The sequence below is a fragment of the Antribacter sp. NEAU-D49 genome, from assembly GCF_057158775.1.
In genome coordinates, this window is record NZ_JBXTSN010000018.1 from 1 (window position 1) to 112,755 (window position 112,755).

101 protein-coding genes and 1 pseudogene (1 of these 102 only partly in view) are annotated in these 112,755 nt (G+C 72.6%); 50 read left to right on the forward strand and 52 right to left on the reverse strand.

The window, feature by feature from the left end:
* Positions 1–75 precede the first annotated feature (75 nt).
* Positions 76–525, reverse strand: coding sequence for an SRPBCC family protein (locus AC060K_RS14425; protein WP_483766092.1), 450 nt, complete (start codon positions 523–525; stop codon positions 76–78).
* An 80-nt stretch (positions 526–605) separates the two neighbouring features.
* Here AC060K_RS14425 and AC060K_RS14430 point away from each other — a divergent pair, with 80 nt between their 5' ends.
* Entirely contained in the window at positions 606–1,958 is a 1,353-nt protein-coding gene (locus AC060K_RS14430) for a serine/threonine-protein kinase (RefSeq protein WP_483766093.1), read from the forward strand.
* Between the two features lie 16 nt (positions 1,959–1,974).
* Here the strand turns inward: AC060K_RS14430 and AC060K_RS14435 are convergent, their stop codons facing one another.
* Entirely contained in the window at positions 1,975–3,102 is a 1,128-nt protein-coding gene (locus tag AC060K_RS14435) for an FUSC family protein (RefSeq protein WP_483766094.1), read from the reverse strand.
* Between the two features lie 78 nt (positions 3,103–3,180).
* Between AC060K_RS14435 and AC060K_RS14440 the strand changes: the two genes are divergently transcribed.
* Both AC060K_RS14440 and AC060K_RS14445 read left to right on the forward strand, forming a co-directional pair.
* Positions 3,181–4,362 carry a sulfotransferase family protein gene (locus tag AC060K_RS14440; RefSeq protein ID WP_483766095.1) on the forward strand — a complete coding sequence of 394 codons (1,182 nt, stop codon included), beginning with the start codon at positions 3,181–3,183 and terminating at the stop codon, positions 4,360–4,362.
* A 75-nt stretch (positions 4,363–4,437) separates the two neighbouring features.
* Positions 4,438–5,436: a hypothetical protein gene (locus AC060K_RS14445; RefSeq protein ID WP_483766096.1), complete on the forward strand. Its 999-nt coding sequence runs from the start codon at positions 4,438–4,440 to the stop codon at positions 5,434–5,436.
* 42 nt (positions 5,437–5,478) lie between these two features.
* On the opposite strand, the gene AC060K_RS14450 is transcribed toward AC060K_RS14445, so the two are convergent.
* On the reverse strand, positions 5,479–5,859 hold the full coding sequence (locus tag AC060K_RS14450) for an MmcQ/YjbR family DNA-binding protein (protein WP_483766097.1): 381 nt from the start codon (positions 5,857–5,859) through the stop codon (positions 5,479–5,481).
* Positions 5,860–5,949: 90 nt separating this feature from the next.
* On the opposite strand from AC060K_RS14450, the gene AC060K_RS14455 reads away from it, so the two are divergent.
* From AC060K_RS14455 to AC060K_RS14485, 7 genes are all read left to right on the forward strand, one after another.
* On the forward strand, positions 5,950–7,548 hold the full coding sequence (locus AC060K_RS14455) for a hypothetical protein (protein ID WP_483766098.1): 1,599 nt from the start codon (positions 5,950–5,952) through the stop codon (positions 7,546–7,548).
* A 55-nt stretch (positions 7,549–7,603) separates the two neighbouring features.
* Positions 7,604–8,245 (forward strand): dihydrofolate reductase family protein, encoded by a 642-nt coding sequence (locus AC060K_RS14460; RefSeq protein ID WP_483766099.1) that lies wholly within the window; start codon positions 7,604–7,606, stop codon positions 8,243–8,245.
* A 135-nt stretch (positions 8,246–8,380) separates the two neighbouring features.
* Positions 8,381–9,574 (forward strand): hypothetical protein, encoded by a 1,194-nt coding sequence (locus tag AC060K_RS14465; protein WP_483766100.1) that lies wholly within the window; start codon positions 8,381–8,383, stop codon positions 9,572–9,574.
* 20 nt (positions 9,575–9,594) lie between these two features.
* A complete protein-coding gene (locus tag AC060K_RS14470) occupies positions 9,595–11,160 on the forward strand; it encodes a VWA domain-containing protein (RefSeq protein ID WP_483766101.1) in 1,566 nt (521 codons plus the stop codon).
* Entirely contained in the window at positions 11,157–11,858 is a 702-nt protein-coding gene (locus AC060K_RS14475; RefSeq protein ID WP_483766102.1) for a hypothetical protein, read from the forward strand. Before AC060K_RS14470 ends, AC060K_RS14475 begins: the two co-directional genes overlap by 4 nt.
* Before the next feature lie 81 nt (positions 11,859–11,939).
* The gene (locus AC060K_RS14480; RefSeq protein ID WP_483766103.1) at positions 11,940–12,563 is read left to right on the forward strand and encodes a HEAT repeat domain-containing protein; all 624 of its coding nucleotides are present in this window, start codon (positions 11,940–11,942) and stop codon (positions 12,561–12,563) included.
* A 48-nt stretch (positions 12,564–12,611) separates the two neighbouring features.
* Complete coding sequence (locus tag AC060K_RS14485; protein ID WP_483766104.1) at positions 12,612–12,995, forward strand: ACT domain-containing protein; 384 nt, start codon at positions 12,612–12,614, stop codon at positions 12,993–12,995.
* A gap of 13 nt (positions 12,996–13,008) precedes the next feature.
* Here the strand turns inward: AC060K_RS14485 and AC060K_RS14490 are convergent, their stop codons facing one another.
* The 3 genes from AC060K_RS14490 to AC060K_RS14500 all read right to left on the reverse strand — a co-directional run bounded on the left by AC060K_RS14490 (position 13,009) and on the right by AC060K_RS14500 (position 15,208).
* Positions 13,009–13,314: a hypothetical protein gene (locus AC060K_RS14490; protein WP_483766105.1), complete on the reverse strand. Its 306-nt coding sequence runs from the start codon at positions 13,312–13,314 to the stop codon at positions 13,009–13,011.
* 114 nt (positions 13,315–13,428) lie between these two features.
* Positions 13,429–14,031, reverse strand: a complete 603-nt coding sequence (locus tag AC060K_RS14495; RefSeq protein WP_483766106.1) for a histidine phosphatase family protein — start codon at positions 14,029–14,031, stop codon at positions 13,429–13,431.
* 10 nt (positions 14,032–14,041) lie between these two features.
* Entirely contained in the window at positions 14,042–15,208 is a 1,167-nt protein-coding gene (locus tag AC060K_RS14500; protein ID WP_483766107.1) for a PEP/pyruvate-binding domain-containing protein, read from the reverse strand.
* A gap of 57 nt (positions 15,209–15,265) precedes the next feature.
* Here AC060K_RS14500 and AC060K_RS14505 point away from each other — a divergent pair, with 57 nt between their 5' ends.
* Together AC060K_RS14505 and AC060K_RS14510 are read left to right on the forward strand one after the other, a co-directional pair.
* Complete coding sequence (locus tag AC060K_RS14505; RefSeq protein WP_483766108.1) at positions 15,266–15,655, forward strand: DNA-binding protein; 390 nt, start codon at positions 15,266–15,268, stop codon at positions 15,653–15,655.
* A complete protein-coding gene (locus AC060K_RS14510; protein WP_483766109.1) occupies positions 15,652–16,272 on the forward strand; it encodes a transcriptional regulator in 621 nt (206 codons plus the stop codon). The genes AC060K_RS14505 and AC060K_RS14510 overlap by 4 nt, the downstream gene beginning before the upstream one ends.
* Here the strand turns inward: AC060K_RS14510 and AC060K_RS14515 are convergent.
* Positions 16,262–16,738 (reverse strand): hypothetical protein, encoded by a 477-nt coding sequence (locus tag AC060K_RS14515; protein ID WP_483766110.1) that lies wholly within the window; start codon positions 16,736–16,738, stop codon positions 16,262–16,264. The genes AC060K_RS14510 and AC060K_RS14515 overlap by 11 nt on opposite strands.
* A gap of 141 nt (positions 16,739–16,879) precedes the next feature.
* Positions 16,880–17,647: a DUF2306 domain-containing protein gene (locus AC060K_RS14520; RefSeq protein WP_483766111.1), complete on the reverse strand. Its 768-nt coding sequence runs from the start codon at positions 17,645–17,647 to the stop codon at positions 16,880–16,882.
* A 185-nt stretch (positions 17,648–17,832) separates the two neighbouring features.
* Here AC060K_RS14520 and AC060K_RS14525 point away from each other — a divergent pair, with 185 nt between their 5' ends.
* Positions 17,833–18,972, forward strand: coding sequence for a sensor histidine kinase (locus tag AC060K_RS14525; protein WP_483766112.1), 1,140 nt, complete (start codon positions 17,833–17,835; stop codon positions 18,970–18,972).
* Positions 18,969–19,637 carry a response regulator gene (locus AC060K_RS14530; RefSeq protein ID WP_483766113.1) on the forward strand — a complete coding sequence of 223 codons (669 nt, stop codon included), beginning with the start codon at positions 18,969–18,971 and terminating at the stop codon, positions 19,635–19,637. Before AC060K_RS14525 ends, AC060K_RS14530 begins: the two co-directional genes overlap by 4 nt.
* 3 nt (positions 19,638–19,640) lie before the next feature.
* Here the strand turns inward: AC060K_RS14530 and AC060K_RS14535 are convergent, their stop codons facing one another.
* From AC060K_RS14535 to AC060K_RS14545, 3 genes are all read right to left on the reverse strand, one after another.
* Positions 19,641–20,996, reverse strand: a complete 1,356-nt coding sequence (locus AC060K_RS14535; RefSeq protein ID WP_483766114.1) for an FAD-binding oxidoreductase — start codon at positions 20,994–20,996, stop codon at positions 19,641–19,643.
* Positions 20,997–21,166: 170 nt separating this feature from the next.
* Entirely contained in the window at positions 21,167–22,039 is an 873-nt protein-coding gene (locus tag AC060K_RS14540; RefSeq protein WP_483766115.1) for an oxygenase MpaB family protein, read from the reverse strand.
* A gap of 215 nt (positions 22,040–22,254) precedes the next feature.
* On the reverse strand, positions 22,255–23,100 hold the full coding sequence (locus AC060K_RS14545; RefSeq protein WP_483766116.1) for an SDR family NAD(P)-dependent oxidoreductase: 846 nt from the start codon (positions 23,098–23,100) through the stop codon (positions 22,255–22,257).
* Between the two features lie 160 nt (positions 23,101–23,260).
* Between AC060K_RS14545 and AC060K_RS14550 the strand changes: the two genes are divergently transcribed.
* From AC060K_RS14550 to AC060K_RS14560, 3 genes are all read left to right on the forward strand, one after another.
* Entirely contained in the window at positions 23,261–25,345 is a 2,085-nt protein-coding gene (locus tag AC060K_RS14550) for a SpoIIE family protein phosphatase (RefSeq protein WP_483766117.1), read from the forward strand.
* A 156-nt stretch (positions 25,346–25,501) separates the two neighbouring features.
* Complete coding sequence (locus AC060K_RS14555; RefSeq protein ID WP_483766118.1) at positions 25,502–29,374, forward strand: phosphodiester glycosidase family protein; 3,873 nt, start codon at positions 25,502–25,504, stop codon at positions 29,372–29,374.
* Between the two features lie 100 nt (positions 29,375–29,474).
* The gene (locus AC060K_RS14560; RefSeq protein WP_483766119.1) at positions 29,475–30,527 is read left to right on the forward strand and encodes a hypothetical protein; all 1,053 of its coding nucleotides are present in this window, start codon (positions 29,475–29,477) and stop codon (positions 30,525–30,527) included.
* A 64-nt stretch (positions 30,528–30,591) separates the two neighbouring features.
* Here the strand turns inward: AC060K_RS14560 and AC060K_RS14565 are convergent, their stop codons facing one another.
* Positions 30,592–31,020: a cupin domain-containing protein gene (locus AC060K_RS14565; RefSeq protein WP_483766120.1), complete on the reverse strand. Its 429-nt coding sequence runs from the start codon at positions 31,018–31,020 to the stop codon at positions 30,592–30,594.
* 96 nt (positions 31,021–31,116) lie between these two features.
* Between AC060K_RS14565 and AC060K_RS14570 the strand changes: the two genes are divergently transcribed.
* Positions 31,117–32,079, forward strand: a complete 963-nt coding sequence (locus AC060K_RS14570) for a DUF5937 family protein (RefSeq protein ID WP_483766121.1) — start codon at positions 31,117–31,119, stop codon at positions 32,077–32,079.
* A gap of 24 nt (positions 32,080–32,103) precedes the next feature.
* Here AC060K_RS14570 and AC060K_RS14575 read toward each other — a convergent pair whose 3' ends face one another.
* The 3 genes from AC060K_RS14575 to arfB form a co-directional block, all read right to left on the reverse strand.
* Entirely contained in the window at positions 32,104–32,532 is a 429-nt protein-coding gene (locus AC060K_RS14575) for an organic hydroperoxide resistance protein (protein ID WP_483766122.1), read from the reverse strand.
* A 78-nt stretch (positions 32,533–32,610) separates the two neighbouring features.
* Positions 32,611–33,237, reverse strand: a complete 627-nt coding sequence (locus tag AC060K_RS14580) for a TetR/AcrR family transcriptional regulator (RefSeq protein ID WP_483766123.1) — start codon at positions 33,235–33,237, stop codon at positions 32,611–32,613.
* A gap of 112 nt (positions 33,238–33,349) precedes the next feature.
* Complete coding sequence (arfB, locus tag AC060K_RS14585) at positions 33,350–33,796, reverse strand: alternative ribosome rescue aminoacyl-tRNA hydrolase ArfB (RefSeq protein WP_483766124.1); 447 nt, start codon at positions 33,794–33,796, stop codon at positions 33,350–33,352.
* Positions 33,797–34,042: 246 nt separating this feature from the next.
* Here arfB and AC060K_RS14590 point away from each other — a divergent pair, with 246 nt between their 5' ends.
* Positions 34,043–34,996 (forward strand): ADP-ribosylglycohydrolase family protein, encoded by a 954-nt coding sequence (locus AC060K_RS14590; RefSeq protein ID WP_483766125.1) that lies wholly within the window; start codon positions 34,043–34,045, stop codon positions 34,994–34,996.
* Positions 34,997–35,095: 99 nt separating this feature from the next.
* Here AC060K_RS14590 and AC060K_RS14595 read toward each other — a convergent pair whose 3' ends face one another.
* From AC060K_RS14595 to AC060K_RS14610, 4 genes are all read right to left on the reverse strand, one after another.
* Positions 35,096–36,247, reverse strand: a complete 1,152-nt coding sequence (locus AC060K_RS14595; RefSeq protein WP_483766126.1) for an epoxide hydrolase family protein — start codon at positions 36,245–36,247, stop codon at positions 35,096–35,098.
* A gap of 198 nt (positions 36,248–36,445) precedes the next feature.
* A complete protein-coding gene (locus tag AC060K_RS14600; RefSeq protein WP_483766127.1) occupies positions 36,446–37,747 on the reverse strand; it encodes an MFS transporter in 1,302 nt (433 codons plus the stop codon).
* A 58-nt stretch (positions 37,748–37,805) separates the two neighbouring features.
* The gene (gene pip / locus AC060K_RS14605; protein ID WP_483766128.1) at positions 37,806–38,741 is read right to left on the reverse strand and encodes a prolyl aminopeptidase; all 936 of its coding nucleotides are present in this window, start codon (positions 38,739–38,741) and stop codon (positions 37,806–37,808) included.
* A gap of 78 nt (positions 38,742–38,819) precedes the next feature.
* Positions 38,820–39,401 (reverse strand): TetR/AcrR family transcriptional regulator, encoded by a 582-nt coding sequence (locus AC060K_RS14610; RefSeq protein WP_483766129.1) that lies wholly within the window; start codon positions 39,399–39,401, stop codon positions 38,820–38,822.
* A 112-nt stretch (positions 39,402–39,513) separates the two neighbouring features.
* Between AC060K_RS14610 and AC060K_RS14615 the strand changes: the two genes are divergently transcribed.
* From AC060K_RS14615 to AC060K_RS14625, 3 genes are read left to right on the forward strand one after another with little or no spacing between them, the layout of a single operon-like run.
* Positions 39,514–40,023, forward strand: coding sequence for a DoxX family protein (locus AC060K_RS14615; protein ID WP_483766130.1), 510 nt, complete (start codon positions 39,514–39,516; stop codon positions 40,021–40,023).
* A 54-nt stretch (positions 40,024–40,077) separates the two neighbouring features.
* Positions 40,078–41,082: a protein NO VEIN domain-containing protein gene (locus AC060K_RS14620; RefSeq protein WP_483766131.1), complete on the forward strand. Its 1,005-nt coding sequence runs from the start codon at positions 40,078–40,080 to the stop codon at positions 41,080–41,082.
* Positions 41,073–41,309, forward strand: a complete 237-nt coding sequence (locus tag AC060K_RS14625) for a hypothetical protein (protein WP_483766132.1) — start codon at positions 41,073–41,075, stop codon at positions 41,307–41,309. Before AC060K_RS14620 ends, AC060K_RS14625 begins: the two co-directional genes overlap by 10 nt.
* A gap of 12 nt (positions 41,310–41,321) precedes the next feature.
* Here AC060K_RS14625 and AC060K_RS14630 read toward each other — a convergent pair whose 3' ends face one another.
* From AC060K_RS14630 to AC060K_RS14640, 3 genes are read right to left on the reverse strand one after another with little or no spacing between them, the layout of a single operon-like run.
* The gene (locus tag AC060K_RS14630) at positions 41,322–41,990 is read right to left on the reverse strand and encodes a hypothetical protein (protein ID WP_483766133.1); all 669 of its coding nucleotides are present in this window, start codon (positions 41,988–41,990) and stop codon (positions 41,322–41,324) included.
* A gap of 45 nt (positions 41,991–42,035) precedes the next feature.
* A complete protein-coding gene (locus tag AC060K_RS14635; protein ID WP_483766134.1) occupies positions 42,036–43,016 on the reverse strand; it encodes an HNH endonuclease in 981 nt (326 codons plus the stop codon).
* A gap of 60 nt (positions 43,017–43,076) precedes the next feature.
* Positions 43,077–43,994 (reverse strand): helix-turn-helix domain-containing protein, encoded by a 918-nt coding sequence (locus tag AC060K_RS14640; protein WP_483766135.1) that lies wholly within the window; start codon positions 43,992–43,994, stop codon positions 43,077–43,079.
* Between the two features lie 169 nt (positions 43,995–44,163).
* On the opposite strand from AC060K_RS14640, the gene AC060K_RS14645 reads away from it, so the two are divergent.
* The 3 genes from AC060K_RS14645 to AC060K_RS14655 all read left to right on the forward strand — a co-directional run bounded on the left by AC060K_RS14645 (position 44,164) and on the right by AC060K_RS14655 (position 46,287).
* Positions 44,164–45,183, forward strand: coding sequence for a zinc-dependent alcohol dehydrogenase family protein (locus AC060K_RS14645; RefSeq protein WP_483766136.1), 1,020 nt, complete (start codon positions 44,164–44,166; stop codon positions 45,181–45,183).
* Between the two features lie 121 nt (positions 45,184–45,304).
* A complete protein-coding gene (locus AC060K_RS14650; protein WP_483766137.1) occupies positions 45,305–45,853 on the forward strand; it encodes a cyclophilin-like fold protein in 549 nt (182 codons plus the stop codon).
* Between the two features lie 74 nt (positions 45,854–45,927).
* A complete protein-coding gene (locus AC060K_RS14655) occupies positions 45,928–46,287 on the forward strand; it encodes a signal peptidase I (RefSeq protein ID WP_483766138.1) in 360 nt (119 codons plus the stop codon).
* 112 nt (positions 46,288–46,399) lie between these two features.
* Here AC060K_RS14655 and AC060K_RS14660 read toward each other — a convergent pair whose 3' ends face one another.
* The 3 genes from AC060K_RS14660 to AC060K_RS14670 form a co-directional block, all read right to left on the reverse strand.
* Positions 46,400–46,924, reverse strand: a complete 525-nt coding sequence (locus AC060K_RS14660; RefSeq protein WP_483766139.1) for a hypothetical protein — start codon at positions 46,922–46,924, stop codon at positions 46,400–46,402.
* A gap of 233 nt (positions 46,925–47,157) precedes the next feature.
* Positions 47,158–47,310, reverse strand: a complete 153-nt coding sequence (locus AC060K_RS14665; RefSeq protein ID WP_483766140.1) for a hypothetical protein — start codon at positions 47,308–47,310, stop codon at positions 47,158–47,160.
* A 34-nt stretch (positions 47,311–47,344) separates the two neighbouring features.
* The gene (locus AC060K_RS14670) at positions 47,345–47,842 is read right to left on the reverse strand and encodes a VanZ family protein (protein ID WP_483766192.1); all 498 of its coding nucleotides are present in this window, start codon (positions 47,840–47,842) and stop codon (positions 47,345–47,347) included.
* Positions 47,843–48,277: 435 nt separating this feature from the next.
* On the opposite strand from AC060K_RS14670, the gene AC060K_RS14675 reads away from it, so the two are divergent.
* The 6 genes from AC060K_RS14675 (at position 48,278) to AC060K_RS14700 (ending at position 52,532) form a co-directional block, all read left to right on the forward strand.
* A complete protein-coding gene (locus AC060K_RS14675; protein WP_483766141.1) occupies positions 48,278–49,051 on the forward strand; it encodes an HAD family hydrolase in 774 nt (257 codons plus the stop codon).
* A gap of 120 nt (positions 49,052–49,171) precedes the next feature.
* A complete protein-coding gene (locus AC060K_RS14680; RefSeq protein WP_483766142.1) occupies positions 49,172–50,650 on the forward strand; it encodes a helix-turn-helix domain-containing protein in 1,479 nt (492 codons plus the stop codon).
* Complete coding sequence (gene def, locus AC060K_RS14685) at positions 50,647–51,216, forward strand: peptide deformylase (protein WP_483766143.1); 570 nt, start codon at positions 50,647–50,649, stop codon at positions 51,214–51,216. Before AC060K_RS14680 ends, def begins: the two co-directional genes overlap by 4 nt.
* A gap of 337 nt (positions 51,217–51,553) precedes the next feature.
* Entirely contained in the window at positions 51,554–51,925 is a 372-nt protein-coding gene (locus AC060K_RS14690; RefSeq protein WP_483766144.1) for a hypothetical protein, read from the forward strand.
* Positions 51,926–52,017: 92 nt separating this feature from the next.
* The gene (locus AC060K_RS14695) at positions 52,018–52,269 is read left to right on the forward strand and encodes a type II toxin-antitoxin system Phd/YefM family antitoxin (protein WP_483766145.1); all 252 of its coding nucleotides are present in this window, start codon (positions 52,018–52,020) and stop codon (positions 52,267–52,269) included.
* Positions 52,266–52,532 carry a Txe/YoeB family addiction module toxin gene (locus AC060K_RS14700; protein ID WP_483766146.1) on the forward strand — a complete coding sequence of 89 codons (267 nt, stop codon included), beginning with the start codon at positions 52,266–52,268 and terminating at the stop codon, positions 52,530–52,532. Before AC060K_RS14695 ends, AC060K_RS14700 begins: the two co-directional genes overlap by 4 nt.
* A gap of 532 nt (positions 52,533–53,064) precedes the next feature.
* On the opposite strand, the gene metH is transcribed toward AC060K_RS14700, so the two are convergent.
* Positions 53,065–56,652, reverse strand: a complete 3,588-nt coding sequence (metH, locus tag AC060K_RS14705) for a methionine synthase (RefSeq protein ID WP_483766147.1) — start codon at positions 56,650–56,652, stop codon at positions 53,065–53,067.
* Between the two features lie 133 nt (positions 56,653–56,785).
* On the opposite strand from metH, the gene AC060K_RS14710 reads away from it, so the two are divergent.
* From AC060K_RS14710 to AC060K_RS14720, 3 genes are all read left to right on the forward strand, one after another.
* On the forward strand, positions 56,786–57,838 hold the full coding sequence (locus tag AC060K_RS14710) for a GNAT family N-acetyltransferase (RefSeq protein ID WP_483766148.1): 1,053 nt from the start codon (positions 56,786–56,788) through the stop codon (positions 57,836–57,838).
* Positions 57,839–57,982: 144 nt separating this feature from the next.
* On the forward strand, positions 57,983–58,699 hold the full coding sequence (locus AC060K_RS14715; RefSeq protein ID WP_483766149.1) for a lysoplasmalogenase: 717 nt from the start codon (positions 57,983–57,985) through the stop codon (positions 58,697–58,699).
* 35 nt (positions 58,700–58,734) lie between these two features.
* Positions 58,735–59,466, forward strand: coding sequence for a lysoplasmalogenase (locus tag AC060K_RS14720; protein WP_483766150.1), 732 nt, complete (start codon positions 58,735–58,737; stop codon positions 59,464–59,466).
* A 52-nt stretch (positions 59,467–59,518) separates the two neighbouring features.
* Here the strand turns inward: AC060K_RS14720 and AC060K_RS14725 are convergent, their stop codons facing one another.
* On the reverse strand, positions 59,519–60,253 hold the full coding sequence (locus tag AC060K_RS14725) for an enoyl-CoA hydratase-related protein (RefSeq protein ID WP_483766151.1): 735 nt from the start codon (positions 60,251–60,253) through the stop codon (positions 59,519–59,521).
* Positions 60,254–60,334: 81 nt separating this feature from the next.
* Here AC060K_RS14725 and AC060K_RS14730 point away from each other — a divergent pair, with 81 nt between their 5' ends.
* Complete coding sequence (locus tag AC060K_RS14730) at positions 60,335–61,513, forward strand: acyl-CoA dehydrogenase family protein (protein WP_483766152.1); 1,179 nt, start codon at positions 60,335–60,337, stop codon at positions 61,511–61,513.
* Positions 61,514–61,515: 2 nt separating this feature from the next.
* On the opposite strand, the gene AC060K_RS14735 is transcribed toward AC060K_RS14730, so the two are convergent.
* Positions 61,516–62,043, reverse strand: coding sequence for a TetR/AcrR family transcriptional regulator (locus AC060K_RS14735; protein WP_483766153.1), 528 nt, complete (start codon positions 62,041–62,043; stop codon positions 61,516–61,518).
* Positions 62,044–62,068: 25 nt separating this feature from the next.
* Here AC060K_RS14735 and AC060K_RS14740 point away from each other — a divergent pair, with 25 nt between their 5' ends.
* From AC060K_RS14740 to AC060K_RS14760, 5 genes are all read left to right on the forward strand, one after another.
* The gene (locus AC060K_RS14740) at positions 62,069–63,661 is read left to right on the forward strand and encodes an acyl-CoA carboxylase subunit beta (RefSeq protein ID WP_483766154.1); all 1,593 of its coding nucleotides are present in this window, start codon (positions 62,069–62,071) and stop codon (positions 63,659–63,661) included.
* Between the two features lie 5 nt (positions 63,662–63,666).
* Positions 63,667–65,679 (forward strand): acetyl/propionyl/methylcrotonyl-CoA carboxylase subunit alpha, encoded by a 2,013-nt coding sequence (locus AC060K_RS14745; protein ID WP_483766155.1) that lies wholly within the window; start codon positions 63,667–63,669, stop codon positions 65,677–65,679.
* On the forward strand, positions 65,672–66,616 hold the full coding sequence (locus AC060K_RS14750; RefSeq protein ID WP_483766156.1) for a hydroxymethylglutaryl-CoA lyase: 945 nt from the start codon (positions 65,672–65,674) through the stop codon (positions 66,614–66,616). Before AC060K_RS14745 ends, AC060K_RS14750 begins: the two co-directional genes overlap by 8 nt.
* A gap of 10 nt (positions 66,617–66,626) precedes the next feature.
* A complete protein-coding gene (fgd, locus tag AC060K_RS14755; RefSeq protein WP_483766157.1) occupies positions 66,627–67,631 on the forward strand; it encodes a glucose-6-phosphate dehydrogenase (coenzyme-F420) in 1,005 nt (334 codons plus the stop codon).
* Between the two features lie 113 nt (positions 67,632–67,744).
* Complete coding sequence (locus AC060K_RS14760; protein WP_483766158.1) at positions 67,745–68,461, forward strand: HAD hydrolase-like protein; 717 nt, start codon at positions 67,745–67,747, stop codon at positions 68,459–68,461.
* Positions 68,462–68,610: 149 nt separating this feature from the next.
* Here the strand turns inward: AC060K_RS14760 and AC060K_RS14765 are convergent, their stop codons facing one another.
* The 7 genes from AC060K_RS14765 to AC060K_RS14795 form a co-directional block, all read right to left on the reverse strand.
* Positions 68,611–69,111: a GNAT family N-acetyltransferase gene (locus AC060K_RS14765; RefSeq protein WP_483766159.1), complete on the reverse strand. Its 501-nt coding sequence runs from the start codon at positions 69,109–69,111 to the stop codon at positions 68,611–68,613.
* A gap of 64 nt (positions 69,112–69,175) precedes the next feature.
* The gene (locus AC060K_RS14770; RefSeq protein ID WP_483766160.1) at positions 69,176–70,315 is read right to left on the reverse strand and encodes an alcohol dehydrogenase catalytic domain-containing protein; all 1,140 of its coding nucleotides are present in this window, start codon (positions 70,313–70,315) and stop codon (positions 69,176–69,178) included.
* Positions 70,316–70,407: 92 nt separating this feature from the next.
* Positions 70,408–71,418 (reverse strand): ROK family protein, encoded by a 1,011-nt coding sequence (locus AC060K_RS14775; RefSeq protein ID WP_483766161.1) that lies wholly within the window; start codon positions 71,416–71,418, stop codon positions 70,408–70,410.
* Positions 71,415–72,515 carry a nitroreductase/quinone reductase family protein gene (locus AC060K_RS14780; protein ID WP_483766162.1) on the reverse strand — a complete coding sequence of 367 codons (1,101 nt, stop codon included), beginning with the start codon at positions 72,513–72,515 and terminating at the stop codon, positions 71,415–71,417. The genes AC060K_RS14775 and AC060K_RS14780 overlap by 4 nt, the downstream gene beginning before the upstream one ends.
* Positions 72,508–73,713: an acyltransferase family protein gene (locus AC060K_RS14785; protein WP_483766163.1), complete on the reverse strand. Its 1,206-nt coding sequence runs from the start codon at positions 73,711–73,713 to the stop codon at positions 72,508–72,510. The genes AC060K_RS14780 and AC060K_RS14785 overlap by 8 nt, the downstream gene beginning before the upstream one ends.
* Positions 73,710–75,356 (reverse strand): FAD-binding oxidoreductase, encoded by a 1,647-nt coding sequence (locus tag AC060K_RS14790; protein ID WP_483766164.1) that lies wholly within the window; start codon positions 75,354–75,356, stop codon positions 73,710–73,712. The genes AC060K_RS14785 and AC060K_RS14790 overlap by 4 nt, the downstream gene beginning before the upstream one ends.
* The gene (locus tag AC060K_RS14795) at positions 75,353–76,603 is read right to left on the reverse strand and encodes a sedoheptulose 7-phosphate cyclase (RefSeq protein WP_483766165.1); all 1,251 of its coding nucleotides are present in this window, start codon (positions 76,601–76,603) and stop codon (positions 75,353–75,355) included. Before AC060K_RS14795 ends, AC060K_RS14790 begins: the two co-directional genes overlap by 4 nt.
* Positions 76,604–76,899: 296 nt before the next feature.
* On the opposite strand from AC060K_RS14795, the gene AC060K_RS14800 reads away from it, so the two are divergent.
* The 3 genes from AC060K_RS14800 to AC060K_RS14810 all read left to right on the forward strand — a co-directional run bounded on the left by AC060K_RS14800 (position 76,900) and on the right by AC060K_RS14810 (position 80,435).
* Entirely contained in the window at positions 76,900–77,775 is an 876-nt protein-coding gene (locus tag AC060K_RS14800; protein WP_483766166.1) for an aldo/keto reductase, read from the forward strand.
* A 4-nt stretch (positions 77,776–77,779) separates the two neighbouring features.
* Complete coding sequence (locus tag AC060K_RS14805; protein WP_483766167.1) at positions 77,780–78,973, forward strand: serine hydrolase domain-containing protein; 1,194 nt, start codon at positions 77,780–77,782, stop codon at positions 78,971–78,973.
* A gap of 220 nt (positions 78,974–79,193) precedes the next feature.
* A complete protein-coding gene (locus AC060K_RS14810) occupies positions 79,194–80,435 on the forward strand; it encodes an IS701 family transposase (protein ID WP_483766168.1) in 1,242 nt (413 codons plus the stop codon).
* On the opposite strand, the gene AC060K_RS14815 is transcribed toward AC060K_RS14810, so the two are convergent.
* Complete coding sequence (locus AC060K_RS14815) at positions 80,404–82,107, reverse strand: alpha-amylase family protein (RefSeq protein WP_483766169.1); 1,704 nt, start codon at positions 82,105–82,107, stop codon at positions 80,404–80,406. The two genes, AC060K_RS14810 and AC060K_RS14815, sit on opposite strands and share 32 nt — an antisense overlap.
* A gap of 108 nt (positions 82,108–82,215) precedes the next feature.
* The gene (locus AC060K_RS14820) at positions 82,216–84,708 is read right to left on the reverse strand and encodes a DNA gyrase/topoisomerase IV subunit A (RefSeq protein WP_483766170.1); all 2,493 of its coding nucleotides are present in this window, start codon (positions 84,706–84,708) and stop codon (positions 82,216–82,218) included.
* A 102-nt stretch (positions 84,709–84,810) separates the two neighbouring features.
* Here AC060K_RS14820 and AC060K_RS14825 point away from each other — a divergent pair, with 102 nt between their 5' ends.
* A complete protein-coding gene (locus tag AC060K_RS14825) occupies positions 84,811–87,669 on the forward strand; it encodes a GNAT family N-acetyltransferase (protein ID WP_483766171.1) in 2,859 nt (952 codons plus the stop codon).
* Positions 87,670–87,690: 21 nt separating this feature from the next.
* On the opposite strand, the gene AC060K_RS14830 is transcribed toward AC060K_RS14825, so the two are convergent.
* From AC060K_RS14830 to AC060K_RS14845, 4 genes are all read right to left on the reverse strand, one after another.
* Entirely contained in the window at positions 87,691–88,524 is an 834-nt protein-coding gene (locus tag AC060K_RS14830; protein WP_483766172.1) for an MBL fold metallo-hydrolase, read from the reverse strand.
* The gene (locus tag AC060K_RS14835) at positions 88,521–89,336 is read right to left on the reverse strand and encodes an alpha/beta hydrolase (protein WP_483766173.1); all 816 of its coding nucleotides are present in this window, start codon (positions 89,334–89,336) and stop codon (positions 88,521–88,523) included. Before AC060K_RS14835 ends, AC060K_RS14830 begins: the two co-directional genes overlap by 4 nt.
* 32 nt (positions 89,337–89,368) lie before the next feature.
* Positions 89,369–90,190, reverse strand: coding sequence for an alpha/beta fold hydrolase (locus AC060K_RS14840; protein WP_483766174.1), 822 nt, complete (start codon positions 90,188–90,190; stop codon positions 89,369–89,371).
* 84 nt (positions 90,191–90,274) lie between these two features.
* Positions 90,275–93,010: a helix-turn-helix transcriptional regulator gene (locus AC060K_RS14845; RefSeq protein ID WP_483766175.1), complete on the reverse strand. Its 2,736-nt coding sequence runs from the start codon at positions 93,008–93,010 to the stop codon at positions 90,275–90,277.
* 112 nt (positions 93,011–93,122) lie between these two features.
* Here AC060K_RS14845 and AC060K_RS14850 point away from each other — a divergent pair, with 112 nt between their 5' ends.
* From AC060K_RS14850 to AC060K_RS14860, 3 genes are all read left to right on the forward strand, one after another.
* A complete protein-coding gene (locus AC060K_RS14850; protein WP_483766176.1) occupies positions 93,123–93,953 on the forward strand; it encodes an alpha/beta fold hydrolase in 831 nt (276 codons plus the stop codon).
* 264 nt (positions 93,954–94,217) lie between these two features.
* On the forward strand, positions 94,218–94,514 hold the full coding sequence (locus AC060K_RS14855) for a helix-turn-helix domain-containing protein (protein WP_483766177.1): 297 nt from the start codon (positions 94,218–94,220) through the stop codon (positions 94,512–94,514).
* Between the two features lie 104 nt (positions 94,515–94,618).
* Entirely contained in the window at positions 94,619–95,818 is a 1,200-nt protein-coding gene (locus tag AC060K_RS14860) for a site-specific integrase (protein WP_483766178.1), read from the forward strand.
* A 55-nt stretch (positions 95,819–95,873) separates the two neighbouring features.
* Here the strand turns inward: AC060K_RS14860 and AC060K_RS14865 are convergent, their stop codons facing one another.
* The 4 genes from AC060K_RS14865 to AC060K_RS14880 all read right to left on the reverse strand — a co-directional run bounded on the left by AC060K_RS14865 (position 95,874) and on the right by AC060K_RS14880 (position 102,241).
* The gene (locus AC060K_RS14865) at positions 95,874–96,962 is read right to left on the reverse strand and encodes a hypothetical protein (RefSeq protein WP_483766179.1); all 1,089 of its coding nucleotides are present in this window, start codon (positions 96,960–96,962) and stop codon (positions 95,874–95,876) included.
* Positions 96,962–97,600: a hypothetical protein gene (locus AC060K_RS14870; protein ID WP_483766180.1), complete on the reverse strand. Its 639-nt coding sequence runs from the start codon at positions 97,598–97,600 to the stop codon at positions 96,962–96,964. The genes AC060K_RS14865 and AC060K_RS14870 overlap by 1 nt, the downstream gene beginning before the upstream one ends.
* Positions 97,597–97,947 (reverse strand): hypothetical protein, encoded by a 351-nt coding sequence (locus AC060K_RS14875; RefSeq protein ID WP_483766181.1) that lies wholly within the window; start codon positions 97,945–97,947, stop codon positions 97,597–97,599. Before AC060K_RS14875 ends, AC060K_RS14870 begins: the two co-directional genes overlap by 4 nt.
* A gap of 160 nt (positions 97,948–98,107) precedes the next feature.
* Entirely contained in the window at positions 98,108–102,241 is a 4,134-nt protein-coding gene (locus AC060K_RS14880) for a tetratricopeptide repeat protein (RefSeq protein ID WP_483766182.1), read from the reverse strand.
* 111 nt (positions 102,242–102,352) lie between these two features.
* Between AC060K_RS14880 and AC060K_RS14885 the strand changes: the two genes are divergently transcribed.
* On the forward strand, positions 102,353–103,276 hold the full coding sequence (locus AC060K_RS14885; protein ID WP_483766183.1) for a viperin family antiviral radical SAM protein: 924 nt from the start codon (positions 102,353–102,355) through the stop codon (positions 103,274–103,276).
* 348 nt (positions 103,277–103,624) lie between these two features.
* Here AC060K_RS14885 and AC060K_RS14890 read toward each other — a convergent pair whose 3' ends face one another.
* The 4 genes from AC060K_RS14890 to AC060K_RS14905 are packed head-to-tail and all read right to left on the reverse strand — an operon-like array spanning position 103,625 to position 107,548.
* Complete coding sequence (locus tag AC060K_RS14890) at positions 103,625–105,373, reverse strand: type IV secretory system conjugative DNA transfer family protein (RefSeq protein ID WP_483766184.1); 1,749 nt, start codon at positions 105,371–105,373, stop codon at positions 103,625–103,627.
* Positions 105,373–105,936: a hypothetical protein gene (locus tag AC060K_RS14895; RefSeq protein ID WP_483766185.1), complete on the reverse strand. Its 564-nt coding sequence runs from the start codon at positions 105,934–105,936 to the stop codon at positions 105,373–105,375. The genes AC060K_RS14890 and AC060K_RS14895 overlap by 1 nt, the downstream gene beginning before the upstream one ends.
* A complete protein-coding gene (locus AC060K_RS14900) occupies positions 105,933–106,592 on the reverse strand; it encodes a hypothetical protein (RefSeq protein ID WP_483766186.1) in 660 nt (219 codons plus the stop codon). The genes AC060K_RS14895 and AC060K_RS14900 overlap by 4 nt, the downstream gene beginning before the upstream one ends.
* Before the next feature lie 41 nt (positions 106,593–106,633).
* Positions 106,634–107,548, reverse strand: coding sequence for a hypothetical protein (locus AC060K_RS14905; protein ID WP_483766187.1), 915 nt, complete (start codon positions 107,546–107,548; stop codon positions 106,634–106,636).
* A 167-nt stretch (positions 107,549–107,715) separates the two neighbouring features.
* On the opposite strand from AC060K_RS14905, the gene AC060K_RS14910 reads away from it, so the two are divergent.
* Positions 107,716–108,198, forward strand: a complete 483-nt coding sequence (locus tag AC060K_RS14910) for a hypothetical protein (protein ID WP_483766188.1) — start codon at positions 107,716–107,718, stop codon at positions 108,196–108,198.
* 19 nt (positions 108,199–108,217) lie between these two features.
* Here the strand turns inward: AC060K_RS14910 and AC060K_RS14915 are convergent.
* From AC060K_RS14915 to AC060K_RS14925, 3 genes and pseudogenes are all read right to left on the reverse strand, one after another.
* Positions 108,218–108,700: pseudogene (locus AC060K_RS14915) on the reverse strand (ATP-binding protein); the annotation flags it as partial.
* Positions 108,701–108,984: 284 nt separating this feature from the next.
* Positions 108,985–109,320 (reverse strand): hypothetical protein, encoded by a 336-nt coding sequence (locus AC060K_RS14920; RefSeq protein ID WP_483766189.1) that lies wholly within the window; start codon positions 109,318–109,320, stop codon positions 108,985–108,987.
* Entirely contained in the window at positions 109,317–110,273 is a 957-nt protein-coding gene (locus AC060K_RS14925) for a bifunctional DNA primase/polymerase (RefSeq protein ID WP_483766190.1), read from the reverse strand. The genes AC060K_RS14920 and AC060K_RS14925 overlap by 4 nt, the downstream gene beginning before the upstream one ends.
* 504 nt (positions 110,274–110,777) lie before the next feature.
* On the opposite strand from AC060K_RS14925, the gene AC060K_RS14930 reads away from it, so the two are divergent.
* On the forward strand, positions 110,778–112,755 hold part of the coding region annotated (locus AC060K_RS14930; RefSeq protein ID WP_483766191.1) for a DNRLRE domain-containing protein (this coding region is incomplete at its 3' end). Its footprint extends 387 nt past the window's final position; 1,978 of 2,365 annotated nt are visible.

The following is a 112,755-nucleotide window of genomic DNA, read 5'->3' on the forward strand; positions in this document are numbered from 1 at the left end:
GCCCGCCGCAGGCGGGGGGGGGGGGGGGGGGGGGGCGCCCCCCCCCCCCCCCCCCCCCCCGACCCCGCGGCCACCTCAGCTGTGTGACGTGCGGGTCCCGTCGTCCCGGTGCGCCAGCGTGGCCAGGGCGTCCTTCCAGTACCCCTCGGCGGCGGCCGCGTACCGCTCGCCGAGGATGTTCTCCTGGACCACGGTGACGCGGGTGCCGCCGTCGTCCGGCGCGAGCGTCATGCGGATCTCGTGGTAGTTCTCGGGGACGTCCTCCAGGCCGTTCAGCGGCGCGAAGTGCGTGAAGTGCAGGAGGCGGGGCCGCTCGACGGCGATCACCTCGCCCTTGTCGGCGAAGACGCGCCCGAAGAAGTGCCCCTCGAACGTGATCGGGCTGCCCGGCCGGAAGTCGGTCTCCAGGTTGGCGCCCAGCACCCACCGTGCCCCGGGGTGCATGAGCTCGGCCCACACCCGCTCCGGCGGCTCGGCGATGTGCGTGGTCGCGGTGACGGTGTGCCGCGTGGCGTCGGTGCTCATCGCTACCCCCGTTCCTCGGGACGACCGTACCGCGCCCGCGGGAAGGCGGGCGACGGTGGGTGTTCCGGCATGATGACGGCATGACTCCGGGCCAGGTTCTTGCTGGGCGCTACGAGCTGCGCGAGGCGATCGCCCGCGGCGGCATGGGCGAGGTCTGGGCCGGCCACGACCGGGTGCTGAGCCGTGAGGTGGCGCTGAAGGTGCTCGACGTCGGGGCGGCGGGCGACGCTCTGGCGGCGGAGCGGTTCCGCCGCGAGGCGACCGCGGCCGCGGCGTTGTCGCACCCCCACGTGGTTGCCGTCTACGACGCCGGCGTGGAGGGCGGCGTTGCGTTCCTCGTCATGGAGATGCTGTCGGGGCCGACGGTGGCGGGGCTCATCGAGCAGCGGGGGCAGCTCCCGGTGGAACTTGCCCTCCGGCTGGCGAGGCAGGCGGCGGAAGGGCTCGAGGCCGTCCACCAGGTCGGACTGGTGCACCGCGACGTGAAGCCGGGGAACCTGATGCTCGACCAGGGCGGGCGGCTGAAGGTGGTGGACTTCGGGATAGCGCGGCTCGCCGAGGCCACGGCGGGCCGGCTGACTGCCACGGGGAACATCATCGGCAGCGCGGCCTTCCTGTCGCCGGAGCAGGCCCGGGGCGAGGCCGCGACCGCGGCGGGCGACCTGTACTCCCTGGGCTGCGTGCTCATGGCCATGCTGACCGGGCAGCCACCCTTCCTGGCCGAGCACCCCATGGGCCTGCTGCGCCTGCACCTCGAGGAACCTCCGCCCCGGGTCCGCGACCGGCGGCCCGACGTACCGGCCTGGGTGGACGACGTCGTCGACGGTCTGCTGGCGAAGGAGCCCGGACGGCGGGCGAGCGCCGTCGCCCGGCTCCTGGGCCCGACGACGCCGCTCGACCCGACCGCCGTTCTGCCCGCCGCGTCGCCATCACCTCAGCCGCCGCCGCCTCCGCCGCCCTCGACCGAGCGCAGCGGCCTCCCGCGCCGTGCGCTGGTGCCGATCGGTGCGGGGCTCGCCGTCCTGCTCCTGCTCGCGGGACTGTGGTGGATCGCAGGCGACCGCCTGGCGGACCGGAGCCCCGGCGGCGTCGGCGGCTCCGCGGGGGAGACGTCGGCCCCCGCCGTATCGTCCGCCCCTACGACGCCGGGAGCCGGCGAGCCGGGGAGCCTGACCGCCGCCGTGGACGGGCTCCAGGACGCGGTGCGACAGGCTCGTACCGAGGGGGAGCTTGACGAGAAGGCCGCCGCGGACCTCGTGAATCAGGCCCGCGACCTCGGCAAGAAGGCCGAGGAGCAGAAGCCGGACGAGCTGGTCAAGAAGGTCGACGAGCTCGCCAGGAAGCTCGACGAGCTCGAGCGGGCCGGCGCCCTGGACGCCGCTGCGGCCGCCCGGATCCGTGAGGCGATCGACGCGGTCCGGGCGGCGGCCTGAGCCCGCAGCGCACCCGCTACTCCGCGCCGGGCGCCGCCCCGAGCGCCCCGAGCGCGCCCGCGGCGCGCCGCAGCTCCAGGACGAGGGCGCCGGCGACGAAGTAGTCCTGGTCGCTGCCCGCGCGGACGGTGCGCACGCCGCGACGCAGCTCGTCGGTGGCCGCGTCGAGGGCGTCCCGGGAGCCGGCGTCCACGCCCTCACGGCCGAGCGTCCGGAGGACCTGGGCGAGCGCCCGGAAGGCGTCGGCGGCGACGGGGCGCAGGGGCGCGCCCAGCGCCAGGTCGTCGCGGTCGCGCGTCTCCCAGGCCAGGACGAGCCGGGTGATCCCGTCCACCACGTCGGCCGCCGTCCCGAGCGCGCCCGCCCGGCGCAGCTGGGACGTGGCCCAGTCGCGGTAGCGGCGGGCCTTGCGGTTGGCGCGCACCGCCTCGCGCGCCTGCGCGACGGCCTCCCGGGCCTGGGCGCGCGTCGGTTCGATGGACCGACGCCGTTCGCGCCACTCGTCCTGCGACGGCGGCACCTCGCGGTCGAGCCCGTCCGCCAGCAGGTCGAGCTGCTCGACGAGCACGTCACGGAGCCGGTCGAGCGCGAGCTCGGACGGGGTGAGGGGGAGCGGTGGGAACGCCAGGTTCACCCCGATGCCGACGACTGCCCCGGCCGCGACGAGCCCGGCGTACGCGCCCACGAACTCGGCGGGGTCCGACGCGCCGATGATGAGCACGAACAGCGCTGACGTCACGGCCCAGCTGCCCATCTCCCCGAGGAGGTCCCACCCGGCGCAGAGGAGAGCGAGGCCGACGGCGAGCGCGATGGCTACGACGCCCGGCTCGACGGCGAGGTCGACCACGCGGGCGATGGCGGCGCCGACCAGGATGGCCGCCGCGGCCTGGAGTCCCGTCCGCGCGGAGCGGGCGAGCGTGCTGGTGGTGACCACCACGGCTCCGAGCGGCGCGTAGTAGGGGTACTCGGAGAACGGTGGTGGCGCGAGCTGGCCGAGGAACCAGGCGAGGGCCGCGGCGACGGCGCCCTTGAGGGCGACCGACCACGTGGGGTGCAGCACCCACAGCCGGTGTGCTCCCTGGGCCAGCCGGCCGGCCCGGGAGCGGCGTGCCTGCTCGAGGACTCCGTTCAGCCGTTCGTCCATCCTTGAGACGCTACGGGGCCCGGCGTGTGGTCGCCGGGTGGCTTGCCCCTCGCGCACAGCCTGGGCAGTATGTCCGGTATGGCCAGAACTGCACCGTTGCTCCGCCTGCTCAACGTCGTGCTGGCCCCCGGCCTGCGCACCCGGAGGGACCCCGACACGGTCTACGACCAGATGCTCGCCGACGCCCAACGCTCCCACGTGCCGCTCACCCCGGAGGACCTGGCCGGGCTGGACAGCCTCCGGCTCCTGCTCGCGGACCGTGCGGCGGACTCGCGCCTCAGCGCGTTCGGCTGGAAGGGCTCGCAGGACCAGGTCCGGTCGCGCGTGCTGAACCGTGCCGTCGTGCGAGAGCTCCAGGCCCTGCGGCCGGACGTGCGGGACGAGCCTGTGGACGCGCCGGTGTTCGTCGTCGGCCTGGCGCGGACGGGGACCACCCTCACGTACAACCTGATCGCCCGCTCGCCGGGCAGTCGCGGCCCGCGGCTCTGGGAGATGACCCACCCGGGCCTGCCGCGCTTGGCCGCCGAGCGGGCCCGGCTGATCGAGGAGACGCGCAAGCGGTACGCCATGGTGGCGAAGATCAACCCCGACTGGGCCGACGTGCACCCGCTCATCGCCGAGAGCGAGGAGGAGGACTTCTTCCTGCGCGCCCACAGCGAGCTGCACGCCACCTCCGGGACCCTGCCGCGCTACCTCGAGCACCTCGCGGGCGCCGACCTGACCGAGGACTACCGCTTCCTGCGCGACGCCCTGCAGGTCATGGCCGCGGGGGAGGCGCCGGACCGGTGGGTCCTCAAGCACCCTGCGGACCTCTGGCGGATGCCCGAGATCCTGCGGGCCTTCCCGGGCGCGCGGTTCGTCTGGACGCACCGCGCGCCGGCCGCCGCCGTCGCCTCGGGGTGCTCCATGGCGGAGGCCGCGCACCGGATCTTCCTGCGGCCGGGCCAGGTGGACCTGGAGCGCATCGGCCGCGACTGGCTCGCCATGGCCGCGGGGGGCGTGGCGCGGGCACTCGCCCAGCGGGCGCAGCTGCCGGACGACGCGGTGGTCGACGTGGTCTACGACGACCTGGTCGCGTCTCCCGAGACGGTGATGCGCGGCGTGTTCGACCGCCTCGGGATGGCCTGGGGCGAGACCGACGACGCGAACCTCGCCGCCGCCCTCGACCGGACCGGGCACCGCGGCCACCGCTACACCCTCGCGCGCTACGGGCTGGACGAGGAGAAGGTCGCGGCAGCGTTCGAGGGTTACCGGGTGTGAGCCGCCCGCTGTGGGTACACGTAGGGTCGCCTGGCGCGGAACAGCGACCATTCGTGTACCCACAGCGGAGGACCCATGGAGCTTGACACCAGCCCTCTGACGGTGCGCCCGGGGCCGGCCGGCCTGCGTGCCCTCGGGCGCCCGGACCTCGGGCGCCCGGACCCGGGCGGTGCCGCTGGTCGCGGGCCGGGACGCTCGCTCCTGAGCGCCGTCGTCGCGGTGGTCGCGGTGGTGGTGCCGCCCGCGTGGCTTGTCGCCACGGTCCTGGCCGACGGCGACGCGACCCTCCCGCTGGTCACGACCCTGCTCGTGTCGCCGTGGGGACTCTTGACGATCGTGCGACAGCTGGCCGCCGACCGCAGGGCGTCCGTCCTCACGCGGTTCGCCCGGGCCAACGGGCTGCGGTACCAGGCGCGGCGTACCGGCCCGCCCCTTCCCGGCACGCTGTTCGCGGCCTACCCGGACGCCCGCGTGACGGACGTGGTGAGCGGGGAGCGGGAGCGGCCGATCGAGGTGGGCAACGTCGTGGTCGTGGACCGTGCCGAGGACGAGTACCGCTGCGGGTACGTCGCCGTGCGGCTCGGCGGCGCGGGCCCGCACCTGGTGCTCGCGAGCCGTGCGGCCACCAGCCTGTTCCGCACCGCCCTCACCGGCACCGTCGACGACGGCCAGCGGCGCACGCTCGGCGGGGAGGCCGGCAGGTCGTTCACCCTCTACGCGCCCGCGGGCCTCGACGTGGCCGACGGCGGGCTCCCGCCGGAGGTGCTCGCGTCCCTCGTCGAGCACGGAGAGGGATTCGACGTCGAGATCGTGGGCGGCTGGCTGTTCCTCTACGCGGCGCGGCCCTTGTCCGTCCCCGACGCGCCCACCTGGCAACGGGTCGCCCGGCTGGTCGCGGGCCTGGTACCGGCGCTGCCGGGACTCGGCTCCCTCCCGGTGCCCGACGGCGGCGCCCGCCTCGCCCGGGAGCCCGAGTCCCGCTGGGGCTGGGTGCTGCGGTTCGGGCTGGTCGCTGCCGCGATCGCTGTTGTCGTGCTGGTGACCGGTCTGCTGACGCCCGGCGGGGCGTTCTGAGCCGCCCGTCGTGCGGAGCGGCCCCGTCGCAGGGCGGCCCCGTCAGGCGTCCTGCCGGTCCGGGCGGTCCACCTGGGCGGCGAGGCGCTCCGGCGCCTGGAGGCAGTAGGAGTCGGTGAGCAGCTCGGTGAGCTCGTCCCAGTCCGTGCCCGCATCGAGCACCAGGCCCACGACGTTGCTTCCCCACTCCGCCTTGAAGTACGGCCCGCCGAGATGAGCGAACGCCTCGACCTCGTCGGGCTCGGCGCGGAACGTGACCCGGACCAGGCCGTCCTCGCCCCCGAACACGTGCGCGACCGTGGCGTCGCTGACCTTCCAGGCCACGCCCGTCCACGCGTCGCGCTCCACGCACTGCGGGAGACGCTCGAAGATGCTGCCGAGCCGACTCACGACGTCGGCGGGGATAGGTGCTCGCTCAGCCACGGCAGGAGTCTCCCACCAGCCACCGACACGAGGACCGGCACGCGGGCGTGCCTGGAATGCCGGGCCGCTGATCTCTGGGATGCTCGCCGCGTGCTCACGCCACTGACTGCGACGGCCGCCCGGCGGCTCACGCTCGCCGCCACGCTCCTGCTCCTCGGGTACGGCTGGCTGCAGCTGCCGCTCGACCTGCTGACCTCCGGCTACTACGCCGAGACGAGGGCCGTGATGTCGGCTGCGGCCGGAGCGTCGGTCCTGCCAGGCCTCGTGCTCGCCGCGGCCGCAGTGACCCGCCGGTCGCGCACGTTCCTCCTCGTGGCGACGGTGGTGACGGGGCTGCACCTGTGCGCGGTGACCACCATGGGCGTGGTCGCGGCGGGCGGGGTGCCGTCCGGCAGCGGGTGGGCCGGGTTCGGGCAGGCTGCGGTGCAGCTCCTGCTCGGCCTGGCCGGGATCGGTCTCGCTTGGTGGGACCTGACCCGCGCCCGTCCGCGTCCGTGGGTCGGGCTGGTGCCGATCCTCCTCGCCTCGCTCGCCGGGTCCCTGGGCGTCCTCACGGCAGGTGCGTCGGCCCTGCTCCTGTACGCCCTGCTGGGCGGAGGCGGGCTCGGCCTTCTCGCGGCCGTGGGCGCTGCGGCGCTGCTGGGGCTGCCGGGCAAGGGCGCCCGCCTCGCGGGCACCGCGCTCCTCGCGTGGGTCGCGAGCGACAGCCTCCGGCCGCTCGCGACGGCGAGGGGGCCCGACGCCGTCGCCGGGCCGGGCCCGCTCCGAGCCCTGCCTCTCGCCGTGCTCGCCGCCAGCGTGGTGTGCGGCGCGGTCGCCGCGCTGCGGACTCCGCCCGAGGAGGCGGCCGCGGGCCGGACCACGGACGCCGGGGGCCGGACCCCGGCTGCCCTCGCCCCGTCCGCCGCGGGAACCGCCGGTCGGACCGCTCTCCTCGTCCCGGGAGCCGGTCTCGCCGTCGTGGTCCTGACCTTGCTGCTCGGGCTACCGAGGATGTTCGCCTACGGGCCCGGGATCCGGCCCGGCGCCGCGGGGGCCGACGTGCTGATCATGTTCCTCGCCGACGCGGCGCTGCCTGCCGCCGCCGCCCTCGTCGCCGGCGCCGCGACGTGGGGGTCCCGGCCGGTGCTCGCCGTCGCGAGCGCGTTCGCGGGCCTCGTCGCCGGGGGAGCGCTCCTCGGCGGGGTGGGCACCGGGCCGGGGGTGCTCGGCTTCGACGCGCAGCCCTACCTGCCGGTGGCCGCGTTCGCGGTGTCGCTCGGGCTCGCCTGGGCGGCAGCCGCGCACACCGGCGGCACCGCGACGGTGCTGCGCTGGGCCGCCGTCGTGCCGCCTCTGCTCCTGGTCTCCCCGCTGGCGCTGCTCGCCGACCCGTCCCGGATGGTCTACGCGCGTGACCCGACGTTCGGCACCTTCGTCGCCGAGACCGTCCCGGCGCTCGCCGCCGTCGCGGCCGCCGCCCTCCTCGGGCACGCGGGCCGGACCTCCCGGATCGTCGCGGCGGTGCTGCTCGGCGTGCTGGCGGTCTCGTCGTTCGGCGCCCTCGCCGGGGACTCCGCGATGCTCCGTCGACTCCTCCTGCTCGACGGGCTGACCGTCGCGGGTTACGCCCTGGCCTGCGCGCTGGTGATCGTGTCGGTGACGACGCCGGTGCGCGAGGTGTCCGGCTCGGGGGCGCCGTCGCGATGAGTTTCCCGGGGTCGGCTGGTCTATCCCCGTGACCAGACCGACTCAGGGAGCAACCATGGGAATCATCCAGATCGAGCTGTTCGCGACCCTCGACCTCGTGGCGCAGGCGCCCGGCGGGCCCGACGAGGACCCGGAGGGGTTCCCGTTCGGCGGCTGGCAGGCGCCGCTGCTCGACGACGTCTCCGGGGCACAGGTCGGCGCCGCGTACGAGGGCACGGACGCTCTGCTGCTCGGCCGGCGCACGTACGACATCTTCGCCGCCTACTGGCCCCGCTACGAGGGCGGCGAGGACAACACCATCGCCACGCTGTTCAACAGCATCCCCAAGTACGTCGCGTCGCGCGGGACGCCCGACCTCTCCTGGGCCGGCTCGACGCAGCTCGGCCCGGACCTGCCCGCCGCGGTGCGCGAGCTCCGTGACCGGCACGAGAACATCAAGGTGGTCGGCAGCCTGGACCTGGTGCAGACCCTCCTGCGCGAGAAGCTGTTCGACCGCCTCGACCTCTGGGTGCACCCGATCGTCCTCGGGGTCGGCAAGAAGGTGTTCGACGGCGGCGCGGTGCCCACCAACATCACGCTCCTCGAGCCGCCCGTGGCGAGTCCCCAGGGCACCGTGTACCTGCGCTACGGTCTCGCGGACGGCACGCCGGCCACGGGAGACATGGCTGCCCCCGACCGGGGCGTCGAGGGCGCCTGACGGGCCCTGCATGGCCGCGAGGTAGCGCCGGGATGAACGTTCGGTGCCGCTGCGCGCCTGCCTTCCCCGCTCGGGACAAAGTGGACCACACTGGCATGTACCAGACATCGTCCTCGAGGCGGAGGTATCACCCGAGTGGCCGCTGACACCTCGTCGGGCAGCCGTGTCGTCGCGGAGCCCGAGGTGCACGTGGTGCGGCCCCGGCCGTTCTGGCCCGGCCCCTACGGGCGGGCGGCCGGCGTGCTCCTCGGCGTCGCGCTGGTCGCGGCGGCGGTGGGCGGGGTCGCGCTGGTGGACCTCCAGAACCAGGTGACGGTGGCGGGGGCCATGTCGTCGAAGGCCGACTTCTTCGAGGACCCCCAGGTCCAGGTGGCGCTCGAACGCCACGGGTTCACCGTGACGGCTCGCCGCCTGGGTGGTTCGCGCGAGGTCGCCCAGCACATCGTCGACACCCGAGCCGAGGGCTACGACTTCGCCTTCCCGTCCGGGCGCGAGGCCTCCGAGCGGATCAGGTCGGAGCTCGAGGCCGAGGACTTCGACCTCTTCGGCAGCCCCGTGGTCCTGGGTACGGACCGTGCGCATGCCGAGGCCCTGGTGCAGGCGGGGGCGGCGGGCCGGGTCCCGGCGCGGGCCGGCGAGGAGCCGCTCTACTACACCCTCGACGTCGGCGCGTTCGTCGACCTCGGTCTGCACAAGCACCGCTGGCGGGACTACGGCATCGACAGCGGGAACCTGATCTTCGCCCGCACCTCCGGCGTGTGCGACTCGAACTCCGCGAGCTCCTGGCTCGTGCTCGCCGCCTACGCCGCGAACGGCGACCTGCCGCTCACGGACGAGACCCAGACCGCCGAGGTCGCGGCCACGCTCCGGCCGCTGTTCGCCGCCGAAGGCCTCGCGGGCGAGGACCTCGGCGCCAACTTCTGGCGCGGCACCGGCTCGGAGGACGCCCCGGTGGTGGTCATGTACGAGCACCAGTACCTCAAGGAGCAGATCGCCCTGCGGGCGGCGGGGCAGCCGCTCGACCTGGACCGGGTGCTGCTGTACCCGGACCCCACGTTCCGGTCGCACCCCGAGCTGCTCGCGTTCACCGACGACGGCAAGGCGCTCGGCGAGCTGCTCGCCACGGATCCCGGCCTCCGGAGCCTGATGATCGAGCTCGGCTACCGGGTCTACGACGACGGCCCGGGCGAGGCCGCCGGGACCGAGGTCCTCTTCGACCGGCTCGCCGAGCTCGGCGTGCCCCAGCCTCCTGAGGAGGGCGGGACCCTGGTGGAGTTCCCCACGGACTACGCCGCGCTGGCGGAGCTGACGATGGGCGGTTGCTCGTGAGGGCACCGGGACGTGGGGTGGTGGCGACCGCCGTCGCTGTCGTGCTCTGCGTCCTGGCGGCGTGCACGTCGGCGCCGCGACCGGGTCCGACGGTGCTGCGGGTGGTCGCGAGCTCGGAGCTTGCCGACCTGGGGCCCGTTCTCGACGCGCTGGAGGAGGACACGGGGGTGCGGCTGGACCTCGACACCCAGGGCACGCTCGCCGCCGCCCGGGAGCTGCGTTCCGGCGACCACGACCTGGCGTGGCTCGCGTCCGACGTCGAGCTGCGGCTGGAGGGCGGTGCCTGGCCCGACGACGAGCCGCTCCCGCCCGCTGAGCCGGTCATGCGCACTCCCGTCGTCGTCGGTCTCCGGCCCGACGCCGCCGCGGCGCTCCGGGCGACGGCGCAGGATCCCGCGCACCTGACCTGGGCCGACGTCGCCGACGCGGCCGCTGCCGGGACCGTGCAGTTCGGCCTCGCAGACCCGAGGAGCAGCTTCAGCGGGCTGGCTGCGCTCGTGGGCGTGGCGACCGCAGCCGCCCAGACGGGGACCGCGCTCCAGCCGGGGGACCTGGAGTGCAGCCGTATCGAGGGGTTCTTCAGCGGGCAGACGCTGTCGGCCCCGTCGTCGCAGGAGCTCGTGGACGCGTACGCGCGCGACGTGGCCGACGCCGGCAGCGACGTCGACGCGCTCATCGGGTACGAGTCCGTGCTGCTGGGCCTGTCCGAGGAGCTCGCCGAACCGCTGGAGCTGGTCCGGCCGTACGACGGCACCGTCATGGCCGACTACCCGCTCATGCTGCTCGACGAGCGCCACCGCGAGGAGTACGAGACGGTCGTGGACTGGCTCACGAGCGACCGCGGGCAGCGGCTGATCATGGAGGAGACCCGGCGGCGGCCGGTCTCCCGGGAGGTCCCGCTGTCGCCCGAGCTCGCCGTCGACACGGGAAGCGTGCTGAGCTTCCCCGCCGAGGCGGCCACGGTGGACGCGCTCGTCGCGGCCTACGAGGCGCGCACCCCACGGCGCACGATCTTCGTCCTGGACTTCTCCGGCTCGATGCGCGGCGAGCGCATCGAGGGCCTGCGGCAGGCGCTCGCCGGGCTGAGCGGTGGCGACCGCTCGGCCGACGGGCGATGGGTCCGCTTCTACCAGGGGGAGAAGCTGACGATCGTGCGGTTCGGCGACGGCGTGCTCAGCGAGCGGGAGTTCGTCGTGGGCGGCGAGGGCACGCTGGCCGAGCTGAACGCGTTCGTGGCCGAGGACCTGTTCGCGGAGAGCACCGCCGTCTGGTCGGCGCTCGACCACGGCTACGCCCTCGCCGCGCAGAGCCTCGCGGCCGAGCCGGACCGGCCGGTCCTGATCATGCTGCTCACCGACGGCGAGAACAACGCGGGCATGAGCCTCGACGACTTCATGGCGAGGTACCGGTCGCTGCCCGACGACGTCCGCGCGGTGCCGACCTTCACGGTCCGGTACGGCGACGCCGACGAGGCGGAGCTGCAGCGGGTCGCGGACGAGACCGGCGGGCGTCGGCTCGACGCCGACCCGGCCTCCCTGCGGGCTGCGTTCCAGGAGGCCCGCGGCTGCGAGGGGGACCACGGATGACCACGGTGATCGTGGCCGCTTCGGTGGCCCTGGCCGCGCTGCTCGGGACCGCGCTGTGCGTGGCCCTCTACCGTCGCGCGGAGCGGCGGGTGGCGGCGCCCCCGCTCGACAGCGCCTGCCTCTACCTGGATGAGAACCAGGTTCTCGAGCACTACCGGCAGCTGAGCCGGGACGTCCAGCGAGAGGTGGAGAAGACCGTCCGCCGGGCCGGGCGGGTGCGGCTCGAACCGCCGTCGGCGCCGGGTTCGGGCGCGGGTGCGGAGCACTCCGAGCAGCTGGTCGTGAAGGCGCTGGAGTCCGACCAGCCGATGGCCGTGCTCCAGCCGGTGATCCGCTCGCTGCAGGAACGCGGGCGCCTCGTGCACGTCGACCTGGAGACGCTCAGGATGCGGCTCGACCGGCAGGCGGCCCGGTACTTCCCGGAGCCGGTGGAGCGTCTGAGCGAGCTGGCGCTGGACCAGTACGTCGTGCTGACGGGCCGGTTCGAGGTGAGCGAGAAGGACGGTAGGCCCCAGGCCCTGGAGGGCGTGCTCGGCCCGCACCCGTCGGGTGAGGCGATGGCGCGCGTGAAGGTGGACGGTCCGTTCCGCCGCAAGGCCGGGACACGGCTCCGGGCGCGGTGCGTCGGCCGCGTCCAGGAGTGGGACGCCAAGCACGGGATCCTTGTCGTGGACCCCGTGCTGGCGATCTTCCACTGATCGCGCGCGCCGCCGGCCCGGGCGGGATGCCCGTGATGATCACCCTTGTCCCCGGTGCGGTGCGCTGCCACCATGGCCCACATGCCGACGCGGGACATCGACGACCTGCTCTTCATCGCCGCGGACCCTTACGCGAGGCGGCGCGGTGACGCCCTGATGGCGCTCGCCCACGTGGACGACCCTCGGGTCGAGGCCGTGGTGCTCAGCGCGCTGTCCGACCCGATGCTGGACAGCGGCGCGCTGAACGGCGCCGTGCTCGCCGCCGGCGAGCAGCGGCTCACCCGCGCCTGGGCTCTGGTGGAGCGGGTCCTGCGCAGCGAGAACCCGATCGACCGGACGGTCGCCATGGTGGCCCTCGCGGCGATCGCACCCGACCGTGCGCTGCCCCACGCCCGCCGGCTCCTGTCCACCGACAAGGACCCGACGGTGCGTGCCAAGGGTGCGCAGTGCCTGTCCGTCGCGACGGACGCCGGCACGATCGACCTGCTGATCCGTGCGCTCGACGACCCGGCCACGGAGGTGCGGCAGGCCGCGGCCCGCTCGCTGGGGGAGATCGGCGACGTGCGCGCGTACGCGCCGCTGCTCAAGAAGGGCGGCGTGCTGGCGCGGGTCCGCGGCCTCTTCAGCAGCGATACCGCCTTCATCGGCGTGGTGCGCGACGCGATGCGGGCGATCGAGGAGAAGCATCCCGAGCTGCGCGGCTGAGCGGGGTGCGGGGCGCCGGCGTCAGTGGCCGACCGTAGGCTTCCCGGCATGTCTGAGCTGTCGTTGCAGGTGCTGCCCGACCGGTTCGTCCTGGAGCACCAGGCCGGTGCGGTCTTTCCCGAGGACGACGAGTGGGTCGCGCTCGTGCGCGCGCCGGAGGGGCTGACGGTGCTGCGGCACGCCTCCCCCTTCGCGCCCGACGGCGAACGCTGGGCCGGCCTCTACGGTGACCCACGACGGGCGCGCGTGGCGGGGGTGCTCGCGTCGGTCGTCGGGCCGCTCGCGGAGGCGGGGATCGAGGCGCTCGTGTCGTCGACGTTCCACGCCGACCTCGTCCTGGTCCCGGAGGACCGGCTGGAGGCGGCGGTCGACGTCCTGCGGGAGGCGGGCCACCCGGTGGACGCCAAGGCCGTCGGCGGCTCGCGGCGCTAGCGGGCGGCAGGGCTCACCACGACCAGCCGCGCGAGCTGAGCTCGAGCTCCTCGCGCAGCCGCTCCTCGGCGGCGGCCCGCTCGTCGGCACGCAGGGGCGCCGCCCGCGTGGGCAGGCCGGCGAGACGGCAGGCCTCGCGCAGCAGGGCGTCGTACGCGCCCTGCGCCGCGAACCAGTGGTGCGCCCGCGCATAGACGCCGGGGTCTTCCTCGACGCGGCGCAGCTCGGCGGCCAGCTCGCCGAGCCGCACCTGGAGGCGCAGCGTGACCAGCGGGTCGGGCACCGGCTCGTGCCGGGCCGGGAAGAAGCTCCAGGTCATGTGCTCACCGCCGCGTCGTCGTCGGCAGAAGGAGGTCGGTTCCAGCCTAGGCGGGCGACGCCGTGAAAGCCATGGCCACGCCGCCTGCGAGGCTCCACCTCCGGCGGGGCAGGCTCACGGCCGGCGCGCACCCGGGAAGCCGGTCCAGCGCAGCCCGGCGGGCAGGTGGCTCATGTCGTTGAACGTCACGACGCCGGGTGGCAGCCCGGGGCGCAGCTCGATCACCGTCAGCGCCGTGTTGCCGCTGTCCAGCCCGAGCCAGCGGGCGGGCGGCGCGCCGAGGGCGTGCCGCACCATCCAGGCGACCTGGAAGCCGTGCGTGATCAGCACCTCGTGCGTGTCCTGGTCCGGGGCCGGCACGTCGAGGAAGCGGGCGACCAGCCGCTCGGCGGTGCGGTGCCCGGCCTCCGCCTCAGCGGCGTCGTACCCGTCGAAGAACCCGGCCCACGGCCCCGGCACCTCGTCCGGGCCGGGGACGTAGGGCACGTGGTCCACGAGCTCGGCCGCCACCGTCACCGGCGTGCCCGGCGGCAGGTGGCGGGCGACCTCCCGTGCGCTGGCCGCGGCGCGAGGGAACGGCGAGTGCCGCACCACGTCCACACGGACGGCGGCGAGGCGCTCGCCCAGCAGCCCGGCCTGCCGCCGTCCGACGTCGGTCAGCTCGCCGAACGCGTCGGCCTCACCGTGGCGGGCGACATACAGGTGGCGGGTTCCCATGAGGGTCCTCTCAGGTGCGGGTGACGGTGCCGGCGGCGCCGTCGACGCTCACCCGGTCGCCGTCGCGCAGGGTCGTGGTGACGTCGGCGACGCCCAGGACGGCCGGGATGCGGAGCTCCCGGGCGACGATCGCCGCGTGCGACAGCACGCCGCCGGCCTGGGTGACGACCGCTGCGGCGATGCGCAGCAGCGGGGTCCAGGCGGGATCGGTGAAGGGGCACACCAGGACGTCCCCCGGGCGCACGCGGGAGAAGTCGGCGGGCTCGCGGACCACCCGCACGGTGCCGGTCGCGACCCCGGAGCTGCCGGGCGTCCCGGTGAGGGCGCCGGGCGGGGTGGCACGGGCGTCGTCGGGCGTCGGGAGAGCCGCCGTGACCGGGCGGGCCTGCAGGACCCAGGCGCGCCCGCCCGCGACAGCCCACTCGACGTCCTGCGGACCGCCCACCACCTCCGCGACCCGCCGGCCGAGGCGGGCGAGGCCGGCGGCCGTCGCGTCGTCGAGCGCGGGGCGCTCGCGGTCGGCGGCGGGGACGGGCTGCGGGCCGTCGCGGTCGACGAGGGTGCGCTTGTCGGCGACGACGCTCGTGACGGACCCGTCGGGGGCGACCTGGTAGGTGTCGGGGGACACGGTTCCGCCGACCACGCTGGGGCCCAGGCCCCAGGACGCCTCGATCACGGTGGGCTCGCCGTGCGCCGAGGGGGTGAAGAGGACACCTGCGGCGTCGGCGTCGATCAGCGGCTGGACCAGGACCGCCATCGCTGGGCTGCCCGTCCCGCGGTACGCCGTCGCGCGGTACGCCGTCCCGCGGTACGCCGTCGCGCGGTCGGAGCGGAGCGACGCCCAGCAGGACCGGACCGCGCGGGCGACCTGGTCCGGGCCGTCGGCTCCCAGGACCGTCTCGTACTGACCGGCCGCGGACCCGCCCGCGGTGTCCTCGTCGGACGCTGACGACCGCACCGCGACCGGGACGTCGCCGAGGTCGCGGAGCCCTCGGGCGAGGGCGTCCTGGAGCCCGCGGGGAAGCGGAGCACCCGGGCTGCCGCCGGCCTCCCGGTGCACGGCGAACGGGACCACGAACCCGTCGGGGACCGGCAGGCCAGCCCGCAGCAGGGTGCCGAGCGTGGCCGCCTTGCCGCCACAGGTCCCGGCCGTGGCGTCGGAAAGCCCGACGAGCATGGTCCGCCCTTCAACACGATATTGACAACAATGTGTTGATTCTGCAGGGTCGTACCCATGGCACGCAAGCACGACGACACCGCGACCGCCGACCAGGCCCGGGCGGCCCGCGAGCAGGAGGCGCAGCGACACCTCGTGGGTCTCGGCGCGGGCCGCCTGGCGGCGCGGCCCTGGCGGCCCAGCCCCGTCCCGCCGTCGGCCGTGGACCTGGCGCACTACGCGCTGTGGCGCTCCGCGGAGCTCGACCCGGAGGACCTGCTCAGCGCCCTCGCGCTGCTTCCTGCGGCGCGCGCGGAGGTCGACGGGCTCGAGGCGGGGCTGCTGTTCACCGCCCGCGCCGCGGGCCTCACCTGGGCGCGGATCGCCGACGCGATGGGGTACGGCTCGCCGCAGGCCTGCCAGCAACGCTACGACCGGCTCACGAGCCGCACGGGGAGCGGCTCGTGATCCTCGTCCTGCACGCGGTGCGGATCCTCGGGTTCGCCGACACGGTGACGGTGGCCCGACGGTTCGGCCTCGACCCGGACGAGACGGCGTCCCTGCTGCTCGACGACGAGGCGCGGGGCTGGGTGACGTACTCCGCGTTCGGCGGGGTCGGCGGCTGGTCGCTGACAGGGGCCGGGCGGGCCGAGAACGAGCGAGGCCTCGCGGCGTCGCTGGACTCGGCGGGCGCCCGGCCGGAGGTCGCCGCGGTCTACCGGGAGTTCCTGCCGCTCAACGGCCGCCTCCAGCGGGCGTGCACCGACTGGCAGCTCCGGCCCGGCCCCGGCGACCCGCTCGCCGCGAACGACCACACAGACAGGGCCTGGGACGAGGGCGTCCTCGACGAGCTCACCGCCGTCGGGTCCGCGCTCGCCCCGCTCGCAGACCGGCTCGAGGCGGTCCAGCCGCGCTTCGCCGGATACCGGGACAGGTATGACGCCGCCCTCCGGCGGGCGCGGGCCGGAGAGGCCGGCTGGGTCGACCGGACCGACGTGGACTCCTGCCACCGCGTCTGGTTCGAGCTCCACGAGGACCTGGTCGCGACGCTCGGGATCGACCGTGGTGCGGAGGTCAGCCCGTGAAGGGGTTGTCCTTGACGGTCGACAGGTCCGACTCGAGGCGGTGGTCGCCGCCGTCGCCGTCGGCGTCGACCTCCTCCAGGAGGATGAGGACGTTCCGGATCCGGCGCTCCGTCGTGATCCGGATGCTGTCCGAGACGTAGGCCGTGCCGCAGCCGTTGGTGTCCGCATTGACCCGGCGGGTCGAGCCGCCGTCGCTCATGAAGGTGATGACGGCGTACAGGTAGGCCCCCTCGCCGTCGCCGGGGCACGCGTCACGCACGCGTGACGACACCGTGAAGCTCGTCGCGCTGTGGAACGTGACCGACCCGTCGGCGTACGCCGTGCCGTCGGTCGACGAGTGGACGGGCAGCGTGTTGAGGTTGAACCCCTGGGCGGCGCTCGCGGGCGCCGCCGACCCGATGGTGAATGCGAGCGCGGCCGTCGCGGCGGTGAGGGTCCCTGCGAGGCCCTTGCGTACCTGTGTCATCTCTCTCCCCTGGGTGTGCGGAGCCGCGCTGGGCGCCGGCGACGGCCGGTGCGGGGGACCTTGCTCTTGGTGACGCCGTACTTCCGGACGCCGTGGGAAGGACCCGTGTGCCTCTGGCTGTGTCACTCCTGGTCGACAATGTCACGCAGGGTGACCATCCGTACTCACGACATGTTCCTCAGCGGCCGGGCCTCCTGGTCGCACCGTCCCTGCCGGACCTGCAGGGGCGATCCGACGGGAGCCCCGGCGGAGGTACAGCTCGGCGACCACCAGGTTGGGCACCCAGGCGAGAAACGTGACGAGCGCGTAGGCCCGCTCGAAGGCGACGTCGCCCGGCACGCCGAGCGCGTCCTGGCCGCCCAGGAGAAGCAGGAGCCACAGCCGCAGCATCACCCCGCCGTAGGTCAGGGCGAAGCCCCGCACCATCCACCGCCGGTGCGCCGCGACGTCACGACGGCGGATCGCGAGAAGGGCGAGCACCGGGAACGTCACCCACAGCGCGCCGAGCAGACCGAACCCGGCCGTGCCGACCGCGCCGGCCTCGTTGACCGTCGACAGCACCATCCCGGACAGGCCGCCCACGACCATGGCCGCGATCACCACCCGCCCCACGGCGCGGTGCAGGCGCGGCGACCGGGCCCGTACCCGGGCGGCGAGCTGCAGCGGCGACAGGGCGAGCGCGATCCCGCCGGCCACCACATGGACGTAGAACGCCGCCTGGATCATGGGCGGGCGGGCGACATAGTTCGACGCGAGGCCGGCGTCCGAGCTCCCGGCGAGCGAGGACAGAGAGCTGGTGAGGTACGGGAGCGGCGCGAAGACCGCGATCACGACCGAGGTCAGCGCGAACCAGGCGAACCACGCCCGAGCCGGACGAGTGGACCGGACGCGTGCGACGTCAGCAGACATGGGTACTCCCAGGGAGAGCGGATGATGCGTCAGACGCTAGAAGCCCGCCCAGGTCGACCGCGCCCTCCACACGGGTCGGCCCCGTACCCGCATCCGGGGGAGCGTGACTACCCCGGATGGGGGAGATTCCGCCGTCGGCCGACGCGGCTCTGGTGGCGACCCACGATCGTGGCGCAGGATGCAGCATGCCCTCCGCGCCCGCCCGGCGGCACCCCACCTGGACCGTCGCCGCGTTCCTGCTCGCCGTGGCGATCATCCTCAGCGGGCTGAGCCCACTCGCTCCCGACGACACCTCGTACCGGGAGACCGATGCCCGTGCGATCACGTTCGTCGCACTGTCGATGCTGTCGCTGGCCGGACTGCGCCGGGCGCCCCTCGCGGTCCTCGCCGTCACGGCGGCAGTCGTGGTGCTCAACACCGCGGCCGGCTACACCGTGGCCGCCGTGCAGTGGCCCGTCTGGATCGCCCTCTACGCGTGCTTCGCCGCACCCCGGCGCGGGCTGCGCGTCCCGGCCCTCGTCGTGACAGGGCTCGGCGTCGCCGGCTACGCACTGTTCTCACGCGACCCCGGCACGACCCAGGACCTGGCGAGCATCACCCTCTGCGTCCTCTTCGCGACGGTCACCGGCGAGGTGGTCCACGCGCGACGCGTCCGGACGGAAGCCGTCGAGGCGCGGCTGAGGAGCGAGCGGCGCGAGCGCGACGCGCAGGCCGAGCGGGCCGTCGAGGCCGAGCGGGCCCGGTGGGCCCGTGACCTGCACGACGCGCTCGGGCACGCCGTCAACGTGATGGTGCTGCAGGCGGGAGTCGCGCGCCGCGTGTTCCACGACAACCCCGTATTCGCGCAGGAGGCGCTCGGGCACGTGGAGACCGTGGGCCGCGAGGCGCTGCAGCGGCTCGACCTGCTCCTCCGAGCCGACCCGGACGCCTCGGACGGCGCCGACGACGACCTCCACCTCCTGGCGGAGCGGGTCCGCGCCACCGGCCGGACGGTCCGGCTCGACCTGCCCAGCATCGACCTGGACCAGGGGACGTCACGGACGCTCAACCTCATCGTCCAGGAGGCCCTGACGAACGCGCTCAAGCACGCCACCGGACCCATCCACGTCACGGCCGCGGAGGCCGAGGGGTGGATCGTCGCCGAGGTGCGCAGCACCGGCACCCGGCCCACCCCACCAGAACACGTACCCGGGCACGGGCTGGCGAACATGCGGGAGCGCGCCCGCCTCGAGGGCGGCACCCTCGAGGCCGGCCCCGACGACGACGGCTTCCGCGTGCGGGCCACGCTGCCCCTGAGGAAGCCCGCCGAACGGACCGCCCCGTGACCACCGTGCTCCTCGTCGACGACGACGCCCTCGTCCGCGGCGGCCTGCGCGTGCTCGTCGACGCCGAGCCCGACCTCACCGTCGTCGGAGAGGCCACCGACGGGGTAGCCGGCGTCGACCTCGCCCGCCGCCTGCGGCCCGACGTCGTCCTCATGGACATCCGCATGCCCGCCCGGGACGGCATCTCCGCCACCCGGGAGATCGTCTCCTGGCCCGCGCCGCGCCCGTCCGTGCTCGTCCTCACCACCTTCGACCTCGACGACGTGGTCGACGACGCCATCGGCGCCGGCGCCGACGGCTTCCTCCTCAAACGAGCCACCCCCGACGAGCTCGTCGCCGGCATCCGCACCGTCGCCGCAGGCGACGCGCTGCTCTCGCCGGCCGTCACCCGGCGTCTCTTCCGGCTCCACGCCCGCCGGCGGCCCGCCGCCCCCGGCATTACCCTCACCGGCCGCGAGGCCGACGTGCTGCGGGCGCTCGCGGCGGGCCGGACCACCACCGAGATGGCGGCGGCCATGTTCATCTCCGCGGAGACGGTCCGCACGCACGTCAAGCACCTTCTGGCCAAGCTCGACGTCCGGGACCGCACCCAGGCGGTGGTCTGGGCCTACCGCAGCGGCTTCATGGATCGTGCCCCCGAGGAGGGCGCCGTCCGGGACGGCTGACGGTCAGACGGGCAGAGGGATCGCCGTGAACACGCCCTCAGGGTCGTAGCGCCGCTTCGCCGCGACGAGCCTCGTGGCGTTGCCGCCGTAGGCGTGAGCGATCTGGTCGGCGTCGTCGGGCCCGAGCACGTTGGGATAGCTCCACGGGAGGGCGTGCGCGCCCAAGGCCTCCGACGTGCGGTCCGCCCAGGCCGTGTGGGGTGCGGCCGCCTCGGACGGCTCCCATGACGCGACGATCTCGATCATGTGGTGCGGCTGCCGCAGCCCGAACGCGGTGGCGTCCGCCGCCACCCGGGCCGCCGCCCCGTGGAAGTGGTGGACGACGATGCCGGAGGTGGGCGAGGTGCGGTTCGCGCCCACCTCGGTCAGCACCGCGATCACGTCGTCGGTGAGCGTCGCCAGCGTCCGCGTGCGTCCCGTGCAGTGGCGGCCGTTGGTGATGTGCGGGTCGTACAGGCCCAGCATCGCCTGGTAGCTCATCGGTGCGAGCTGTGACATCACCGGGGTGCCGAGCCGGCGCACCCGCTCGGCCCACTGCGCGCCGTCGGCCGGGTCACCGCACCACACCGGTGACACGAGGACCAGCGGCGAGCCGTCGGGACCGCTGAGCACGCCGGTCTGCACCGTGAGCTCGTCGGGCGCGTCGGCCACGAGCTCCGCGTAGCCGCGCCAGACGTCCGCCGCCTGGTCCCAAGGGAAGAACACGAACCCCGCGAGGACCGTCGAGACCTCGTGCAGCCGCACCGTCAGCGACGTGACGACCCCGAAGTTCCCGCCGCCGCCACGCAACGCCCAGTAGAGCTCGGGCTCGTGGTCCGCGTCCGCGGTGACGAGACGCCCGTCGGCCAGCACGACGTCGGCCCCCAGCACACTGTCGAGGGCGAGCCCGGCGACCCCGCCGAGCGGCCCGTACCCGCCGCCAAGGGTGAGCCCGGCGAACCCGACGGCGCCGACCGTGCCGGTCGCGGCCGCAAGGCCGTGCGGTGCCGTGGCGGCGATGACGTCACCGATCGACGCGCCACCGGAGACGACGGCGACCCGCTCGTCCGCGTCGACGGTAACGCCGCGCATCGCCGAGAGGTCGATCGTCAGCCCGCCGTCGCTCAGCGAGCGGCCCGCCCAGTCGTGCCCGCCACCGCGTACCGACAGCGGCAGTCCGTGCCCGACGGCGACCCGGACCGCCGCCTGCACGTCGGCCGCCGTCTCCGGCCGGACCACCACCGCCGGCCGGTGCGCGACCGCGCCGTTCCAGATGGCCACGGTGTCGTCGTAGCCGGGGGAACCGGGCACCAGAACATGTTCCGCACCCAGGTGCTCGGTGAGGTCCCGCGTCGCGTCCGTGGCGTTGTCCGTCGTCATTGCGGTCTCCTGGGGTCGTCTCGCGCGGCGCTGGGGTCCTTGGCATCGTGCACCTGAAGGCGCCCCGGCACCCTGGGGCACGCCTGGCGATGTGACGACTTCACCCATCTGAAAAAGAGTGTGCCAAGCGGCGAATCGTGCCTGCGCCCTCAGCCGGCCGGCCTCCCCGCTCAGGGCTGCGCCGGCGACTCCGTCGCGTTCAGGCTCCAGCGGATCCCGCTCACGGCGACCCGGCCGGCGAGGTGAGCCGCGGCGCCGTCGGGCCACCGCTGCAGACCGAGCTCGGTGCGCACCCAGGCGGGCAGGGTGGCGACCGCGCCCGCGGCGAGGAGCGCGTACGGGGCGCGCACCGGACCGGGGAGCGGCGGCTCCCGCAGCAGGAAGCGGGCGGTGTCGAGCGCCTCGGGCGTGGGCAGCAGCTCGGGCCGGTACGCGTCCAGGCACGCGGCGAGCTCGTCGACCGTGCGAGGCACGTCGCGGGCGCCGAGCGCGGAGGCCACCTGGCCGATCTGCGCCACGTACTCGTCGGCCTGGGCAGGAGTCAGGCGCGTGGCGCCGAAGTGCTGGTGGGCGGTGAGGAACGAGTCGGCCTCCGCGGCGTGCACCCAGGTCAGCAGGTGCGGGTCGCTCGCGCGGTACGGGGTCCCGTCGGGCGTCTTGCCGCGGATGCGCTCGTGCACGGCGCGGACACGGTCGACGGCGGCCTGGGCGTCGTCGGCCGTCGCGAAGACCGTCTCCGCGAGGAACGTCGCGGTGCGCTCGAGGCGGCCCCACGGGTCGCTGCGGTAGCCCGAGTGCCCGGCCACGCCTGCCATGGCCAGCGGGTGCAGCGACTGGAGGAGCAGCGCCCGCAGCCCGCCCGCGAACGTCGCGGCGTCCGCGTGGACGATCCGCACCGCGCTCCCGCGCGGGAACCAGCGCGGGCCGGGGGTGAGGTGGATCCGGTCGCGGCTGGCGTAGCCGTCGGGTCCCGCCACCCGCAGGAAGATCGCCTCGCCCACCCGCGCACGGGCCTGCTGGACCGGGTTCGTCGCGACGGACATGGCGCCAGTATGGCGCGAGGTCCGACGGCGGGTCGACGTGCGGCCGGTAGGGGCTGATGGGGGCTGGTGGGCCGTGCGGCCGCTGCGGCGTCGCTGTTGACGCTGAGGGGCGGGGCAACATGAGGTGTTCTCCGTCTGTCACTCCGCGTAGACATTGTCACCAGGAGTGACATCGCTAGCGGGACAGGTGTCCACCACTCCTGATCGGGCGAGCCTCAGCCGCCGGAGACGAGCTCGGCCGAGCGGTCCCAGAGCTGCCGCGCGAGGTCCGCGTCGTGGGCCTGGGGGTGCATCCGCCGGGCCGGCCGGCGCTTCTCGTAGTACGTGCCCGACTGCCACGCGGTGCCGGGCTCCGTCTCCGCCAGCCACACGAGCTGGCCTGCGCCCTTCTCCGGCGTGACCATGAAGGCCCGGCCGAGCCGGCTGGTGTAGACGCGCTTCATGAAGCTGTGGCTGTCGGCGGCGAACGCCGACGCCACGACGCCCGGGTGGAACGCCGCCGAGGACAGGCCCTCCGCGTGGAAGCGGCGGTGCAGCTCCGAGGTGAACAGGATGTTGGCCAGCTTCGACGTGCCGTAGGCGATCTCGGGCCGGAAGTCCCGGTCGTGGTTCAGGTCGTCCAGGTCGATCCGCCCGCCGATCAGCCGAGCCCCCACGCTCGACGTCTGGATCACCGAGGCCCGGCTCTCCACCAGCCGGTCCATCAGCAGCGTCGTGAGCAGGAACGGCGCCAGGTGGTTGACCTGGAGGGTGGTCTCGAAGCCGTCGGGCGTCCGGGCGCGGTCGCCGAACATCCCGCCCGCGTTGTTCGCCAGCACGTCGATGCGGGGGTAGGCGGTGAGGAGGTCCTTGGCGAGGGCGCGGACCTCGTCGAGCCGCGTGAAGTCGGCGACGTGGTGGTCCGCACCGGTCTCCGCGGCCACGCGTTCGGTCTTCTCGCGCGAGCGCCCGACGACGACGACGCGGTGGCCGTCGGCCGCGAGCCGCCGGGCCGCGGCAGCGCCGATCCCGTCGCTGGCACCGGTGATGACGACGGTCTTCTGGGCGTTCGTGCTGGTCATGGGGCACATCATGCCGTGTGCTGTGCGGCCGGCTCGCCTGGTCGGCAGTCCCGCCCCAGCGGCTCGGCGAGCGGTGAAAACCGAGGTCAGCCCGCATCTCGCCCTGCGGACCCCGGTCTTCCCGGGATATGGTCGAGATCTCGACAAGAAGGAGTGCCCGTTGGGCCAAGGCGATGGCCTCCCGACCCCGCTGCCCGCCGCGGTCGGAGGCGTAGCGGCCGCCGTCCAGGCCGCCCAGATCGGCATCTTCGAGTGGGACCTGGCCACGGGTGAGCTGTACTGGGACCGGCGGGCGCTGGAGCTGTTCGGGTACGACGACGGCTCGTTCGACCACACCATCGACAGCCTCTTCCGCCGGCTGCACCCCGACGACGTGGCTCGTGTCGGTGAGGCGCTGCAGCGCGCGCAGGACACGTGCGGCGAGTACGAGGCCGAGGCTCGGGTCTGCCTCCCGGACGGGACCACTCGCTGGATCATCGGCCGCGGTCGTGCAGTCCCGGACGAGGACGGCAGGGCGGTGCGGCTCGTCGGCGCTGCCTTCGACGCCACCGCGGCGCGGGACGGCGAGGTGCACGTCCAGCGAGTCCTGGAGTCCATGCCCTCGGCCTTCTTCTTCGTGGACCGCCGGTGGCGGTTCACCTATGTGAACGCGGAGGCGGAACGCGTCCTCTCCCACCCGCGCGAGAAGCTCCTCGGCGGCGACCTGTGGGAGCTGTTCCCGGCCGCCGTCGGCTCGGAGTTCGAGCGGCACTACCGCCACGCGATGGCCACGGGGGAGCAGACCCGGTTCGAGGCGCACTACCCGGCGCCTCTCGACCGGTGGTACGAGGTACGGGTGTGGCCCAGCCCTGACGGCCTGTCGGTGTACTTCCTCGACATCACCGCGCACTACGAGGCCGAGGAACGGGCGGCGCGGGCCGCGCAGCGCGCCGACCTGGAGGCGCGGGTGAGCGCCGAGCTCGCCGAGACGTTCGATGTCGAGCTGGCTGTGGCCCGCCTCGCTCAGATCGTCGTGCCGACCCTGGCCGACTGGTGCGTGGTGAGCATCGTGGAGGCCGACGACGGCACAGGGGCCGTCCGGCGGCTGCGCGACATCGCGCCCTGGCTGGCAGACGTGCAGCCGGAGCGGCGGCTGCGCGACATCGGCTGGTGGCACGTCGACGAGGACGCTCGTCCGCTCGTCCAGCGGTACGCGACGGTCCGGCTCTCGAGCCTCAAGGACGACTCGTTCCTCCGGCGGGCGCTGGCCTCGCGCACGGCCGTCCCGGTCCACGGCCCGGACACGACCCGCCGGATCCAGTCCGTGCTGAACCCGGGGGAGGCGCGCGACCTGCTCAGCCTGCTCGCCCCCATGTCGGCCGCGGCGCTGCCCATGCGGGCGCGGGGCCGGACGGTGGGCGCCCTGAGCCTGTTCCGCGGGTCGGGCCGGGACAAGCTCACGGCCGAGGACCTCGCCCTGGCCGAGGACGTGGCCACCCGTGCCGCGCTCGCTCTCGACAATGCCCGCCTCTACCGCCAGCAGCGGCACCTCGCCGAGGGCTTCCAGCGGTCGCTGCTCACTCCTCCGCTCCCGACGGACCAGGTCGAGGTCGCGGTGCGATACCAGCCCGCGGCGCAGGCAGCCGAGGTCGGGGGCGACTGGTACGACGTGTTCCACCAGCCCGGGGGCGGCACGGTCGCCGTCATCGGTGACGTGACCGGGCACGACGTCGTAGCCGCCGCGACCATGAGCCACATCCGCACCGCCCTGCGCAGCATCGCCGTGACCACCTGCGCAGGCCCGGCTCAGCTGCTGCAGCAGGTGGACCGCGCCCAGCGGACTCTGGAGTCGAGCGCCCTCGCCACCGTCGTGGTCGCCCGCCTGGAGCAGGCCGACGACCACGGCGGTGTGCGACTGCGCTGGTCGAGCGCCGGGCACCTGCCACCCATGGTCATCGGGGCGGACCGCTCGGTGGCGCCGCTGGCCACCGGACCGTCCGACGTCATGCTCGGCGTCCGGCCCGACGTGGACCGCGTCGAGACGGTGAGGATGCTCGAGCGCGGTACGACCGTGGTGCTCTACACCGACGGGCTGCTCGAGCGGCGCGGCGAGCACCTGCGCGACGGCATCGCTCGGCTCGAGCAGACCCTGGCGGAGCTCGCGCCGCTCGGCCTCGAAGAGCTGTGCGACGAGGTCCTGCGCCGCATGCTCCCCGACCGGCCCGGCGACGACGTGGCGCTGGTCGCGATCCGCCTGCGTCCGTGAGGTCTGAGTCTGCCCGGTCCCCGATGTTCATGATGATGTCCCGGGGCATTCATCGTTTCGTCGCCGGACCGCTCCAGGGTGAGCCAGGCGCCGCACACCTGCGCGGCACGACGGGGTGCAGACCCCGGCGAGGCACTCACCAGACGAGGTAGTGGCATGAGATCGATGGTCCTGGGGCACCGGCGCGCGGCGTCGGTGGTCGTGGCCCTGGTCGCGACGACCGTCCTGTCAGCGGTACCGACCGCGGCGCACGCCGACGGGCTCACGCTCGTCGACACCGTCGAGGAGGTGGGTCCGGGCATCAGCCTGCGCCACCTCAAGGCGGTCGACCAGGGCGGCTGGTACGACGCGCGGTTCCTGACGGTGGACCTGTCCGAAGGGGCGGTCAGCACGGACCTCCTCACGGCCGGGCCGGTCGCCTCGGCCGGCCCGCTCACCGAGGCTGCGAACCGTGCGGGCGCGGTGGCCGGCGTGAACGGTGAGTTCTTCGACATCGGCAACAGCAACGCCGCGCTCGGCGGTGAGATCCAGAGCGGCGAGCTGCTCAAGACGGCGGACGTCGGCGGGCGCCAGCATGTCGGCGTCAGCAAGGACGGCATCGCCCAGCTCGCCGACCTGACGGTGGACGCGAACGCGACGTTCTCCGGCACCGACCACAAGGTGCTGACGATCAACGCCGCGAACGGCGGTGGCGTGCCCGCGAACGGGCTCGTCGCCTACACCTCCGCGTGGGGCGAGTACAGCCGGAACCGCGGGTTCACGGGGGTCGCGACGGACACGCTCGCCGAGGTCCTGGTGCAGGACGGGGTCGTTGCCACGGTCGCGCCGGCTGGTCCCGCGGGTGCCGGGCCGATCCCCGAGGGCGCCTTCTGGCTGGTCGGCCGGGACACGGCGGCGGACGCCCTGCGCGCCCTGGTCCCTGGCGACCCGGTCACGCTCGGCTACGAGCTTGCCGACGAGGCGGCCCGCGACCTGCAGTTCGCGCTCGGTAACGGCGGCACGATCGTCCGCGACGGCAAGGTCGTCGAGGGGCTGGACCGTTCGGTCGCTCCGCGCACCGCGCTCGGGTTCAAGGACGGCGGCCGCACCCTCGTCCTGGCGACCTGGGACGGCCCGGGCGGTACGGGCAAGGGCGGCGTGGGCATCGACAAGGAGGCACGCGACCTGGTCGCGCTCGGCATCGAGACGGCGGTGAACCTCGACGGCGGCGGTTCGACGACGATGGTCGCCCGCGAGCTCGGCGAGGACGAGGCCGTCCTGCGCAACGTGCCGTCCGACGGCCACGAGCGCAACGACCCCAACGGCGTCGGCGTCTTCGTCGCGCCGGGCGACGGCCGGCTCCACAACCTGCTGGTCAGGCCCGCCGCGGGCACCGCGTCCGCCGACGGCGACGTGAAGGTCTTCCCCGGCCTGCACCGCACGCTCGTCGCGCGCGGGACCGACGACCACCTCACCCCGGTGACGGTCGACCCGGCGAGCGTGCGCTGGCACGCACCGCGCGCCACGATCGAGGACGGCCGCCTGGCGGCCCCAGAGAGCACTCGACACGAATCGATCACCGTCACCGCCCAGGTGGGCGGCGAGCGTGCCACGCAGGACGTCGAGGTGCTCGGCCCGGTGGACGCCGTCGAGCTGTCGACCGACCGCCTGTCCATCGCCGACGCGCGGCCCGAGGCCGCCGTCACGGTGCGGGTCACCGGCCGGGACGCACAGGGCTACACGGCGCCCATCGAGCCCGGCGACCTGGACCTCGACTACGACCGTTCGGTCGTCGACATCCAGCCGGCCGACGGGGCGCTGCGCATCACCCCGCTCAAGGCCGCGGGCACGGTCCTGACCGTGACGGTGGGCGGGCGCACCGACACGCTCCCGATCACGGTGGGCGTGCAGAACGTGACCGTCTACGACTTCGACGACGACGTGCTCGCGCGCTGGCGCAACAACAGCACGAGGGCGACGACCTTCTCGGCCGACCCCGACGGCCTGCGGGTGGACTTCGACGCCATGCGGAACGTCGGCATCGCGACGACGTCGGCCGCGGTGCGGGTCCCGGTCGAGGGCCAGCCGCTGCGCGTGCGCGTGCGGATCCGCTCGAGCATCGCGGTGCCCAGCGGCCTGACGTACCTGGGCTACTACGACGCCACGGGCAAGAGCTCCGGCGTGTACGGGACGGCGCTCGTGCCGAGCCCGGACTGGCAGTACGCGACGTTCACGATGCCGGCCGGGGCGTCCTTCCCGATCACGATCTCGAGCTTCCAGGGGATCAACACGGCCGTCGCGCAGCAGAAGGCGGGCACGTTCGTGATCGACCGGATCGAGGCCGACGTGCCGACGTCCATCGAGCTCCCCGAGGTGCCCGAGCTGCGTGCCGACCCGCTGGTCTCGGCCGACGGCCGGGTCCCCGAGGGCCGCGACGCCTGGCAGTTCGCCACGCTGTCCGACGTCCAGTTCACGGCCGACAGCCCCGAGCTGACGAAGGTGGCCACCGCGGCGATCGAGCGGATCAAGGCGACCGAGCCCGACCTGCTCGTCCTCAACGGCGACATCACCGACCGCGGCCTGCCGCAGGACGTCGCCCTGGCGCACCAGGTCCTGACCGACGCCGGGTGCGACCTGATCCCCGTGGGTGCCGAGCCGCCCGCGGAGAGCACTCCGGACCCGGCGACCGGGACCATCCCTTGCTATTACGTGCCCGGCAACCACGAGTCGTACGGGCTGAACAACGTGCAGGCCGACCTCACGCCCTGGATCGCCCGGTTCGGGCAGCCGTACCGCACGTTCGACCACAAGGGCACGCGGTTCATCCTGCTCGCCAGCGCCCTCGGGACGCTGCGCGGCACGGCGTGGGACCAGCTCCCCATGCTGCAGCAGGCGCTGGCCGACGCCGAGCAGGACGAGTCGGTGGACAACGTCATGGTGTTCGCCCACCACCCGGTGGACGACCCGGACCCGGCGGGCTCGTCGCAGCTCGGTGACCGCGACGAGGTCGCGCTGGTCGAGCAGCTGCTCACCGGGTTCCGTGACGCGTCGGGCAAGGGCGCGGCGATGGTCGGCTCCCACGCCCAGGTCGCGAACGTCCAGCGCGTCGAGGGCGTGCCGTTCGTGGTGCTCCCGTCGTCGGGCAAGAGCCCGTACGGCACGCCGGACCGCGGCGGCTTCACCGGCTGGGTCGACTGGACCGTCGACCCGCACCAGGACGCCGAGGGGCAGTGGCTCACGGCCGACGTCCGCGCGTTCGCGCAGTCGGTCACGCTCAGCGCACCGGAGACGGTCGAGGTCGGTGCGACCGCGTCGATCAGCGGCAGCATCGTCCAGCCGTCCGGGGTTGCCGAGGGCAGCCGCGTGGTGCCGCTGCGTTACCCGATGTCGGTCCACTGGGCCGGCTCGTCGAACCTCGCGATCGGTAGCGGGCAGGCCGTGATCGAGGCGGCGAAGCGCTCCCGGAAGGTCGCGGTCCTCGACCCCCAGACGCGGACTCTCACCGCGCTGCGGCAGGGCACCGTCACGCTCTCTGTCACGAACGACTCGATGCGCGAGTTCACCGGTGCGGAGTCGCTCGCCCCGGTGACGACGTCGGAGACGATCGAGGTGGTGCCCTCCACGAGCGGTCCCGTCCTGTCGGCCGAGACGCCCGTGTTCACGACGCAGCCGGCCGGCACCGAGGGTCAGGTGCAGGACGTCCGGGTGACCAACACCGGCACCGAGCCGCTCCGCATCCGTTCCGCGCACGTGGAGCAGCAGGGGCAGCGCGTCTTCACCGTCGACGGGGACGCCTGCTCCGGCCGCACCCTCGCCCCGGGGGAGACCTGCGTGGTCTCGGTCCGGTTCGGCCCCACCCGGCCCGACGTGACGTCCACGGCCACGCTGGTCTTCCAGGCGAACACGGAACAGCGCCGCGAGACGGTCCCGCTGAGCGGCACCAGCAAGGCCCTCGAGTGGGGCTGGGACGACGACGGCCCGGCGCACCACCCGGGACCGGGCGACGACGGCCCGGGTCACGGCGGCCACGAGTGGTCGCCCTGGGACTGACCGCACCCGTTCGGTAGTACCTCTCGCCCCGGGGATCGACGTGATCCCCGGGGCGAGAGGCGTCTCTGCGGTCGCCGCCGCGCCGGTACGGTGTGCGCTCATGACCACGACGCAGCGTCCGCTGGTGTTCCTCGATGTGGACGGGACGATCCTGCCGCTCGGCGGAACGTCGATGTCCGAGGTGATCGACGGGTGGGACGAGTGGCGTGACCGGTCGAACCCGCTGATCGGCCGGATCCCGCCGACGCTGGGGTTCCAGCTCCGGGCCCTGGGTTGCGACCTGGTGTGGGCTACCGCGTGGGGGCAGGAAGCGAACGATGTCCTGTCACCGTTCCTCGGCTTCCCGCGCCTGCCGGTGCTCGGCTTCGACGACGCCCAGGACGCCGAACCGGCGCCGGCGGGCTTGCACTGGAAGACGACGGCGCTGGTCCGGATGGCGGCAGGCCGCCCCTTCGTCTGGCTCGACGACGAGATCGGCGAGGTCGACCGGCAATGGGTCGAGGCTGCCCACACGGGACCGGCCCTGCTGCGCCGGCTCGACCGGCGCTTCGGCCTGCTGGAACCCGACGTCGACGAGGTCCGCGCATGGCTGCGCGATGTGTGCGCCCTCCCGAAGCCCTTGGAGGCGCCCGCCCCGCTGCGCGCGATCATGGACGCCTCGTACGACTACGACGACGGCCGCGGTGTCGACTTCGAGCCGTACCAGGACCTGGAAGCCCCGTTCGAGACGGGCTGGTGGTTCCGGTACTACACCGGCAACCCGGATGTCGGCGGTGACGACCTGCGTCCGTTCGGGAGCGACGGGGCGGGGGGGTACGCCGCGGCGTGGATCGTCCGGGACGGCGCCGCCCTTGCCGACCAGCCGGTGGTCTTCCTCGGGTCGGACGGCGACGTCGCGGTCCTGGCCGCGGACGCCTACGACGCGTTGTGGCTGTTTGCCCTCGGCCTTGGTCCGCGCGACGTGCTGGACCGTCGCCGCACCAACGGCCGTCGTCACGCGGATCCCGGTCGCGTCGTCCGGCCGATCCCCGAACTCATGGAGGCGGCCGAGCGCCTTGCGGCCGACAGGCGACGGCCGGCGGAGGAGATCATCGCCGACGCCACCGCGGGGTTGCCCGAGTTCGAAGCGTGGGTCGACGGCCTGTGTCGCTGAGCCGGACAGGCGTCGCCGATGAGGCCGGCCAGCACGGTGGCGACAGCGGTGACCATCGGCGCGGTCACCGCTCGTCCTTGAGGAAGTGGTTGTCGTGGACCTGGTGCAGGCGGTCCAGGTCGTGCTCCTGCGCGGTCGCGAGCTGCGCGAAGTAGTCCTCGCGGCGCACGCCCGGCGTGAGCACCATGAGGATGGTGGCGGGCTCCGCGCGCTCCTTACGGAGCCCGTGCACCGATCCGCTCGCGGAGAACGCCGTGTCGCCGCGGCGCAGGGTGCGCCAGGCGGTGCCGTCGAAGAAGTCGACCTCGCCCTCCTCGACGATGAACGTCTCGCTGAAGGTCGTGTGGAAGTGCGGTGCCGGTCCGCGGCTCGACGGTGCCATCCGCCAGCGATAGAGACTGACGGCCCCGTCCGTGTCGTCCGGGCCGGCGACGACCTCGATGGTTGCCCCGCTGGCGCCGAGCCGGATGGTTCGCGTGCTGTCGTGTGTCATGACGGGAGTCTCGGCGGCGCACACCTGGTGCTGCGCTCGATTCGGCCCTGGCCGAACAGTCTGGTCCGGGCCGAGGGCGCAGCCGACAATGTGGCGATGATCCGCTACAGGCTGGGCGCCGGCGCCGCGGGGGTGCGCTGGGCGATGTCGCCGGTCCACGAGGTGGTCAGCCTCGCCCGGCTCCTGACGGAGCCGCGGCGTCACCCCGTGTTTCACCCGTGGCTGCGCCGCCGGCGGCAGCGGCTGGCGGGCCTGGACCTGTCGGCCCTGACGGTCTTCATGGCCGACGGCGCCTACCGGCCCGACTTCCTCGACCCGTCGCCGAGGTCGAGCGAACCGACCTTCGACGACGGCCTCGCCGCTCTCCTCGCGACCCCGGTCGACCAGGTGCGTGCCGAGCTGGTCGACGCGACGGCGGCCCACGGGGCGGAGGACCGGCGTCGGCTGCTCGACGATCCCGAGCGAGCCCGCGCCGACGCCGCCGCCGCTGTGCGGCGCCTCTGGAAGGCGGCCGTCGAGCCGGAGTGGCCGTCCATGCGTCAGGCGCTCCGGGCCGAGCTGCTGGACCGGGCCGTGCAGGTCGGCCGCGAAGGGCTGCGCGCGGTCGTCCCGCGGCTGCACCCCTCCGTGACCAGCGACGGTGGCACGATCACCGTCGACGCGGCGGTCGACCTCCGCGTCGACTGCCCGGACGGGCTCCTCCTCGTGCCGTCGTTGTTCATCACCGACCGGGTGCAGTGCACCACCGCCGACCACTGGTCTCCCGCGATCTACTACCCCGCTACGGGACGGTACCTGTGGGCGGCGCCCGCCACCCCGAGGTCGCTGGACCGCCTGCTGGGCTCGACCCGGTCCACGATCCTGGCCGCGCTGACCACGCCGCTGCAGACCGCGGTCGTCGCCGGCCTGGTGGGCGTCACGGCCGCGACGGCGAGCGAGCACCTGACGGTCCTGCGGGAGGCCGGCCTGGTCGACAGCAGCCGGGCCGGGCGCACGGTCACGCACGAGCTCACCGCGGCCGGGCGCGCCCTCCTGGACGCGGGCCGGCCGCGGCGGTGATGCTCGGCCGCTCCCGCGGAGCGGTCAGGCGACCGTCGCGTCGATCGTCACGTCGATGTTGCCCCGGGTGGCGTTCGAGTAGGGGCAGACCTGGTGGGCTGCCTCGACCAGGCGGTCGGCGGTCTCCTGGTCGACGCCGGAGAGCTCGACGTGCAGCGCGGCGCTCAGGCCGAACCGGCCACCCTCGAGCGGGTGCAGGCTCACCTCGGCGATCACCGCTGAGTCGCTGATCGACACCTTCTGTGCGGCGGCCACCGCCTTGAGCGCGCTGTGGAAGCACGAGGACCACCCCGCGGCGAACAGCTGCTCCGGGTTCGTGGCGCCGCCGGCGCCGCCCATCTCGGCGGGGATGGCGAGCGTGACGTCGAGGATCCCGTCGTCGGACACCACACGACCGCCCCGCCGGCCCTCGCCGGTGGAGGTTGCGATCGCGGTGTAGAGGCTGTCGGCCATGCGCTGCTCCCAAGGTAGACGAACTAGTACCCCTACCTTAGGAGGCGGCGGTGTCTCGGGGCAAGCATCCGGGACTGCTCAGTTCGACGTGCCGCGGGCCCGCCCGGCGTCGACCACGGCGAAGACCGCGCGCTCCAGGGCCCCGCCCACGCGGGCCGGTTCGTCGAGGTAGCCGGCCACCATCGCGCCGTCGCGCAGCATCATGATCTCGTCGGCGGCCTCCGCGGCCGCGGTCACGCCCATCGCACCGAGCATGTCCGTGAACGTCTCCCTGTACCAGGCGCGGTGCTGGGCGACCGCCTTCCGGACGGGCGCCTCCGGGTCGGCGTACTCGGCGGCCGCGTTGATGAACGCGCACCCGCGGAAACCCGGCCTGCAGCTGACGGCGCCGATCGCGGCGACGAACTGGCGCAGCGCCTCGGCGTCGTCGCCCGCGGACTCGCGCAGGCTCCGGAGCGCGCCGCGCTCCCACTCGGCCTGCCGGTCAAGGTACGCGACGACCAGCGCGTACTTGGTGCGGAAGTGCCGGTAGAACGTCACCTTGGTGATGCCCGCGCGCTCGATGATCTTGTCGGCGCTGACCGCCCGGATGCCCTGCGTGTAGAACAGGTCGGTCGCCGCGTCCAGGATGCGGTCGCGGACCGAGCGGGCCGTCCCGGGGTCGGCAGCGCTCGCCGTCGGCCCGCCCGACAAGGTCGTGCTCATCCCGCCACCCGCTCCCGCGTGTCTTTGCCGATGATCTCTCTTCGCAAGCCTACGCCGGGGCTGGGGGCTGGGGGCTGGGGGCTGGGGGCCGGGGCCGCGGCCGGGGCCGCGGTCAGTCGTCGCGCCGGGGCTTGCCCGAGCGGAGCTGCTTGGTCGCGGACCGCTGCTTCTTCGCGTCCAGCCGCCGCTCCTGCGAGCCTCGCGTCGCCCGCGTGGCGCGGCGGGCCCGCGGGGGAGGAGCGAGTGCTTCGGCCACCAGGCCGACGAGGCGTTTCGCGGCGGCGTCCCGGTTGCGCCGCTGCTCGCGATGCTCGGAGGCGACCACGGTGAGCACGCCCTCGACGAGGCGCTCCCCGAGCCGGCTGACGACGCGCTCGCGCTGCGCGTCGCTCAGCACGGCGGACCGCGCGACGTCCCAGGACAGCTCGACCCGCGAGTCCGTGGTGTTCACGCCCTGGCCGCCCGGCCCGGAGGACCGGGAGAATCGCTCCGTGAGCTCGGCCCGCGGGATGGTCAGCGCGGACGTGACCGGTAGACCGGGGCGGACGGGGGAGGGCATGAGTACATGGTCTCGCGCGGCGGGACGGGCTCGCGACCGACGGCGGTGCGGCGGGGTGGTGACGGCGGGGCGGCGGCGACGCGGGGGTGAACGCGCCAGACTGCTTCCAGGGTCGTCTACGGGCCCGTTCGCGACCGTGGAAGCAGTCTGGCGCGTTCCACAGAGCAGGCCTCGCACTTTGGTGAGCTGGTCCGACGGTTGCCCTGGCGGGTGGTCGTCAGGCCCTCGGCCTGACAGGATCTGGCTGTGTCCCAGGATCGTCCGAACGAACTCACTGCTCGCCAGCGTGCCGAGCTGTGTGCTGAGAGCCTCGCCGGGGTGTCCGTCGGCGATGCTCTGGGCGCACAGTTCTTTGTTCCGACGAACGACCCGGCCGCGTTCCTCGCGGACGGCCTCGTGCCCGACGGTGAGTGGCCGTGGACTGACGACACTGACATGGCATGCACGGTCGTCGCCGAGGTGCTCGCCCACGGCGGGATCGACCAGGACCGGATCGCGCGTGACTTCGCGGAGCGGTGCGACCCCTACCGGGGGTACGGCGCGGGCGCGGTGCAGGTGCTCCACCAGATCCGTGACGGCGTGCCCTGGCGGAAGGCCGCAGTCGCGGCGTTCCCGACCGGTTCCTACGGCAATGGCGCGGCCATGCGCATCGCACCGTTGGGTGCGTTCTACGCCGGGGAGCTCAGCAAGGCAGCGGAGCAGGCGATCCTGGCCTCGGAGGTGACGCACGCGCACCCCGAGGGGATCGCTGGAGCGGTGGTCGTCGCGGTGGCGACGGCGTTCGTCGCGCGGGCGCGCCTCGACGGGGTGACACCCGGTCCGGGCGAGGTGCTGGACGCCGTCGGACCGTATCTGGTGCAGGGAGCCACCTCGAAGGGGATCGCGCAAGCGCGCACCTTGCTCGGAGCGTCCGTTGAGGAAGCAGCGTGGACCCTCGGCAACGGTGCGCGCGTCTCCGCGCAGGACACCGTGCCGTTCTGCCTCTGGGTCGCGGCGACCCGGCTCACGGACTACCCGACGGCTGTTGCAGCGTGCGTCGAGGCCGGCGGAGACGTTGACACGACGGCCGCGATCGTGGGCGGGATCGTGGGCGCGTTCACCGGGGTGGGCGATCGGGACGACGTCGTCGGTGTGCCGCTGCCGTGGCTCTCGCACCGCGAGCCGCTGCCCGACTGGGTACCGGGCGACGCCCGGACGTAGCGGCGGCGACGCCGGGGGTGAACGCGCCAGACTGCTTCCAGGGTCGTCGACGAGCCGGTAGGCGACCCCGGAAGCTGTCTGGCGCGTTCACCCCAGCCCTCAGAGCGTGCCGAAGAACGCCCTCAGGTCGTCCACCACCAGCTCCGGGTCGGTGACGTACGCGAAGTGCCCGCCGGTCGGCATCTCCGTGTACCGGACGAGGTTCTTGGCCGACCGCTCGATGCACGCCCGCACGGACCGGTAGTCCCACGGGAAGACGGCGACGGCGACCGGAACCTCCACGGGCAGGTCCCGGTAGCCCGCGCCGGACCGCGCGTCAGCGAAGTAGTGGCGTGCCGCTGACCCGCTCGTCCCTGTGAACCAGTACGTGGAGACGTGCGCGAGGTAGTCGTCGACGTCGACGTGGTCGGCCTGCTCGCCGAACCCGCTCCACAGCTCCGCGTTCCAGGCGAGGACGCCGCTGGGTGAGTCGTCCAGCGCGAACGCGAGCGTGCCGGGCCGCTTGGACTGGATGTCGTGGTAGCCGTTCTTCGCCTGGAACTCGGCGAGGTTCCCGCCTGACAGGCTCTCCCGGTCCGCGTCGGTGAACCGTGCCGCCTCGGCCTCGTCGCCCGACGGGAACGCGAACCACTGCAGCACGTGCACCCCCGTGAGACCGTCGGGGCCGAGGGCGCCGGCCTCGCGTGCGACGAGCGCTCCGGCGTCGCCGCCCGCCACGCCCCAGCGCTCGTAGCCGAGCACGCCCATCAGCTCCGCGAGGGCGGCGGCGATGCGCGCGCTGTCCCAGCCGGGCTCCGTCGTCGGGCCGGAGAAGCCGTAGCCGGGGAGCGAGGGGACGACGACGTCGTACGCCGCCGTGCCCTCCGGCGCGCCGTGCGCGGCGGGGTCCGTGAGCGGACCCACCACCTTCTCCAGCTCGAGGACCGACGACGGCCAGCCGTGCAGCAGGAGCAGCGCCTCGCTCGTGGCCCGGGGTGCGCCGTCGGCGGCGCGGACGTGCCAGAAGTGCACCGTCTGACCGTCGACGTCCGTGGTGAACTGCGGGAACTGGTTGAACCGCGCCGCTGCGGCGGCGAAGTCGAAGCCGTCGCGCCAGCGGTCGGCCCAGCGACGTACGGCGGCGAGGGGGATGCCCTGGTCGGCCCCGATACCGGCGGGCTCGGACGGCCACCGGGTCCGGGCGAGGCGGTCACGCAGGTCGGCGACGGCCTCGTCGTCGAACCGGACGGTGAAGGGCGTGATGGCGCTCATCGTGACTCCCTGCTCGCTGGGGACGGCGGGCCGCCGTCCTGTCACGACCTACACTCCTCGGCATTGCGGTCAGGTACTGTCCGCTTCAGCAAGGGGTGACGGCGAGGCCTTCCCGGACGGCGTCGCCTGGGAAGGGAACCTGTGCCACTGGCGGTGTCACTCCTGGTTGACAATGTCACGCAGAGTGACCGTTCGTACTCACACCAGGTCCGTGGCGGGCGCTGTCGTTCTGGCCTGCGGTTGAGGGGCCGCGGGCTGCGGCCGCACCTGCCCCGCGACACTGACGCTGAGCACCATCGCGATGGCGATGACCATCAGCGCGTGGCGGGCGCCGACGGCGTCGGCCAGCAGCCCGAGCATGGGCGGCGCGCTGATCGCCGCGAAGCCCATGAACGACGACGCCACCGACACCCGCGCCGCGGCGCGGTCCGGGTCGTCCGACGCCGCGGCCATCGCGATGGGGTTCGCGAGCGCCGAGCCGAGGCCCCACAGCACGATGCCCGGGAAGGCGAGCCACCACGTCGGCGCGAGGCCGAAGACGAGGAGCCCGACCAGGCCGGCGACCCCCGACGCGCGCAGCACGGCGACGCGGCCGTACCGGTCGATGAGGTGCGTCCCGCTGAACCGGACGACGGTCATCGCCACGACGAACGTGCCGTACGCGGCCGCGCCGAGCGCCTCGCGCACGTGGAAGCCGTCGACGACGGCGATCGACAGCCACTGGCCCGCCGATCCCTCGGACAGCGCGCTCGCCAGCAGCACCAGCCCGATGAGGACGGTCCGTGGCTCGGTCCACGCCTGGAGCGCGGTCCGGAGCGGCGCGCCACGCTTGCCCGACGACGGCTCACCTGCCGTCGTGCCGCCCGCTGGGCCGCCCGCCGTCGTGCCGCCTGCCGGGGCCGGGCCGGGGGAGAGGACCGTCGCGGGCGGCACGAGGACCAGGCGCACGACGGCCACGACGACGGCGACCGCGGCGATCTGGACGCCGACCGGCACCTGGGCGGCTGAGCAACCGGCCGAGACGAGCGCCCCGAGGGCTGCGCCGACCGAGAACGCGGCGTGGAAGTGGGGCATGATCGCCCGCCGCACGCTCTGCTCGATCCCCGCGGCGCTGATGTTGATGGGGGTGCTCATCGCTGCTCCCGTCAGACCGTTGAGGAGCACCCCGACGACGAACAGCGGTACCGACCCGGTCCCGACCCCGACGGCGATGACGCACTGCCCGACGCCGTTCCCGACGGCGCCGGCCAGCAGCGTCGCCCTGCTGCCGTAGCGGGTGACGACGGCGCCGGAGGCGAGGATCGACACCAGCGATCCGGCCGCCCCCACCATGAGGAAGGTGCCGAGCTGCGCGGACGAGATGTCGAGGCTCGCGCGGATCGAGGGGAGCCGGCTCAGCCAGCCCATCTGCGTGACGCCGTACAGCAGGAAGATCACCATGAGCGACCAGCGGGCGCGGGTCACGACGGGCAGGGGCGAGGACTCCGCGTCGACGGGCACGGACGGACACTATGCGCCGGGCCGGGCGCGGTGACGTGCCCGTTCGTGGGGTGAGCGGTCAGGCGAAGCCGTCGATGGCCTCGGCCATCAGGCGGACGGTCGTGGGGCCGCCGTGCCCCTCGTCCTCGACGATCGTCAGGCGGCTCGCGGGCCAGGCCTGGTGCACCTGCCACGCGGTCACCGCCGGACCGCTGACGTCACGACGACCGTGGAGCAGGACAGCAGGCAGCCGGGCGATCCGGTCCATGCGGTCGAGGATGCCGTGGTGGCCGAGGAACGCGTCGTTCGACCAGTAGTGCGCCACGAGGGTCGCGAAGTCCAGCAGGCGTTGCGGGTCGGTGAACAAGGGTCCCGGCTCCCACGCGGGATCGAGAGACACGTGCGTGGTCTCCCAGTCGCCCCACGCGGCGGCTGCGCGTTCCCGCTCGGCGCGGGTCCCGGTGCGCAGCACGCGGGCGTAGGCGTCGACGACGCGTTCGCCGTCGCGCCGTTCGACGGTGGCAGCGAACCTGTCCCAGGCTTCGGGGAAGATGCGCCCGACGTGCTCGGTGATCCAGTCCACCTCGGCCCGGCTCGTGGTCGTGACGGCGAACAGTGCGATCTCGCTCACCCGTTCGGGGTGCGCCTGGGCGTAGGCGAGGGCAAGGGTCGAACCCCACGAGGCGCCGGTGACGAGCCACCGTTCGACGCCGAGGTGGTCGCGCAGCGCCTCGAGGTCGTCGATCAGAGCCTGGGTCGTGTTGGTGGCCAGCGTCTCGGGGTGGTCCGACACGAGCGGGCGCGAACGCCCGCAGCCGCGCTGATCGAGCCCGACGACGAGGTACTTCTCCGGGTCGAACCAGCGCCGGTACCCGCCGCCGAGCCCGCCCCCCGGACCGCCGTGCAGGTACACCGCAGGCTTGCCCGCCGGGTTGCCGGACGTCTCCCAGTAGATCTCCGTACCGTCGGGACGGGCGAGGTGACCGGTCTGGAAGGGCTGGATCGGAGGATGCATCTGGGCACGGTAGCGCACCGCGTCGTGGTGCCTAGCAGAGAGCGGAATGTCGGAACAGCGACGCTGTTTGCTGCCGGCTCATCGAGGCACGATCCGGGCGAGCACCGGTCGGGCCGCCTCCGCCGGGTCCGTGCCGGTGGGGAAGCCGAGCGCACCGCCCAGCCACAGGCTCGCGAAGCCGTGGGCGATCGACCACCCCGCGAGCGCGACGCTCCGCGCGTCGGGGGTGCCGGGCGCGTCGGGGGTGCCGGCAGCGCCGACGTGGGCGGCGAGGCCGGCGCCGCGCGACAGCATCGCGGCCGCGCGTTCCTCGGCCGCGTGGACGTCGGGGTCGTCGGCCCGATAGAGCGACCGCTGGAACATCACCTCGAAGTGGACAGGGTGCTCGACGGCGAAGCGGACGTACGCCAGGCCGGACTCGAGGAAGTCTTCGCCGCTGTTCTCGAGCGTGTCCGCGAGAAGCCCGAACGCCTCGGCCGCGAGGGCAGTGAACAGGCCGGCCTTGTCCTGGAAGTGATGGGCGGGTGCTGCGTGGGACACCCCGGCGCGACGAGCCAGCTCCCTCATGCTCCAGCCGTCCACGCCGGACTCGCGGATGGCCTCGACGGCTGCCGCGAGGATCGTCCGGCGGAGGTCGCCGTGGTGGTAGGCGGTCTTCATCGGGTGCCCCTTCGAGTCGCGCGTCCAGAACTTGTCATTGACAAGATAGCGGATCCGGCCCTACCTTTTCGTTGCGCACCTAACTAGTCAGTGTCAAGATCTGGGAGTTCGCATGACCGTCGTCGTCCTTCTCGTCTCCCTGCTGGTGTTCCGCGGCCTCGGCGCTGTGGGGGTCCGCCGGTTCGCGTCGTGGCGTGCCGCGGGCGCCCACGCGCTCGCGGTGATGCTGGTCATGACCGCGAGCGCGCACTTCGCTCCCGGCGACGTCACCGTGATGCCGAACCACGACGACCTCGCGGCGATGGTGCCGCCGGGCCTGCCGTTCCCGTCCGCGATCATCTACCTGACCGGCATCCTGGAGCTCGCGGGCGCTGTGGGTCTGGTCGTCGGCTCGACGCGTCGATGGGCCGGGCTCGGCCTGGTGCTGCTGTTCATCGCGCTGCTTCCCGGGAACGTGTACGCCGCGACAGAGGGCATCGAGCTCGCCGGCGAACCCGCGAGCCCTCTGTGGCAGCGGATCCCCGAGCAGATCCTCTACATCGCCGTGGCGCTGGGAGCGGCGACTGAGCGTCGGGCGGCGAAGGTGGGTGAGCAGCGGGCGGAGGTGGCTTCGGCTGGGTGACGGCGCGCCTCCTCCGTTGCGGCTGTCGACGGCACGACGCTAGGTTGACCTGGGATGTTGCGTATCCGCAACGCTCCATCGACGCCTTCCGGCAGTGACGCGACAGGAGAACGGACCTATGGGCCGCAGGTGCGGGGGCGTTCGGTGGTCGTGATCCGCGAGTTCGTCCGTGTCGAGGCTCCTGCGCGGCGTCGACCGTTGTCGGAGACCGAGTGTGTGTTCGCTTCCTTTGACGATGCCCAGCGCGGGCGGATGCTCGAACTGGCCACCACTGGTTCCGTGCAGCGCCAGAGCCAGGGGAAGCGCAGCCAGACGATCCAGCTCGACGAGCGTGGCGGGCTCGAGCTCCTTGCGCTCATGGAAGAGGTCTTCGGCACGGAGGCGATGCGCCTGTCCGGCAGGTCGTCCGCTGGACCCACCGACACTGGGACGATCGCTGAGTCCGACGGGGTCTTGGAACCCTCGGAGGAACCCCCGGCGGTGGACCTCTTCTGGTCCACCGACGATGTGATCGACCTTCCTCCCCTGAATCACGACGGGCTCACGCCCGCACCTGAGCTGCGTCCGACGTACAGCGAGAGTGACGACGGCACGTTGACGGGGGCCAGTGAGACCGTCGAGCTGCCTGCACGGCCGTCGTCGTCGCCCGCGCTCAACCGCGCGATCGAACGCAGCGCGGTCGAGCTGGTGAAGCGGACCCTTGAACGCTCCGGTTGGAGGTTCACGCGAGATCGTCAGCTGGACGGTGTCGGGTACGACCTCGAGTTCGAGAAGGGCGGAGAGGTGCGCAAGGTGGAGGTGAAGGGCATCCGCGGGGATCGGTTGGTGTTCAACCTGACTCCCAAGGAGTTCTGGCGTGCCCAGGAGGACCCGGCGTTCGTGCTCGTGGCGGTGACGGGTGCCCTCGACAGCCGCAAGCACCGGGTTCATGTCGTGCCGCGCGAGGACGTCCTCGCCGCGCCCCGCGCCGCCGTCGCATATCGCGTCCGCCCCCGTACGGCCGGAGCGGAGCCTTCCTCCGGGGCGACGGACGACGACGGCGGTGGCACGTGGCACTGATCCGGAACTTCACGCCTCGTGCCGAGACCACCGACCTGCGACTGAACCGGAAGACGGCGGACTGCGAATTCTTCGAGACGATCAGCGACGAGCACGGCCAGATGCTCGTGCTGCGGACCTACTCCGAGAACCGCGCGCCGGACAGCACACCGGCCCAGGTGTACGACCTCGATCTCGAGGCTGCCCGGGAGCTGCGGAAGATTCTCAACGACGTCTTCGGCATCTGACCCCCGACGAAACTACGAGTCAACCGTTCCCGGGTACTCGAGGAGACCCGACGCCTCGACTGCGGCACGCGCCTCGGCGTCCAGCCACGGGGCGACGTCTTCCCACGTCGTGCGCCACCACAGACCCGAGACACGCCCGATGGGTGGCGGGGCGTGCTGGATGAAGTCGCCGCTGACCACCCCCTCGTCGTCGCACCAGTAGGCGGTCGCCGGCACGCCCTCGATCAGGAGGTCGATACGGAAGGCGTCGGACCGGGTGTCGTCAGGCGCCTCCGACGGTTGTAGCGGGGTGCGGACGAGCATGGCGTGCTTGGGCTCGGCCGGGTCGTTCTCGTCGACCTGGAAGTACTCGAGCCAGTCGCCCGGCATGGACGCGAGCTCCAGCACCAGCAGGTACCGGGCGAACGACGGCACGAGCGGCAGGGACAGGCCGCGGGGAAGCTGATCGCGCGTGAACTGCCTCTTGTGGCCGCCGGGTTCGAGGGTCGACTCCCAGTAGTGACAGTCGCGGATGGTGCGCTGGTACTCGACCCGCTGACGGAACCTCATCAGGATGTCGGGCTGCGGGCGCATCACCACCAGCGAGTCGATCGCAAGGGTCCCGTCCGGCTCCACTCTTTCGGCGCGGATGAGCACGCCGTCCGGCGTCGTCCCGTTGTTGCTCATCGCTTCGATCTGCACGGGTGGATCTTGCCCCACCCGGAACCGGGCGGCACCTCGTCCGGTTCAGGGCGCGACGCGGTGCTCGTTCCAGTGCTTGTCGAGCCACTCGACCTGCTCGTTGCGGACCCGGACCGCGAGCGGTACGCCGTGCAGCTGCGCGTACTGGGGGAACGCCGCCAGGTCCGGTGCGACGTCGATCCGTAGTCGGCCCGGGTCGACCGCGAGCAGCCCGTCGTCGAAGAGCCGGTGGACGTCGCGGCGCAGCATCAACCCGCCATGGCGAAAGTGCGTGCCGAGCTGGGCGTAGCTGTACAGGTGCCCCGCCTCCAGGACACGGGCAGGTGCACCGCCGGTGAAGGCGCACACGCTGCCCTGGCCCGCGAGCAGCTGCTCACGGAACTGCCGCTGGCCTCGGCGGACCCGCACGAGTGCGTGGTGGAAGCCGTGGGTGAACTCGAGATGCGGCTCGTCAGGCCTGGGCCATGAAGCCTCCGGGATGCGGCCGGTGACCCGGTCCACGGCTCGGTCCGCGTGCCGCGCGAGGAGCGCGTCGCGGAACCTGGCCCAGTCGAGGGGCCGCATCGCGTTGATGTCTCCGGGGTTCGTCGCGAGGGAGCGCAGCTCGTCCTGGGTGAGGAGTCCGTCGAGGTCGGTCCAGGCGGCGTCGTACCGCGCCCGGTAGAGGGTGACCTCGACCTCCTCGACGACCGGGACGGCGAACTCGTCTCGGCATTTCATGCACCGGAACCGCGGCACCGCGTTCTTGCGCTCGGAGATCCTGGTCGTGGCGCACTTCGGGCAGCGGCGAAGCGTCTTCGATCCGGGCTCGGTGGTGATCGCCTCGATCACGGAGACGCCGAGGAGCCGTTCCTTGTCCCAGAGTGCGACGGGGTCGCCGACCGCGAGGTTCTTGTGGTTCGGGACGTTGCTGTCCCAGGAGTAGTACGCGCCGATCTGGTCGTCGTAGCCTGAGTTGCCGCCGTGCCCGCGATTGTCGCCCGCGGCCATGAGCAACCACGCACGCTGCGGGACGACGCTCTCCATGCGCACAGCTTGGCACAGCCACGACCTGTCGGGTCCGGCACTTCTGTCAGGCGTGCACCGTCACTCGACCGTTGTCGCGGGATCGCCCGCCGCGAGCGCCGCACCGCCCGCGCCCGCCTCGCTCGGGTGCCGGGCGCTCCAGGACGCCAGCAGCCGCAGCCGCTCGGCGGAGGGGGAACCGGGTTCGGCGGTATAGATGAGCATCACGCTGCCGGGTTCGGCGGTGAGCGCCAGCTCCTCGTACGCGAGGACCAGCTCGCCGACGACGGGGTGGTGGAAGCGCTTGGTGCCGGCACCGTGGGTGCGGACGTTGTGTGCCGCCCACAGTGTGCGGAAGTGGGCGCTGCGGGTGGACAGCTCTCCGACGAGGTCCTGCAGCGCCTTGTCGTGGGGGTCGCGGCCGGCCTCGGAGCGCATGATCGCGACGCACATCTCGGCGAACTTCTCCCAGTCGGGGTAGAACTCTCTCGCTGCGGGGTCGAGGAACTGGAACCGGGCAAGGTTGGGGGTGCGTCCGCCGTCGCCGATCACCGGGGAGTAGAAGGCTCGGCCCAGGTCGTTGGTGGCGAGCAGGTTCTGGCGGGGATCACGGACGAACGCGATCCCGTCGGTGATCGACGCGAGGGCCCACTGGAGGCTCGGCCGCGGTACTGCGGACTTGCTGCCGCGCCGTCGAGAGCGGCCGCTGGTCGGTATGCCGTCAGCGGCGCGGGCCAGGTCGAGCAGGTGGGCGGTCTCGGTCTCGTCGAGCTGCAGTGCGCGGGCGACGGCGTCGAGCACGGACGCGGAGGCGCCGGCGATCGCGCCGCGCTCCAGCTTCGAGTAGTACTCCACGCTCACGCCGGCCAGGCTTGCGACCTCGCTGCGGCGCAGGCCGGGGACGCGACGGTTGCTACCGGCGATGACGCCCGCCGCCTCGGGGGTGACCCGCGCGCGGCGGGTCATCAGAAACTCCCGCACTTCAGATCGGTTTTCCATATGACGAGGCTAGGCCTGCCGGGTCGGTCACGGGGTGCCCTGCCGGTACACCTCTCGTCAGAGACTCCCGCGCCCGTGGGAGTGGAGAGAGCCTGGATCGCATGACCGCTCCGACCCCGCCATCGCGGCCCAGTGGTGGCAGGGCAGTCAACGAAGAAAGGCCACCATCATGCGTGGAGTCATCATGTACGGGCCCGGCGATGTCCGGGTGGAGGACCGCGAGGACCCGACGATCCTCGAGCCCACCGACGCGGTCATCAAGCTCACCGCGTCGTGCATCTGCGGGTCCGACCTGTGGCCGTATCGCGGCGCCGAGCCGGTCGACCACGCACCGATGGGCCACGAGTACGTCGGCGTCGTCACCGAGATCGGCGCCGAGGTGAAGAACGTGAAGGTCGGCGACTTCGTCGTGGGCTCGTTCTGGTCGTCCGACAACACGTGCGAGATCTGCCAGGCGGGTTACCAGTCGTACTGCGTGCACCGCACGCTCATGGGAACCCTGGGCACTCAGGCCGAGTACGCCCGCATCCCGCTCGCCGACGGGACGCTCGTCGCGACACCCGGCCGGCCCGATCCCGAGCTCGTCCCGTCTCTTCTGGCGGCCTCCGACGTGCTCGGCACCGGGTGGTTCGCGGCGGTCGCGGCCCAGGCGGGGCCGGGCAAGACGGTCGCGGTCGTCGGTGACGGCGCGGTCGGGCTGCTTGCCATCCTCGCAGCCAGGGAGCTCGGCGCTGAGCGGATCATCGCCATGTCGCGCCACGCCGACCGTCAGGCCCTCGCCCGCCAGTTCGGCGCGACGGACGTCGTCGAGCAGCGCGGCGAGAAGGGCGTCGCCAGGATCAAGGAGCTGACCGGCGGCCTCGGAGCGCACAGCGTCGTCGAAGCCGTCGGCACGCAGGAGTCGATGCACCAGGCGATCCGCGCGACCCGGGCGGGCGGCCACGTCGGCTTCGTCGGCGTCTCGCACGACGTCACGCTCGACGGCCTCGAGCTGTTCGGCGCGGGCATCCACCTGCACGGAGGCGCCGCGCCCGTGAGGCAGTACCTCCCCGAGCTCATCCAGCTCATCTGGGACCGGAAGATCGACCCGGGCAAGGTGTTCGACCTGACCCTCCCGCTCGAGGACGCCGCCGAAGGCTACAAGGCGATGGACGAGCGCCGCGCCACCAAGGTGCTCCTCACCGTCTGACCCGAACCGGGCGGCCGGATCCCTGTCCGGCCGCCCCCTCGCAGGAGGTTCCCGTGAACGTCGAACCCGCCGTCCCCACCGCTCGCGGCGTAGAGCGAGCCCAGGCAGGGGAGCAGTCCTGATGAGCCGCCGTGTCCTCGCCGCGGCTGTCACAACCATGCTGATCGCCGCGATCTCCGCCTGTGCCACAAGCCCCGACGCGCAGCCGACACAGAACCCCAGCACGGGCTCCGCCGCAGCGCCCGCGGCCACGCCGCAGCAGCCGACGCCGTCGGCCGCTGCGGTCGCCCAGGTGCCCGACCCGGTTGTCGGAACCGTCGTGCGGTTCACCTCCGACCGGACGAGCATCGACGTGACCATCGGGGAGAACAGCCCCGGAGTCCGCGACTTTCTGTCCATGCTGCCGCTTCGCGTGCCGTTCGAGGAGTTCGCCGGTCGGGAGAAGATCGCCTACCTGCCACGGGAGCTCGACCACGCCGGATCGCCGGGCTCCGACCCCGAGAACGGTGACCTGATCTACTTCACATCCTGGGGAAACCTCGGCTTCTACTACAACGCCGACAGCGTCGGGTACTCCGACGCCACCCTGCACCTCGGCACCTACGACGCCACCGAAGAGGAGCTGTCCCTCCTTGAAGGCGGGGATGTCACCATCGAGGTCGTCGGCTGAGGTCGAGCGGACGAACTGCGCACGGGCCAGGGCCTGACGCAGGTCTCACCATCCGACACCGATCTGGAGGACGAGTGTCCGACAACTGGTACGCCGGGAACGCGAACGATGCTGCCGACCAGCATCGCGGATGGCTCCTGGGCCACTTCATCGCTCCGGAGGCCCCCGGCTCGACCGTGCGCCAGACCGGCGACCTCGAGGTCAAGTGGGGCATCCACCCGAAGGGACAGCGGCGGCCGGAGTGGACCGCCGACGACCAGCGCACCACCTTGTCCTTGCTCATCAGCGGACGGTTCCGGGTGGACCTGACCACTAGAAGCGTCGTCCTGGAGCGGCAGGGCGACTACGTCGTCTGGGGACCCGGGATCGACCACTCGTGGGAGGCCGAGGCCGACTCGGTCGTCCTCACGGTCCGCTGGCCGTCGGCCGGCTGACAACTGGCTGGGGCAAACCAGACGAGCGGCACGCCGTGAAGCTGTGCGTACCGCGGAAAGGCCCCGGAGGGCCGACCGCGGGGTCGGCCCTCCGGCTGGTTCACCCGTTGGGTCAGGCCCAGTCGCTCCGAGTGAGGTACAGGCGGTAGATGTTCGGGTCGTAGATGCTGGGCTCACGCTGGCACACGAAGCCGTTCCAGTAGGTGCTCTGGCTGTCCATGGAGTAGCCGGTGCGGTCGCAGGCCTCCCCGTTGGAGACGTACCCGGTGTTGTTGCGCTCGACGATCGTCCACTGCATCGGGACGGTCTTGGTCACGGTGACGTAGTCGTAGTCGTAGAGGCGGAGCTTCCAGGCACCGTTGGTGTAGGTGCCCCAGAGCAGGTCGCAACGGTACTCGGTCCACGGTCCGGCCTGGAGGTACGGGGCACTGGCGCGTCCGCAGGCCTCGTAGCTGGACCACACCGTGCTCACCTCCTGGGAGGCGACGAGGGTCTTCTCGGTGACCGTGACCGTCTTGGTCGGGACCGGGCCCGGGGGCTGGGGCGCGGGGGCCGCGGCTGCCGGACCGGCCGCGACCGTGGCGGTGAGCATGACGCCTGCCAGGACGGCGAGCGACCTCTTCATGATCGAACGCATAGAGACATCTCCTTCCCGTGCGGGCACCAGCTGCCCGCACGGGAACGCTCAGGGACCGCTGAATGCCGAACAAGGACGAAGAATCGATTAGGTCGCCGCGGCTCGCGTGGCTCGCGCGGAAGGTCTCCGGTCAGCGGACGATCTTGACGTTGAACATCGGCGTCCGCAGGGCGCTCCAGCGTAGCCAGATCGCCAGCAGCATCTCGGCCCCGCGGGAACCGTTCAGCGCCTACTCACCAGAGGCCGCGCTTGCGGCGCTTGCTCGTCCCCCACAGTCCCTTGGCCAGGTTCTTGCTGCGACCCTTCGTCGTGGATCCCCACAGACCACGCTTCCAGCTCGTCGCGCGGGACTTTCGGCCCCAGAGCGCACCCCACAAGCCAGTCATCAGCAACCCCCTCAGATGTGAACCGACCTCAACACTATGCACGTCCCGTCGGTGCCGGCGCCTGTCGGCCGTGAGGTGACGGCGCTTCGGCCGTCGTTCGCCACCAGGCGCCCGAGGCGTTGAGCAGCACGTCGTCCACGGACGACACCCGATCCAGTCGCAGCACGTACTGCGCCGTCTCGATCAGGATCGAACAGCCCACTCCGAGCACCAGGATCCGCGGCAGGGACGCCAGGGCTGCGAACCGCATCGGCGCGAAGAAGCCGAGTGCCGCCAGGACCAGGAGATTGCCGATGATCCCCACGGTGCCCATCTCGAGCAGGTCTCGCAGCGGTACGAGGCTCAACCGACCCGGGACGGTGCCCGCACCGGAGCCTGGCATCAGGGTCAACCACACCAGCGGCACGGTCCCGTAGACCATGCCGACCTCAGCCAGCGACAACCGCGACGGTGAGGTGACGCCCGCAGCACGCCGACGACGCGTCAGCGCCCACACCATCAGGGCGGCCAACGGCAAGCCGACCAGCGTCATGAGCAGCACGCCGTTGAACGTGTCGAAGCATCCGTGCCACCGACCGGCCAGGCACGCCGGAGCAGACATCATGAGCGGACGCCGCAGCACGAAGACGACACTCGCCAGGCCGAGGAGAGCGAGGCCGAGGAGCGTGAACCTCAGAAGGCGAGAGCGCGGTCGTGACTCGGAGAGTTGCATGTGCACATTGTGGACCGATGCGCCTTCCACCCTGAGCGGAACGTGCCGTCGGCCGGCCAGGGCCCGACGTGCGTCAAGGCTGCGACGTAGTGGCCGCGCCGATGCGCTACAGAGGTCTTGGGGCCGCGGGTTCGATGGGGGAGTGCGCGAGCCCGCCGCCGAGACGCCGTGGGCTACGCATCCGAACCCCCTGGAGCGTGGACCATGCAGCCTCCCATCAGAACGTCGTCGTCCGACGTCGAAGCAGTCCCGCCGATGCTCGTCGCGCTCGATATCGACGGCACTCTCTTGGCAGCCGACGGGACGATCTCCTCGGCCGTGCTGACCGCCGTGGAACGCACTCGCGCGACTGGGCACCAGCTGGTGCTCGCGACGGGACGTTCCCTGGTCGGGGCGACGCCGATCGCCGAACGGCTGGGCCTGACCGACGGCTACATCGTGTGTTCGAACGGTGCCCTGACAGTGCACCTCGAGCCGCGGGCGCCGGGCGGCTACCGGTTCGTGCGCACCGAACTGTTCGATCCTGGAGCCGTCATCCGCCGTGCTGTGTTTCTCGACGAGACGGTTGGCATCGCGGTTGAGGAGCCGGGCTGGGGCTGGCGCGTGAATCGACCGTTCGACGCGGTGCTGCTGAACGGCGAGCAGAAGGTGTCGTCGGTCGCGGACCTCTCTGCGAGTCCGGCCACCAGGGTCGTGCTGCAGGCTGCGGGACTCTCTCAGCATCGTGCCGTGGTGGGAGCCGGTGACGTGACCGTCACGCCGGCGTCTGAAGACTGGCTTGATGTCACCGGCCCGGGAGTCACCAAGGCCGCCGCGCTCGAAGCGCTCCGCATCAGGCTCCACGTCCCAGCGGAGGCGACGGTCGCGGTCGGGGACGGCCTCAACGACATCGAGGCGCTGAGATGGGCTCGCAGGGGAGTGGCCATGGGGCACGCGTCAGCGGCGGTGAGGGCGGCCGCCGACGAGGTCACCGGCACGATCGGGGAGGACGGCGCCGCGGCCGTTCTGCGTTCGCTCTTGGGTTCGTGAGTAGCGCGGCGCTTGGCAGCGCTTCGGCGCTCCGCTGCGGCAGAGAACTTGTGTCGCAGTTTTGTGGCATCCGGTGCGTGCACCACGCGCGGGGCGGGAGCTGATGGGAGGCTGCGTGTCGTGACCAGCACAGTCGTCCGCACCGAGGAGGCGAAGCCTGCGAGAAGCCGGCGGATCGCATTCCAGCAGCGCCGTCGTGCTGTCGGACACTCTCAGGAGAGCCTCGCTTCCGAGCTTGGGGTCGAACGCACGACGGTCGCGCGCTGGGAGGCCGGTCAGACGATCCCGCACCCGTGGCAGCGCCCGAGGATCGCCAAGGCCCTTCAAATCGAGACTGAGGTCGTCGACGTGCTGTTGGGAACGGGAGATGCGTCCGGACCGGCCGTGTCCTCTGCGGCCCTGGATGGCAACGAGCGTCGTCCTGCTGGCCCCGCCGACGAGCGCTCCTATGAGCTCTATCTCCGCGGGCAGGCGCTCCTTGCTGACAACCACGGTCCCGACATCGAGATCGCTCGCACGCTCCTGGATCGCGCCGCACGGAACGATCCGTCGTTCGCGCGAGCGATCGCCGGGAGGGGATACGCGACCTGGCGGCAGTACTTCGCCGGCTGGGCCAAGCACTCCGGTGCATTGTCGAGCGCGATCGATGATGTGGAGGCGGCAATGATCGCCGATCCCGACTCTGTCCCCGCTCACCTGACCTTCGTGCGCGTCGCATGGGATATGGGTTGGCACGAGCAGGGCCTGAGCGCTGGGCGGAACGTACATCAGCGTCACCCGGACAGCCTTGAAGCGGCGATCACCTTCGCTCGGGCGCTCAACAACGCTGGCCTCGCTGAGCATGCCATTCCTTTGTTGAACTCGGTGCTGGGCGTGGATCCGACCAATCCCTCGGCGACAAAGCTCGCTGTCTGGTGCTACATGCTCACCGGTCAACATGCTCACGCCCTTGCCCTTGGCGAGCGTCACCTCGAGCGTCATCCCCGCGATGCGAACACGAGGTGGGCCCTTGTCATGGCATCACGGAGCGTGCCCGACGGGTTGCGCACAGCAATCCGAATCGCGAGCGATGCATGCCAGATCGATGAGCAGGACGTCACGCTCTGGACGTTGCTCGGCTACCTCCATAGAGAGAACGGGGACCCGACCTCGGCAAGAGCCGCGTGGGAGAACGGGATTGCGAGGGTCGCGGCTGACGGAGACGACGCGACGAATCTCCGAGTCTTGGTGTGGACGGCGAACATGCACGCTGCCGTCGGAGACACCGCGAACGCGCGCGAACTTGCCGATCGTGTGAAGGTATCCGAGCCGGAAAATGCCTATCTCACCTACCGCCGATCTCATGTCCTCGCCGAGCTTGGTCAGCTCGACGAGGCAGTGCGCACGCTCGATGACGCCGTGACCCAGGGATTCCTGTCGGTTCAACTCCTCGGACGTGAAGAATCCCTTGCGCTGTCGTCTCTCGTTGGTCGTAGCGACTACCGCATAGTCAGCCGACGGCTCGCCCATCGCGTGGCGGCCTGCCGAGACGTGTACGCGGCGAGCTTGCCGTCGACTCCTGTCATACCTACCGGCCCGTTCCGAGGAGGAACCCGATGACCCTTGCTCACAGCGACGCCGACTGGATCGCCGGGATCGCCGGAGAAGGTGTGGTCACGATCGGTGATCCTCGTTTGAAGGCGCCCACCAGCGACGTCGACGTCGACCTGGCGACGCTGCAACTGCTGGACACGATGGTGACCCGGCTGCGGGCGCTCAACGGTGCTGGCCTTGCCGCGCCGCAGATCGGAGCATCCGTCCGCGTCGCCGTTGTCGAGGTGCGTCGGACGGACGTCTTTCCCGACCGACCTGAGCGTCCACTGATCGAACTCATCAACCCTGTCATCACCGATCGCTCGGAGGTGCAGGTGACGGACTGGGAGGGGTGCTTCTCCGTCCCCGGGCTTCTGGGCGAGGTGCCTCGCGCAGAGCAGATCATTGTCGAGTACACGACCCGTGAGGGGGAGCGTGTGACTCGGGACTACCAGGGGTACGTCGCGCGCGTGATCCAGCATGAGACAGACCACCTCGACGCGGTGGAGTTCGTCGATCGGATGACGGACATGACGACGCTGACGACGGTCCAGAACTGGCTTCAGAACCGCAACGGTGGGCGGGCACTCTGAGCCCGAACGTGCCCCAGCAGCACGGCCGGAAGTTCCTACGTAGGGCACAGGCTGCCCTGCGCGACGAGGGGCGGTAAACATGCAGACCAACCACCTGACCCGCCCGGCACTGGTCGTCATCGATATGCAGAACGGCTTCCCTGTGGTGGCGGAAGACCACGAGCAGAACCCCGAAGGGCGCCTCACGACGGGACCGACACGGCCCCAGGAACCTCAGGACAGGGAGATCAGCTGTCCGTCAGCAGGTCCGCCTACAGGGATCTTGGCGTGTCCGCTGACATGGCACCGACATGTTTGCGCTCGTCGGGCGGCCTCGCCACGGGATATGGTCTGGGCCATGCTTCCTTCGATCCGCCCGGCCAGTGTCTTCCCCCGGAGGTTGGAGGAGTACCAGTCGCACCTGGGACCGCGCCAGGCTGCGGCGTTCCAATACCTCTGGGACGTGCACAACAGCTCCGACCCGGAGGCGAACCTCGAGAACGCAGCAGGCGAGGTGAACAGGGCGCTGAAGCAGCCCGAAACCGCTGGAGTCCGGGTCGCCCCACGGGAGATCGTCGCCGAGCTGCGCGTGCCCCTGGCCGGGCTTCTCGCCCGCTCCGGTACGAGCCTGGACGCCGCGTACATCAGCAGTTTCGTCATGATCGCGGACTGGCAGCACGAGACGGTCAAGGAGACGGTCGCCTCCGTTCTCGCCGACTTCTACCGGTAACGGCCGCCCCCGCGCCCGGTGGTATCGACAGGTCCCCGGCCGAGCATCCTTCTGGTACCGTCAGGGGGTACCACTCGTGGAAGGGGTTGCCCGTGTCTGTCACCGCCTCCGATGCCCGCCGGAACCTATTCGGACTGATCAAGCAGGTCAACGACGACCGTGACACAGTCGAGATTGTCTCGCGTGCCGGGAGCGCGGTCCTGGTCTCCAAGGACGAGTGGGACGCGATCCAGGAGACGAACTACCTCCTGCGGTCGTCGGTCAATTCCGAGTGGATCCTCGACTCCCTAGTCCAGGCCCGCCGGGGTGACGTGAGCGAGCGCGAGCTGGACCGCGGCGAGTGAGGCTCGTCTTCACCGACCACGCCTGGGCTGACTACGTCTACTGGCAGGCCGCGGATCGCAAGGTCCTCAAGCGGATCAACCTGCTTCTGGACGACATCCGCCGCGAAGACCCCTTCAACGGGATCGGTAAGCCCAAGATGCTGCGGGCGAACCTCTCGGGACTGTGGTCACGGCGTATCACCGACGAGCACCGCCTGGTGTACTTCGTCGACAACGATGACCTCGTTGTGGTCGCGGCCCGGTACCACTACACGAACGACTGACCGCCTGCGTCGGCGTGGAGTCGGCCGCCCGGCGAGGCGACGCCGCCGAACTCGTAGATGTCGTCATCGGCCGGCGCGCCAGTTCTGAGTGCGCGGAACTCGTCGCGGTCGCTGCGGTCGTCTCGATCAGCAGCTCGTAGTACCGCATCCCCTTCGGAGTAGTGCCCCAGTTCGCACTCTTATCGAGAGGCACGATATTCAGTAGCGAGGACTTGTGCCACTGAATTAACGCGCAACCAAGTGCGATCGATCCATATCCGATAATGGCTCATAGCCCACAGGGCCCTGCGGGAGCAGCATCTCGATAGCAAGGCCCAGCTCTGCAAGGATTCGGATCGTGAGGACATGCTGTGGCCGATGGACCAAGGGTCGCGGGTCTACTATTCGGCCGTGCCAGTCTATTACTCGGGCGGGACCCTGCCGTTGGGTGTGGATGTATATCCAATCCGAGAGTGGTGTCATCATTGATGACATATATGCTTCGAGCGGCAAGAACTGGTTGGACCAGGCCCGACGCCCACCACCCGAGAACTCACACGCTGAAGTACTTCGCCTCCGGGTGGTGAAACACGAACGCATCCGTCGACTGCTCCGGGTGCAGCTGCAGCTCCTCGCTCAGCACCACCCCGACCCGCCCCGGCCGCAGCAGCTCCACCACCTTGTGCCGGTCCTCCATCTCGGGGCACGCGGGGTATCCGAGCGAGAACCGCGCCCCGCGGTACTCGAGCTTGAACATCCCGTCCACGTCGTCGGGATCCTCAGCAGCGAACCCGAGCTCCGACCGCACGCGCGTGTGCCACATCTCGGCGAGCGCCTCCGTGAGCTGCACGGACAGCCCGTGGAGCTCCATGTACTCGCGGTACTTGTCGGCCTCGAACAGCTTGGCGGTGTGCGCCGAAACGGTGTCGCCCACGGTGACGAGCTGGATGGGCAGCACGTCGAACCGCCCGGTCTCCTCGACCCACGACCGCGGCTTCACGAAGTCGGCCAGACACAGGTGCCGGTCGCGCCGCTGGCGCGGGAACGTGAACCGCAGCCGTTCAGTACCAACAGGACCACCCGAGCCGCCGTCGGGCCCCTCGTGGTGGGCGACCACCACGTCGTCGCCCTCCGACCACACGGGGAAGTACCCGTAGATCACGGACGGGTCGAGGATCTGCTCGGTGCGGATGCGGTCGAGCCACTCCTTGAGGCGCGGCCGGCCCTCGCTCTCGACCAGCTCTTCATACGACAGACCATCAGAGCCCCGCCCCGGCTTGAGCCCCCACTGCCCCATGAAGGTGGCGCGCTCGTCGAGGAATGCGGCGTAGTCGGCGAGCTGGAGCCCCTTGACGATGCGCGTCCCCCAGAATGGCGGCACCGGCACGGGGTTGTCGGCCACGACGTCGGACCGGGCGGGCAGATCCTCCACAGCCGTCTGCGTCACCGACACCACAGCATGCCGGCGCTTCTTCAAGGGAGGCAGCCCCACGGAATCGGGCGAGGCCCCCCGAGCCACCCGCACGAGCGGCTCCATGAGCCGCAGCCCCTCGAAGGCGTCGCGCGCGTACCGCACCACGCCGGGGAAGGCCGAGGCCAGATCGTCCTCGACGTACGTCCGCGTGAGCGCGGCCCCGCCGAGCAGCACGGGCCAGCGCCCGGCGAAGCCGCGCGACGCCAGCTCCTCCAGGTTCTCCCGCATCACCACGGTCGACTTCACGAGCAGCCCGGACATCCCGATCACATCAGCGTCGTGCTCCTCCGCCGCCGCGATCATGGCGCTGATCGGCTGCTTGATGCCGATGTTCACCACCGTGTAGCCGTTGTTGGTGAGGATGATGTCCACGAGGTTCTTGCCGATGTCGTGCACGTCGCCGCGCACGGTCGCCAGCACGATCGTGCCCTTCGACCCGGACTCGCCCTCGACCCGCTCCATGTGCGGCTCGAGCAGCGCGACGGCGGTCTTCATCACCTCGGCCGACTGCAGCACGAACGGCAGCTGCATCTGCCCCGACCCGAACAGCTCGCCCACCACCTTCATGCCCTCGAGCAGGTGGTCGTTGACGATCTGCAGGGCGGGCAGCCCGGAGGCGAGCGCCTCGTCGATGTCCGGCTCGAGCCCCTTGCGGTTGCCGTCGATGATGCGGCGCGCCAGCCGTTCGCCCACGGGCAGCTCGGCGAGCTCGGCGGCGCGCGCGTCGCGCAGGGCGGCGGAGTCCACGCCCTCGAAGAGGTCGAGCAGGTGGGAGAGGGGGTCGTGCACGAGGTTGCCCTCGTCGTCGTACCGCCGCCGGTCCCAGACCAGGTCGAGCGCGGCCTCGCGCTGCTCGTCGGGGATGGACGAGAGCGGCAGGATCTTCGCCGCGTGCACGATCGCCGAGTCCAGCCCCGCCTGCACGGCCTCGTGCAGGAACACCGAGTTGAGCACGGTACGCGCGGCCGGGTTGAGGCCGAACGACACGTTGGAGACGCCGAGCGTGGTGTGCACCTCGGGGTAGCGGCGCCGGATCTCGCGGATCGCCTCGATGGTCTCGATGGCGTCGCGCCGGGTCTCCTCCTGGCCGGTCGCGATGGGGAAGGTGAGGGCGTCGACGATGATGTCGTCCACCCGCATGCCCCAGTCGTTCACGAGCTGCTCGATGAGCCGGGTCGCGATGGCAACCTTGCCCTCGGCGGTGCGCGCCTGGCCCTCCTCGTCGATGGTCAGGGCCACCACGGCGGCGCCGTGCTCCTTGACCAGGGGCATGATCCGCGCGAACCGCGACCCCGGCCCGTCGCCGTCCTCGAAGTTCACCGAGTTCACCACGGCCCGGCCGCCCACCAGCTCCAGGCCGGCCTGGATCACGGCGGGCTCGGTCGAGTCGATCACGAGCGGCAGCGTCGACGCGGACGCGAGCCGCGACACCACCTCGCGCACGTCCGCCACGCCGTCGCGCCCCACGTAGTCCACGCACACGTCGAGGAGGTGCGCGCCGTCGCGGGTCTGGCCGCGGGCGATGTCCACGATGTCGTCCCAGCGGCCCTCCAGCAGCGCCTCGCGGAACGCCTTGGAGCCGTTCGCGTTGGTGCGCTCGCCGATGGCCAGCACCGACGCGTCCTGGTGCAGGTCCGTGTGGGAGTAGAGGGACGCGACGCCGTTCTCGCGCACCGGCTTGCGCTCGGCCACGGGCCGGCCGCGCACCGCGTCGACCACGAGCCGCAGGTGCTCGGGCGTGGTGCCGCAGCAGCCGCCCACGAGCCCCAGCCCGAACTCGCCCGCGAACTGCGCGTGCCAGGTCGCCAGCTCCTCAGGCGTCAGCGGGTACGACGCCCCCTTGGGCCCCAGCACCGGCAGCCCCGCGTTCGGCATGCAGGTCACGGGAATCTCGGCGTGGTTGGCGAGGTGCCGCAGGTGCTCGCTCATCTGGTCGGGCCCGGTGGCGCAGTTGAGGCCGATCGCGTCCACGCCCAGCGCCTGCAGCGTCGTGAGCGCCGCGCCGATCTCGGAGCCCATGAGCATGGTCCCCGTGGTCTCGACGGTCACCGACACGATCACGGGCACGCTCCGCCCGACGACGTCCATCGCCGCCCGCGAGCCCGTCACCGCGGCCTTGGCCTGGAGCAGGTCCTGGCTGGTCTCGACGAGGACGGCGTCGATGCCGCCCTCCAGGAGGCCGATCGTCTGCTCCTGGAACGTCTCGCGCAGGTGCGCGTAGGGCACGTGGCCCAGCGACGGCAGCTTGGTGCCCGGGCCCATCGAGCCCAGCACCCAGCGCGGGTGGTCGGGCGTGCTGAACGCGTCGGCCCGCTCGCGCGCGATCGCGGCACCCGCCCGGGCGAGCTCGCGGATCCGGTCCTCGATGCCGTAGTCGGACAGGTTGGACCAGTTGGCGCCGAACGTGTTGGTCTCGATCGCGTCCACGCCCACCTCGAGGTAGGCGTCGTGCACGCTCGCGATGATGTCGGGCCGCGACACGTTGAGGATCTCGTTGCAGCCCTCGTGCCCCTCGTAGTCGTCGAGGGTGGGCTCCTGCGCCTGGATCATGGTGCCCATGGCGCCGTCGGCCACCACCACCCGCGTGCGCAGCGCCTCGCCGAGGGCCGCGGCGCGCGCGTCCTCGAGGGTGAAGTCGGGGGTGGTGTGGGGAGCGGTGCTGGTCACTTCGGAAGCGTAACCTCGCGGCCCTTTCGAGGGCGGTCCGGTCCGCCGGCCGGGACGCCGGCGGGCCGGGAAGCGCCGCGCCTTGCGGATATTCCGTGTGCCCGACGGCGGTCGCTCGCCTACCGTTCTCGGCATGCCCCCCGTAGACCTCGCCCCGCTCGCCGAGCGTGCCCAGGCGCCCGCCGAGGCGCCCCTCCCGACCGAGACGGGCCTCACCTGGCGTGCCCAGACCCTCGACGACGCCCCCGCGCTGATCGGCCTGATCAACGTCATCGAGGAGGCCGACGGCCAGCCGTGGCGCTTCAGCCTCGAGGAGCTCACCGAGCAGCTGTCCGAGCCGTGGCTCGACCTCGCGAGCGACACTCTGGTGGGCCTCGACGCGGACGGTGTGCCGCGGGCGTACGGCGCCGTGTCGCTGCCGCCGGGCGGCGAGACCCTCGTGCGCGCCATCCTCGACGGGGGCGTGCACCCCGAGTGGCGCGGGCGCGGCATCGGCCGCCAGGTCGTGGCCTGGTCCCTGGCCCGCGCGCGGCAGCTCGTCGCCGCGGCGCCCCAGCAGGAGCTGCCGGGCCGCATTCTCGCCTACGTCCGTGACGAGGCGCCCGACCCCCAGCACCAGGTGCTCCAGCGGTCCGGGCTCACCGCGATCCGCTTCTGGTCCACGCTCACGCGCGACCTGTCGGCCCCGGTCCCCGAGGTGCCGCTCGACCCCGCGCTGCGCCTCGTCCCGTTCTCCGACGAGCTCGACGAGCCCATCCGCGTCGCCCACAACGACGCGTTCCGCGACCACTGGGGCTCGCAGCCGTCCACCCCCGAGGCGTGGCGGGCGAGCCGGGCGATGTTCGCGCCCACGTGGACGTTCGCGGTCGTCGACCCGGCGGTGACGACGGAGGACGGCGCGCCGTTCGTCGTCGGCTACCACTGGGGCGAGCGGTACGAGCAGGACTGGGCCGTCCAGGGCTACTCCGCCGGGTACACGCACCTGCTGGGCGTGCGGCGCGACTACCGCGGCCGCGGTATCGGACCGGCGATCCTCGCCCACGCCATGCGGGTCTTCGCCGCCGACGGCATGGACCGCGCCGAGCTCTCCGTCGACACCGAGAACCCGACCGGCGCCTACGGGCTGTACGAGCGTCTGGGCTTCATCAAGGACGACGGCCAGCGCATGTACGCGATCGAGCTCTGATCCAGCCCCCGCCCGCGGCGCGGGTCCGCCTCGAGAACGTCATCGCGTATCGCTACGCGGTCCGTAGCGACACCTGAGGGCGTTCTCGAAGCGGCCTCGCCTGGGCGTGTTCCGAGCGGGGATCGGAGGGCTTAGGCTCGCGCCGTGACGACGACGTCCTCGTCCGCAGCGCGCCCGACCGGCCGCCGCGGCCCCCTCAGCCTCCTGCCCACCCCTGCCTCGCGGCTGGCCGCGCTCGCCTTCGTGGTGCTCGCCGCAGTAGACCTCGGTGCCGAGCTCACCGGCGCCGAGACCCTCGCCCGGATCGCGCAGTCGTGCCTCATGCCTGCGCTCGCGGCCACGCTGGCGCTGGCCTCAGGGACGAACCGCGAGCGCCTCGTCCGGTGGACCCTCGCCGGGCTCCTGCTGAGCTGGCTCGGCGACGCCCTGCCGGGGTTCGCGGGCGACAACGGCTTCCTGGTCATGGTGGCGTTCTTCCTCCTGGCGCAGGTCGCGTACGTCTGGGGCTTTCTCCCGTTCGCGCCGCGCAGCCGGGCGCTGCGCCCCCTGCCCCTGCTGGCGTACGCGGCATTCGGCGTCGCCGTGGTGGTCGTGTCCGCCGCGCAGGCCGGGCCGCTGACCGTGGCCCTGGTGGTCTACGCGGTCGCGCTGCTGGCCATGTCGATCTCGGCCTGGGGCCTGAACCGCACGGCCGGGATCGGCGGGCTGATCTTCCTCGCCTCCGACTCGCTGATCGCGCTCGACCGGTTCACCGCCCTGGGCGACCACCTGCCCCAGGCGGGCTTCTGGGTGATGGCGAGCTACGCCGTCGGGCAGGGGCTGCTGGTCGCGGGGGTGCTGCGGGCGACGCGCCGACGCTGACGCGCGCCCGTGACCAGGCACATTAGGCTCGTGGCGTGACCTTCGACGCCCGGGCGCGGCTGACCGCGCTCCTGCCCACGCAGCCCGCCCGGCTCGCCGCGCTCGCGTTCGTCGCGACGAGCGCAGCGCACCTGGTCGCGCAGCTCAGCTTCCTGTTCCCGCTCGGCACGCTCCAGAACGCGAGCCTCCTGGCGCACATCACGTTCCTGCTGCTCATGCCGACCCTGGGCCTGACCGTGTGGGCGGTGAGCCTGCCTCCGGAGGGACGACGGCGCCCGCGGGTCGTCCGGTGGCTGCTGGCGGCCCTGGCCCTGAGCTGGATGGGGGACACGCTCCCGTTCACGGCGCCGGGAGTGGGGATCGGCCTCTACCTGCTGTTCTTCGTGCTCGTGTTCGCCTGCTACGCCGCCGCCTTCTGGCCGTACCGCAGCCGGAGCGCCCTGGCGAGCCCTGTCGGCCTCGTGCCGTACGGCGCGGTGGCGGTGGGCCTGGTCGTGGTCTGCGCTCCGGCCGCCGGCCCGTGGACCGTGGCGGTGGGGATGTTCGCTGTGGCGCTCGGCGCGATGTCCGTCCTGGCCTGGGGGGCGGGCCGGCTGGCGGGGATCGGTGGCGTGCTGCTCCTGGTCTCCGAGGTGATCCGGATGCTGATGAGCTTCACGACGCTGCTCCTCCCGGTGCCGGCGGGCCTGCCGGGATTCGCGCTCACGGCCTCGTACCTGGTGGGCCAGGCGATGCTGGCGGCGGGAGTGCTCCGCGCGACCCGCTGAAAGGCCGCCGAGACAGTGCCTTCGTCGGCCGAAGGCACTGTCTCGGCGGGTTCTAGCGCTGGCGGGCCGCTGCCATCGCCGCCCGCGCCGGCTCCGAGGCGAACAGCTCGGACGACAGGGCCACCATCGCGTCGGCCTGCTCGTCGAACCGCCGGATCACGTCGGCGTTGAGCACCCGCTTGGTCGCGGCCAGCCCTTGCGGGTGACCGGCGGTGAGGTCGGCGAGGACGGCGGCGACGGCGTCGTCGAGCGCCTCGGGCGGCACAGCCCGCGTAATCAGACCGCACGCCGCCGCCTCCGGCGCCGGGAACGGCGCCGCCCCGAGGAACGACAGCGACGCGGCGCGCGGCGTCATCCGTGGCAGCACCGTCAGGGAGATCACGGCGGGCGCGAGCGCGAGGCGCGCCTCGGTGAAGGCGAACGAGACGGTGTCGGCGCTGATCGCGACGTCGCACGCGGCCACCAGCCCCACGCCGCCCGCCCGCACAGGCCCGTGCACGCGCGCCACGACGGGCTTCGGGAGCGCGAGGACGGCGCGCAGCACGTCGGCCAGGCGCCGGGAGGAGGCTGCGACGCCGTCGCGCAGCGCCTCATCCAGGTCCAGGCCCGCGCAGAACGCGGGCCCGGACGCCGCGAGGAGCACGGCCCGGACGTCGTCGGCCGCGGCCCGGACGAGCGCCGCGACGAGGTCGTCGAGCAGGGCGAGGGAGAGCGCGTTGCGCCGTTCGGGCGCGTCCAGGGTGACCCGCGCGTACGGGCCGACGACGTCGTAGCTCACCTGGGGCATCGGGCGCTCCTTCTGGTCGGGCCACGTCGGTGGCCGCGTGGCTCTGGCGCACCCAGGTTAATGGTGGTTAACCTGGGTGGCATGCACACCATGCATACCGCCCAAGAGAGCGCGGAGCACACCCAGCTCCGCCAGACCGTCCGAGAGTTCGCCGCGGCCGAGATCGCGCCGAACCTGAGCCAGTGGGACCGTGACCGGTACTTCCCGGTCGACGTGGTCCGCAAGATGGGGGAGCTGGGGCTGTTCGGCCTCACCGCCCCCGAGGAGTTCGGCGGGTCCGGCAAGGGGCTCACCGCGCTCTGCGTCGCGGTCGAGGAGCTCGGCCGCGTCGACCAGTCCATCGGCATCACGCTCGGCGCCGCCGTGGGGCTCGGGATCAACCCGCTCCTGGTGCACGGCACGCCCGGGCAGCAGGCCCGGTGGCTGCCCGACCTCGTCGCCGGACGCGCCCTCGGCGCCTTCGGCCTCACCGAACCCGGCGCGGGCAGCGACGCCAGCGCCATGGCCACCACCGCCGACCTGGTCGACGGGGAGTGGGTCATCAACGGGGCCAAGCAGTTCATCACCAACTCCGGCACCGAGATCACCAGCATCTGCACCGTCGCAGCACGCACCGGGACCAAGCCCGACGGCACCGCCGAGATCAGCACCATCCTGGTCCCCACCGACACGCCCGGGTTCGTCGTCGAGCCCTTGCACGACAAGATGAGCTGGCGCATCTGCGACACCCACCCCCTCACGTTCCGCGACGTGCGCGTGCCCGAGGAGAACCTGCTCGGCCCGCGCGGCGAGGGCTTCAAGCTCTGCGTCCAGTCGCTCAACAGCGGGCGCGTGGCCGTGGCCGCGCTGGCCGTGGGGTGCATCCAGGCGATGCTCGACGCCGCCGTCGAGCACGCGGGGGTGCGACCCACCTTCGGCGGGCCCATCGGCCGCAAGCAGGGCGTCGCGTTCCAGATCGCCGACCTCGCCGTCATGCTCGAGGCCTCGCGGGCGCTCACCTACAAGGCCGCGGCCCTCAAGGACGCCGACGCACCCCTGGCCGAGTTCCGCCAGGCGGCGTCCATCGCCAAGCTGTACGCCACGGAGTCGGCCGTCACCGCCACGCGCATCGCCGCGCAGGTGTTCGGCGGCTACGGCGTGATGGAGGACGGGCCCATCGCCCGCTTCTACCGCGACGCCAAGGTGCTCGAGATCGGCGAGGGCACCTCCGAGCTGCAGCGCATGCTCATCGCGCGCGGGCTGGGGCTCCCGGTCGAATGAGGTCAGCCCACGAGGGCGGCGCGCGCCATGCGGGTCAGGAGGGCCCGCATGGCGTCGCGCCCGATGCGCGCGCTGTGCGGCGTCGAGTTGAGCAGGCCGAACACCGCCTGCACCGCGGCGCGCGCCTCCGCCGGCCCCAGGTCCGGGCGCAGCGGGTGGAGCGCGTCCGTCCACACGCCGATGTAGGCGAGCTGGCGCTCGCGCACCTGTGCCCGCACGTCGGGGCCCAGGGTGCGCCACTCGCGCTCCTGGATCACGATGAGCGACGGGCGCTCCAAGGCGAACTCCGTGTGCCAGTCGACGAGGGCGTCGATGGTGCCCGCGCGGTCCTTCGCCCCGGCGAGGAGCTGCTCGGAGGCGTGCAGCAGGCACTGGCCGAGGATGTCCTCCTTGCCGGAGAAGTGCTTGTACAGCGCCGGCCCGGAGACGCCGACGGCGGCGCCGATGTCGTGCACGGACACGCCGTGGAAGCCGCGTTCGGCGAACAGGTCGGCCGCGGTGTCGAGGATCTGCCGCCTGCGTGGGGTCACGCGGGCAGTTTATGGGGGGTTAACGATGACTAACCAGTCGGTGGCGTCACCTGCGCCGTCGGGCACCGCGTCGGGCACCGCGACCGGGCCTGCCCCAGGGCTGCGCGAGCTCACCGCGGAGCTGCGCGAGCGCCTGGCCCGGGTGCGCGAGGGCGGGCCGCAGGCCGCCCGGGAGAAGCACACCGGGCGCGGCAAGCTGCTCGCCCGTGACCGCGTGGACCGGCTCCTCGATCCCGGGAGCGCGTTCCTCGAGATCGGCGCGCTCGCCGCCTACGACCTGTACGGCGGGGAGTGGGCCGTGCCGAGCGCGGGCGTCGTCGCGGGCGTGGGGCGGGTGGCAGGGCGCGAGTGCGTCATCGTCGCCAACGACGCCACCGTCAAGGGCGGCACCTACTACCCGATGACCGTGAAGAAGCACCTGCGCGCCCAGCAGGTCGCCGCCGAGAACCACCTGCCGTGCCTGTACCTCGTGGACTCGGGCGGCGCGTTCCTCCCGATGCAGGACGAGGTGTTCCCCGACCGCGAGCACTTCGGGCGCATCTTCTACAACCAGGCGCGGCTGTCCGCCGCGGGGATCGCGCAGGTAGCGGCCGTCATGGGGTCGTGCACCGCGGGCGGCGCGTACGTGCCCGCGATGAGCGACGAGTCGGTCATCGTGCGCGACCAGGGCACCATCTTCCTCGGTGGGCCCCCGCTCGTGCAGGCCGCCACCGGCGAGGTCGTCACGGCCGAGGAGCTCGGCGGCGGGCTGGTGCACGCCACCACCTCGGGCGTCGTGGACCACCTGGCCGACGACGACGCCCACGCCCTGCGCATCCTCCGCGACATCGTGGCCACCACGCGCGCGCCGCTGCCGTCGCTCGTCCGCGACGTTCCCGAGGAGCCCGAGCTCGACCCCGACGGCCTCTACGACGTGCCCGCCGACCCCCGCACCCCCTACGACGTGCGCGACGTGATCCGCCGCATCGTGGACGGCTCCCGGCTGACGGAGTTCAAGGCCCGCTACGGCGAGACGCTCGTGTGCGCGTTCGCGCAGATCGACGGGTACCCCGTCGGGATCGTGGCGAACAACGGGATCCTGTTCTCCGAGTCGGCGCTCAAGGGCGCCCACTTCGTCCAGCTCTGCGACGCGCGCCGCATCCCGCTCGTGTTCCTGCAGAACATCGCGGGGTTCATGGTGGGCAAGGAGTACGAGCACCGCGGCATCGCCAAGGACGGCGCCAAGCTCGTCACCGCCGTCTCCTGCGCCACCGTGCCGCGGTTCACCGTGGTGATCGGCGGGTCGTTCGGCGCGGGCAACTACGGGATGTGCGGGCGGGCGTACGACCCGCGCTTCCTGTGGATGTGGCCCGGCGCCCGCATCTCCGTCATGGGCGGGGAGCAGGCGGCGTCGGTGCTGGCCGTGGTGCGCGGGCTGGAGGGGGAGGAGGCCGAGGCGTTCAAGGCCCCGATCCGCGACCAGTACGACACGCAGGGCAGCCCCTACTACGCCACCGCGCGCCTCTGGGACGACGGCATCATCGACCCCGCCGACACCCGCCGCGTCCTCGCCCTCGGGCTCGCCGCCGCGGCCAACGCGCCGCTCGCCGACCCCTCCTACGGCATCTTCAGAATGTGACGCCCATGCACACCCTGCTTGTCGCCAACCGCGGCGAGATCGCCCTCCGGGTGATCCGCACCGCCCGCAGCCTCGGGCTGCGCGCGGTCGCCGTGTACTCCGACGCCGACCGCGGCGCCCCCCACGTCCGCGCCGCCGACCTCGCCGTCCGGCTCGGACCCACCCCCGCCGCCGAGTCCTACCTGAACGTCGAGGCGCTGCTCGACGCCGCCACGCGCACCGGAGCCGACGCCGTCCACCCCGGCTACGGCTTCCTCGCCGAGAACGCCGCGTTCGCCCGCGCCGTGCTCGCCGCCGGGCTCACCTGGGTGGGCCCGCCGCCCGCGGCCATGGAGACCATGGGCCGCAAGGACACGGCGCGCGAGGTGGCGCTCGCGGCGGGGGTCCCCGTGCTGGAGCAGGTCCCAGTGGCCGACGACGGCGCGGTGGCCGGGCTGGTCCCGGGCCTCGCCGGCAGCGCCGACGGTCGCTCCGTGGCGGCCCTCGCAAGCTCGCTCCGCCCCGACGCTCCGGTCCTCGTCAAGGCGGCCGCCGGCGGCGGCGGCAAAGGCATGCGGATCGTGCGCGACCCCGACGACCTCGCGGCGTCGGTGGCCGCCGCCCGGCGCGAGGCCGCAGCCGCCTTCGGGGACGACACCGTTCTGCTGGAGCGGTACGTCGAGCGCGGACGCCACGTGGAGGTGCAGGTCCTCGCCGACACGCACGGCCACGTGGTGCACCTGCACGAGCGCGACTGCTCCGCGCAGCGTCGCCACCAGAAGGTTCTGGAGGAGGCGCCCGCTCCCCGGCTCGACCCGGCCCTGCGGGACCGGCTCCACGCCTGGGCCGTCGACCTCGCGTCGAAGGTGGGGTACGTCGGGGCGGGGACGTGCGAGTTCCTGGTCGCGGACGGCTCCGACGGACCGGACGGCCCCGGCGGCCCGGAAGCGTGGTTCCTCGAGATGAACACCCGGCTCCAGGTGGAGCACGCGGTCACCGAGGAGGTGGTGCGGGTCGGCGGCCGGCGGCTCGACCTCGTCGCCGAACAGCTCCGGGTCGCCGCCGGGGAGCCGCTGGGGTTCGCGCAGGAGGAGGTGTCCGTCGTCGGGCACGCGATGGAGGCTCGCGTGTGCGCCGAGGACGCGTACGCGGGGTTCCTGCCGCAGGCGGGCACCGCCCGCCGTGTGCTGTGGCCCGCGGGGGCGCGGGTGGAGGCCGGGCTGGAGGACGGGACCGACGTGCCCGCCGCGTACGACTCGCTCGTGGCGAAGGTGATCACCTCCGGGGCGTCGCGGGAGGCGGCCCGGGGGGCGCTCGTGGCGGCGCTGTCCGAGACGGTGGTGCTCGGGCTCACGACCAGCACCGGGTTCCTGCGGGAGCTCGCCGGCTCGGAGGCGTTCCGCGACGGGGAGGTCCACACCGCGTGGCTCGACACGCACGCCGTGGCCGCGCCCGACCCGTGGCCCGCGCTGGTCGCGGCGGCGTGGGCGGTCGCCGAGGCCGGCGGGGACGGCTGGCGTTCCGGCGGGCCGCCGGGCCCCGCGTGGGTCGAGCTCGACGACGTCGTGCTGGTCGTCGCCCGGGCGAGCGTCGCCGAGGGCGAGGTGCGCGGGGACCAGGTGGCGCGGGTGCGCGCCGTGGGCGACGGGCTCCTGGAGATCGACGGCGCGGTGCGGCGCTTCGTCGTGGAGGTGCGGCCCCGCACGGTGGATGTGGCGCACCTGGGGCACACGTTCCGGTTCGGGCGGCCGGACGGGTCGGCGTCGGCGCGGGCGTCGGACGCGTCCGACGGCGTGGTCGTCGCGCCGATGCCCGGGACGCTCGCGCGGGTCGACGTGTCGTCCGGCGAGGTGGTGGCGCGTGGCCAGGCGCTTGGTGTGCTGGAGGCGATGAAGATGGAGCTCGCGCTCACGGCGCCGGTCGACGGCGTGGTGACGGTGGGGGCGTCGGCGGGTCAGCAGGTGGCGGCGCGGCAGGTCCTTTTCGAGGTGGCGCCGGGCGCGGCGCCGTCGGACGCCGCGGAGGTGGCCGGTGCGTAGGCCGCAGGTGGTGCCCGACCGGTCCCTGCCGTCGACCGTCACGGTCTACGAGGTGGGGCCGCGGGACGGGCTGCAGAACGAGGACGCCGTCGTGCCCGCTGCGATCAAGGTGGAGCTGGTCGAGCGGCTGCTGGATGCCGGGCTGCCGGTCGTGGAGGCCACCAGCCTGGTGCACCCGCGCTGGGTGCCGCAGCTCGCCGACGCGGAGGAGGTGCTGGGGCTGCTCGTCGGCGCGCTGGGCGACCGGGCGCGCGACCTGCCCGTGCTGGTGCCGAACGAGCGGGGGCTCGACCGGGCGCTGGACCTCGGGCTGCGGCACGTCGCGGTGTTCGCGAGCGCCACCGAGACGTTCGCGCGACGAAACCTCAACTCGGGGCTGGACGAGCAGTGGGAGATGTTTCAGCCGGTGGTGGCCCGGGCGCTCGACGCGGGGATGCGCGTGCGGGGGTACGTGTCGATGTGCTTCGGTGACCCGTGGGAGGGGGCCGTCCCGCTGCCGCAGGTGGTGGCGGCGGTGCGGCGGCTGGTCGACCTGGGCGTGTGGCAGGTGTCGCTCGGGGACACGATCGGCGTGGGGACGCCGGGGCACGTCGTCGGGCTGCTGGACTCCCTGAACGCCGCGGGCGTGCCCGACTCCGTGCTCGCGCTGCACGCGCACGACACCTACGGGCAGGCGCTGGCGAACGTGCTGGCCGCGCTGCGGCACGGCGTGACGACGTTCGACGCGTCCGCGGGCGGGCTCGGCGGGTGCCCGTACGCCGAGTCCGCCACGGGCAACCTTGCCACGGAGGACCTCGTGTGGATGCTCGACGGTCTCGGTGTCGCGACGGGGGTGTCGCTGGAGCCGCTGGTCGCCACGAGCGTGTGGCTGGGGGAGCGGCTGGGCAGACCGTCGCCGAGCCGGGTGGTGCGGGCGCTGAGCGGCTCCGTGGTGTGAGGATGGGGGCATGACCCTGAAGATCGGATACAAGGCGTCGGCGGAGCAGTTCGGGCCGCGTGAGCTCGTGGAGCTGGCCGTGCGGGCGGAGCAGGCGGGGCTGGACAGCGCCGTCGTCTCGGACCACTTCCTGCCGTGGCGGCACGAGGGCGGGCACGCGCCGTCGGCCCTCGCGTGGCTCGCGGCGGCGGGCGAGCGGACCAGCCGCATCACGCTCGGCACGAGCGTCCTGACCCCCACCTTCCGCTACAACCCCGCGGTGATCGCGCAGACGTTCGCCACCCTCGGGCTGCTCACCGAGGGCCGCATCATGCTCGGCGTCGGCACCGGCGAGGCGCTCAACGAGATCGCCGTGAGCGGCCGCGAGTGGCCGGAGTTCAAGGAGCGGTTCGCCCGCCTGCGCGAGGCCGTCGACCTGATGCGCCGGCTCTGGACCGAGGAGTCCGTGTCGGTCGAGGGCGAGTTCTACACCCTGGTCGACGCGCACATCTACGACCGGCCGTCCACGCCGGTGCCCGTCTACGTGGCCGCGGGCGGGCCGCTCGTCGCGAAGTACGCCGGGCGTGCGGGCGACGGGTTCATCTGCACCTCGGGCAAGGGCATGGACCTCTACACCGAGAAGCTGCTGCCCGCGGTCCGCGAGGGCGCGGAGAAGGCCGGGCGCTCGTTCGACGACATCGACCGGATGATCGAGATCAAGATCTCCTACGACCGGGACGCGGACGCCGCGCTGGAGAACACCCGCTTCTGGGCGCCGCTGTCGCTCACGCCGGAGCAGAAGCACTCCGTCACGTCCGCCGAGGAGATGGAGCGCCTCGCCGACGAGCTGCCGATCGAGCAGGTGGCGCAGCGGTGGATCGTCGCGTCCGACCCCGACGAGGCCGTCGCGATGATCCAGCCCTACCTCGACGCCGGGCTCAACCACCTCGTGGTCCACGGCCCCGGGAACGACCAGGACCGGTTCCTGGACCAGTTCGCCGAGGACGTGCTGCCGCGGCTGCGGAAGCTGAACTGAGCTGAGCTGAACGCGCCAGACTGCTTCCAGGGCCGCCGGAGCCCCGGTAGACGGACCTGGAAGCAGTCTGGCGCGTGTCCCGGGGCGCTCGGCCGGTGTGGCACCCTCGGGGCGTGAGCCCCTCCACCCTCCCGCTGCCCGACTCCGTCACCCACGTCCTGCTCGACCTCGACGGCACCCTCACCGACTCCGCCCCCGGCATCGTGTCGTCGCTCCGCGCCGGCTTCACGGCTGTGGGGCTCCCGGTGCCGTCCGACGAGGTGCTGCTCACCTTCGTCGGGCCGCCGCTCGGCACGAGCATGGCCCGGATCGGCCTGTCCGACGACGACGCCGCGGCCGTCATCGCCGCCTACCGTCGGTCGTTCGAGGCGGGCGGCATGTTCGAGAACTCCCTGTTCCCCGGCATCCCCGAGGCGCTGACGGCTCTGCGCGAGGCCGGGGTGACGCTCGCGATCGCCACCGCCAAGCCCGAGGTGTACGCGCTGCGGATCGTCGAGCACTTCGGGCTCGACGCGTGGCTCGAGGGCGGGCTCGACGGGGTCTTCGGCGCCGAGCTCGAGGGCGCCGGCGTCTCGGCCGGCAAGGGGCCGATCATCGCGCGGGCGCTGGCGGCGCTCGCGGCCCGGGCAGGCGGCGACCCGGCGGGTGACCTCGTGGGCCGCGCCGTCATGGTGGGCGACCGCGAGCACGACGCGGAGGGCGCCGCAGAGAACGGCATCGCGACGGTCGGCGCGCGCTGGGGCTACGCCGAGCCTGGCGAGCTGGAGGCGGCTGGTGTCACGGTGTTCGCAGACACGCCCGAGGCCCTGGTCAAGCTGTTGGTGAGCTGACGACGGCTGGGCGTGCGACATCGTCGCGTGCCCAGCCGTGCGCGCCCGTGCTCACCGCCGCGGAAGGGGACCGACCGGGCCCGAGCTCGGCGGTGATCAGCACAGCCTCAGGATGGCACGCCGCCTGGACAGTTGGTGCTCCTGCGTTGTCACTCCGAGTACACATTGTCACCAGGGGTGACAGTGCCGGTTGCACATATGTTCTGCGGCGCCCCGATCCGGGGGCCCGGGCGCTCCATCCAGTGCATCGTGGGGTCCACCGCCCGGAAGCCGAAGCGCTCGTACAGGGAGTCGGCGTCCGCCGTGGCGAGCAGCGTGCGCCGGAGACCGAGCGGGTCGAGCGTGGCGAGGATCTCGCTCACGAGCAGCTTGCCCAGGCCCTTGCCGCGGTGCGCGGGGTCGACGATCACGTCGCTCAGCCAGGCGAACGTCGCCCCGTCGGAGATGACCCGGGCGAACGCCGCCTGCGCGCCCGTCTCCCGCACGTAGACGCCGAAGGGCCAGGAGCCCGCGATCGCCGCGTCGGTGACGTGGCGCGGACGGTCGCGGGCCCAGTACGAGTGCTCGACGAGGAGGGCGTGGACACGCTCGGCGTCGACCCTGGTGCGGTCGGCGGAGAACTCGTACACCGGGTCCGGAGGCTGCGTCATCCAGCGATGACAACATGCCTCCTCGCCTGGTCGCCAGCGCATTCCGCCTGGTGGCGGAGTTGCGTCACGGAAGGTTCCACCGGACGACGAGCCGGACGACCGGGTTGCCGCCGTGGTCCTCGCGCACCCCGCCCACGATCCGGTTCAGGAGCTCGACGCCCTCGGCCGGCGCGACGGCGTGGGTGAGGAGCGGAGTCAGGCTGTCGCCGGACAGCTCGAGGTCGACGGCGGCACGGGCGAGCCGTTCGTTGGTCACCCCGCGGTTGCCGGTGAACCGGATCCCGGCGCCCTGGTGCACCCGCGGCGGCCACGGTCCGCCCGTGTTGTCCGAGCGGGTCACGGCGAGGTCGACGCCGTCGGTGCCGTCGGTGCCGTCGGGCACGGCGGGCGTCGGGACGCCGCCGATCGTGTGCACCGCGACCAGCCGGCCGCGCAGCAGCTCGACCAGGCGTGCGACGCGGGGCACCGTGGCGTCGCGGTAGACGGCGGACAGGAGGCCCGCTCCCTCCGGGACGTGCGCCAGGAGGTCCCGGTCGCCCTGACCGTCGGGCCGCCCGTGGGGCCGCCCGTCGCGCTCGGTGAGGTGCCCGACGACGTGCCGCCCCGGCACGTGCCGCTCGGCCCAGCGCCGGACCCGCTCGTGCCGGTGGATCACGGTCACGTCCGACGAGCCGCCGAGCACGTGGCTCGCGCGTGCGGCGGCGAGCAGGCCGATGAGCCCGCCGCCGTCCACGACGAGGTGCCGCACCCCGGCCAGGCACAGGCACTCCAGCCCGTACGTCACCACGGCGAGCGGCTCGGTCAGCGTCCCGAGCGTGGCCGGGACAGTTTCCGGGACGGCGAGGAGCTGTCCGCCGGAGACGGCGTCGGCCCCGATGAGCACCCGCTCCTGGAAGAGGCCCGGCACGTTGTGCCCGAGGAGGAAGTCGGGGTTGCCGGGCGCAGTCGGGTTGACCATGACCCGGTCGCCGACGGCGACCGGGGAGACGCCCCGGCCGACGGCGACCACACGGGCGAAGCCCTCGTGACCGACGGTGCTCGCGGGGTCGGGCCGCATCCGGCGCAGGATCTGGATGTCCGTGCCGCAGAGGCTGACGGCCTCGGGGGCGAGGAGGACCTCGCCCGGCCCGGGGTCGGGAGTGGGGACCATGTCGAGCCGGCAGTCGGCCGGGGTCCGGACGATGGCGTGGTGGGAGTTGAGCATAGGGATGTGCGGCGTGCCCCCCCCGCGCCCCCCCCCCCGGGGGGGCCCCCCCCGCGCCTCCTTCCTGGGTTCGGGTCGGGTACGTCGGTCGATCAGGCGGCCGGCGGCTCGGGACGCAGCCGGCCCTGGGCGAGCAGCCGCGCGCCCGTGAGGAGGTCGCACTCCCCGGGCCGGAGCACCCGGACCCGCTCGGCGACCCAGGCGGCGTCGCGCCCGCGGTCGGAGTACCCGCGCGGCTCGGCCAGCTGCCGGTGCAGCTCGTGCTCGTACCGCTCGCCGAGGTTGGCCGCCACGCCGCCCCCGACGCCCACGAGCTCGGCGTGCGGGCGCAGCGTCCACAACGAGCGGACCGCCTCGGCGATCGGGCGGACGGCCTCTGTGAGCAGGGCGCGGGCGGTCTGGTCCTCCTGGTCGAGGAGCCCGGCGAACCGCTCCTCGAAGCCCGCCGCCGGTCCCAGGCCCATCACCTCGGCGGCCCGGGCGAGGCCCGGCCCGGACGCCACGGAGGCCACGTGCCCCGCCCCGCCGCAGTCGCACGGCAGCGGCCCGTGCTCCGTCAGGGCGCGGTGGTGCGGCACGGCGGCCCCGTGGCCGATCTCGCCCTGGAGCCCCCACCGGTCCACCTCGATGACGCCGCGCGCGACGTCGGCCGTGCGCAGCGCGACGCCGCTGCTCACCGTCACGTAGGTAACCTGCGCGGCCCAGGCCGGGGCCCGCTCGGCGAACGCGGCGACCCCGCAGGTGAGGTCGTTGAACACGTGCCAGGTGGCGTCCGGCCGACGGTAGCGCAGGATCTGAAGGAGGGGCAGCGGCCCCTCGTAGTCGCCCCACAGGGGGCCCGAACCGTGCACCACGCCGGTCGACTCGTCCATCGCCGCGCCGAGCGAGATCGCGACGTCGGCCCCGGGCGGTGCGGACCGGTCGATCAGGTCGATCAGCTCGTCGAGGAGCTCGGGCACGGCCCGAGCCGGCTGCCGGAGCCGGCTCGGGGCCGCGACCGTGGCGACCTGCGGGTCGGTCGCCGGGCCGGCCTGGGTCCGGGTGCGGAACCAGGTTCCACCCACGTCGATGTCGACCAGCGGGCGGTGCGCCGTCGTCGTCACCGGGAGCCGCCGATCGTCACCCGGACGCGGTGCTCGCCGACGGCCTCCGCGCGCACCTCCGTCAGGTCCGGCACGGCGGCGAGCACCGCGCCGGGCGTGGGGGCCGGAGCCCCGCCGTCGGCCCCCACCTGCAGCACGGCGGCGCCGCTGCGGACCCCCGCCTCGATCCCCGCGAGAGAGTCCTCGACGACCAGGCACTCCCGGGTCGGGACCCCCAGCACCCGGGCGGCGCGCTGGAACCCCTCGGGGTCAGGCTTGCCGACCGCGACGTCCTCGGCGGCGACGAGCACCGGCGGGACCGGGAGGCCCGCCGCCTCGATCCGGCGCAGGGCCACCCGCGCGGGCGCCGACGTGACAACGGCCCAGGTCCCGTGCGGGAGCGACCGCAGGAGCGTGCCCGCACCGGGCACCTCGGCGATCCCGCCCACCTTCTCCTGCTGCTCCCGCACGATGCGGTCCAGCTCGGCCGCGGCCTCCGCCGGGTCGCCGACGTGGTCGGCGATGATCGCCGCCCCGGTACGACCCGGCACACCCGGCAGCACGACGGCCGGGTCGAGGCCGCGCCGGTGGGCGAACGCCGTCCACGTGGCCGTGATGGACGCCTCGGAGTCCAGCAGGGTGCCGTCCATGTCGAACAGCAGGGCGCTCACCGTGCGGTCGACCGTGCGGTCGACCGTGCCGGCCGGCGAGCCCAGGCCGGCCTCCGCGTCGTGGCGCAGCCGGATGATCGGGATCGGCCGGCTGGTGCGCGCCCGGAACCCCTCGAACTCCGGCACGAGCGCGACCTGCCGCTTCCAGAGGACCTGCGCCTCGGCGTCGGTCACGCGCTCAGGCCGCACGGGCAGACGCCGGTCGCCCAGCTCGACCTCCCCGCGCCCCGTCGCCAGGAGGTTGCCCACCCAGCTCGGGTCCGACGGAGAGCCGCCGTTGAGGCCGAACACGACGTAGCCGTCGTCGTCGGGCAGGTAGAGCACCGGGGTGGTGCGCGGCGTGCCGGTGCGCCGGCCGGCGACCGTCAGGAGCAGCAGGTGCTTGTCGGCGAAGGCCGCCACGCGCCCGCGGTTGGCGCGGAACTCGGTGACCACGGGGTCAGACATGGCCGCCCTCCTTCACCAGGACCGGAGCGGGGTCGCCCGCGGGCGCGGCCGGCGCCCCGGCTCCCGCTGCGGTGCCCGACGGCGCCGCGGCGGGCCGGGCGCCCGTGCGTCCCCACCGCCGCATCGCCGGGACCTCGACGAACCGGTACAGCACCCAGCCCAGGGCGAGGCTGATCACGAGCGAGACGAGGACCAGGGCGAGGGCCTCGAGCGGGGGCCGCGGCACGTCGTCGGGCGCCCTGGTGGCGAGGCCCACCGGGCCGTACTGGAGCACCAGGAAGTGGACCATGTAGAACGCGAAGGACACCTCCCCGAGCAGCACCAGCGGCCGGGCGGAGAGCCAGCCGCGGTGGCCGCGGTTCTCCCGGTCGGCGAGCGCGGCGATGAGGAGAGCCAGCGGCGGAGCGATCGGCGCGACCAGGCCGAACGGGCCCGGCACGAGCACCATCCCGGCGTACCCGAGTCCCACCAGCGGCAGCGTGGCGGCCACGCTCAGGCGAGGCAGCACGTTCTCGGCCACCATGCGGGCCATCACCATGCCGAGCACGAAGTCGCCCAGGCGGGACACCGGCAGGAAGTACGTGAACCAGTTCTGCACCCACGGCATGTCCTGGAAGGGCGACGGGGCGCTGCCCGGCAGCACCAGCGCGACGGCCGGCACCACGAGGATCAGCCCCAGCGCCGCGAGCGCCGCCCCCCAGAGCCGTGCCGGCCGCACCCGCCGGAGCCAGAGGGCGACCAGCGGGAACGACAGGTAGAAGAGCAGCTCGCACGCCAGGGACCACGAGGGGCCGTTGGTGCCGAACAGGACCGGCAGGTCCGTGCTCCACGACTGCAGCAGGAACAGGCTGGGCAGCAGCGACGCGAGCGGTACCGCCGCCAGGGCGCCGGTCAGGGCCATGAGGCCGAGACCGGCGACCCACGTCACCAGGTGGTTGGGGAAGATCTTCGCGAGCCGGCGACGGTAGAACGCGGCGACCGTGTCCTGGTCCCGGGCCGACCACATCAGGACGAAGCCCGACAGGACGAAGAAGAACGTGACGCCCGCGTACCCGAGGCGGCCGGCGTAGCGGTCCAGCGCGCCGGCCAGGGCCGGGTCGGCCACGACGTGGTTGACGGTCACGTGCGTGACGAACACGGCGAGGGCCGCGAAGAACCGCGTCGACGTCAGCGTGTCCAGGGCGGGGCGGCGGCTCATGACGCACCGCCCGGCAGGCGCACGGACTGGGTGTGGCGGAACACGTTGCTGGGGTCCCAGCGGAGCTTGACCTGCTGCAGCCGGGCGTAGTTGTCGCCCCAGTAGAGGGTGGTCCAGGGCACGCCCGACCGGTTGCGGGCCGGGTCGCTGATGTCGCCGTCGGGGTAGTTGATGTAGCAGCCGGCGGTGACGGCGTCGTGCACGGGGGCGCCGCCGGTCGAGGCGTACGTCTCCTCGTACAGGTCGCGGAGCCAGGCGATGTTGTGCGCGTCGTCGGCCGCGTCGGTCCAGTAGGTCTGGAACAGGAGCTTGAGGATGGCGTCGCGCTGGTAGCTGGCGGTCGCGCCCGGGGCCACGGTGTTCACCGCGCCGCCGTAGGAGGTGGCGACGAGCATGCCGTAAGGGTTGTCGTAGTCGGGCCGGGTCAGGTGCTTGTAGGCGGCGGCGATGTGCTCCTCCGTGAAGCTCCTCTTCAGGTAGGCGGACTTGTGCTCGCCGCGGAACGTGGGCGAGGTCTGCAGGGGTGACCCCATGCCCATGTGGCGGGTGGCCTTGAGCCATGCGAGCCGCAGCACGGTCTCGGTACGGCGCACGCCGGCGGCCGCGTCCAGCTCGTCGAGGAACGAACGGACCAGCTGCTCGGCGTCGGGCCGCGTGGCTTCCATCTGGATGAGCGCGTTCACGGCACCCGCCGACCGGTGCGGCATGAACAGCCAGCTGCACAGGCCCGCGTAGGGGCTGCTGGGCGTGGCGTGGCGCTCGTGCCACCTGCCGTAGGCGCGCAGGAGGTTCGCGAAGCCCTGCTCGGTGAGGTCGTCCCACGACCAGCTGGGCGTGACGACGAGGACCTCGGCCGGCGGGGCGGGGAGCTGCTGCTCCGGGTCGGTGCCCGTGGCGGTGGGGGAGCGGAACCAGTAGCGCGTGACCACGCCGAAGTTGCCGCCGCCCGCGCCGGTGTGGCCCCACCACAGGTCGTGGTTCGGGTCGGACGGGTTCCGGCTCGCCACGACCGAGCGGACGGCGCCGCTCGCGGACACCACGACCACCTCGACGGCTTCGAGGTAGTCGACGATCAGGCCGAGCCGGCGCGACAGCATGCCGTAGCCGCCGCCCGGGGCGTGGCCGCCGATGCCCACCGTGGCGCACACGCCACCCGGCACCGTCACGCCGAAGCCCTGGTACAGGCCGGTGTACACGTCGAGGAGGGAGGCGCCCGCCTCGACGGCGAACGCGTTGCGCGCGGGGTCGAAGTAGACGCGGCGCATCAGGCTCATGTCGATGACCGTCTGCACCTGCGGGTTGTAGATCCAGTCCTCGTAGCCGTGGCCGCCGCCGCGCACCGCGATCCGCTTGCCGCGGCTCACGGCGTACCGGACGGCGTCGACGACCTGAGCCGTGGTGGTGGGCAGGCGGACGGCGTCCGGCGACCCGACCCACCGCTGGTTGAACGGGGTGATGACGTCCTGGTACTGGCGGTCCGCCGGGGTCACCGTCAGGGCGGTCGGGGCCGCCGCCTCCGTGGTGGCCGGGCGAGCCAGGGTGGCCGCGCCCGCGCCGCTCTCCAGGAGCTGGGACAGGCCGAGCAGCGCGGCGCTGGTGCCGGCGGTCTTGAGGACGGTCCGTCGGTCGACGTGGACGGTCATGCGTGGATCTCCTTCGGGGTGGCCGAGGCCTGACGGCCGGGGGCGGTCTGGTGGGCGTGGGCGGTGAGGTCGCGCAGCTGGTGCAGGGCGGCGGCGATCTCGTCCTCGGTGACGTCGTTCACGAACGTGGCGCCGCCGATGCCCACGGGGAGCGGGAGCCGCTGCTGCCCGTCGCGGTGCCGGCGGCTGTCCTCGAGGGCACGGCTGAGCAGGTCGGCGTCCAGGCAGTCGGCCCAGGTGGGCAGGCGCAGGGCGCGCATGACGTCGAGCACGAGCTGCATCTCGACGTCGGTCATCAGGCCGCGGCGGGCCGCCATGACGGTGGTGACCGCCATGTCGACGCAGACGGCCTCGCCGTGGAGGAGGCTCGGGAGGGCGTGCATCTCGACGGTGGGGCTGAAGGTGTGCCCGTAGTCGACGACGCGCTCGAGCTGCGCCTCCCACAGGTTGGGCTGCAGCTCCTCGAGCATCCCGTGGATGGCGCGCTCCAGGGTGAACAGGGCGGCGTTCCGGCCGGCCTTGTCGGAGTTCTGGAACTTCAGGTCGATCAGCTCGGGCCCGTAGCTGCTGAGCACGTCGAAGAGCTCGCGGTCCTTGATGAGGGCGATCTTGAGGATCTCGGCCAGCCCGTTGGAGACGTGCCGCTCGTCGAGCGTCGCGAGGAACGTGGGGTCGAGCAGCGTCAGGGACTTCTCGAAGTACGTGCCCAGACGGTTCTTGTGCCCGTTGAAGTTGACGCCGGTCTTGACACCCACGCCGGCGTCCACGAGGCCGATCAGCGTGGTGGGCACGCGGACGAACGGGGTGCCGCGCCGGTAGAGGTTGGCGACGAGGCCGACGATGTCCATGATCACGCCGCCGCCGATGACGATGAGCGGCTCCCGGCGGCGGTCGATCCCGAAGGCGTCGATCTCGGCGGCGACCTTGACCAGCATGTCGAGCGTCTTCACGGTCTCGTCGATGTCGAGCACGAGGAGCCGGACCTCGACGCCGTGGTGGTCGAAGTAGGCGCGGACACGCTCGCCGTACAGGCGGTCGACCACGGAGTCGACGACGACGAACCGGCGCCGGGAGGGCTCGCTGGCCCCGGCCTCCAGGAGCTCGGTGGAGCTCGGGTCGAAGACGTCGTCGCAGAACCGGATCTCGTAGCTGACGTCCTTCTGCGCACGTACCTTCCAGGCGTCGATGTGCCTGCTCTCGACGAAGACGCCGCTGTCGTATGCCTCAGTGCTCAGAGGTGTGCTCACTGGTCTCTCCTCGGCGAAGGGGGGCGGGCCGGCCGCGGTCTGCGGGCCGGCACTGCTGACGTCGAGAAGACAAGCGCTTCCCCGTCGTCCGAGGCCAGCACCGGTGCCGCGATGCATCACATCTGCTGGACTACGTCAGGTCGGAGCTGACGAAGTCCTCGCGGACCTGACAGGGTCCCGCCCGACCTGACACTGTCCAGCCGTCCTGACACCCTTCCTCCGCCTCCCTTGGCCCCGTCTCCCAGTCCGGCGAAGGTGGGAGCACTCGTCAGAACGAGCGATCCAGGAGGAGAGACATGACGATCAACGAGAGCCCGGCGTCCCCCAAGACGGACCCCACCGTCCGCATCGGGACGGCCCTCGAGGTGGGCCGCATCGGCTACGGCGCGATGCGCCTCGGCGACGCCGACGTGTGGCAGGGACCGGCCGACCGCAAGGCCGCCCTGGACGTGATCCGGAAGGCCGCCGACCTCGGCGTCACCCTGTTCGACACCGCCGACGCGTACTCCCTCGGTGCCAACGAGGAGCTGGTGGGCGAGGCGCTCGCCGGCCGCGACGACGTCGTCATCGTGAGCAAGGCGGGCGTGACCCGCCCGGGGCCCACCATGGAGGAGTGGATCCCCCTGGGCCGCCCGGAGTACCTCAAGCAGCAGGTGGAGCTGAGCCTGCGCCGCCTGGGCGTGGAGCAGGTGCCCGTGTACCTGCTGCACCGCGTGGACCCCGCCGTCCCGCTGGCCGACCAGGTGGGCGCGCTCAAGGAGCTGCAGGACGCCGGCAAGATCGGCCACCTCGGCCTCTCCATGGTCACCGTGGAGCAGATCCAGGAGGCGTCGGCGGTGGCCGACATCGCCGTGGTGCAGAACCTCTTCAACCTCGCCGCCCGCGACGACAGCGACGTCGTGGACTACTGCGAGAGCGAGGGCATCGTGTACATGCCCTTCTTCCCGATCGCGGTGGGGGAGCTCGCCCAGCCGGGCGGCACGCTCGCCGAGGTGGCCGCCGAGGTGGGCGCCACGCCCGCGCAGGTCTCGCTCGCGTGGCTGCTGTACCGCTCGCCGGTCATGGCGCCGATCCCCGGCACGGGGTCGCTCGACCACCTGGCGGAGAACATCGCCGCGATCGACGTCGAGCTGACCGACGAGCAGCTGCTCCGCCTCGTCGAGCGGCAGTGACGTCATGACCACGACGCACGGCGTGGTCCGCGGCACGGTCCGCGCCGGGTTCGAGAGCCTGCAGGCCGAGCTCGCCCGCAGCTTCGACGAGCGGGACGAGCTGGGGGCGGCGTTCGCCGTCGCGGTGGACGGCGAGGTCGTGGCCGACCTGTGGGGCGGCGTGGCCGACGCGCGGACCGGGCGCCCGTGGGCGGCCGACACCCTGCAGCTCATCTTCTCGGGCAGCAAGGGCCTGGTCGCGACGGCGCTGCTGGTGCTCGCGGAGCGGGCGCCGCTCGACCTCGACACGCCCGTCGCCGCGTTCTGGCCGGAGTTCGCCGCCGAGGGCAAGGGCGGCATCACGCTGCGCCAGGTGGTGACGTTCACGGCCGGCCTGCCCGCGCTGCGGGAGCCGGTCAGCCAGGAGGACGTCGAGGACCCGGCGGCGATGGCGGCGCTGATCGCCGCCCAGCCGCCGGAGTCCGACCCCCGGGCCTACCCGCTCATGTACGGCCCGTTCACCCCCGGCTGGGTGGTGGCGGAGGTCGTGCGTCGTGTCGACGGGCGGGACCTCGCGACCTTCTTCCGGGAGGAGGTCGCCAGGCCGCACGGGCTGGACGTGCACTTCGGGGTGCAGGAGAAGGACCTGCACCGCGTGGCCCGCACGGAGTACGGCACGGGGTTCCTGGCGCAGTTCAGCAGCTACTTCACCAGCACCGACCCCCTGACCCGGCGGGTGTGGCAGAACCCCATGCCGTTCCCGCCCGACCACGACCTGTGGTCGGAGCCGCGCCGCCTGCTCGCGCTGGTCCCCGCGATCAACGTGGCCGGCACGGCACGGGACCTCGCCCGCCTCTACAGCCTCCTCGCGGCCGACGCCGTGCGGGAGCCCGGCGAGGCGCCCGCGATCCTCGGCCGGGCGACCCTGGCGGACGCCACCCGGCGCCACGTGTCCAGCACGGACGCCGTCATCGGCGTCCCGATGGTCTACGGCGGCGGCGGGTACCGGCTGCGGACCAAGCCGCGGCCGGGCCCCGACGGGGACAGCTTCGGGCACGACGGCGGGGGCGGCTCCGCCAACCAGGCGTGGCCGCGGGTCCGGGCCGGCGTCTCGTACGTGCCCAACCGGCTCATCGCGCTCGGCCCGGACGACAAGCGCGCGGGGAGCCTGGTCACGGCGACCGGTGCGGCGTTCGAAGGACGCCTGGCGACCCGGTGAGACCGGGCGGTACCGGGATCCGGGGAGGGCCCGGTACCGCCTCCTGCACAGGCCGGCGGGACGCACCCCAGCGTCCCGCCGGCCGAGCCGCGCCCCTGGTCAGAGGGTGAAATCTCCTCGGCGTGAAGGGCCTTCCGGTATTCTGACCGGCAGAAACTGCACATCTGTTTAATAACGCCTGACTGAGGCCGGGAGTACCCGGCCGCCTGGGGGATCGGTCATGAGTGTTCATCCGGACGACGACCTCGACACCGTCGAGGGAACCATCGAGAGGGAGCAGGCCGCCGAGCTCTGCCAGCTGGTGCTGGCCGGCCTGGCACGGAGCGACCAGCGGCGCACCGGCCTCGACTACGTGCTCGGCCTGCTGGCCGCACGGGGGCGCAAGACGGTCCGCGGCATCGCCAGCTGCGACAAGGCGCAGACCGCCTACGAGCAGCGGCTCCACCACTTCATCAGCCGGTCCACGTGGTCGTCGCGCGGCGTGCTCGCCAAGCTGACCGACCACCTGCAGACGCAGGACCAGGCCCGCGGCTGGGTCATCCGGCCGATGGTGGTCGAGAAGCACGGCGACCACTCCGTCGGCGTCAAGAACGAGGTGGTGCCCTGCCTCGGCCGCGTCGTCAACCACCAGCACGTGCTGGCCACCTGGTTCATGGGCTCGCGCATGACCGTCCCGGTGGACTGGCGCCTCGTCATCCCGCGCGCGTGGACCGCCGACGACGAGAAGCGCGCCCGCGCCCGGATCCCCAGCAGCACCGACAGCCCGACGTCGTCGCACGCCGCGGCGGCGCTCGTGAAGTCGCTGCGCCCGCAGACGGCCGCGCCCGTGATCATGGACGCCCGCGAGACCGACGCCGCGCTGGTGATCCGGGCCGCCCAGGCCAAGGGCGTGCCGTTCCTGCTGCGGATCCCCGGCAGCACCATCCTGACCGTCGCCGACGAGCGCGGCGCCGGTCCCGTGACCGTGCGGGCCCAGCGGCTCGCCGAGGTGGTGCGCCCGCAGCGGCGCCCCGTCCCCGGCGCCGTGCCGCGCACGGCGAGCCGCGCCCAGGTGACCCTTCCGTCGGCCTCGGGCCCGGTGGCCGCGAGCCTGGTCAGCGTCTGGTCGAGCGAGGCCGGCTGGGCCGGCGTGTGGCTCACCGACCTCGACACCGACCTGGGCCGCGTCGTGGCGCACACCGACCTGGTCGACGCCGCCGACGAGGCCTTCACGCAGACCGCCCGCCCGCTCGGGGCAGTCGACTACGAGGGGCGCTCCTACGACGGCTGGCACCACCACATGGCCATGGTGTCGATCGCGCACGCGGCCCGCGCCCGCGTGCAGTCGGACGAGGCCGACCTGGCCGCGCTGGCGGCGCTGGCGCTGGCGCCCGGCGACGCGCTGGACCACGTGCCGGACGAGGTGCCCGGCGAGGCGCTCGCGGTCGGCGCTACAGCAGGCGACGCGAGTCCGGCCGGCTGATCCGCAGCCACCGGAAGCCGTACCCGTCCAGGACGACCTCGGCCTCGCCGGAGTCCCCGACCGTGCACTCGCCGTCCTCGAGCAGGTCGACGAGCCGGGTGGCGGGGTCGAGGTCGTCGAACGTCAGGGGCACGGTGCAGGGGTTCGGCGCAAGGTTGTGGAGCGTGACCATGGAGGCGTCGTCCCACGTGGTGCGGAGGGCGAGCACGGACGGGTGCGGCTGGCCGAGCACCTGCGGCTCGCCCCAGCCGAGCTCCGGGCACTCGCGGTAGCGCCGGACGAGGAGCTGGACGAACGCCAGCAACGAGTCGGGGTCGCGGCGCTGGTGCGCCACGTTGACGTGCTCGGGCGCGTAGCCGTCGTCGGGCACAGGGCCCGCGAGCTTGCGCGCCGGCGCGCGCGAGAACCCGCCGTTCGGTCCGGAGGTCCACTGCATCGGGGTGCGGACGGCCAGCCGGCCCTCCGCGGCGAGGTTCTCGCCCATGCCGATCTCCTCGCCGTAGAAGAGGACGGGGGTACCGGGCAGAGCGAAGAGCAGGGAGTAGGCCATGCGGATCCGGCGGGGGTCTCCCCCGAGCATGGTGGGCAGCCGGCGGCGCAGCCCGCGGCCGTAGAGCTGCATCTCCGGCTCGGGGCCGAACGCGGCGAAGACCTCCTGCCGCTCCTCCTCGGTGAGCTTGTCGAGGGTCAGCTCGTCGTGGTTGCGCAGGAAGGTGGCCCACTGCGCGTCGCGCGGGATGGGCGGCCGCTCCGAGATGCTGGCGGCGAGCGGCCCGGCGTCCTGCCGTGCCATGGCGAGGTAGAGCGCCTGCATGCCGTTGAAGTCGAACTGGAGCATGAGCTCCGTCGACGACGGCCCGGAGTCGTCGCCCTCGCCCGACCCGTCGTCGCCGAAGTACAGGCGCTGCTGGTCGAACGGCAGGTTCACCTCGCCCATGAGGATCGATTCGCCCGCCCGGCGAGAGAGGAACGACCGGAGGCTGCGCAGGAAGTCGTGCGGGTCGTCGATGTCGTCGTCCGGCGTCCCGGCGGCGTCGGTGAGGAAGAACGGCACGGCGTCCACGCGGAAGCCGGACAGGCCGAGCTGGATCCAGTAGCCCATGGTCTTGGCCACGGCTTCGCGCACCTTCGGGTTCGCGGTGTTGAGGTCGGGCATGTGCCGGTAGAAGCGGTGCCGGTACCACTCGCCCGTCTGCTCGTCCTGGGTCCAGATGCCTTGCTCCTGGTCCGGGAAGACGACCTGGTCCTTGGTCGGCTCAGGCGGGTCGGAGCGCCAGACGTAGAAGTCGCGGAACGGGTTGTCGGTGCTGCGGCGGGCGGCCTGGAACCAGGGGTGGCGGTCGGACGTGTGGTTGACGACGAGGTCGGCGATGACCCGGATGCCGCGGTCCCGCGCGGTGCGGACGAGCTCCACGAGGTCGCCGACGTCACCGAGCCGTGGGTCGACGCCGAGGTAGTCCGTGATGTCGTAGCCGTCGTCGCGGTCGGCCGTCGGGTAGAAGGGCATGAGCCACAGGCACGTCACGCCGAGGTCTGCCAGATGGTCGATGCGCTGGACGAGCCCGGGGAAGTCACCCACGCCGTCGTCGTTCCAGTCCATGTAGGTCTCGACGTCGAGGCAGTAGATGACGGCGTTCTTCCACCACAGGTCGCCTGTGTCTCGAATCTTCATACCGACATGCCTACCGAGGTGTGGGACCACCCGCTCGCCGAGACGCGAGGACGACGACGGCGCCGCCACCGCCGGAGCGGTGACGGCGCCTCGGGAACCAGCCCGGTGTCAGCCGATCGTGGCGACCGGCGCCGGCAGTGGCGTGCCGGAGCCGTCGCGGCGCTGGTCCAGGGCGGGCAGCTCGACGGGCTGGCCGCCGGAACCCACGGCCCGGGCGGGCGCCACGCCCACCCACGCGAGGACCAGGCGGTCCTCGCCGCGCAGGAGCCGCTGCGACCGGACGCCGCCCGTGGCGCGGCCCTTGGCCGGGTACAGCTCGAACGGCGAGACCTTGCAGCCGCCCTGGTCCACCCCGGGCAGCGCGTCGGCCGAGCCGGCGATGGTCACGACGACGCCGGAGTCGCGCGACCCGGCGGGCACCGCACCGAAGAAGACCGCCTGCTGGCCCTCGGCCAGCTTGATGCCCGCCATGCCTCCGGCGGCGCGGCCCTGGGGGCGCACGGCGGACGCGGCGAACCGCAGGAGCGAGGTGTCGGAGGAGACGAACACGAGCTCGTCCTCGTCGGTGACCGTGGTGGCCCCCACGACGGTGTCGCCGTCCTTGAGCGCGATCACGTCCCACTCGTCGCCGTTCTTGGGCACGTCGCCCGCGGCGACCCGCTTGACCACGCCCGACGCGGTGCCGAGCGCCACCGTGGGCGCCTCGGCCGAGAGCGACGCCACGGCGAGCACCTTCTCGCCCGGCTGGAGCACCACGAGCTCGCTGACGGGGATGCCTCCGGAGAGGCTCGGCGCGCCGTCGGTGGGCGGCAGCGCCGGCAGGTCGAGGACGGAGATGCGCAGCGCACGCCCGGCCGAGGTGACGAGCGCGACCTCGCCGCGCGTGGTGGCCGAGCAGTCGCCCAGCATGGCGTCGTGCGCCGCGCGGCGGCCCTCGCGGGACACCGGGACGTCCTCCGGCAGGCGCGCGAGCAGCCCGGTGGCCGACAGCAGCACGCGCGTGGGGGAGTCGGCGATCTCGAGCGAGATCGGAGCGGCACCCCGGGCGGCCGCGCCGCGGCCCGCGGGGGCCGCCGCGACCGACCCGACGGAACCGCCGGCGGAGTCGAGCAGGACCGTGCGCCGCGGCGTGCCGTAGGTCTTGGCCACCTCGGTCATCTCGCCGGACACGACCTTCCGCAGGAGCGCGTCGTCGGCCAGGATGGCCTCGAGCTCGGCGATCTCCTTGCGCAGCTGCTCCTGCTCCTTCTCCAGCTCGATCCGCGAGAACCGGGTCAGGCGGCGGAGCTGCAGGTCGAGGATGTAGGTGGCCTGCGGGTCGGACAGGTCGAACACGCTGATGAGGCGCTCCTTGGCGCCCGTCGCGTCGTCGGACGTGCGGATCACCTGGATCACCTCGTCGATGTCGACGATCGCGAGGAGCAGGCCCTCGACCAGGTGCAGCCGCTCGCGGCGGCGGCGCAGCCGGAACTCCGACCGGCGCCGCACCACGGAGATGCGGTGGTTCACCCAGACGCGCAGCAGCTCGAGCAGCCCGAGCGTGCGCGGCTGGCCGTCCACGAGCGCCACGTTGTTGATGCCGAAGGAGTCCTCCAGCGGCGTGGTGCGGTACAGCTGCTCCAGCACCGCCTCGGGGTCGAACCCGGTCTTGACCTCGACGACGAGGCGCAGGCCGTGCGCGCGGTCGGTGAGATCCTGGACGTTGACGACGCCCTGGATCTTCTTGTTCTTGACGCCCTCGGCGATCTTCTCGACCACCTTCTCGGGGCCCACCAGGTACGGGAGCTCCGTGACGACGATGCCGCGGCGCCGGGGCGTGAGGTTCTCGACGCGCGCGGTGGCGCGGGTGCGGAACGTGCCGCGGCCCGTGCGGTAGGCGTCGCGGACGCCCTCGAGCCCCACGATCTTGCCGCCCGTGGGCAGGTCCGGTCCGGGGACGAACCGCAGCATGTCCTCGAGCGTTGCGTCGGGGTGCTTCACCAGGTGCTGCGCCGCGGCCACGACCTCGACGAGGTTGTGCGGCGGCATGTTCGTGGCCATGCCGACCGCGATCCCGGAGGCGCCGTTGACCAGGAGGTTCGGGATGGCCGACGGCAGCACCTCCGGCTGGGTCAGCTTGTTGTCGTAGTTCGGGACGAACTCGACCACGTCCTCGTCCAGCCCCGACGTCATCGCGACCGACGGCGGCGCCAGGCGCGCCTCGGTGTACCGGGGGGCGGCCGGGCCGTCGTCCAGCGAGCCGAAGTTGCCGTGCCCGTCCACGAGCGGGAGCCGCAGCGAGAAGTCCTGCGCGAGGCGCACCAGCGCGTCGTAGATCGCGGTGTCGCCGTGCGGGTGCAGCTTGCCCATGACCTCGCCCACCACGCGCGACGACTTCACGTGCGCGCGGTCGGGGCGCAGCCCCATGTCGGACATCATGTAGAGGATCCGGCGCTGCACCGGCTTGAGCCCGTCCCGTGCGTCAGGAAGCGCGCGGGAGTAGATCACGGAGTAGGCGTACTCGAGGAACGACGCCTCCATCTCCGCCGAGACGTCGATGTCCACGATCTTCTCGTGGATCTCGCTCGGATCGAGCGGCGGGGTCGACGGCTTGCGCGCCATGAGTGTGCGGTGCTCCTGAAAGTGGTGGGGATCTGACGGCCACACAGTACCGCCCGCCGCCCACATCCCCGTGGACGCTCGCGGTCTCGCTAGCCTGGTCCCGTGGACGAGACCGGGCAGGTGGTGGGGCACGTGGGCGTCCCGTACCCCGAGGAGTGGGAGGCGGACGTGGTGCTGCGCGACGGCAGCACCACCCACCTGCGCCCCATCCGGCCCGACGACGCCGACGCGCTGCAGCGGTTCCAGATGGCGCAGTCCGAGCGGTCCACCTACTTCCGGTTCTTCGCGGCCCTGGAGCGCCTGCCCGAGCGGATGCTGCGGCAGTTCGTCACGGTGGACCACGTGCGGCGGGCGGCCATCGTGGCGGTGCGCCCGGCGCAGGCCCCGGCTGACCCGACGGTCGCAGACCCCGAGGACGTGCTCGGCGTCGCCCGCTACGACGTGGTCGAGGACGGCACCGCCGAGGTCGCGTTCAACATCGCGGACTCCTTCCAGGGCCGCGGCCTGGGCTCCGTCCTCCTCGAGCACATCGCCGCCGCCGCCCGCGAGCGCGGCGTGCGTCGCTTCGTCGCGGAGGTGCTGCCGCAGAACCGCGCCATGCTGGCCGTGTTCCGCGACGCGGGCTACGTCGTGGACCAGCACCTCGACGACGGCGTGGTCACCGTCTCGATCGACCTCGACCCCACGGACCGGTCGCGCGAGGTCATGGCCGACCGCGAGCACCGCGCCGAGGCGCGGTCCATGCAGGGCCTCCTGAGCGCCCGCCGCGTCCTCCTCGTGGGACCCGGCCCGCACCCCGGCAGCGGGCCGGGCCCGCAGACCGTCGAGTCGCTCCTCGCCGCCCGCGTGGTGGAGTCCGTCGCCCAGGACCCCGGCGACACGGACCTGGTGGTCCTCGGTGTGCCCGACGGCGCCGCGCCCGCCCACCCGGACCGCGTCACCCTCGTGGACGGCTGGGAGCAGGTGGGCGACGTCGACCTCGCCCTCCTGGCGCTCCGGCCGCCCGAGGCGATCGAGGCGGTCCGGAACCTGGCGGGCCGGGGTGCGCGCGGCGTCGTCGTGCTCTCGGCCGGGTATGCCGAGGAGGGGCCCGACGGGCTGGCCCGGCAGCGGGAGCTGCTGCGCGTGGCGCACGGGGCGGGGATGCGGGTGGTGGGCCCGGCGAGCTTCGGCCTCCTGACCACCACGCCCGGGTCGCAGCTGCGCGCGAGCCTCGCCACCAGCGCGCCCGCACCGGGGACGATCGGCCTGTTCTGCCAGTCCGCCCCGGCCGCGGTGACGCTCGCCGCCACCGTTCGGCGGCGGGGGCTCGGCGTCTCCGCGCTCGTCTCCGCCGGACACCGCGCCGACGTGTCGGGCAACGACCTCATGCAGTACTGGCAGGACGACCCGGCCACCGGCGTCGTCTGCCTCTACCTCGAGTCGCTGGGCAACCCGCGCAAGTTCTCCCGGATCGCGCGGCGGCTCGCCATGGTGAAGCCTGTCGTCGTCGTCGTGGCGGGGCGCTCCGGGCACGTGGTCCCGCCCGGGCATGCCGTGCGCGCCACCCGCGCCCCCCGGCGGATGCTCGACGAGGTGCTGCGCCAGTCGGGCGTCATCCGCGCCGAGAACACCCACCAGCTCATGGACGTGGCCCAGGTCCTCGCGCACCAGCCGCTCCCGTCCGGCGCGCGCGTCGGCATCCTGGCGAGCTCGCCGTCGGTGCTCACCCTCGTGTCGGAGGCGTGCGGCGCCGCGGGCCTGACCGTCGGCCCCGCCGTGGTGCTCGCGTCCGAGGCGCCCGACGTGGACGTCTCCGGCGCCGTCGACGCCGTCTACGCGCCCGGGGCGTGCGACGTCGTCGTCGTCGTGGACGTCCCCGTGGTGCTGCCCCGCGGCGACCGCATCGCCCGCGCCGTCGCCGCGGCCGCCGCCCGGACCGGCCGCACCACCGTGGCGAGCATGCTCGGCCTGCACGGCATGCCCGACGAGCTCGCCGCCACCGCCACCCTGCCCGACGGCGGCGAGCGCACCGTCCGCATCCCCGCCTTCTCCACGCCCGAGGACGCCGTCTGGGCCCTCGGCGCCGTCACCCGCTACGCGACCTGGCGTACCCAGGACCACGGTGCCCCGGTACGGCCCGCCCTCCCGGAGGGTGCGCCGGGCTCCCGGGCCCGGGCGCGGGCGCTCGCGGAGGCGGCGCTCGCGGAGGCCGCGTCGGGCGCCCAGGGCGCGCGCGTAGCGGGGCACAGCGGTGCACCCGGGCGGGCCGACGGCGACGTCGGGCACGAGGTGGAGCTCGACGCCCCCGCCGCCGCCGAGCTGCTCGCCTGCTACGGCCTGCACCTCTGGGAGACGCGACGGGTGGCCGACGCCGACGAGGCGGTCGCCGCCGCCGAGGAGCTGGGCTGGCCGGTGGCGCTGAAGATCGCGTCACCGGTGCTGCGGCACCGCACCGACCTCGGGGGAGTGCGGCTCGACATCGCCGACGCCGACGAGCTGCGCGACGACGTCGCCCGGATGCAGGAGGCGGCGTCCGCCCTCATCCCGACCGCGCGACCCGTGCTCGAGGTGCAGCGCATGGCGCCGGCCGGGGTGGCGTGCGTGGTGCGGTCCGTGGAGGACGAGCTGTTCGGTCCGGTCGTGTCGTTCGGGCTGGCGGGCGACGCCGTCGACCTCCTCGACGACGTGTCGCACGGGGTGCCGCCGCTCACGGACGTGGACGTGGCGCGCATGGTGCGTGGCGTGCGGGCCGCGCCGCGGCTGTTCGGCTACCAGGGCGCGCCCGCCGCCGACGTCGCCGCGCTCGAGGACGTCCTGGCCAGGGTGTCGCTCCTGGCCGACGACCTGCCCGAGCTCGCGTCGCTCGAGCTGTACCCGGTGGTCGTGGCCGACCACGGGGTGTCGATCCTGCACGCGACCGTGCGGCTGCGGCCGGCGGAGCGCCGCACGGACGCGCTGCTGAGGGCGCTGCCGGGGTAGGCGGTCGATCTGCAGTGCTGGTCAGGGTTCGCGGCGGGGGCGCACCGAGGTCGGGTGCCCGGGTTCGAGCCACATGATGGTGGTCCCGCTCGGCACGTGACCGGTGTTGAGCCTCGTGCGGGCGTGACCCTCGGGTTCGGAGAAGTGTGACCAGCCCTCGTAGTGCACCGGCACGGCCACGCGCGGGGCCGCCAGGGAGATGAGCGCGGCGGCCTCGCGCGCGTCCATCGTGTAGCGCAGGGGTCCGGTGAGGCCGAACCTCACAGCCCCCACGTGGACGAGCAGCACGTCCGGGGCGAGCTTCCGCGCGGTGCGGCGCACGGGTCGGTGCAGCACGGTGTCACCTGTCATCCAGAGGGCCGCGCGGTCGCCGTCGGGCAGGAAGACGGCGAAACCGATTGCCGCACCCACGAGCGGTCGCGTGCCTGGCGGGCCGTGGCGGGCGGGCGTGGCCAGGATCGTGAGCGGGGGCCGGACTCCGTCGGCGACGGTCGTCGAGGTGCCGGCCCGCAGCCCTCGGACGTTCGGTGCTGCCAGGCGCCGGGCACCTGGCACCGTCGTGAGGACCATGCCCGCCGAGGGCAGCAGGGCGCGGCCCTTGTCGTCGAGGTTGTCCGCGTGGTGGTCGTGGCTGAGGAGCACCACGTCCACAGGCCCCACGTCCTCGGGCGTGAGAGCGGGCCCCGCCGTCTTCGTGGAGGTCGTGTCGAGGGCGAACCCGTACGTGCGGCCCGGTGGGTCGAACGTCGGGTCGGTGAGGATGCGCCATCCGGCCAGCTCGACCAGGACGGTGGGCCCGCCCACGTGGGTCAGACGCAGCGTGGGCGGGTCCACCGGGGTGTCGGGCAGTGTCACGCGACGGTGCTCCGGGTCGCCGCCTGGGCGAGAGCCCACTCGAGCGCGTGGTCGGCGATCTCCTCCCAGCCCGGTCCTGCGACCATCAGGTGGGGCCGCCCCTCGTAGGTCTCGTGCTCGGTAACGGTGCCCTCGCCCTTGTAGTGCTTGGCGTTGGACGCCTGGACCGCCGGGGGCATGATGTGGTCCTCGGAGCCCGAGAGGAACAGCAGCGGTGCACGGTCCTTGTTGCGGAAGTCGACCCAGGCGCCCTGGTGACCGGGCTGGTAGTTCGCCAGCACCGAGTCGAACAGCACCCGGCCCGATGCCGGGATGTGGTACCGCTCGTAGAACGCGGCCGACTGCTCGTCGGTGTAGGTGTTCGTGAACGCGTACTTCCACTGCTCGGGGTCCAGTCCTACGGCGCGCGAGTGGTTCAGCGGGTTCTTCAGCACGGGAAAGACTGACTGCAGCTGGCTCCACGGGGTGACCCGGATGCCTTCCGTCGGTGCCGAGTTCAGCGCGACGCCTGCCGCTCCGTACCCGTGGTCCATGACCACCTGCATGAATGAGCCACCGGCCGAGTGGCCCATCAGGATCGGCGTGGAGTCGAGCGTGTCGAGGAACGCCTCCAGGTGGTCCACGATCGCCTCGATCGTCAGGTCCGCGATGGGGGTGGGGTCGGCCCGCAGGGCCTCCACCTCACCGAACCCGGGGTACGACGGGGTGTGGACGGTGTAGCCCTGCGACTCGTAGCGGGCCTTCCAGCCCTCCCAGGAGCGGGGTGTGACCCAGAAGCCGTGGATCAGGACGATGGTGTCGGGTGTGCTCATCTGTTCGTTCCTCTCAGAAGGGGTCGGAGTGCTCACGCCTCGATGAACGCGAGGAGGTCGGCGTGCAGGCGGTCGCGGTCGGTGTCGGGCAGGGCGTGGCCGCTGCCCTCGTAGACCTTCAGCACCGCACCGTCGATGAGGTGGGCGGAGCGCTGGCCGCCCACCGGGAACGGGACGATCTGGTCGTCGTCGCCGTGGACAACGAGGGTGGGGACGTCGATCTTGGCCAGGTCCGGCCGGAAGTCCGTCGCGGAGAACGCGGCGATGCACTCGTACGCGGCACGATGGCCGCAGGCCATGCTCTGAAGCCAGAACGCGTCACGGAAGCCCTGCGGGACGTCGTGGTTGCGGTTGTGGCCGAAGAAGGGCCCGTCGGCGAGGTCGCGGTAGAGCTGGGAGCGGTTGGCGGACTCGCCGGCGCGGATCTGGTCGAAGACCTCTACCGGGAGGCCGGGGTTGTCGTCGGTCTGCAGCATCAGGGGCGGGACGGCGGAGACCAGCACCATCTTCGCCACCCGGGCGGTGCCGTGCCGGCCGATGTACCGGACGATCTCGCCGCCGCCGGTGGAGTGGCCGACCAGGGTGAGGTCACGCAGGTCGAGCGCGTCGATGAGGCAGGCGAGGTCGTCGGCGTAGGTGTCCATCTCGTTGCCGGACCAGGTCTGGCTGGACCTGCCGTGGCCCCGCCGATCGTGCGCGACGGCACGGTGACCGTGCTCGGCGAGGAACAGCGCCGCCGCCTCCCACGCGTCGGAGTTGAGGGGCCAGCCGTGGCTGAGCAGGACAGGCGTGCCGTCGGTGCCCCAGTCCTTGTAGAAGATCTGGGCGCCGTCGTCGGCGGTGATGTACGGCATGGTGGGCCTCCTCGGTCGGGTCGGGCTCGTGCCCCCGAGCCTCCCGCCGGCCGGTGCCGGTCGGACCACGTGGTCCTCGTAGTCTCAGCCCGTACCCTCCGCGAGCCGGTCCGCGAGCTGCCGCCGGGACGAGATCCCGAGGCGCTGGAACACCTTGCGCAGGTGGTAGTCCACGGTGTTCGGGCTGAGGAAGAGACTCGCAGCGATCTCCGCGTTCGTCCGTCCTGCGGCCGCGAGCCGGGCAACCGTGTGCTCCTGCGCGGTCAGGTCGACGTGTCGCGGCGCGGACTGGACCTCGTTCGGGCGCTCACCGAGGACCTCGAGCTCGGCCAGCGCGCGCGGCACGAACAGGTCTGCGCCCGAGCGGTGGAAGGCGTCGACGGCGAGCCGGAGGTGCTCGGTCGCCTCCCGTCGACGCCGGACCCGGCGCAGCCATTCGCCATAGACGAGGTGGGACCGGCCGAGGTCCACGTCGAGGCGAGCCGCGTCCAGGGCCGTCACGGACGCCACGTAGTGGGCCTCCGCAGCATCGTCGGTACTGACCAGGGCCAGCGCGCGCTCGGCGATACCGCGGCACCAGTCCGAGCCGCTGACGGCGACCCGCTGGGCCAGGTCGAGCGCGATCGGCGTCGCCTCGTCGGCATGCCCGCTGCGGACCGCGCCCTCCACGAAGTCCACGTAGTAGAGCGGCGTCACCTGCAGGAACGGCTCATCGACCAGTGGTCGGTGACGTGCGTACGCCTCGGCGTACCGCCGACCTGCCAGATCCTGGATCGCCAGAGCCTCGACTCCCGTCGCGTAGACCCCGCCGAACCCCGCAGCGGCGGCCCCGTCGTTGATCGCCGAGACGACCTCCTGGGGCGCCCCGTTCCACGCCAGCACCGCCGCGTTGGGCACGACCTCGCCGTCGTAGCCCATCGCCTGCCGTACCTCGCGGTTGAGCCCCACGAACCGGTTCGCTCGCTGCACCGTCCCACCGAACACCTCGGACAACGCCATGATCCACAGCAGGTTGTCCAGGTGGCGTAGTGCACCGCGGTCCCGGGCGGCACGTGCCGCCCGTTCGAGCCCCGCACTACGGCCCTCGTGGTCCCACAGGAATCCGCCCAGCGCGGCGATCAGCGCCCCGAAGTGCATCACCTCGTCGTCCGGAAGCACCAGGAGCGCGTCGAACGCGCTGCGAGCAGGACGGTACGCCCGGTCGTACGGCTCGAGGACCAGCGCACCGAGCCCTCGGAGCACGACCGACCACCGCCCGCCCAGCTCCGCTCCCGCCAGCAGACGACGTCCCAGCTCGTCCTTGGACACGCCGATTATCAGCCGGTCGGCGTTGCAGCACCGGTCGAACGCGCCGAGGAGCGCGTCCTGCTCGCGGGCGGCATCGTTCCCATGGAACTGATCCGCGGCCTGCAGCTGCGTCGCCGCGCCCCGCAGCACCCCGTCCGGCTTGCCGGACAGCAGCGCGAGCGCACTCTCGGCAACGAGGACCCGGCCTCGGTTCACCGGCCCGCACATGGTCACGTCGACCTCGTCGACCAGCTGCCGCGCAAGGTGAACCGCGCCGACCGCGAGCGCAGCCTCGGCGGCACCGAGCCGGCGGTCGGTGCGGGCTTCACCCGGTGGGCTGAGCTCGGCGGCCCGGGCGAGCAGGCGCGCTGTCGACGTCAGACCACCACGTCCTGCGGCCAGGTCCGCCGTCTGCGTGAGCCGGGCAGCGACTGCGTCGTCGGTTCCCAGCACGGAGCGTGCGGCGTGCCAGGCTTCCGCCTCGACCATGCCGAGCTGTTCGGCGGCCTGGGCGAGGGCGCGGTGCACCTGCCGGCGCTCGGCCCCTGTCGCTGCGTTGTAGACCGCGGAGCGCACGAGCGGGTGCCGGAACCGTACTTCCCGGGCGAGCTCGACGAGGCCGGCAAGCTCGGCAGGGTCACCGGCGTCCGGTGAGAGGCCGAGCTCCTGCGCCGCCGCTGTGACCAGGTCGATGTTGCTGGTCGAGTCGGCAGCGGCAAGGAGGACCCAGGCCTGGACCGGGGCCTCCACGCGGCGTACCCGGCGTACGTAGTGCGCCTCGAGGCTGCGCCCGACCGGTACCGGGTCACCTGAGAGGCCCAGGTCGGGGAGGGCGTGGACGAGCGACTCGCCCGCCAGGTCGATGAGGGCGAGGGGGTTGCCCCCTGTCGCCCGGGCGATCGCGACGGCCGCGGACGGGGCGAGCGGCTGCCTCGCGGACCGGTTGAGCAGGTGGATGGCGGCGTCCGTCGGGAGCCCTTCGATGTCGAGGCGCGGCACGCCACCCAGGTGCTCCACGACCGTGCCCTCGTCCCGGCAGGCGAAGAGCACCGCTACCCGCTCCCGGTCCAGCCGTCGCGCCACGAACGCAAGAGCGTCGAGGCTCTCGGGGTCGACGAGATGGGCGTCGTCGACTGTGCAGGCGACGGGCTCGTCCGCACCCACAGCGGACAAGAGGCCGAGCAGACCGAGGCCGACGAGAAAGCGGTCCGGCGCAGGACCCCTGGCCTGGCCGGACGCGACCAAGAGGGCTTGCTGCTGCCGCTCCGGGAGTGCTGGCAGTGATTCGCGCAGCGTGGACACGAGCCGCTGGACCGCGGCGAAAGGCATCGCGGACTCCGACTCGTAGCCGTCGACACGCACCGTGCGGAGGCCCGAGACCGCTGTCGACGCGGCCAAGAGCGCCGTCTTGCCGATACCCGGCTCGCCGAGCAGCGCCAGCGAACCTCCGCGTCCGTTGCGCGCCAGGCCGATGAGTGCCGCCACGCGTTGCAGCTCGGCAGCACGGCCGACAAGGTCCCCGGCGTCTGGCACGGGTCCACGCTAGTGGGCAGGACTTTGCTGAGACTACGTGTGCCGCGTGGTTCACCCGGGCGCCTTCGTGCCGACGATCGTCGTGTCCGTACCCCCGATCGAAGGCACTCCCATGAATCGAACATTCCGCCCGTACGCGGTGGTGTCGGCCGCCGTCGTCGCCGCGCTGGTCGCGCTGGCGCCTGTCACCGGCACAGCGGCCCCGCTCGCCGGGGGCCGGCACATCCCGCATCCCGGCCCCAAGCCCACGATCGTGCTCGTCCACGGCGCATTCGCTGACTCCAGCGGCTGGTCCGAGGTCACCGAGCGGCTCACCGACCGCGGCTACCCCGTTCTGGCGTTCTCCAACCCGCTGCGCGGCCCGGCGTCCGACGCCGCGTACCTGCGCCAGTTCCTCGACACCCTCACTGGTCCCGTGGTGCTCGTGGGCCACTCCTACGGGGGCGCCGTCATCACGAACGCCGCCACCGGCGACCCCGACGTCGAAGCCCTCGTCTACGTCGCCGCCTATGCACCCGCGGAAGGCGAGAACGTCGTCGCGATGAACGGGCTCGGCGGTGGGCACACCGACGTCACCGACCACCTCATCATCCGGCCGTTCCCCGGCGCTCCAGAGGGAGACGCCGACGCCTACATCGACCCGGCCTGGTTCCACCGGCTCTTCGCGCAGGACCTCCCGCGCGACGAGGCCGCGTTCCTCGCCGCGTCACAGCGGCCGGGGGCGCTCGGCGCGCTGTTCACGCCGGCCGGGCCACCCGCCTGGGCAGAGATCCCCAGCTGGTACATCGTCGCCAAGCAGGACCGCATCATCCCGCCGGAAGCGGAGCGCGCCATGGCGGCCCGCGCCGGGTCGACGACGATCGAGGTCGACGCGTCGCACGTCGTGATGATGAGCCGGCCCGGCGTGGTCGCCAACGTGATCCTCGACGCGGCGAAGGGCTGAGCCCTGGCGGCTCCTGGGAGATCTTGAACGCCGGGCACGCCATACGCGTGGCGTGCCCGGCGCTCGCGGAGCCCTCGCGACGTCAGGAGACTGTGTCTCCGGCGCGAAACCCGTCTCGAACAAGGTCGTCCCACCGCCCCACCCGCAGCTCAGTCGAGGCAGAACTCGTTCCCCTCTGCCTCATGGCCTCGTGACCAGTGACAGCAGGTTCGTGACGCCTCGGGGTGACACGAATTGGACGCGTTTTCGCAGGGACGGTGCCGCGTGCGGCACCCACGGGACGGCTCGGTCCGGGTCAGCGCGGCTCGCCCCGTGCACCTCACGTGCATGGCCCGCCAGCAACCACCGCGCCCGGTGCCTCGCCACGTCACGCTCCCCGCGGCTGGCTACTACACGCCCGAGCAGGCAGCCGAGCTGCTGGGTGTCTCCGTGCACACGCTGGAGAAGTGGCGACGTGCCGGCTACGAGGGCGTCGGCCCGCGCTACCGCCTCCACGGCCGGCACGTCCGGTACGACCCGCGCGACCTGCTTGAGTGGAGCGAGTCAAGGGCGGTGTCGTGATGGGCCGCCCCAAGCTCAAGCCCGGCGAGCACGGGAGCATCAGCGCCTCGAAGCAGTCGAACGGCCGCTGGCGGGCGCGGGTTCGGTACTGCACCCTCCTGGGTGTGGCGGACGAGACCTCCGCTACGGGCCCGACCAAGCAGGCCGCGAAGGCCAACTGCAAGGAGAGGGTCGACGCGCTCCTTGGCGCCACGGTCGTCGCGACTGTGACGACCGTCGGCGAGCTGTGCCGAAACTGGTACGGCCAGGTCGAGGCAGAGTCGACGGCCTTCTGGTCGCGTCCTGACGCCGCCGAGCGCACGGGTGAGATCCCGCCACGGCCGCAGTCTCTGGTGCACTCCGAACGCGCTGTGCGGTACATCTGCGCCCCGGATGGTGGGATTGGGAACCTGCGGTTGGACGAAGTCACCACGCTCGCGCTGGAGCAGTGGCTCGACTCCCACAGGCGGATCTCCGCAGGGCGCGCCGACGGGATCCGCCAGGTACTGCGCGGAGCGTTCCGATCGGCCGTGCGGCTCGGGATCTTGGCGACCGATCCGATGGCCGGGGTCTCACCGATCCGGAAGCACGCACCTCGACCGATCGCGCTGGAGGCCGACGAGCTCCAGACGGTCCGCAGGATCCTGCGCGACGACTTGTCGCTGACCATCATGCGAACCACGACCGCGAACCTCGACACCCTCCTCACGTTGCTCCTGGGGTCGGCCATGCGGGTCGGGGAGGCATGCGCACTGCGCTGGAGCGACCTCGTGCTCGAGGGCGCAGAGCCGACCGTCACGATCTCGGGGACGCAGACGGAAGTACCGGGAAACGGCCGAATGCGCCAGGAGGTCCCGAAGACCGAGTTCAGCAACCGGACCTTGCTCCTGCCGCCCATAGTCGTCGAGGCCCTACTCCGCGTCCGCCCGGACAACGCCGAGCCGACGAGCTGGGTCTTCCTCACCCGGAACGGGACCGCCTGGGACTCGGGAAACGCGACGGGCGTCCTGAACCGGATCGTCGAGAAGTCGAGCGGTGCGCTGGACCCCCGCAGGATCTCCTTCCACAAGTTGCGCTCGACGGCGGCGACAGCGATCGCCGAAAAGTACGGGGACCATGTCGCCGCCCAGGTGCTCGGGCACAAGCCGCAGGGCGTCACGCAGTCGCACTACATCGCACGGCGAGAGGTCGCTCCGGACGTGCGCGATGTGCTCCAGGCACTTGTCGAGTCTTCGGAGCCCGGCGTCGTGCGGAGCGCTCCCGTCGCGGCCGTCATAGCCATCGCGCGGAAGCGGGCCGTTCGAGGACATCTGAGCGTTGTGTAAGCGCGGCGCTGGGCCGGACCCCGTGGGGTCCGGCCCAGCGCCGTCAGATCATGCGTCACAGGGTCGGTGGCGGTGGCTCTGTGGGTGGAACGTCGCGACGCGCCAGCGGCGGCGGGTTGGGACTGGGCATCACGCGGGGCGTGTAGCCGGGGTTCGCCAGGCGGCGGATGTAGCCCGCGACGTCCGACCCCGGATCCGGATCCGCCGCGCGTACCTCCGCGACGCCGGAGTTGCGCCCGCCGTCGGTGGACGTGGTGGGCGTCTGGGCCGGGGTGGTGAGGTCCGTCGGCTCGTCGGCTGGGACCGGGGTGTGCCTGGCGACGATCTGGTCGAGTGCGCCCGTCAGGCGTTCCCAGACGTCGCTGGGCGTGCTGACGGCGAGCATGGGCTTGCCGTAGGGGTTGTAGTGCGGCTCGAGGTCGCCCAGGACGTGGTCGGGGTGGCGGTGGAAGTACTCGTTGTAGGCGGGTCGCTGGGGGAACGTCTTCCGGCTCCCGGTGCGGAGGATCGACTCGCCGCCGGCCGCGGAGTCGGTGCCCCGTGCGCGGAAGATGAGCAGGTCGGTGGGCAGATCGCACCCAGCGGTAGCGCGCAGCAACCCTCCTGGCAGCCGGATGGCGCCGAGCAGGTCGCCGAGCTCGGTCATGGTGTCTCGGTCGGCTGCGAGGTCGGGGGAGTCGAGAAAGGTGTGCGCGACGATCGCGGCGGTCAGCCCGCCGGGGTTCGTCCGGCGGAGCGCCGCCAGGACGCCGCCGCCGTGGTCCAGGGTGCGGCGGGCCTCGAAGTCTCGGTCGTGGAGCCGGACGTCGCTGTAGACGCCGTTGTAGACGACGACGTCGAACTCCTGCCCGTCCTGGAAGGCGTGGACCTCCAGGTCGGTGTGGCCGTCGGGTGCAGGGATCGTCGCGGTGTGCGTCAGGTCGGTCCCCCAGGTCGGCTCGCCGTCCAGGAGCGGGGTCATCCGGGAGAACAGGTGGGCGTCCATCCCGGTGACGAGCAGCTGACCGCCTTCCGGAGCGCCGAGAGCGCGCAGGGCCGGCCACAGGCGCTCGGCGATCGCGATCGTGGGTTCGACGGCGGGCGTGGCCCAGTGGTCGCGCAGGGCGAGCGCGTCCACGAGGGAGACGGGCGGCTTCTGCTCCATCACGCACCTCCGCGGGCGAGGTTCTCGCCCGCGGCGACCTCGCGCCGCCGTCGGGCGAGGTCTGCCTTGACGAAGGAGTCGAAGTCCGCGGCGCGGTCGGTGATCGTGACCTGCTCTGCCACGTGCGGTGGCTCGCCCGGCCAGGCGGTCTGCCGGGTGGGGCGGTCGGTCGTCAGGGCCGTGCCCGACTTCTTGACCCAGTCGGTCAGCCGGCGCCGGGACTCGGCGAGGTCTCTGAGCCACAGGAGGGGTGCGTTCGCGGGGGCGTCGTCGGAGTAGGCGGCGAGCCAGGCCGTGTGCAGCGCGGACAGCTCCCAGACGAGCTCGCGGTGCCGGTACCAGAACGGCGGGACCTCCTGGACCGGCAGGCCGAAGTCGCGGCGCAGCCAGGTCACCCAGGTGTCCAGGTCGTGCCACTCGAAGGCGGCCTCCTCGGCCGTGAGCAGGTTCCAGTTCACGGGTCGGACCGGCATGTCGAGGTCCGACGGCGGCTGGCCCGCCTCGGGCGTGTGGTCGTCGGTCGCGTCGGTGGGCAGGGCGAATGCGGCGTCGAGGAACGCCTGCAGGGCGGCTTGCCCGCCGGCCGGGAGTGTGTGCGGTGCGGCGGTCTCGGACGGGTCGAACGGCGGAGTCGTCATCGGGGCGCCCCCGTCCCGGTACGGCGGACGGTGTAGGTGGTGCGGGCGACGTCGTGCCCGACACGGTTCGCGACGAACTCCTCGACCCCGTCACCGGTCTTCCGGACCTGGCCGCCGGCCACGATCGCGTCGCCGGCCCAGAACCGGGCGTCGATGCGGTGAGCGAGGTCGCCGTAGGCCACCAGGACGCACTGGACCGACTCGAACTCATGGCTGCCGTCGGGCTGCTCGGTCCAGCGGGTCGCTCGAACCTGGACCCTGGCCTCGGCCAGCCCGTTCTCCTTGGTGCTTACCTCCGGCGGGGCGTCCACGTACCCTGCCAGGCTCACGCTCGTCGGGATCCCCATCCCAGCCTCCCTGAGACCACGCACCCGCCGTGGTGGCGGGCGCTCTCGGGAGGTAGGTGTGTGCAGAGACCGATGTCCCTGCGGCGGATCGCGGAGATGCGCACGCGCTGGAGCGGCCAGGCGGTGGCCGGGAGTGGCTAGCGTGACCCTCTTCCAGTTCTCACCGGTCCAGGTCCGGGAACCGCCTCACGACGTCGTCCGCCCGCTCCGTTGCCGCTTCGGACTCGGCGAACCGCCTCAGGCCCCTCAGGGTGTCCGCCAGTCCCCTCAGGAGCGCTACGAGGATGGCCTCGTGCGTCCCGGGGTCAAGGTCGGCGAGCATCTGGTAGATGTTCACGGCACGGGTGACGGCGTCCGCGGCGCGGTCTAGGTCGCCTGACGTCTCGTAGGCATCCCCCAGCCCGGCAAGCGCCACGCCGAGCATCGACTGTACCTCGTGGTCGCCCGGGTCCTGCTCTGTCAGCCGCTGGTACGCCGCGACCGACTGCCTGATGAGGTCCAGTCCGTGCTCCAGCTGCCCGAGCCGGTTCCGGACATGCCCGAGCATGAACGCGCTCCTGGCGAGCTCGAGCCGGGTGGTTCGCGTCTCCGGGTCGGCCTCGGGCTCGGCCCGCCTGATGTCTAAGGCCCGGGTCAGCGCGTCGGCGGCGTCCTCCAGACGGTCGAGGCTCAAGTAGGCTGCGCCCTGCTCGAAGAGCGCCTCTGCCAACTTGTGCCGGGACTTCGTGTCATCGGGGTCGTCGTCTGTCGCTGACTCCCACAGTTCGACGCGCCGGACTATGCAGTCGATCGTCGCATCGGAGTTCCCGAGCTCGTCATGAGCCCTCCCGAGCACGGCAAGGACATTGGAGAGGACATCCCGTGCGGCCGGGCTCGATCCCCGGTCGAGCACCTGGACCGCTCTGTTCGCCGCGTCCTCCAGGACTTCGACGGCCTCCTCCGTCCTGCCGAGCTGCTTGAGCACGATCCCTTTCAGGTAGAGGACCTCAGCGAGCTTCTGCGTGGACTCGTGGCCGCCACCGTCGAGCTCGGTTAGGACCTGACGGATCGCGACCGCCCTGGCCAGTTGCTCCGCTGCCTCGTCGAACCGGTCGACCTGCAGGTGGTTCATGGCGACAAGCTCATGCGCCTGGGCGAGCTCGTGCTCGTGATCCCCGGGCTCGGCCTCGGCACGCTGCCGGACCAGGTCGAGCACTCCCGCCGCCAGCCCGGCTGCATCGGCCCAACGGTTGCGCTGCATCGCCACCAAGGCCAGTCGGTGCAGGCGCCACTCATTAAGCTGGGACCTTATTTCCTCGTCCTTGCGTCGCAGCATGCTTGCACGGTCGGCCTCGTGTCCCGCGGGCTCGTCCGCCACGTAGCGCTCGGCGACATCTGCCAGATTCGTCTCCGCATCCCGCAGGTTCCCCTGTCGCCTCTGCACGCTTGCCAGGAGTACGACCTCGTCCCATTCCGAGTACCCCACGTCCACCGCCCGCGCGAGCGCCTTCTCCGCCTCAGACCACTCGCGAGCCTCCAGGTGGAGGTGCGCGAGCTCCCTCAGGGCGTGGAACATGTCAAAGCCCAGTTCGGCCTCCTCGAAGTCGTCGACCACGCGTGCGAGGTACGCCTTTGCGTCCTCCGGCCGCCCGATCGTCCTCAGTTGGCGCGCCAGACGCAGCCACGCCTTGGCCCGCAGCCGCACGTCGGTGGCCGGTTCATCATTGATAGCGCGCTCGACGAGTCGGTCCGCACGCGCGATCACCGCCGCTCGGTGCTCGCCGTCCCCCAGCGTCTCGTAGATCTCGGCGAGGCAAACCAGGGTCTCCCCGAGCTCGTCGCTGTCCGGGTCGGCGTTGAGGCTTTGCTCGAACAGCCGGGCAGCACGTGTGAGGAAGGCGCGCGACTCCTCGGGGCGATCGAGATCGGCCTCGAGCTCTCCGACCTTCATCAGGTAGCTTGCTCGGAGCACATTGGGCAGCGACCGGTCGTCGAGGAGCTCTTGGTAGATCGCCGCGGCCTGGCGGAACCGCGCCCGTGCCTCGTCGAACAGCCCGAGCTCTGCCTCCTCGAGGGCGATCGACTGGACCTCCAGGGCGACCGCGGCGTGGCCGAGCACCCCACCCTGTTCCAGATAAGGCGTGAGGACGGCGAGATTCGCCTTCTCGCGTTCCAGCCAGCCGTCGTCGGTCCGCGTCGTGTACCCGATCAGAGCCTTCACTGTGTGCGCCGTCTTCTCCACGAGTCCGGGCAGTTGCGCGATCGGGCGGACGTTGCTGCGCACCACGCTTCGGATCTCCTTGGGGCGCCGGACCGACGCGGGCTCCGTCAGGAAGACGAGCCACTCGTTGGCCAGAATGGCCGCGATCCCGGCAAGGTCCTCCGCCTCGGCCTGCTCCCGCACCGCACGGGCGGCCAGCTGGTGGATCGCCAGGTGTCCCTCCCGCCAACTCTCCCCGCGGAGCTCGACGATCCCGTATTCGACCAGGCGGCGGACGACGGCTGGCATGCCGCGTCGCGTAGACGTCCCGCCGTCCCCGACCCATGCTCGCACGGCGTCTTGGTCCCATAGCCAGGTGGGGTGACCGTCGGGAGCCTGCACGGCGGCGACCAGGGCCGCTCGCTCCATCACCCCGTCGGGCAAGCCGCGGGAGGCCCGCTCAAGGGCCACCTCCCAGGCGGCGCTGATGAGGCGGGGGTAGCCGCCCCGATCGGGTTCGTCGGCAGCCGCGTCTATCGCGGCGGACACCTCGAACTCGCCGATCCAGTCCGCTACCGTCATGGCGTTGGCGGCGATGGTCGCCGCGGCGATCGACAGGGCGAGCGGGTAGCGCCCGACGCACCGCGCCAGGGCTCGTGCCTCGGCGCCGGACGCGACCGCCATCGACCGTCGGCCGATCACAGGGGTGTGCCCCTCGTTGCCCAGATACGCCTCAGCCTCCTCGACGGTGAAGAGCTCCGCGCGGATCGGGTGCCCATGAGTCGCCGTGCGCAAGTCTTGGCTGAGCGTGGTGACCAGCAGCCGGCCGCGCCGGTTGCGCCCCGGCGGGACGAGCCCGGCCTCGATCAAGGCACCCGCGTCGGCGTTGTCGAGGACGACCAGCCACCGCCACGGACAGACCGCCAGTACGCCGAGGAGCGCTCTCGTCTTGCGGTCCGCAGGGTCACCCGCGGATCCGGGGACCGAGAACCCGTGCGCTCGAAGCTGGTCGACCGCTTCCGCGAGCGCCGTGGTGACGGTTGCGACGTCCGCCGAGTCGACCCAGACCAGCAAGCCCTCGTGGCCCGGCCCCTGGTCGGCCAAAGCCTCCTGCATGACGCGGCGGGCGGTGAAGGACTTGCCCAAGCCTGGACCTCCGACGAGCCATACGCGGCGGTCGCCCTCGTCTGCCCAGAGCTGTTCGATCTCGTCGTCGAACACGCGCCGCTGATAGACCGCGCCGACGTCGGTAGGCGAGCCGACCAGGACGCGCGCACTGGCCGTCGGCATGCCCTGATCAGTGCCCAGGGCACCGGGCAACGCGTCATCCGTTGCGGCGGTACGAGGGTGCGGGACGGCAAACCCGGCCCCGGCCCTGGCGCGATCGGGCTCGGGCTCGGGCCAGGAGATCGACCTCACCCAGGGTTCGCCACGCTCAGGCGAGGCATGGTTGAGGACTGCGTCACCGAGCGCGGGGGCTGACTTCGCTCGTCCACCGATGATCCGCCCTGCTGCCAACACCGCCAGGCGCGCTCCCTGTTTTCGAAAACCCTGGCCCGACGACTTGTAGGTACCCTGCTGCGCGACTCGCGCAGTCCACAGCATTGTGGCGAAATCCTTGTTTGTTGCCGGGACCTTGATGTCGGCGAGGCCCTTCCCGCCGATCATCGGCTGGCCGGCCTGGATCGGTAGCCTTGATCGCGTCCCCCTCGCCTCGAGGTTCCAGTAGACCTGCCCGAGGTAGAGCAGTTCCAGGTCGCTGAGAGGCTTGTTGGCGTTGAGCACCTTGCGGGCGGCACGGTCCTGGGAGAGCTCCACGAAGACTGCGCAGAGCCGGTCACGGACTACGTCGGCGTCGAGCGGCTCCCCGCCGTTGGCAAGGTAATGCTCGAACAGAACGCGCGCCGGTGCGGGTGGCTCAGCCGCGGCCAACGGGTCGACGTCGATGTGCTGGCTCTCCGACAGCCCGTAGCCCTTCGCGAGGGAGTCCAGGTACGCCGCGAGGATGATCACGGGCGCGGGACCCGTCGGTGCCTCTCGAAGCACCAGCTTCAGCGCGTCGGAGAGGTCCTTGGTGATCTCGAGTTCGAGTCGGCCCGGCATGGCGCCGATCATGCCAGCGTGGCGTGCCAGGCAGGGCTAGGCACCAGGGGACGTGATGCCTCCCGTGCCTGGGGCGAGCGTTCTCGGCGTCACCACGTTCGGACGCCACGAAGGAAGCCAGCCATGACCACCACGACCATCCCGACCGCAACCGCCGTCGTCGTCGCGGTCGACGCCTCAGCCCGTCTGCCGCTGACCGCGAACTTTCACTTCATCAAGAGCTGTAATTTCCGATGCTCCTACTGCTACGCGACGTTCGCCGACCTCGTTGGCCGCCCTGTGCTCCCCGAGGACCACCTGTTCGAACTCACTCGCCGACTCGCCCGGCGGTACTCGAAGGTCACGCTGGTCGGCGGGGAGCCGACCCTTTACCCCCTGCTGCCCGAGATGCTCGCCGCAGCGAAGGCCGAGGGCACCCGGACCAACATCGTCACCAACGGCTCCCGTATCGACGCTCGCTGGCTCGAGGCCCATGCTGATGTCCTCGACTTCCTCACTCTGAGCATCGACAGCGACGACGCTGAGACCCACCGTGCGCTCGGCCGGGCTACCCCGGGCGGCCAGACCGTGGAGAACGAGCACTACCTCGAGCTCGCCGGCGCAGCGAGCGCTCTCGGGATCACGGTCAAGGTCAACACCGTCGTGACGACTCGCAACTCCGGGCAGGACCTCTCGGGTCTGATCCGTGCCCTCTGCCCCCAGCGGTGGAAGGTGCTGCAGGCCGCCCCGGTCGACGGACAGAACGACCGGTTCATTGCGGACCTTACCCCGCACCGCGAGGATTTCGACGAGTACGTCCGCCGCCACGAGGCCGCCCTGGCCGACAGCGGCGTCCGAGTCGTCGCCGAGCCCATCGAGACGATCCGCGGCTCCTACATCATGGTCGACCCGCAGGGCCGGTTCTTTGACAGCACTGCGGGTACCCACCACTACAGCCGGCCGATCCTCGACGTCGGGATGGACGCCGCATTCGCCGACGTCGACTTCGAGCCGACCAAGTTCTATGCGCGCGGTGGCGACGCCGACTTCGCAGGCCCGACTGCGTAATTGTCCAGAAGTCGGACGACACCTTCCGGATGCGCCCCTTCGGAAGGTGGTCCACTGCCGGGCCGGCTCTCCTTCAAGGGGCACCGGCCCGGCAACCCACCTTGCCCAGCGCGAGGCGGTCGAGAAGTGGGGGGTGGACCGGTCCGCGGTGATCGGGATCTGCCGGACGGCCAAGCAGCGGGCGCTGGACGCGCTGGCTGCGGCCCGGCCGGGACGGCGTGGCCTGTCGCCCGAGGCTGCCCAGCTGGCCGAGGCGCGCGGAGATCGAGCGGTTGCGTGCCACCATCACCGAGCAGGCCGTCGCGTTGTACCTGCACGAGGGAAATCGCGTTCGGACTGACGCCCCTTTCACACCTGCCGCAGGTCTCCCTCCACCCGCGTCCGGTCCGCCTGCAGCTCCGCAGCGTCGCCCCTGGCTGTCCACGCCCGCAGCGTCGTGACGATCGGCGGCGCCGACCGCAGCAGCACGAGGCCGGTCCCGAACGGCAGCGTCCGGATCGCCTCAGGCGGCATGACCGGCACCCGTCGGGTCGTGTGCTGGACGGACCGAGCCCCGCGGTCGCCGACCGTCCAGGACGCCGTCGACTCGTCGCGTTCCCCGATGAGGGCGGACAGGTCGCGCAGGTCAGTGGCGGACGATGTACCTCCCAGGATGACCTTGACGATCGCGGCGTCCCACATCGCGCCGGCGTTGTCCGCACCCCACCGGGAACGTGCCTGGGACAGCGACTGGAGCACGGGCATGGTGGTGATGCCGGACCCACCGCCGTCGGACATCAGAGAGGGCAAGGAGGGCAGCGGAGCCAGGTTGCCGATCTCGTCCAGCGCGAGCAGCAGCGGCGGGTCCAGCCGTGCGCCAGGCGACAGGGCAGCCAGGCGCCGGGCGGTTTCGGTGAGGTCCTCGATGAAGGCCGCGACGAGCGGCCCGCAGGTCACGGACCCGCTACCGGTGGCGAGCAGGTAGAGCGTCCCGTCGGAGCGTAGGAACGTCTCGGGGTCGAAGGTCTCCTCGGGTGTGGGGCAGACTGCGTCGAGCACGCGCGGGTCGGAGAGAGACGACAGTGCCTGCTGGACCCCTGCCCAGGCGGAGTCCCGGGTGCGGGGGTCGAGCTGCAGGATCGCGTCGAGCGCCTGGCCCCAGCCATGGGCCGCGTCCGGGTAGGCGGTCAGGATCGCGACGGCGTCGGCCGCCGCGGCCGACGAGGTGGACCAGGAGTACAGCTCGCGGGCGGTGAGCCCGTCCAGGGCCGCTGCGTGGAGCAGCCCTTGGAGCGCGGTTCGGGTGAGCCCTTCCCAGAAGGAGCCGTTGTCTGCGCCCTTCCCGAGGCCGGTCGACGACGCCAGCCCGGCAGCCCGGACCTGCGCGGTCAGCGGGTCCTCGCACCCGCGCACGAGCGACCAGCGCATCCCGGCGGCCAGCCCGGGGGCGAGGCGCTGCGGGTCGAACACCGCCACGGGCCCGCGTCGCTGCCGTGCGGCCAGCGTGATCGCGAGGGTGTCCGGGCGGGTCGACGTCGTGACGACGGCGCCCGGCGCGTCGAGCACGGCGTTCACGACCAGGTGCAGGCCCTTGCCGGACCGGGGCGGGCCCAGGACCAGCATCGAGTCCTCGACCGACGCCCACACGGGCCGCCCGTACGCGCGACCCAGGACATACCCGACATCCTGCGGGGCCGGCTTGATCAGCGACGGGCGCAAGGTCGCAGACCGCTTCAGCAGGGCCTTCTTGGACGCGGTGGCCGCGACGTCGTGAGCCGTGGCGGTCCCGGCGTGGGAACACGGTGCCCGACGGCGCAGGCGCACCACCACCTGCCACGTCACCCAGGCGAGGGCACCAGTCGCGAGCAGGAGAATGAGGGCGACCGCCCAGTAGGCGAAAGTGCTGAGCTGCGGCGCGCCGAGGACAGAACCGGGCTCGAGCGGGCGGCCCAGGACCCCCAGCCCGGACGTCAGGCTCTGAGTCGGCAGGTGGACCCCGGTGAGGGCCGCGGCGACGGTTCCGGCTGCGCGCAGGATCGCTGCGACACCCAGGAGACCCGCGACGCAGGCAAGGGCCAGGTTCGTCAGAGAGTCCGCGTTCGAGTCGCTGCTCGTCATCACGGGCTGCTCTCCGTCGGTCCGTCGAGGATGGGCTCGGCCGGGGCAGGCGGGCGCTGGGGACCGGATTGCCTGGACGCCGTGACCGGGCCGGTCAGGCCACGAGCAGGTGACGAGGTATTGCCGGCCGGAGCGGTGCGGCCGGTCGCGTCGATCAGGACGACGTTCCCAGCGACGGCCCGTTGGAGCGCCGGAGGCAGGCGCAGGACGACGGTGCCGTCGGACCCGGCTGTCGCTGTCGTGATGACGATGGCGACCTGGATCGTCTCGCCAGCGGCGAAACCCGTGCCAAGAACGCCGTCCGCGGTGCGCGGTCTCGGTTCGGGTGTCGTCGCGACCTGCGCGGGCGTGAGGATGTCGGTGTAGGTGCGACCGGCGTCGGTGACGTCGAACCTGACCGGGGTGTCCCGCTCGCGGACGATCCGCGCGGCCGCCTCAGGAAGGTCCGTGCGGGTCAGGTGGCGACCGTCGTCGGGCCACGCGGTTCCGTCCACCGTGATGGCAACGGAACCGTCGTCGGCGACTCGAACAGTTGCCCGAGGGAGGGTGAGCGGGGCGGTCATGAGATGACCGCTGCTGTCTCGGCGGTCTGCTCCCGGTCCGAGCGCCGATTGTCGGAGGCAGGCGTCAGGGTTGTCCGGGAGGTGGGCTCGGCTGCTCCACCCGAGTTGAGCCCGGCCGGCACACCGGGTGCGCGGCCTCTGCCGGTGGCCGACATGCTTGCTGCGTCGACCTGGTCGGCCATCGCGCCGAGCACCTCGAGCACGCCCGCCGGATCGGCGACTGCGTGAGCTGCGCTCCGTTGCTCGGTGAGCCGCGTGGCGAGGGCGCGAACCTGCGCGCGTTCTGCACCAGCGCCCGAACACCGTGCAGCGGTGCGCAGCCGCTCGGCCACGGGCAGGAGACCTACGAGATCTGGCGCGAGCTCAAAGTCGGTCGCGTACGTGGCTAGGGCGGCGCGCCGGACGTCGACGTCGGTGAGCTCCTTGAGCGTTGTGGCGAGGCCACCGAGCCAGAGCCTCGGTGCCATCGCCGAGAGGTTCGCGCGTTCGGCAGTTTCCAGGCCGCTGACTACCCGGTCGAGGAATGGCGCTGCCTGCGTCCAACCCGCAGGCCCCGGTACCGCGGCCAGGACCCCGCGGCTTTCTGCGGCGGAACGCGCGGCGAGGTCCAGGCCCGCGCGAAGGGCGGCGTCGCTCCTCGTCAGGGTCTCGGCCATTCGTTCGGCCGCCGCGACGAGGTACGGCAGATCCGCGCGGCTCACAGGACCGGCCCCCGCGTTCGCTCCGACGCACGGATTGACGCGGCCGGCGGCCGGTATGCGGGCACACCCTGGGTGAGCCCGTTTTCCCGGGCCCGATCCACGATGTCGCCCAATGCCTGGCTGAGCTGGTCGCTGAGGGAAGCGTCGCTGTCGGCCACCACGGCAAGCCGAGACCCCTCCAGGGCGAGTGTCCCGAGCACGTGTTCCGGGTGGTTGGCGACGTAGTCGTTGACCCGGGCGCCACGCGGGTCTGGGACCGTGACGCTGACCGTGAACGCTGGACCGCGCGGATCCTCGAAGTCGCCGCGCCGACGCAGGAGGATCAGGTCGCACGGCTGGTCCGCCGTCGTGCCAGGGCGCAGTGCGCCCGAGGGGAGCCGGACGACGCCGACCAGGTCGCCGAGCGCGCGCAAGGTCTCCCGGGTGGTCGGGTCAGGCTCGTCGAGCAGCTGGTGCGAGGCGACGACGGCCGTCGGGCCCCCGGGTGCTGTGCGGGCGAGGGCCGACGTCGCGGCCCGGGACTCGAAGAGCCGTCGCCGCTGCACGGCGATCGGCGCGGTGAGCGCGAGGTCGGCCAGGGGCATGTTGGCCAGGACGACGTCGAACTGCGCGGTTCTGTCCGGGACGTAACGTGGGCGGATCGACGCAGGGTGCGGCCAGACGCCGGAGGGTGGGACCGTCGCCACCGTGCCTTCCGGCGGGTTGGTCAGCCGTGGTGCATGCCGGGGGAAGCCGAGGAACGGTGCGGCATCTGCGCCACGCACGAGCATCGTGCCGCCGGAGACCCCCAGCGCGCGCAACGCGGTCCAGGTGTGCTCGGCGATGACCGAGTGTGCGGGCCGGGCGTCGAGGCGATAGTGCAGGGCGATCGCGACGGCGTCGGGATGGTCAGCCGGTTGGCGGCGTGGCATCGGGTCTCTCCCTCAGTGAGCAACGTGGTGCTTCACAAGGGAGGTGTGAGCCCACGCCCTCCTACGTCTCTACTGCGCGCCAGGGCCCGCCGTGTGTACTCCGCACTTGCTTCGGGATCACCCGGCCCCGTTGCGAGAAGACGGGACTCGCGTGGGAGGCTTCCCGCATGGCCGCTGATCGACGTATCGGTCGTCTCACATGGCATCTGGAATCTGTCCGCCACCACTTCACGGACGACGGAACCCCGAACGCCTCCTGGCAGCGCTACTTGACCGATCAACGATCAGATAGGCGCAAGAAGTACTTCTTGAGGACGGTCGGCATGACCGTGCTCGCGTGCCTCTTGGTAGCCGGGGTAGCAGGGTCCCTCCATCACTTCCTCCAACCCGACTGGGAACTGATCGGTGGTCTGCTCGCTGTAGCCAGTTTCGGCGGATTCATCGCCGTCAAGCGCTCGTTCGGGGGCTCCCGGGCGTCTCTTGACTCCGCTATGCGTCACATAGCGGATCTGGAGGAGCTCGCGCCCGTCTGGGCAGGGTTGTCCGACAAAGAGCGTCGAAGCGTCCAGCGCGGCGAGAACGTTCGGGCGGGCCTACACGTTCTGGCCAAGTTGGTCATACCGTTTGCCGACTTCGCGACCGACGACTGACATCGCCCGTCACGCGGACCTAGCCTTCCAGGCGCCGCATCCGGCCCGTCGTCGAGTACAGCTTGCTCTCGACGTCGTGCAGCTGGTGCTGAACCAGGAACGCCCGGTCCCGGATGCGCCAGAGCCCCTGGCCGAGGCCGAGCTGCGGCAGCACGCTGCGTTGTGCGGCCGTCAGCCCGAGTGCCGTCGCGGTCGGCCCGAGCTGGTCGGTCTCCTGCCGGTAGATGATCCGGGTCTCGGCGTTCGCGAGGAGCGACGAGGCCAGCGACCTGGCGGCGGAGCCGGAGTCGCCGACGTTGTCGAGGTCGGACAGCTTGTGGAAGACGAGCAGGTTCGCGATCCCGTAGTGCCGGGCCAGGCGCCAGTGGGCGTCCATCCGTCGCAGGAGCGCGGGGTGGGACATGAGCCGCCACGCCTCGTCGTAGACGACCCAGCGCTGCCCGCCGGCCGGGTCGGCCAACGCCGCCTCCATCCACGCCGAGCAGCACGTCATGAGCAGCGACGCCCGGTGCTCGGCCTGGAGGGTGAGCTGGACCGCACGCGTCACGACTGCCCAGGGATCCTGCGCCTCCAAGGTCGCCGGGGCACGCAGCACCTCGAACGCTGCTGTTGCGGCATCGGCCGGGGACTGGTCGTAGCGGCGGGCCAGCGCGGCGTACTTCGCCGCCGCGTGCTCCATCAGGCGGCTGGCGTCTGGGTCGGCACGCCACCCGTCCTCCGTCAGAGCGATACGGATCAGCAGTGCTCGCAGGCCCTCGCTCGTCGCGAAGTCCATCGTCGCGGCGGTCACAAGGTCACCGCCGGGGTGTCCTCGACGCGGGTCGGCCGGCCGATCGCCGTCCGGGTGATCGGGGCGCGACCGGTCCGGAGCCGACGGCGGGCCGTGTGCGCGGCCAGGTCGACGCCACGGGTCAGGAGCCAGGACCCGACGCGGTGGGGCAGCTCCGAGATGCGGACCCACTCCGCAGCGAGCGTCCGCGGGTGACCGGCGGCGTTGTGCTGCGAGGGGTCTCCTGCAGCGGCGAACAGGTTCGTGCCGACGGTCTGGGCGGTCTGCTGCGGTGCGGCTGGCTGCGGGGCCTGGGGCCGGTCCGGCGTCGGACCGTGAGGGTCGGTGCTCATAGGGTGTTCGCCTCGTTGGTCGGGCCGCTCATGACGGTGGCGGGTCGGTTGGTCGCGGCGCGCCGGTAGGCGGACCGGATGGTGGTGTCCGTCTCGCGCTCCCCGAGCCCCGCGTGTGCGGCGGCGGGCACCAGGGCGGCCCTCGTCTCCCGGAGCTGGAAGCCGTGCTCGGCCATACGGCACGCAGCCCAGAAAAGGCCCTGGTTCCGTCCGCCCGGCGGGCGCGAGGCGACCCAGGCCGCGAGGCGGTCCGGGTCGGCGCCCGACGTCGGGACTGCCACCAGCGCGGGGGCCGAGTGGCGTGGTCGTGGCGGGTCGAGGAAGGCGCGCAGCCCGGGGGCGTCGATCGGGGCCGGAGTCCTGGGCGGGAACGCGGCGGTGACGGAGTAGGCGGCTGGACCGGCGTCGGTCACCACGACCGACGGCGGAACCACGATGTAGCCGCCGTCGCCGCGGAAGTCGATATGGGTGCTGGGCAGCGCCCATGATCGCTGTTCGCGGCCGGGCGGGTGCGGGTAGTGGACGTGGCGACCGCCCGACGGAGTGCGGACCAGCAACGCCCACCCGCGGGTCAGCCCGGCAGCGTGGGCGCGGCCGAACGCCTTGAAACCCGAGGCGGCGCCGTGGACGTCGATGTCGACGACGTCGAGGCCCGAGGCTTCGCCCGTCGGGACTGCGAGGTTCGCCGTGGGGTGGCGTCGCCACCACCAGGTGACCTTGTCAGGGTCGGTCGACGCGTCGAGGAGCCCGCGCTTGGTCAGGGGGCGCTTGGCACCCGCGGCGCACGGGAAGACGGGCACGCCGGCGGCGGCGAGCTGCGCCGCAGCCGTCGGGGTGTCGGGCGCGGTGGCGGCGCGGGCTAGGGACTCCAGCGCGGTGATCGGGTCGCGTTGCGGGGAGGAACGCCGGGGCGGCCACAGGCGGGCCGGCGCGGCGGCTGTCGAGGTGTCCATGCGTGCGACGCTCGACGGCAGGCATCACCGGGTGCGTACCCCAGGGAGGCGTACCTCCTCGTCTGCCTTGGCCATTCTTGCTGGTTGGTGGCGTCCCCCGTCCCGTGGGTGACTCAAGGTCGCGGCGGAGTCCTCCCGGCACTGCGGCCACGCGGACCTGCTGCCGGAGTGGATCGACGGCGGGGAGGGGTAGTAGACGCAGCGTGTCGCAGGATTTCACCCGGCTCGGGCGCACTGGGCTGCCCCGCCGAGCCGGATCTAATGGACATTCAGGGCGGCCTAAAAGTTTACCCGGTAAACGATCGTAATTTGGTGTGCTTCTGTGCCGCTAGAGTCCCCGTCGCCGAGGGCTCGCTGTGAGGCCTCTGAGGTTGACGGAGTTGTCTCGTGGCGGTGCTCGTCTCGTTCGCTGGTGTTCCTGGTGCTTGGCGTCGTGGTGTGGTGGGGGTCGCTTCGTGCGCGGCTCTGGCTGTGGGTGGCGTCGGGTTCGTCGTGGTGCCGGCGGTGGCTGCGCCAGTGGCGGCTGCGGCGTCGGAGCCGGTGGTGGAGATTCCGGAGGAGCGCACGGAGGGCGGCTACCTATGGGCGCCTGATGCGGCGAGCGCGCGGGTGATCGCCGGGCTCGAGGAGGAGCCTGTCGAGGTTCTCGGTGAGCGGACGCCGTCGACCTCGGTGTATGTGCTGCCGGGCGGGACGATGGCGTTCCAGTCGGCTCCGGGCCCGGTGTGGGTGCCGACGGGGGAGGGCGACGGCACTGCGCTGGAGGACTGGGCGCAGACGGATCTGACGCTGGTCGCGGGCTCTGACGGCAGGGTGCGGCCGAAGGCGCAGGTTGGTGACCTGGAGCTCTCGGGTGGTGGCGCTCCGGCGGACGGGGTTCAGACGGTCGAGGTGGCGCGGCTGACGGACCCGGAGACGGGGGTCGTCTCGGTGCTGGAGTGGCCGGGTGCGCTGCCGGTTCCGCGTCTGGAGAGCCGTCGGGCGGTGTACGAGGACGTTCGGCCGGGCATGGATCTGGTGGTCGAGTCGAGCACGTCGTCGTTCCGTCACTACCTCGTGGCGGAGGACGAGGGGGCGGCACGGCGGGCAGCGGAGGTTCCGTTGACCTATCGCACCGAGGGCGGCCGCCTGCGGGCGGAGGCGGACGGGACGTTGGTCGTGGAGACCTCTGACGGGCAGGAGGTTGCCCGGACGGGTGCGGCGGTGGCGTGGGACGCGGCGGCGGATGCTGCTCGTGTCGCGCCGGTGACCAGGCCGTGGAAGGACGAGCACCCTGTCCGGGGTTTTCGTCCGCTTCCCTCCGAAGAGGAGCTGCTGGAGCGGTCCGGTGACGCGCAGGTGGATGGTGTCGAGGCAAGTGGTGGTGTCGCGGAAGGTTCTGGTGAGAGCGCGGCGAGCGAGCCGTCCGTCGAGTCGGCGACCGCTGCCGCCGTCGACCCCGCGATGGAGGAGGTCGCGCTCTCGTCGGTGGTCGAGGCGGTGGCCGAGGACTCGGTCACTCTGGGGTTCGAGGGTGTCGAGCAGCTCACCGACGATCCGGCGACGGTCTACCCGGTTGTTGTCGACCCGCCGATGTACCTGACCTGGGACTACGACGACACGTTTGTCCAGTCCGACTCGACCGTGGACAAGTCGTACGACTACCAGCTGCGGATCGGTTCCTACAACGGGTCTGTCAAGGCGCGGTCCTTTGTGGACATCCCGATCGCGCCCGTCGCGGGTAAGCAGATCGTCAGTGCGGAGCTGGAGCTCTTCAACTACTACTCCTCGACGTGCACCGCGACGCCGTGGGAGATCTGGCACACCGGTGGTGTCTCGACGGCCACGCGGTGGACGTCCCAGCCTCAGTGGGCGACCCATCTGGCGACGGTGACCTCAGCGGCGGGGTACTCGACGGGCTGCCACGACGATGGTGCGTGGGTCAAGGTCAACATGACGGGTGCGGTCCAGTGGGCTGCCGACCGGAACCACGACCAGATCACCTTCGGACTCAAGGCAGCGGATGCCTACGAGTCGAGTGCGCTGTCGTGGAAGTACTTCTACTCCGTGGACAACGGCTTGTACGTGCCGGCGGTGACGGGTACCTACAACTCTCGTCCGGACATCCCGACGGGTCTGAAGACCTCACCGGGGGCTGGTTTCGACGGTGCGTGGACGGCGACGACGACGCCGACCCTGTCGGCGACGGTGTCAGACCCTGACGGTGACGCGGTTCATGGGTCGTTCGACGTGTACCGGCTGGACGGGACGTTCGTGTGGCGGGGTCATGACCTGTACAACTCGTCGGGGTCGGTGGCCCAGGTCACGGTGCCGCCGAACGTGCTGGACGAGGGTGGCATCTATGGCTTCCGGGTGATCTCGAGCGACGACCGGCTGGAGAGCGCGAGCTGGACCCACTGGCACATGTTCGGGGTCGACACGATCACGCCGGGGGCGCCGGTGGTGTCTTCTACGGACTATCCCGGTGACGGTACGTGGCACA

What these genes read in the sequence shown, in the direction of transcription:
- AC060K_RS14425 (WP_483766092.1), bottom strand. Translation starts at nt 525, where the DNA reads ATGAGCACCGACGCCACGCGGCACACCGTCACCGCGACCACGCACATC.
- AC060K_RS14430 (WP_483766093.1), top strand. Translation starts at nt 606, where the DNA reads ATGACTCCGGGCCAGGTTCTTGCTGGGCGCTACGAGCTGCGCGAGGCG.
- AC060K_RS14435 (WP_483766094.1), bottom strand. Translation starts at nt 3,102, where the DNA reads ATGGACGAACGGCTGAACGGAGTCCTCGAGCAGGCACGCCGCTCCCGG.
- AC060K_RS14440 (WP_483766095.1), top strand. Translation starts at nt 3,181, where the DNA reads ATGGCCAGAACTGCACCGTTGCTCCGCCTGCTCAACGTCGTGCTGGCC.
- AC060K_RS14445 (WP_483766096.1), top strand. Translation starts at nt 4,438, where the DNA reads ATGGAGCTTGACACCAGCCCTCTGACGGTGCGCCCGGGGCCGGCCGGC.
- AC060K_RS14460 (WP_483766099.1), top strand. Translation starts at nt 7,604, where the DNA reads ATGGGAATCATCCAGATCGAGCTGTTCGCGACCCTCGACCTCGTGGCG.
- AC060K_RS14475 (WP_483766102.1), top strand. Translation starts at nt 11,157, where the DNA reads ATGACCACGGTGATCGTGGCCGCTTCGGTGGCCCTGGCCGCGCTGCTC.
- AC060K_RS14480 (WP_483766103.1), top strand. Translation starts at nt 11,940, where the DNA reads ATGCCGACGCGGGACATCGACGACCTGCTCTTCATCGCCGCGGACCCT.
- AC060K_RS14485 (WP_483766104.1), top strand. Translation starts at nt 12,612, where the DNA reads ATGTCTGAGCTGTCGTTGCAGGTGCTGCCCGACCGGTTCGTCCTGGAG.
- AC060K_RS14490 (WP_483766105.1), bottom strand. Translation starts at nt 13,314, where the DNA reads ATGACCTGGAGCTTCTTCCCGGCCCGGCACGAGCCGGTGCCCGACCCG.
- AC060K_RS14495 (WP_483766106.1), bottom strand. Translation starts at nt 14,031, where the DNA reads ATGGGAACCCGCCACCTGTATGTCGCCCGCCACGGTGAGGCCGACGCG.
- AC060K_RS14500 (WP_483766107.1), bottom strand. Translation starts at nt 15,208, where the DNA reads ATGCTCGTCGGGCTTTCCGACGCCACGGCCGGGACCTGTGGCGGCAAG.
- AC060K_RS14505 (WP_483766108.1), top strand. Translation starts at nt 15,266, where the DNA reads ATGGCACGCAAGCACGACGACACCGCGACCGCCGACCAGGCCCGGGCG.
- AC060K_RS14515 (WP_483766110.1), bottom strand. Translation starts at nt 16,738, where the DNA reads ATGACACAGGTACGCAAGGGCCTCGCAGGGACCCTCACCGCCGCGACG.
- AC060K_RS14520 (WP_483766111.1), bottom strand. Translation starts at nt 17,647, where the DNA reads ATGTCTGCTGACGTCGCACGCGTCCGGTCCACTCGTCCGGCTCGGGCG.
- AC060K_RS14525 (WP_483766112.1), top strand. Translation starts at nt 17,833, where the DNA reads ATGCCCTCCGCGCCCGCCCGGCGGCACCCCACCTGGACCGTCGCCGCG.
- AC060K_RS14535 (WP_483766114.1), bottom strand. Translation starts at nt 20,996, where the DNA reads ATGACGACGGACAACGCCACGGACGCGACGCGGGACCTCACCGAGCAC.
- AC060K_RS14540 (WP_483766115.1), bottom strand. Translation starts at nt 22,039, where the DNA reads ATGTCCGTCGCGACGAACCCGGTCCAGCAGGCCCGTGCGCGGGTGGGC.
- AC060K_RS14545 (WP_483766116.1), bottom strand. Translation starts at nt 23,100, where the DNA reads ATGACCAGCACGAACGCCCAGAAGACCGTCGTCATCACCGGTGCCAGC.
- AC060K_RS14555 (WP_483766118.1), top strand. Translation starts at nt 25,502, where the DNA reads ATGAGATCGATGGTCCTGGGGCACCGGCGCGCGGCGTCGGTGGTCGTG.
- AC060K_RS14560 (WP_483766119.1), top strand. Translation starts at nt 29,475, where the DNA reads ATGACCACGACGCAGCGTCCGCTGGTGTTCCTCGATGTGGACGGGACG.
- AC060K_RS14565 (WP_483766120.1), bottom strand. Translation starts at nt 31,020, where the DNA reads ATGACACACGACAGCACGCGAACCATCCGGCTCGGCGCCAGCGGGGCA.
- AC060K_RS14570 (WP_483766121.1), top strand. Translation starts at nt 31,117, where the DNA reads ATGATCCGCTACAGGCTGGGCGCCGGCGCCGCGGGGGTGCGCTGGGCG.
- AC060K_RS14575 (WP_483766122.1), bottom strand. Translation starts at nt 32,532, where the DNA reads ATGGCCGACAGCCTCTACACCGCGATCGCAACCTCCACCGGCGAGGGC.
- AC060K_RS14580 (WP_483766123.1), bottom strand. Translation starts at nt 33,237, where the DNA reads ATGAGCACGACCTTGTCGGGCGGGCCGACGGCGAGCGCTGCCGACCCC.
- arfB (WP_483766124.1), bottom strand. Translation starts at nt 33,796, where the DNA reads ATGCCCTCCCCCGTCCGCCCCGGTCTACCGGTCACGTCCGCGCTGACC.
- AC060K_RS14595 (WP_483766126.1), bottom strand. Translation starts at nt 36,247, where the DNA reads ATGAGCGCCATCACGCCCTTCACCGTCCGGTTCGACGACGAGGCCGTC.
- pip (WP_483766128.1), bottom strand. Translation starts at nt 38,741, where the DNA reads ATGCATCCTCCGATCCAGCCCTTCCAGACCGGTCACCTCGCCCGTCCC.
- AC060K_RS14610 (WP_483766129.1), bottom strand. Translation starts at nt 39,401, where the DNA reads ATGAAGACCGCCTACCACCACGGCGACCTCCGCCGGACGATCCTCGCG.
- AC060K_RS14615 (WP_483766130.1), top strand. Translation starts at nt 39,514, where the DNA reads ATGACCGTCGTCGTCCTTCTCGTCTCCCTGCTGGTGTTCCGCGGCCTC.
- AC060K_RS14620 (WP_483766131.1), top strand. Translation starts at nt 40,078, where the DNA reads ATGTTGCGTATCCGCAACGCTCCATCGACGCCTTCCGGCAGTGACGCG.
- AC060K_RS14635 (WP_483766134.1), bottom strand. Translation starts at nt 43,016, where the DNA reads ATGGAGAGCGTCGTCCCGCAGCGTGCGTGGTTGCTCATGGCCGCGGGC.
- AC060K_RS14640 (WP_483766135.1), bottom strand. Translation starts at nt 43,994, where the DNA reads ATGGAAAACCGATCTGAAGTGCGGGAGTTTCTGATGACCCGCCGCGCG.
- AC060K_RS14645 (WP_483766136.1), top strand. Translation starts at nt 44,164, where the DNA reads ATGCGTGGAGTCATCATGTACGGGCCCGGCGATGTCCGGGTGGAGGAC.
- AC060K_RS14650 (WP_483766137.1), top strand. Translation starts at nt 45,305, where the DNA reads ATGAGCCGCCGTGTCCTCGCCGCGGCTGTCACAACCATGCTGATCGCC.
- AC060K_RS14660 (WP_483766139.1), bottom strand. Translation starts at nt 46,924, where the DNA reads ATGCGTTCGATCATGAAGAGGTCGCTCGCCGTCCTGGCAGGCGTCATG.
- AC060K_RS14665 (WP_483766140.1), bottom strand. Translation starts at nt 47,310, where the DNA reads ATGACTGGCTTGTGGGGTGCGCTCTGGGGCCGAAAGTCCCGCGCGACG.
- AC060K_RS14670 (WP_483766192.1), bottom strand. Translation starts at nt 47,842, where the DNA reads ATGACGCTGGTCGGCTTGCCGTTGGCCGCCCTGATGGTGTGGGCGCTG.
- AC060K_RS14675 (WP_483766141.1), top strand. Translation starts at nt 48,278, where the DNA reads ATGCTCGTCGCGCTCGATATCGACGGCACTCTCTTGGCAGCCGACGGG.
- def (WP_483766143.1), top strand. Translation starts at nt 50,647, where the DNA reads ATGACCCTTGCTCACAGCGACGCCGACTGGATCGCCGGGATCGCCGGA.
- AC060K_RS14690 (WP_483766144.1), top strand. Translation starts at nt 51,554, where the DNA reads ATGCTTCCTTCGATCCGCCCGGCCAGTGTCTTCCCCCGGAGGTTGGAG.
- AC060K_RS14710 (WP_483766148.1), top strand. Translation starts at nt 56,786, where the DNA reads ATGCCCCCCGTAGACCTCGCCCCGCTCGCCGAGCGTGCCCAGGCGCCC.
- AC060K_RS14725 (WP_483766151.1), bottom strand. Translation starts at nt 60,253, where the DNA reads ATGCCCCAGGTGAGCTACGACGTCGTCGGCCCGTACGCGCGGGTCACC.
- AC060K_RS14730 (WP_483766152.1), top strand. Translation starts at nt 60,335, where the DNA reads ATGCACACCATGCATACCGCCCAAGAGAGCGCGGAGCACACCCAGCTC.
- AC060K_RS14740 (WP_483766154.1), top strand. Translation starts at nt 62,069, where the DNA reads ATGACTAACCAGTCGGTGGCGTCACCTGCGCCGTCGGGCACCGCGTCG.
- AC060K_RS14745 (WP_483766155.1), top strand. Translation starts at nt 63,667, where the DNA reads ATGCACACCCTGCTTGTCGCCAACCGCGGCGAGATCGCCCTCCGGGTG.
- fgd (WP_483766157.1), top strand. Translation starts at nt 66,627, where the DNA reads ATGACCCTGAAGATCGGATACAAGGCGTCGGCGGAGCAGTTCGGGCCG.
- AC060K_RS14765 (WP_483766159.1), bottom strand. Translation starts at nt 69,111, where the DNA reads ATGACGCAGCCTCCGGACCCGGTGTACGAGTTCTCCGCCGACCGCACC.
- AC060K_RS14770 (WP_483766160.1), bottom strand. Translation starts at nt 70,315, where the DNA reads ATGCTCAACTCCCACCACGCCATCGTCCGGACCCCGGCCGACTGCCGG.
- AC060K_RS14780 (WP_483766162.1), bottom strand. Translation starts at nt 72,515, where the DNA reads ATGTCTGACCCCGTGGTCACCGAGTTCCGCGCCAACCGCGGGCGCGTG.
- AC060K_RS14785 (WP_483766163.1), bottom strand. Translation starts at nt 73,713, where the DNA reads ATGAGCCGCCGCCCCGCCCTGGACACGCTGACGTCGACGCGGTTCTTC.
- AC060K_RS14790 (WP_483766164.1), bottom strand. Translation starts at nt 75,356, where the DNA reads ATGACCGTCCACGTCGACCGACGGACCGTCCTCAAGACCGCCGGCACC.
- AC060K_RS14800 (WP_483766166.1), top strand. Translation starts at nt 76,900, where the DNA reads ATGACGATCAACGAGAGCCCGGCGTCCCCCAAGACGGACCCCACCGTC.
- AC060K_RS14805 (WP_483766167.1), top strand. Translation starts at nt 77,780, where the DNA reads ATGACCACGACGCACGGCGTGGTCCGCGGCACGGTCCGCGCCGGGTTC.
- AC060K_RS14810 (WP_483766168.1), top strand. Translation starts at nt 79,194, where the DNA reads ATGAGTGTTCATCCGGACGACGACCTCGACACCGTCGAGGGAACCATC.
- AC060K_RS14815 (WP_483766169.1), bottom strand. Translation starts at nt 82,107, where the DNA reads ATGAAGATTCGAGACACAGGCGACCTGTGGTGGAAGAACGCCGTCATC.
- AC060K_RS14820 (WP_483766170.1), bottom strand. Translation starts at nt 84,708, where the DNA reads ATGGCGCGCAAGCCGTCGACCCCGCCGCTCGATCCGAGCGAGATCCAC.
- AC060K_RS14835 (WP_483766173.1), bottom strand. Translation starts at nt 89,336, where the DNA reads ATGAGCACACCCGACACCATCGTCCTGATCCACGGCTTCTGGGTCACA.
- AC060K_RS14840 (WP_483766174.1), bottom strand. Translation starts at nt 90,190, where the DNA reads ATGCCGTACATCACCGCCGACGACGGCGCCCAGATCTTCTACAAGGAC.
- AC060K_RS14850 (WP_483766176.1), top strand. Translation starts at nt 93,123, where the DNA reads ATGAATCGAACATTCCGCCCGTACGCGGTGGTGTCGGCCGCCGTCGTC.
- AC060K_RS14865 (WP_483766179.1), bottom strand. Translation starts at nt 96,962, where the DNA reads ATGGAGCAGAAGCCGCCCGTCTCCCTCGTGGACGCGCTCGCCCTGCGC.
- AC060K_RS14870 (WP_483766180.1), bottom strand. Translation starts at nt 97,600, where the DNA reads ATGACGACTCCGCCGTTCGACCCGTCCGAGACCGCCGCACCGCACACA.
- AC060K_RS14875 (WP_483766181.1), bottom strand. Translation starts at nt 97,947, where the DNA reads ATGGGGATCCCGACGAGCGTGAGCCTGGCAGGGTACGTGGACGCCCCG.
- AC060K_RS14880 (WP_483766182.1), bottom strand. Translation starts at nt 102,241, where the DNA reads ATGATCGGCGCCATGCCGGGCCGACTCGAACTCGAGATCACCAAGGAC.
- AC060K_RS14885 (WP_483766183.1), top strand. Translation starts at nt 102,353, where the DNA reads ATGACCACCACGACCATCCCGACCGCAACCGCCGTCGTCGTCGCGGTC.
- AC060K_RS14890 (WP_483766184.1), bottom strand. Translation starts at nt 105,373, where the DNA reads ATGACGAGCAGCGACTCGAACGCGGACTCTCTGACGAACCTGGCCCTT.
- AC060K_RS14895 (WP_483766185.1), bottom strand. Translation starts at nt 105,936, where the DNA reads ATGACCGCCCCGCTCACCCTCCCTCGGGCAACTGTTCGAGTCGCCGAC.
- AC060K_RS14900 (WP_483766186.1), bottom strand. Translation starts at nt 106,592, where the DNA reads ATGGCCGAGACCCTGACGAGGAGCGACGCCGCCCTTCGCGCGGGCCTG.
- AC060K_RS14905 (WP_483766187.1), bottom strand. Translation starts at nt 107,548, where the DNA reads ATGCCACGCCGCCAACCGGCTGACCATCCCGACGCCGTCGCGATCGCC.
- AC060K_RS14910 (WP_483766188.1), top strand. Translation starts at nt 107,716, where the DNA reads ATGGCCGCTGATCGACGTATCGGTCGTCTCACATGGCATCTGGAATCT.
- AC060K_RS14920 (WP_483766189.1), bottom strand. Translation starts at nt 109,320, where the DNA reads ATGAGCACCGACCCTCACGGTCCGACGCCGGACCGGCCCCAGGCCCCG.
- AC060K_RS14925 (WP_483766190.1), bottom strand. Translation starts at nt 110,273, where the DNA reads ATGGACACCTCGACAGCCGCCGCGCCGGCCCGCCTGTGGCCGCCCCGG.